This window comes from Isoptericola sp. NPDC057653, from assembly GCF_042799955.1.
Classification (GTDB): domain Bacteria; phylum Actinomycetota; class Actinomycetes; order Actinomycetales; family Cellulomonadaceae; genus Isoptericola.
Window position 1 is genome coordinate 765993 of record NZ_JBHVHP010000001.1, and the last position, 112968, is coordinate 878960.

101 protein-coding genes (2 of these 101 running past the window's edge) are annotated in these 112968 nt (G+C 74.9%); 60 read left to right on the forward strand and 41 right to left on the reverse strand.

What is annotated here, in order from left to right; all coding sequences use genetic code 11:
• Nucleotides 1–539, forward strand: partial view of a hypothetical protein gene (locus ACFU9A_RS03455; protein WP_430573865.1) — the 3' portion only. It extends 10 nt beyond the left edge of the window; only the last 539 of its 549 coding nucleotides appear in the window; its start codon lies off the left edge, out of view; the stop codon is at nucleotides 537–539.
• A gap of 76 nt (nucleotides 540–615) precedes the next feature.
• Here the strand turns inward: ACFU9A_RS03455 and ACFU9A_RS03460 are convergent, their stop codons facing one another.
• From ACFU9A_RS03460 to ACFU9A_RS03480, 5 genes are all read right to left on the reverse strand, one after another.
• Nucleotides 616–1029 carry an Hsp20/alpha crystallin family protein gene (locus ACFU9A_RS03460; protein ID WP_430573866.1) on the reverse strand — a complete coding sequence of 138 codons (414 nt, stop codon included), beginning with the start codon at nucleotides 1027–1029 and terminating at the stop codon, nucleotides 616–618.
• Nucleotides 1030–1185: 156 nt separating this feature from the next.
• Complete coding sequence (locus tag ACFU9A_RS03465) at nucleotides 1186–1860, reverse strand: hypothetical protein (protein WP_430573867.1); 675 nt, start codon at nucleotides 1858–1860, stop codon at nucleotides 1186–1188.
• Between the two features lie 320 nt (nucleotides 1861–2180).
• Nucleotides 2181–2777 carry a DUF6318 family protein gene (locus ACFU9A_RS03470; protein WP_430573868.1) on the reverse strand — a complete coding sequence of 199 codons (597 nt, stop codon included), beginning with the start codon at nucleotides 2775–2777 and terminating at the stop codon, nucleotides 2181–2183.
• 115 nt (nucleotides 2778–2892) lie between these two features.
• Complete coding sequence (locus ACFU9A_RS03475; RefSeq protein ID WP_430573869.1) at nucleotides 2893–4056, reverse strand: FAD-dependent oxidoreductase; 1164 nt, start codon at nucleotides 4054–4056, stop codon at nucleotides 2893–2895.
• A 1-nt stretch (nucleotide 4057) separates the two neighbouring features.
• Entirely contained in the window at nucleotides 4058–4360 is a 303-nt protein-coding gene (locus ACFU9A_RS03480; RefSeq protein WP_430573870.1) for a putative quinol monooxygenase, read from the reverse strand.
• A gap of 102 nt (nucleotides 4361–4462) precedes the next feature.
• Between ACFU9A_RS03480 and ACFU9A_RS03485 the strand changes: the two genes are divergently transcribed.
• Nucleotides 4463–5596 (forward strand): FAD-dependent oxidoreductase, encoded by a 1134-nt coding sequence (locus ACFU9A_RS03485; RefSeq protein WP_430573871.1) that lies wholly within the window; start codon nucleotides 4463–4465, stop codon nucleotides 5594–5596.
• Here the strand turns inward: ACFU9A_RS03485 and ACFU9A_RS03490 are convergent.
• On the reverse strand, nucleotides 5548–6453 hold the full coding sequence (locus tag ACFU9A_RS03490; protein ID WP_430575332.1) for an HNH endonuclease: 906 nt from the start codon (nucleotides 6451–6453) through the stop codon (nucleotides 5548–5550). The two genes, ACFU9A_RS03485 and ACFU9A_RS03490, sit on opposite strands and share 49 nt — an antisense overlap.
• A gap of 219 nt (nucleotides 6454–6672) precedes the next feature.
• Here ACFU9A_RS03490 and ACFU9A_RS03495 point away from each other — a divergent pair, with 219 nt between their 5' ends.
• The 5 genes from ACFU9A_RS03495 to ACFU9A_RS03515 all read left to right on the forward strand — a co-directional run bounded on the left by ACFU9A_RS03495 (nucleotide 6673) and on the right by ACFU9A_RS03515 (nucleotide 11761).
• On the forward strand, nucleotides 6673–7578 hold the full coding sequence (locus tag ACFU9A_RS03495; RefSeq protein ID WP_430573872.1) for an oxygenase MpaB family protein: 906 nt from the start codon (nucleotides 6673–6675) through the stop codon (nucleotides 7576–7578).
• A gap of 128 nt (nucleotides 7579–7706) precedes the next feature.
• Complete coding sequence (locus ACFU9A_RS03500) at nucleotides 7707–8699, forward strand: carbohydrate ABC transporter permease (RefSeq protein ID WP_430573873.1); 993 nt, start codon at nucleotides 7707–7709, stop codon at nucleotides 8697–8699.
• On the forward strand, nucleotides 8696–9595 hold the full coding sequence (locus ACFU9A_RS03505) for a carbohydrate ABC transporter permease (protein WP_430573874.1): 900 nt from the start codon (nucleotides 8696–8698) through the stop codon (nucleotides 9593–9595). The genes ACFU9A_RS03500 and ACFU9A_RS03505 overlap by 4 nt, the downstream gene beginning before the upstream one ends.
• A gap of 46 nt (nucleotides 9596–9641) precedes the next feature.
• A complete protein-coding gene (locus ACFU9A_RS03510) occupies nucleotides 9642–10994 on the forward strand; it encodes an ABC transporter substrate-binding protein (protein ID WP_430573875.1) in 1353 nt (450 codons plus the stop codon).
• Nucleotides 10991–11761, forward strand: coding sequence for a glycerophosphodiester phosphodiesterase (locus ACFU9A_RS03515; protein ID WP_430573876.1), 771 nt, complete (start codon nucleotides 10991–10993; stop codon nucleotides 11759–11761). Before ACFU9A_RS03510 ends, ACFU9A_RS03515 begins: the two co-directional genes overlap by 4 nt.
• A gap of 67 nt (nucleotides 11762–11828) precedes the next feature.
• Here ACFU9A_RS03515 and ACFU9A_RS03520 read toward each other — a convergent pair whose 3' ends face one another.
• Genes ACFU9A_RS03520 through ACFU9A_RS03530 form a run of 3 tightly spaced genes read right to left on the reverse strand, consistent with a single transcriptional unit; the run spans nucleotide 11829 to nucleotide 15410 of the window.
• Complete coding sequence (locus ACFU9A_RS03520; RefSeq protein ID WP_430573877.1) at nucleotides 11829–13460, reverse strand: extracellular solute-binding protein; 1632 nt, start codon at nucleotides 13458–13460, stop codon at nucleotides 11829–11831.
• A gap of 34 nt (nucleotides 13461–13494) precedes the next feature.
• A complete protein-coding gene (locus ACFU9A_RS03525; protein ID WP_430573878.1) occupies nucleotides 13495–14433 on the reverse strand; it encodes a carbohydrate ABC transporter permease in 939 nt (312 codons plus the stop codon).
• On the reverse strand, nucleotides 14430–15410 hold the full coding sequence (locus ACFU9A_RS03530) for an ABC transporter permease (RefSeq protein ID WP_430573879.1): 981 nt from the start codon (nucleotides 15408–15410) through the stop codon (nucleotides 14430–14432). Before ACFU9A_RS03530 ends, ACFU9A_RS03525 begins: the two co-directional genes overlap by 4 nt.
• A 176-nt stretch (nucleotides 15411–15586) precedes the next feature.
• Between ACFU9A_RS03530 and ACFU9A_RS03535 the strand changes: the two genes are divergently transcribed.
• On the forward strand, nucleotides 15587–16540 hold the full coding sequence (locus ACFU9A_RS03535; RefSeq protein WP_430573880.1) for a family 43 glycosylhydrolase: 954 nt from the start codon (nucleotides 15587–15589) through the stop codon (nucleotides 16538–16540).
• Between the two features lie 6 nt (nucleotides 16541–16546).
• Here the strand turns inward: ACFU9A_RS03535 and ACFU9A_RS03540 are convergent, their stop codons facing one another.
• Nucleotides 16547–17572 (reverse strand): LacI family DNA-binding transcriptional regulator, encoded by a 1026-nt coding sequence (locus ACFU9A_RS03540; protein WP_430573881.1) that lies wholly within the window; start codon nucleotides 17570–17572, stop codon nucleotides 16547–16549.
• Between the two features lie 245 nt (nucleotides 17573–17817).
• Here ACFU9A_RS03540 and ACFU9A_RS03545 point away from each other — a divergent pair, with 245 nt between their 5' ends.
• Both ACFU9A_RS03545 and ACFU9A_RS03550 read left to right on the forward strand, forming a co-directional pair.
• Nucleotides 17818–19908, forward strand: coding sequence for a beta-galactosidase (locus ACFU9A_RS03545; protein ID WP_430573882.1), 2091 nt, complete (start codon nucleotides 17818–17820; stop codon nucleotides 19906–19908).
• 134 nt (nucleotides 19909–20042) lie between these two features.
• On the forward strand, nucleotides 20043–21419 hold the full coding sequence (locus tag ACFU9A_RS03550) for a nucleobase:cation symporter-2 family protein (protein ID WP_430573883.1): 1377 nt from the start codon (nucleotides 20043–20045) through the stop codon (nucleotides 21417–21419).
• 57 nt (nucleotides 21420–21476) lie between these two features.
• On the opposite strand, the gene ACFU9A_RS03555 is transcribed toward ACFU9A_RS03550, so the two are convergent.
• The 3 genes from ACFU9A_RS03555 to ACFU9A_RS03565 all read right to left on the reverse strand — a co-directional run bounded on the left by ACFU9A_RS03555 (nucleotide 21477) and on the right by ACFU9A_RS03565 (nucleotide 23600).
• Nucleotides 21477–21860 (reverse strand): hypothetical protein, encoded by a 384-nt coding sequence (locus tag ACFU9A_RS03555; RefSeq protein WP_430573884.1) that lies wholly within the window; start codon nucleotides 21858–21860, stop codon nucleotides 21477–21479.
• Nucleotides 21861–21972: 112 nt separating this feature from the next.
• Nucleotides 21973–22365, reverse strand: a complete 393-nt coding sequence (locus ACFU9A_RS03560) for a YchJ family protein (RefSeq protein ID WP_430573885.1) — start codon at nucleotides 22363–22365, stop codon at nucleotides 21973–21975.
• Between the two features lie 23 nt (nucleotides 22366–22388).
• Complete coding sequence (locus tag ACFU9A_RS03565; RefSeq protein ID WP_430573886.1) at nucleotides 22389–23600, reverse strand: MFS transporter; 1212 nt, start codon at nucleotides 23598–23600, stop codon at nucleotides 22389–22391.
• A gap of 131 nt (nucleotides 23601–23731) precedes the next feature.
• Between ACFU9A_RS03565 and ACFU9A_RS03570 the strand changes: the two genes are divergently transcribed.
• On the forward strand, nucleotides 23732–24691 hold the full coding sequence (locus ACFU9A_RS03570; RefSeq protein WP_430573887.1) for a hypothetical protein: 960 nt from the start codon (nucleotides 23732–23734) through the stop codon (nucleotides 24689–24691).
• A 143-nt stretch (nucleotides 24692–24834) separates the two neighbouring features.
• Nucleotides 24835–26166, forward strand: a complete 1332-nt coding sequence (locus tag ACFU9A_RS03575; RefSeq protein ID WP_430573888.1) for a serine hydrolase domain-containing protein — start codon at nucleotides 24835–24837, stop codon at nucleotides 26164–26166.
• 18 nt (nucleotides 26167–26184) lie between these two features.
• On the opposite strand, the gene ACFU9A_RS03580 is transcribed toward ACFU9A_RS03575, so the two are convergent.
• A complete protein-coding gene (locus ACFU9A_RS03580) occupies nucleotides 26185–28293 on the reverse strand; it encodes a beta-galactosidase (protein ID WP_430573889.1) in 2109 nt (702 codons plus the stop codon).
• A gap of 197 nt (nucleotides 28294–28490) precedes the next feature.
• On the opposite strand from ACFU9A_RS03580, the gene ACFU9A_RS03585 reads away from it, so the two are divergent.
• The 4 genes from ACFU9A_RS03585 (at nucleotide 28491) to ACFU9A_RS03600 (ending at nucleotide 32909) form a co-directional block, all read left to right on the forward strand.
• Nucleotides 28491–29813: an ABC transporter substrate-binding protein gene (locus ACFU9A_RS03585; protein ID WP_430573890.1), complete on the forward strand. Its 1323-nt coding sequence runs from the start codon at nucleotides 28491–28493 to the stop codon at nucleotides 29811–29813.
• Nucleotides 29814–29899: 86 nt separating this feature from the next.
• A complete protein-coding gene (locus ACFU9A_RS03590; RefSeq protein ID WP_430573891.1) occupies nucleotides 29900–30874 on the forward strand; it encodes a carbohydrate ABC transporter permease in 975 nt (324 codons plus the stop codon).
• A gap of 2 nt (nucleotides 30875–30876) precedes the next feature.
• The gene (locus tag ACFU9A_RS03595; RefSeq protein ID WP_430573892.1) at nucleotides 30877–31803 is read left to right on the forward strand and encodes a carbohydrate ABC transporter permease; all 927 of its coding nucleotides are present in this window, start codon (nucleotides 30877–30879) and stop codon (nucleotides 31801–31803) included.
• Between the two features lie 71 nt (nucleotides 31804–31874).
• The gene (locus tag ACFU9A_RS03600; protein WP_430573893.1) at nucleotides 31875–32909 is read left to right on the forward strand and encodes a LacI family DNA-binding transcriptional regulator; all 1035 of its coding nucleotides are present in this window, start codon (nucleotides 31875–31877) and stop codon (nucleotides 32907–32909) included.
• Between the two features lie 45 nt (nucleotides 32910–32954).
• On the opposite strand, the gene ACFU9A_RS03605 is transcribed toward ACFU9A_RS03600, so the two are convergent.
• Nucleotides 32955–33578, reverse strand: a complete 624-nt coding sequence (locus ACFU9A_RS03605) for a hypothetical protein (RefSeq protein WP_430573894.1) — start codon at nucleotides 33576–33578, stop codon at nucleotides 32955–32957.
• Nucleotides 33579–33958: 380 nt separating this feature from the next.
• Here ACFU9A_RS03605 and ACFU9A_RS03610 point away from each other — a divergent pair, with 380 nt between their 5' ends.
• Nucleotides 33959–34837: an alpha/beta fold hydrolase gene (locus ACFU9A_RS03610; protein WP_430573895.1), complete on the forward strand. Its 879-nt coding sequence runs from the start codon at nucleotides 33959–33961 to the stop codon at nucleotides 34835–34837.
• 7 nt (nucleotides 34838–34844) lie between these two features.
• Here ACFU9A_RS03610 and ACFU9A_RS03615 read toward each other — a convergent pair whose 3' ends face one another.
• Nucleotides 34845–36224: a pyridine nucleotide-disulfide oxidoreductase gene (locus tag ACFU9A_RS03615; protein WP_430573896.1), complete on the reverse strand. Its 1380-nt coding sequence runs from the start codon at nucleotides 36222–36224 to the stop codon at nucleotides 34845–34847.
• 110 nt (nucleotides 36225–36334) lie between these two features.
• On the opposite strand from ACFU9A_RS03615, the gene ACFU9A_RS03620 reads away from it, so the two are divergent.
• A complete protein-coding gene (locus tag ACFU9A_RS03620; RefSeq protein WP_430573897.1) occupies nucleotides 36335–37093 on the forward strand; it encodes a MerR family transcriptional regulator in 759 nt (252 codons plus the stop codon).
• A gap of 76 nt (nucleotides 37094–37169) precedes the next feature.
• On the forward strand, nucleotides 37170–37595 hold the full coding sequence (locus ACFU9A_RS03625) for a hypothetical protein (RefSeq protein ID WP_430573898.1): 426 nt from the start codon (nucleotides 37170–37172) through the stop codon (nucleotides 37593–37595).
• Between the two features lie 44 nt (nucleotides 37596–37639).
• On the opposite strand, the gene ACFU9A_RS03630 is transcribed toward ACFU9A_RS03625, so the two are convergent.
• Complete coding sequence (locus tag ACFU9A_RS03630) at nucleotides 37640–38593, reverse strand: hypothetical protein (RefSeq protein WP_430573899.1); 954 nt, start codon at nucleotides 38591–38593, stop codon at nucleotides 37640–37642.
• Nucleotides 38594–38671: 78 nt separating this feature from the next.
• On the opposite strand from ACFU9A_RS03630, the gene ACFU9A_RS03635 reads away from it, so the two are divergent.
• Together ACFU9A_RS03635 and ACFU9A_RS03640 are read left to right on the forward strand one after the other, a co-directional pair.
• On the forward strand, nucleotides 38672–39166 hold the full coding sequence (locus ACFU9A_RS03635) for a heme-degrading domain-containing protein (protein ID WP_430573900.1): 495 nt from the start codon (nucleotides 38672–38674) through the stop codon (nucleotides 39164–39166).
• Between the two features lie 46 nt (nucleotides 39167–39212).
• Nucleotides 39213–40736, forward strand: coding sequence for an amidohydrolase (locus ACFU9A_RS03640; protein WP_430573901.1), 1524 nt, complete (start codon nucleotides 39213–39215; stop codon nucleotides 40734–40736).
• A gap of 85 nt (nucleotides 40737–40821) precedes the next feature.
• On the opposite strand, the gene ACFU9A_RS03645 is transcribed toward ACFU9A_RS03640, so the two are convergent.
• Nucleotides 40822–42489: a glycerophosphodiester phosphodiesterase gene (locus tag ACFU9A_RS03645; protein WP_430573902.1), complete on the reverse strand. Its 1668-nt coding sequence runs from the start codon at nucleotides 42487–42489 to the stop codon at nucleotides 40822–40824.
• A gap of 132 nt (nucleotides 42490–42621) precedes the next feature.
• Here ACFU9A_RS03645 and ACFU9A_RS03650 point away from each other — a divergent pair, with 132 nt between their 5' ends.
• The gene (locus tag ACFU9A_RS03650) at nucleotides 42622–42966 is read left to right on the forward strand and encodes a TraR/DksA family transcriptional regulator (RefSeq protein ID WP_430573903.1); all 345 of its coding nucleotides are present in this window, start codon (nucleotides 42622–42624) and stop codon (nucleotides 42964–42966) included.
• Between the two features lie 32 nt (nucleotides 42967–42998).
• On the forward strand, nucleotides 42999–43628 hold the full coding sequence (locus ACFU9A_RS03655) for a uridine kinase (protein WP_430573904.1): 630 nt from the start codon (nucleotides 42999–43001) through the stop codon (nucleotides 43626–43628).
• A 15-nt stretch (nucleotides 43629–43643) separates the two neighbouring features.
• Here ACFU9A_RS03655 and ACFU9A_RS03660 read toward each other — a convergent pair whose 3' ends face one another.
• Nucleotides 43644–47114 carry a hypothetical protein gene (locus ACFU9A_RS03660; protein ID WP_430573905.1) on the reverse strand — a complete coding sequence of 1157 codons (3471 nt, stop codon included), beginning with the start codon at nucleotides 47112–47114 and terminating at the stop codon, nucleotides 43644–43646.
• A 61-nt stretch (nucleotides 47115–47175) separates the two neighbouring features.
• Nucleotides 47176–47916 (reverse strand): VOC family protein, encoded by a 741-nt coding sequence (locus tag ACFU9A_RS03665; RefSeq protein WP_430573906.1) that lies wholly within the window; start codon nucleotides 47914–47916, stop codon nucleotides 47176–47178.
• Nucleotides 47917–48084: 168 nt separating this feature from the next.
• Here ACFU9A_RS03665 and ACFU9A_RS03670 point away from each other — a divergent pair, with 168 nt between their 5' ends.
• Nucleotides 48085–49503 carry an adenylosuccinate lyase family protein gene (locus ACFU9A_RS03670; protein ID WP_430573907.1) on the forward strand — a complete coding sequence of 473 codons (1419 nt, stop codon included), beginning with the start codon at nucleotides 48085–48087 and terminating at the stop codon, nucleotides 49501–49503.
• Nucleotides 49504–49564: 61 nt separating this feature from the next.
• Complete coding sequence (locus tag ACFU9A_RS03675; RefSeq protein ID WP_430573908.1) at nucleotides 49565–49897, forward strand: hypothetical protein; 333 nt, start codon at nucleotides 49565–49567, stop codon at nucleotides 49895–49897.
• Between the two features lie 13 nt (nucleotides 49898–49910).
• Here the strand turns inward: ACFU9A_RS03675 and ACFU9A_RS03680 are convergent, their stop codons facing one another.
• Nucleotides 49911–51395 (reverse strand): SDR family oxidoreductase, encoded by a 1485-nt coding sequence (locus tag ACFU9A_RS03680; protein ID WP_430573909.1) that lies wholly within the window; start codon nucleotides 51393–51395, stop codon nucleotides 49911–49913.
• Between the two features lie 158 nt (nucleotides 51396–51553).
• On the opposite strand from ACFU9A_RS03680, the gene ACFU9A_RS03685 reads away from it, so the two are divergent.
• Nucleotides 51554–52393, forward strand: a complete 840-nt coding sequence (locus tag ACFU9A_RS03685; RefSeq protein WP_430573910.1) for a tryptophan-rich sensory protein — start codon at nucleotides 51554–51556, stop codon at nucleotides 52391–52393.
• Nucleotides 52390–52944: an isopentenyl-diphosphate Delta-isomerase gene (idi, locus tag ACFU9A_RS03690; protein ID WP_430573911.1), complete on the forward strand. Its 555-nt coding sequence runs from the start codon at nucleotides 52390–52392 to the stop codon at nucleotides 52942–52944. Before ACFU9A_RS03685 ends, idi begins: the two co-directional genes overlap by 4 nt.
• Nucleotides 52945–52979: 35 nt before the next feature.
• Here the strand turns inward: idi and ACFU9A_RS03695 are convergent, their stop codons facing one another.
• Nucleotides 52980–53507: a MarR family winged helix-turn-helix transcriptional regulator gene (locus tag ACFU9A_RS03695; protein ID WP_430573912.1), complete on the reverse strand. Its 528-nt coding sequence runs from the start codon at nucleotides 53505–53507 to the stop codon at nucleotides 52980–52982.
• A 74-nt stretch (nucleotides 53508–53581) separates the two neighbouring features.
• Between ACFU9A_RS03695 and ACFU9A_RS03700 the strand changes: the two genes are divergently transcribed.
• The 11 genes from ACFU9A_RS03700 (at nucleotide 53582) to ACFU9A_RS03750 (ending at nucleotide 64490) form a co-directional block, all read left to right on the forward strand.
• A complete protein-coding gene (locus tag ACFU9A_RS03700) occupies nucleotides 53582–54637 on the forward strand; it encodes a polyprenyl synthetase family protein (protein WP_430573913.1) in 1056 nt (351 codons plus the stop codon).
• Nucleotides 54634–55602 carry a phytoene/squalene synthase family protein gene (locus ACFU9A_RS03705; protein WP_430573914.1) on the forward strand — a complete coding sequence of 323 codons (969 nt, stop codon included), beginning with the start codon at nucleotides 54634–54636 and terminating at the stop codon, nucleotides 55600–55602. Before ACFU9A_RS03700 ends, ACFU9A_RS03705 begins: the two co-directional genes overlap by 4 nt.
• 5 nt (nucleotides 55603–55607) lie before the next feature.
• Nucleotides 55608–57221 carry a phytoene desaturase family protein gene (gene crtI, locus ACFU9A_RS03710; protein WP_430575333.1) on the forward strand — a complete coding sequence of 538 codons (1614 nt, stop codon included), beginning with the start codon at nucleotides 55608–55610 and terminating at the stop codon, nucleotides 57219–57221.
• Nucleotides 57218–57622, forward strand: a complete 405-nt coding sequence (locus tag ACFU9A_RS03715; RefSeq protein ID WP_430573915.1) for a lycopene cyclase domain-containing protein — start codon at nucleotides 57218–57220, stop codon at nucleotides 57620–57622. The genes crtI and ACFU9A_RS03715 overlap by 4 nt, the downstream gene beginning before the upstream one ends.
• A complete protein-coding gene (locus tag ACFU9A_RS03720) occupies nucleotides 57619–57957 on the forward strand; it encodes a lycopene cyclase domain-containing protein (protein ID WP_430573916.1) in 339 nt (112 codons plus the stop codon). The genes ACFU9A_RS03715 and ACFU9A_RS03720 overlap by 4 nt, the downstream gene beginning before the upstream one ends.
• Nucleotides 57954–58880 (forward strand): prenyltransferase, encoded by a 927-nt coding sequence (locus tag ACFU9A_RS03725; RefSeq protein WP_430573917.1) that lies wholly within the window; start codon nucleotides 57954–57956, stop codon nucleotides 58878–58880. The genes ACFU9A_RS03720 and ACFU9A_RS03725 overlap by 4 nt, the downstream gene beginning before the upstream one ends.
• A 66-nt stretch (nucleotides 58881–58946) precedes the next feature.
• Complete coding sequence (locus ACFU9A_RS03730; RefSeq protein ID WP_430573918.1) at nucleotides 58947–59336, forward strand: hypothetical protein; 390 nt, start codon at nucleotides 58947–58949, stop codon at nucleotides 59334–59336.
• 320 nt (nucleotides 59337–59656) lie between these two features.
• The gene (locus tag ACFU9A_RS03735; protein ID WP_430573919.1) at nucleotides 59657–60397 is read left to right on the forward strand and encodes a TetR family transcriptional regulator; all 741 of its coding nucleotides are present in this window, start codon (nucleotides 59657–59659) and stop codon (nucleotides 60395–60397) included.
• Nucleotides 60394–61401, forward strand: coding sequence for an ATP-binding cassette domain-containing protein (locus tag ACFU9A_RS03740; RefSeq protein WP_430573920.1), 1008 nt, complete (start codon nucleotides 60394–60396; stop codon nucleotides 61399–61401). Before ACFU9A_RS03735 ends, ACFU9A_RS03740 begins: the two co-directional genes overlap by 4 nt.
• Entirely contained in the window at nucleotides 61398–63047 is a 1650-nt protein-coding gene (locus tag ACFU9A_RS03745) for an ABC transporter permease (RefSeq protein WP_430573921.1), read from the forward strand. The genes ACFU9A_RS03740 and ACFU9A_RS03745 overlap by 4 nt, the downstream gene beginning before the upstream one ends.
• Before the next feature lie 42 nt (nucleotides 63048–63089).
• Nucleotides 63090–64490, forward strand: coding sequence for an amino acid permease (locus tag ACFU9A_RS03750; protein ID WP_430573922.1), 1401 nt, complete (start codon nucleotides 63090–63092; stop codon nucleotides 64488–64490).
• On the opposite strand, the gene ACFU9A_RS03755 is transcribed toward ACFU9A_RS03750, so the two are convergent.
• On the reverse strand, nucleotides 64462–65790 hold the full coding sequence (locus tag ACFU9A_RS03755) for an NAD(P)/FAD-dependent oxidoreductase (RefSeq protein ID WP_430573923.1): 1329 nt from the start codon (nucleotides 65788–65790) through the stop codon (nucleotides 64462–64464). The two genes, ACFU9A_RS03750 and ACFU9A_RS03755, sit on opposite strands and share 29 nt — an antisense overlap.
• 82 nt (nucleotides 65791–65872) lie before the next feature.
• Here ACFU9A_RS03755 and ACFU9A_RS03760 point away from each other — a divergent pair, with 82 nt between their 5' ends.
• On the forward strand, nucleotides 65873–66535 hold the full coding sequence (locus ACFU9A_RS03760) for an MOSC domain-containing protein (RefSeq protein ID WP_430573924.1): 663 nt from the start codon (nucleotides 65873–65875) through the stop codon (nucleotides 66533–66535).
• Here ACFU9A_RS03760 and ACFU9A_RS03765 read toward each other — a convergent pair.
• The gene (locus tag ACFU9A_RS03765; protein ID WP_430573925.1) at nucleotides 66489–67676 is read right to left on the reverse strand and encodes a hypothetical protein; all 1188 of its coding nucleotides are present in this window, start codon (nucleotides 67674–67676) and stop codon (nucleotides 66489–66491) included. The genes ACFU9A_RS03760 and ACFU9A_RS03765 overlap by 47 nt on opposite strands.
• Nucleotides 67677–67856: 180 nt before the next feature.
• Here ACFU9A_RS03765 and ACFU9A_RS03770 point away from each other — a divergent pair, with 180 nt between their 5' ends.
• Complete coding sequence (locus ACFU9A_RS03770) at nucleotides 67857–69782, forward strand: DUF222 domain-containing protein (RefSeq protein ID WP_430573926.1); 1926 nt, start codon at nucleotides 67857–67859, stop codon at nucleotides 69780–69782.
• Between the two features lie 112 nt (nucleotides 69783–69894).
• Entirely contained in the window at nucleotides 69895–71163 is a 1269-nt protein-coding gene (locus ACFU9A_RS03775; RefSeq protein WP_430573927.1) for a metallophosphoesterase family protein, read from the forward strand.
• Nucleotides 71164–71181: 18 nt separating this feature from the next.
• Here the strand turns inward: ACFU9A_RS03775 and ACFU9A_RS03780 are convergent, their stop codons facing one another.
• Nucleotides 71182–71715, reverse strand: a complete 534-nt coding sequence (locus tag ACFU9A_RS03780; RefSeq protein WP_430573928.1) for a PH domain-containing protein — start codon at nucleotides 71713–71715, stop codon at nucleotides 71182–71184.
• Nucleotides 71716–71766: 51 nt separating this feature from the next.
• Nucleotides 71767–72405: a histidine phosphatase family protein gene (locus ACFU9A_RS03785; protein ID WP_430573929.1), complete on the reverse strand. Its 639-nt coding sequence runs from the start codon at nucleotides 72403–72405 to the stop codon at nucleotides 71767–71769.
• A 180-nt stretch (nucleotides 72406–72585) separates the two neighbouring features.
• Here ACFU9A_RS03785 and ACFU9A_RS03790 point away from each other — a divergent pair, with 180 nt between their 5' ends.
• The 6 genes from ACFU9A_RS03790 (at nucleotide 72586) to ACFU9A_RS03815 (ending at nucleotide 78069) form a co-directional block, all read left to right on the forward strand.
• Nucleotides 72586–73371: a hypothetical protein gene (locus tag ACFU9A_RS03790; RefSeq protein ID WP_430573930.1), complete on the forward strand. Its 786-nt coding sequence runs from the start codon at nucleotides 72586–72588 to the stop codon at nucleotides 73369–73371.
• Nucleotides 73368–74888 carry a hypothetical protein gene (locus ACFU9A_RS03795; RefSeq protein ID WP_430573931.1) on the forward strand — a complete coding sequence of 507 codons (1521 nt, stop codon included), beginning with the start codon at nucleotides 73368–73370 and terminating at the stop codon, nucleotides 74886–74888. The genes ACFU9A_RS03790 and ACFU9A_RS03795 overlap by 4 nt, the downstream gene beginning before the upstream one ends.
• A gap of 117 nt (nucleotides 74889–75005) precedes the next feature.
• Nucleotides 75006–75479, forward strand: coding sequence for an NfeD family protein (locus ACFU9A_RS03800; RefSeq protein WP_430573932.1), 474 nt, complete (start codon nucleotides 75006–75008; stop codon nucleotides 75477–75479).
• A gap of 56 nt (nucleotides 75480–75535) precedes the next feature.
• Complete coding sequence (locus tag ACFU9A_RS03805; protein ID WP_430573933.1) at nucleotides 75536–77005, forward strand: flotillin family protein; 1470 nt, start codon at nucleotides 75536–75538, stop codon at nucleotides 77003–77005.
• Between the two features lie 67 nt (nucleotides 77006–77072).
• Complete coding sequence (locus tag ACFU9A_RS03810) at nucleotides 77073–77732, forward strand: DsbA family protein (RefSeq protein ID WP_430573934.1); 660 nt, start codon at nucleotides 77073–77075, stop codon at nucleotides 77730–77732.
• Nucleotides 77733–77889: 157 nt separating this feature from the next.
• A complete protein-coding gene (locus ACFU9A_RS03815; protein WP_430573935.1) occupies nucleotides 77890–78069 on the forward strand; it encodes a hypothetical protein in 180 nt (59 codons plus the stop codon).
• A gap of 43 nt (nucleotides 78070–78112) precedes the next feature.
• Here ACFU9A_RS03815 and ACFU9A_RS03820 read toward each other — a convergent pair whose 3' ends face one another.
• Together ACFU9A_RS03820 and ACFU9A_RS03825 are read right to left on the reverse strand one after the other, a co-directional pair.
• Entirely contained in the window at nucleotides 78113–79072 is a 960-nt protein-coding gene (locus ACFU9A_RS03820) for a DNA-3-methyladenine glycosylase family protein (RefSeq protein ID WP_430573936.1), read from the reverse strand.
• Complete coding sequence (locus ACFU9A_RS03825; protein ID WP_430573937.1) at nucleotides 79065–79643, reverse strand: ribonuclease H; 579 nt, start codon at nucleotides 79641–79643, stop codon at nucleotides 79065–79067. The genes ACFU9A_RS03820 and ACFU9A_RS03825 overlap by 8 nt, the downstream gene beginning before the upstream one ends.
• Nucleotides 79644–79929: 286 nt before the next feature.
• On the opposite strand from ACFU9A_RS03825, the gene ACFU9A_RS03830 reads away from it, so the two are divergent.
• The 4 genes from ACFU9A_RS03830 to ACFU9A_RS03845 all read left to right on the forward strand — a co-directional run bounded on the left by ACFU9A_RS03830 (nucleotide 79930) and on the right by ACFU9A_RS03845 (nucleotide 88324).
• Nucleotides 79930–81060 (forward strand): VIT1/CCC1 transporter family protein, encoded by a 1131-nt coding sequence (locus ACFU9A_RS03830; RefSeq protein ID WP_430575334.1) that lies wholly within the window; start codon nucleotides 79930–79932, stop codon nucleotides 81058–81060.
• Between the two features lie 137 nt (nucleotides 81061–81197).
• Nucleotides 81198–82763 (forward strand): hypothetical protein, encoded by a 1566-nt coding sequence (locus tag ACFU9A_RS03835; RefSeq protein ID WP_430573938.1) that lies wholly within the window; start codon nucleotides 81198–81200, stop codon nucleotides 82761–82763.
• 83 nt (nucleotides 82764–82846) lie between these two features.
• Entirely contained in the window at nucleotides 82847–86764 is a 3918-nt protein-coding gene (locus ACFU9A_RS03840) for a beta strand repeat-containing protein (RefSeq protein ID WP_430573939.1), read from the forward strand.
• 246 nt (nucleotides 86765–87010) lie between these two features.
• Nucleotides 87011–88324, forward strand: a complete 1314-nt coding sequence (locus tag ACFU9A_RS03845) for an MFS transporter (protein ID WP_430573940.1) — start codon at nucleotides 87011–87013, stop codon at nucleotides 88322–88324.
• A 7-nt stretch (nucleotides 88325–88331) separates the two neighbouring features.
• Here the strand turns inward: ACFU9A_RS03845 and ACFU9A_RS03850 are convergent, their stop codons facing one another.
• The gene (locus ACFU9A_RS03850) at nucleotides 88332–89633 is read right to left on the reverse strand and encodes an MFS transporter (RefSeq protein WP_430573941.1); all 1302 of its coding nucleotides are present in this window, start codon (nucleotides 89631–89633) and stop codon (nucleotides 88332–88334) included.
• A gap of 95 nt (nucleotides 89634–89728) precedes the next feature.
• Here ACFU9A_RS03850 and ACFU9A_RS03855 point away from each other — a divergent pair, with 95 nt between their 5' ends.
• The 3 genes from ACFU9A_RS03855 to ACFU9A_RS03865 all read left to right on the forward strand — a co-directional run bounded on the left by ACFU9A_RS03855 (nucleotide 89729) and on the right by ACFU9A_RS03865 (nucleotide 91760).
• Entirely contained in the window at nucleotides 89729–90400 is a 672-nt protein-coding gene (locus tag ACFU9A_RS03855; RefSeq protein ID WP_430573942.1) for a YitT family protein, read from the forward strand.
• A gap of 68 nt (nucleotides 90401–90468) precedes the next feature.
• On the forward strand, nucleotides 90469–90777 hold the full coding sequence (locus ACFU9A_RS03860; RefSeq protein ID WP_430573943.1) for a GNAT family N-acetyltransferase: 309 nt from the start codon (nucleotides 90469–90471) through the stop codon (nucleotides 90775–90777).
• Complete coding sequence (locus ACFU9A_RS03865; RefSeq protein ID WP_430573944.1) at nucleotides 90774–91760, forward strand: DUF1524 domain-containing protein; 987 nt, start codon at nucleotides 90774–90776, stop codon at nucleotides 91758–91760. Before ACFU9A_RS03860 ends, ACFU9A_RS03865 begins: the two co-directional genes overlap by 4 nt.
• A gap of 19 nt (nucleotides 91761–91779) precedes the next feature.
• On the opposite strand, the gene ACFU9A_RS03870 is transcribed toward ACFU9A_RS03865, so the two are convergent.
• The 7 genes from ACFU9A_RS03870 to ACFU9A_RS03900 form a co-directional block, all read right to left on the reverse strand.
• A complete protein-coding gene (locus ACFU9A_RS03870; RefSeq protein ID WP_430573945.1) occupies nucleotides 91780–92628 on the reverse strand; it encodes a YceI family protein in 849 nt (282 codons plus the stop codon).
• Nucleotides 92629–92636: 8 nt separating this feature from the next.
• The gene (locus ACFU9A_RS03875; RefSeq protein ID WP_430573946.1) at nucleotides 92637–95135 is read right to left on the reverse strand and encodes an MFS transporter; all 2499 of its coding nucleotides are present in this window, start codon (nucleotides 95133–95135) and stop codon (nucleotides 92637–92639) included.
• A 51-nt stretch (nucleotides 95136–95186) separates the two neighbouring features.
• Nucleotides 95187–95651 (reverse strand): MarR family winged helix-turn-helix transcriptional regulator, encoded by a 465-nt coding sequence (locus ACFU9A_RS03880; RefSeq protein ID WP_430573947.1) that lies wholly within the window; start codon nucleotides 95649–95651, stop codon nucleotides 95187–95189.
• A gap of 69 nt (nucleotides 95652–95720) precedes the next feature.
• The gene (locus ACFU9A_RS03885; RefSeq protein WP_430573948.1) at nucleotides 95721–96566 is read right to left on the reverse strand and encodes an SDR family oxidoreductase; all 846 of its coding nucleotides are present in this window, start codon (nucleotides 96564–96566) and stop codon (nucleotides 95721–95723) included.
• An 11-nt stretch (nucleotides 96567–96577) separates the two neighbouring features.
• Nucleotides 96578–98257, reverse strand: coding sequence for a phosphoglucomutase (alpha-D-glucose-1,6-bisphosphate-dependent) (gene pgm, locus ACFU9A_RS03890; RefSeq protein ID WP_430573949.1), 1680 nt, complete (start codon nucleotides 98255–98257; stop codon nucleotides 96578–96580).
• A gap of 27 nt (nucleotides 98258–98284) precedes the next feature.
• Complete coding sequence (locus tag ACFU9A_RS03895; RefSeq protein ID WP_430573950.1) at nucleotides 98285–99616, reverse strand: acetamidase/formamidase family protein; 1332 nt, start codon at nucleotides 99614–99616, stop codon at nucleotides 98285–98287.
• Nucleotides 99617–99865: 249 nt separating this feature from the next.
• Nucleotides 99866–101473: a glycoside hydrolase family 10 protein gene (locus ACFU9A_RS03900; protein WP_430573951.1), complete on the reverse strand. Its 1608-nt coding sequence runs from the start codon at nucleotides 101471–101473 to the stop codon at nucleotides 99866–99868.
• A gap of 157 nt (nucleotides 101474–101630) precedes the next feature.
• On the opposite strand from ACFU9A_RS03900, the gene ACFU9A_RS03905 reads away from it, so the two are divergent.
• Nucleotides 101631–102602 carry an SH3 domain-containing protein gene (locus tag ACFU9A_RS03905; RefSeq protein WP_430573952.1) on the forward strand — a complete coding sequence of 324 codons (972 nt, stop codon included), beginning with the start codon at nucleotides 101631–101633 and terminating at the stop codon, nucleotides 102600–102602.
• Nucleotides 102603–102659: 57 nt separating this feature from the next.
• Here the strand turns inward: ACFU9A_RS03905 and ACFU9A_RS03910 are convergent, their stop codons facing one another.
• Nucleotides 102660–103442, reverse strand: coding sequence for an SDR family oxidoreductase (locus ACFU9A_RS03910; RefSeq protein ID WP_430573953.1), 783 nt, complete (start codon nucleotides 103440–103442; stop codon nucleotides 102660–102662).
• A gap of 113 nt (nucleotides 103443–103555) precedes the next feature.
• Here ACFU9A_RS03910 and ACFU9A_RS03915 point away from each other — a divergent pair, with 113 nt between their 5' ends.
• Nucleotides 103556–104395: a helix-turn-helix transcriptional regulator gene (locus ACFU9A_RS03915; protein WP_430573954.1), complete on the forward strand. Its 840-nt coding sequence runs from the start codon at nucleotides 103556–103558 to the stop codon at nucleotides 104393–104395.
• 101 nt (nucleotides 104396–104496) lie between these two features.
• Here ACFU9A_RS03915 and purB read toward each other — a convergent pair whose 3' ends face one another.
• Nucleotides 104497–105993 carry an adenylosuccinate lyase gene (gene purB / locus ACFU9A_RS03920; protein WP_430573955.1) on the reverse strand — a complete coding sequence of 499 codons (1497 nt, stop codon included), beginning with the start codon at nucleotides 105991–105993 and terminating at the stop codon, nucleotides 104497–104499.
• Between the two features lie 56 nt (nucleotides 105994–106049).
• Entirely contained in the window at nucleotides 106050–107435 is a 1386-nt protein-coding gene (locus ACFU9A_RS03925; RefSeq protein WP_430573956.1) for an FAD-binding oxidoreductase, read from the reverse strand.
• Nucleotides 107436–107554: 119 nt separating this feature from the next.
• Between ACFU9A_RS03925 and ACFU9A_RS03930 the strand changes: the two genes are divergently transcribed.
• The 3 genes from ACFU9A_RS03930 to ACFU9A_RS03940 all read left to right on the forward strand — a co-directional run bounded on the left by ACFU9A_RS03930 (nucleotide 107555) and on the right by ACFU9A_RS03940 (nucleotide 110511).
• The gene (locus tag ACFU9A_RS03930; protein ID WP_430573957.1) at nucleotides 107555–108439 is read left to right on the forward strand and encodes a sigma-70 family RNA polymerase sigma factor; all 885 of its coding nucleotides are present in this window, start codon (nucleotides 107555–107557) and stop codon (nucleotides 108437–108439) included.
• Between the two features lie 111 nt (nucleotides 108440–108550).
• Nucleotides 108551–108817, forward strand: a complete 267-nt coding sequence (locus tag ACFU9A_RS03935) for a hypothetical protein (RefSeq protein WP_430573958.1) — start codon at nucleotides 108551–108553, stop codon at nucleotides 108815–108817.
• A complete protein-coding gene (locus ACFU9A_RS03940) occupies nucleotides 108814–110511 on the forward strand; it encodes a hypothetical protein (RefSeq protein WP_430573959.1) in 1698 nt (565 codons plus the stop codon). The genes ACFU9A_RS03935 and ACFU9A_RS03940 overlap by 4 nt, the downstream gene beginning before the upstream one ends.
• Before the next feature lie 16 nt (nucleotides 110512–110527).
• Here the strand turns inward: ACFU9A_RS03940 and ACFU9A_RS03945 are convergent, their stop codons facing one another.
• Entirely contained in the window at nucleotides 110528–110926 is a 399-nt protein-coding gene (locus ACFU9A_RS03945) for a phage holin family protein (RefSeq protein ID WP_430573960.1), read from the reverse strand.
• A 69-nt stretch (nucleotides 110927–110995) separates the two neighbouring features.
• Here ACFU9A_RS03945 and hisC point away from each other — a divergent pair, with 69 nt between their 5' ends.
• Entirely contained in the window at nucleotides 110996–112096 is a 1101-nt protein-coding gene (hisC, locus tag ACFU9A_RS03950; protein ID WP_430573961.1) for a histidinol-phosphate transaminase, read from the forward strand.
• 10 nt (nucleotides 112097–112106) lie between these two features.
• Here the strand turns inward: hisC and ACFU9A_RS03955 are convergent, their stop codons facing one another.
• Nucleotides 112107–112968, reverse strand: partial view of a pyruvate dehydrogenase gene (locus tag ACFU9A_RS03955; RefSeq protein ID WP_430573962.1) — the 3' end only. It continues 878 nt past the right edge of the window; 862 of the gene's 1740 nt are visible here — the last part of the coding sequence; its start codon lies off the right edge, out of view — the gene reads right to left on this strand; its stop codon occupies nucleotides 112107–112109.

A 112968-nucleotide genomic window follows, 5' to 3' on the forward strand; every position in this document is an offset into this window, starting at 1 on the left:
CCGCCCACCTCGCCGCGCTGCTCGAGCCACGGCTCGCCGAGACGCCGTACCGCGTCGTCGACGTCACCGACGACTCCCTCACCGTGCGGATCGACCTCGCCGACGCCCGCTGGTGGGGCGTGCTGTCCCGGCACGGGCTGCGGGAGACGTACGAGCTCGCGCTGCGCGTGGACGCCGCTGCCGGCACGTACACGATCACCGAGACCACGCGGGAGGTGCAGTGGTCCGGCGGCATGGACGGGCCGGTGCCCCACCTCGGCGCCGCCCTGCGGACCGAGGTGTTCACCGGCACCCGGTGGAGCTGGACGCGGCGCATCGTCGTGGGCTTCAGCGACCACGGCGGGGTCGAAGGGGTCGTGAACTACGCGTTCTCGCCGTCGCCCGTGCGTGCCCTCCTCACGTCGACCGCGAAGGAGGCCGGCCTGCGGCCGCGGCGCTCCGGCAGCGACCGGTTCGCCCTCGTCGCCGCGATCGCCGGCGGCGGCTTCGCGCTGCTGATCGTCCTCGTCATGGTCGCCGACCTGGTGGGCGTGTTCTGAGCGCAGCTCCGCGGAACGACGACGGCGCCCGGTCGCGGGTGCGACCGGGCGCCGTCGGGGGTGCGCCTGACGGGGATCAGGCGGTGGTGACCTCGACGCGCTGCGGCGTCGTGCCGGCGAAGACGCCGGCGACGGTGACCGTCAGGACGCCCGCGTCGTAGGACGCGCGGACGGCGTCGCCGTCCACGGCCTTCGGCAGGGTCACGACGCGTCGGAACGCGCCGAACCGGACCTCCGAGATGCGGCGGCCCTCGGACTCCTCCGAGCGCTGGTCCTTGCGCTCGCCGCGCACGACGAGCTTGCGCCCCTCGACCTCGACGGTGACGTCCTCGGCCGGGTCGATGCCCGGCAGGTCGAGGCGGGCGACGAGGTCCTCCCCGTCGCGGTACACGTCGGCCGCGGGCACGGGCCCCTCGGTGGCGAGGCGCGGGGTCCACAGGTCGCGGAGCCACGCGTCGGCGAACGGGGTGCGGGTCAGGGTGGTGGTCATGCTGTCCTCCTCCAGGTGAGTTGCTGCTGACCGGTTCAACTTGAGCGCGCCCGACTCAATTTCCGGGTTCGCCGACGGCGGACGAGGCGTGCCGTCGCGTCGGCGGAACGTTCGCCGGGTACGACGCCGGCAGGGCGGTGGCGCTGCGGCGTCGGGTCAGCAGGTGGAGGTGTCGGCGAGGTCGTCGCACACCAGGCGGGTGCGGGCCTCGGTGACCGTGGCGGCCGGCGTGGTGCTGGTGGTGGAGATGGTGCCCGGGATGTCGGTCCAGGTGCTCGCGCCCTGCACGCGGAAGCGGCCCTGCCAGGTGGTGGTGAGCGAGACGCCGACTCCCGTGCGGTAGGCGTTCCCGTGCTCGTCCTCCGCCGTCCCCGCGTCGGTGCCGGGCGTGCCGAGCCGGCTGTACGTGTGCCCGGCCCAGGAATCGTCCGGCAGCGGGTCGCCGGAGCGCCAGGCCCGGCCGGGGTCCGTCGTGACGAGGGTGCCGCCGCCCGCCGAGAACGGGTCGTCGAAGTCCCACGCGAACTCCGTCGGCTCCGCCCGGATGACCACCGGCACCGTCAGCAGCTCGACCTCGCGGTCCCGCGGCGCCGCGCTCGTGTACGCGGGGTAGTGCACGTTCACCACCATCGGCGGGTTGCCCTGCAGCGTCGCCTCCGGCGTGGGGATCTTCATCGACCGGAACTCGCGACGCGCCTCCGCGGCGATGTCCGCCGGCGTGACGCACTGGCCGTCCGCGACCTGCTCCGGCGCGTCGTACTCACCGCCGGCCCGGGCCCGCTGCACCCACAGCGCCGCCAGCCACAGGTCGTCGCAGTCCGGATCGGTCATGAAGCCGACCTCGCCGTTGTCGCACGCGCCCGGCGCTCTCGCGATGTCGGACAGATAGTTCGTGTCGTTCAGCTGGAGGCACGTCACCTCGTCCGCGCGGACGTACTTGTCCTTGGGCTTGCGGTCACCCGAAGGCTTGAGACCGCCGTTGCCCTGCGTCGATGGGGCTTCCTCCGCTTCAACCCCCACGTTCTTCGAACGGTCATCACTTCTAGATGAGTACGTGGGATCGTCAGCGCCGCCTGCCTGGGCCACCTCTGTTGTGAAGATGGAAAGTACTGGAGATGTCGCAAGGAGGAAGAGTAGGGCGACGCGCGCCCTCATGAGCCAGGCTTCTCAGCGACGTTTACGATCACCCAGCGCCCATTCTTCTGCGACACTTCGACGCGTGACTCGCTCCGAGTGGCGCCCTGCTCGAACAATTGCTTGCCATTCGAGTCAGTGATGGTTGTCGGCGCCTCGCTCACGGTCACATCTAGCGGCCACAGCCCTGTTGCCTGGTCTTGCGCGTACGTGTGGGTCACGCGAACCTCTGCTTCTCCGCCCGAAAAGACGTCACCACGCTCGGCAATTTCGTTCGCCTGGTCCAGGCGGTTCGCGCAGTACTCGCAGCTCTTTTGCGACATCGCTTCCCACTCGGCGGTGTCGCCCGTCTTCATGATGTAGTCGTCGAGCTCGAGGAAGTAGACGGCGGCGGCTTCGGCGCCGGCGGGGCCGTCGTCGTCGAGGGCCTGGGGGCGTTCGGGCGCGGCGACGGTGGCGGTGGGCGACGGGGAGGGTGACGACTCGGGGCCGGCGCTGGTCGCGGTGGGCTCGGGAGAGGGCTTGGCGGCCTCGTCGCCGTCGCAGCCGGCGACGAGGAGCACGGCGGCCGCGGCGATGGAGGTGGCGGCGAGGATGGCCCGGGTGCGGGTCATGGCGGGCTCTCCCTGTCGGCGGTGACGTCGCGGTCACTGTAGGGCAAAGCGCCAGATGGTTGCCCCGGTGTCTGTGGACAACCGTGTCGTCGCAGGTCGCGCCGGCCCGCCGAGGCTACGGCTCGGGCGGGTGCCAGCTCAGGACGGGCTGCAGGGCGCGGGCACCGAGCGTCGCCGTCCAGCGGCCGAGGGCGCGCATCCCCGCGTCCCGGGCGGCGACGGCCGCCGTCGACGTCCACAGGGTGGGCCCGGCGACGCGCGCCGACATCCGCATCACCTGCCGGACCCGGGGCCGCCGCTCGGCCGACCAGCGCTGCAGCGCCGCGGCGACGTCGTCCTCCGGCCCCACGCGCACACCGAGCACGACGGCGTCCTCGAGGGCCTGGCACCCGCCCTGCCCGATGTTCGGCAGCATGGCGTGCGCGGCGTCGCCGACGAGCGCCACCCGGCCCGCCGCCAGCGAGGCCGGGGCGTCGGGGAGGCGGCGCAGCTCGTGCCGCAGCACGGCGCCGTCGTCGACGGACGCGAGGAGCGCGGGGATCGGGTCGTGCCAGTCGGCGAGGCGTGCCCGCAGCTCGCCGAGGTCGGCGGGGATGCCGGCGGCGTCCGCCACGGACACATAGGAGTAGACACGGCCGTCGGCGAGCGGCGCGACGCCCACGACGATCCCGCGGCCCCACGTCTCCGAGCCCACGAGGCCAGGCACGGGCGGCGCGACGAACCGCCACGCCGTCGAGCCGCCGGGCACGGGCGCGGGCGCGCTCGCCCACCAGCGCGTCCGCGTCGCGGAGCCGATGCCGTCCGCCGCGACGACGAGGTCGGCGTCGAGGTCCGCCGCTCCGGAGGGGCCGGACAGGGCGACCCGCGCAGGCCGCGACGTCGTGCCCGGGTCGGTGACGACGGCGCTCGTCCCGAGCCGCAGCGACCCGGCCGGGAGGGCGTCCGCGAGCAGCCCCACGAGCTGCGCGCGGTGCAGCAGCAGGGTGCGGTCGCCGAACAGCGACGCCGAGTCCTCGGCCTGGCTGCGCAGCAGCCACCGCCCGTCCGGGCGGCGCAGGCCCACCTCGCCCTGCAGGGCGGCCAGGTCGCGGGTCGCGTGCCCGACGCCGAGGGCGTCCAGCGCCCGCACGGCGTTGGGCGCGACGGCGATGCCGGCGCCCACGGGGTCGAGCGACGTCGCGCGCTCCACGACCGTCACGTCCCACCCGCGACGTGCCAGGGCGACGCCCGACGCGAGCCCCCCGATCCCGCCGCCGACGACGACGGCCGTGCGCCCCATGTCAGGCCCGCAGCGGCGAGCCGACGACGGTGAACCCGAAGCCGCCGAACTCGCCGGACAGCAGCGGCCGCGCCGCCGCGATGGACGCCTGCACCTGCGGGAGCTGCAGCGACGCGCGGTGCGCCTCGGCCGACGTCCACAGCTCGGCCACGAACACGGTGTCCGGCTGGTCGTCGCGCACCCCGACCTCGTAGAGCAGGCAGCCCGCGTCCGCGAGCTCCGCGCTGCGCTGCGTGAGGTGCGCGACCAGCTCGTCGCGCCTCCCGGGGGCCGTGCCGAGCGTGCCGACGTTCGCGTAGGTCATGGGTCGCGACGCTAGTCCTCTGCGGGGACACCGACCCGGCGGGTGCCCGACGCCACATCCCCGCCCCGGAAGCCCGCCGCCCCCCGCGGCGTTGCGCCAGGCATGACGACGACCGAGGCAGTGCCGCAGGCCGCCGACGTCGTCGTGGTCGGCGCGGGCCAGGCGGGCCTGTCCGCCGCGTACCACCTGCGGCGGCGCGGGTTCGTGCCCGCCGACGGTGCGACGGCCGGGGCGCGCACGTTCCTGGTGCTCGACGCCGAGGACGGGCCCGGCGGGGCGTGGCGGCACCGGTGGCGGTCGCTGCGGATGAGCACGGTGAACGGCATCCACGACCTGCCCGGCATCGAGCAGCCCGACGTCGAGCCGGAGGCGGCGAGCGTCGACGTGCTGCCCGCCTACTTCGGCGACTACGAGCGCGAGCTCGCCCTGCCCGTCGTGCGGCCGGTGCGCGTGCGCCGCGTCGAGGAGGCACGTGACGGCAGCCTGCTGGTCCGCTGGGAAGGTGAGGGCCGGACCGGCACCGTCGTCGCGCGGGCGCTCGTGAACGCGACGGGCACGTGGTCCAAGCCGTTCTGGCCCGCCTACCCGGGGCAGGAGACGTTCCGCGGACGCCAGCTGCACACCGCCGACTACGTCCGCGCGGAGGACTTCGCCGGGCAGCGCGTCGCCGTCGTCGGCGGCGGGATCTCCGCCGTCCAGCTGCTGGAGGAGGTCTCGCACGTCGCGCAGACCTTCTGGTTCACGCGGCGCGAGCCGGTGTGGCGCGACTCCTTCGACTCCGGCGACGGCGCGCGCGCCGTGGCGATGGTCGCCGACCGCGTGCGCGAGGGGCTGCCGCCCCTGAGCGTCGTCTCGGTCACCGGCCTCATCAAGTCGCCGGTGCTCCTCGCCGCCGAGGAGCGCGGGGTGCTCCGGCGCCGCCCCATGTTCACGCGCGTCGCGCCCGACGGGGTCGTCCTGCCCGACGGCGACCTGCTCCCCGTCGACGTCATCTTCTGGAACACCGGCTTCCGCGCCGCCCTCGACCACCTGCGCCCGCTGCACCTGCGCACCGCCGGCGGCGGCATCCGCATGGACGGCACGCAGGTGGACGGCGAGCCGCGCGTGCACCTCATCGGCTACGGGCCGTCCGCGTCCACCGTCGGCGCCAACCGCGCCGGGCGCGACGCGGTCGTCCGGATCGTGCGTTACCTCGACACCCTCGTCGACTCCCCGGCGGCGCAGAAGAGCTCGTAGCGCCACGCGAGGTGGTCGCGGTCGGGGCGGTCGGGGCGGCGGCGCGGCAATGACAGTTGGCGCCCGTGCATCTCCTGTAGCCCGTGCTTCAGCATGGGACCGTCGATCTCCTCGAGCAGTTGAAAAGCGATGCGCACCTCGTGGTCTGGCGTTACGCCGAGCATGTTCTGGTCGTATGCGGCGTGGTGGATCTTGCAGAGGGCGAGGCCGTTGGTCACCGTCGGGGCGCCGAGCTCGTGCCCGTCCGGGACGATGTGGGCCGCGTCGAGCAGGGCGCCGTGCTTGAGCTCGCAGATCGTGCACCGGGTGTCGTACGCGACGAGCACACGAGTGCGGAACGCCGGCTGGTGGAGGCGTTGCTTCGCAAGGCGGAGGGCGTACTCGCGCTGCGGCTGAGTGAGGTGGCGCGGGTCCCGTAGGAAAGTGAACGACTCGTCGAGCGCGATGAGGAACTGCCGGTTCTGTGGCTCGTCGTCCACCACGTACACCGGGAAGACCGGCGTGTAGATGTTCGGCATCTCCTTGCGGAAGAGGATCAACGGCATACCGGTCTCCATCGCGCGGCGCAGCTTGGAGTTGTCGCCGGACCACGGGTCGCCCTTGCGGTAGGCGTAGTGCAGCAGGCCGTCGTCGGACTCGGTGTCGTCGTAGGGCCCGTCCGCGGCGCTGACAATCGACAGCGTCGAACTGAACGACGCCGGGTTGCGGATGCCGCGCGAATAGTCGATGACGGCCAATCTCTCGCCGTCGACCTGGAAGTCGCGCAGGAGCTCCTCGCGTCGCAGGAAGCCGCCGTTGGCCTCGGCGCGCTCGCCCACCCACTCCATGATCTGCTTCCGCAGTTGCGCCTCGACCATCGACTCCACGCCTGGAGCTCACCATCGTGACGACGCCGTGGCAAGAGTTCGCTTCGTCAACTCTCCAGGTGGGTGCGTGTTTCACCCCGTTCGCCCGCACCGGAATGCTGGTGCTGCTGTTCACGGACGAGGTGGCCGAACGGCTTGCCGCGACAACAGTCCGACGGGCGATGATGCCGGATCAAGCGGTGCCTCCCGGAGCAGCGCGATACTGGCGGGATGACCACGGTGACGAACCCGGTGGAGCGGCTGCGGCTGCGGCTGGGGGACGTGCTGTTCCAGAAGGTCGCGGGCGACGACGCGTACGCGTCGCGCGACCGGATCCACCTGGCGCCGGGGCCGCGGTGGTTCCCGCCGGACAGTCCGATCGGGCGGGTGCACGCCGACGCGTCGATGTTCGTGGGCGGGCTGCGGGCGCTGCTGCTGCAGTCGCTGCACCCGCTGGCGATGGCGGGCGTGGCGGGGCACTCGGGCTACCGCGGGGACCCGTGGGGGCGGCTGGAGCGGACGGCGACGTTCCTCGCGACGACGACGTTCGGTACCGCCGACGACGCGCAGGCGATGGTGGACCGGGTGCGGTCGGTGCACGACCGGGTGCGGGGGAAGGCGCCGGACGGCCGCCCGTACCGCGCGGGCGACCCGCACCTGCTGACCTGGGTGCACGCGGCGGAGGCGGACTCCTTCCTCACCGCGCACCAGCGGTTCGGGGAGCGGCCGCTCACCGACGACGAGGCGGACGAGTACGTGGCGCAGGCGGCGCGGGTCGCGCGGGCGCTGGGCGCCGTCGTCGTGCCGGAGACGGTGGCCGACCTGCGCGCGACGATCGAGGCGTACCGGCCGGAGCTGGAGGCGTCGCCGGCCGCGCTGGACACGGTGCGGTTCCTGCTGGACGAGCCTCCGCTGCCCCTCGCGGCCCGGCCGCCGTACGCGCTGCTGGCGGCGGGCGCGGTCGCGACCCTGCCGGGCTGGGCGCGCGACGAGCTGAGCGTCGGCTCCTGGTTCCGCCGCACCCTCGGCGGGCCGGCGGGCTCCGTCGCCACCCGCGCGGTGCGGTGGGGGATGGGCACGTCCGAGCGCACCCGGGCCTACCCTCGCGCGGAGGTCCCGACGACGACGCCCGGCTGACGTCCGTGTGACCGTCACGAGGCGCCGGTGACCTGCGGGGACCGCCGCGATGAACCTTGCCCGAACGCTTCACGGGCACCCCCGACCACCCGGACATTTCGGACGGAGCGGTTCCTAGAGTCGCGGCTGTGACCACCGTCGTGACCCCACGGCCGTCCGGCCTCCCGGACGCCCCGTCGGCCCGGGCGGGCACCCCACCCGCCGGTCGACCGCCCGTCCCCCGCACCCGCAGCCGCCTCGGTGCCCGCCGCCGCCGGACCGCCCTGCTGTGGGCGCTGCTGCTGGCGGGCCCCAACGTCCTCCTCATCCTCGTCTTCGTCTACCGCCCGTTGCTGCAGAGCCTCTACCTCTCGACGCTGCAGTGGAACCTCGGGTCCCCGTCGGCCCGCTTCGTCGGGCTCGGCAACTACGTCGAGTGGTTCTCGGCGCCGACCACGGGCCGCGTCGTCGGCACGACGCTCGTCTTCACGGTCGCGACCGTCGGCGGCGCGATGGTGCTGGGCCTGGGCCTCGCCCTCCTGCTGAACCGGCGGCTCCGGTTCCGGGGCGTCGCCCGCACCGTCGCGTTCGCGCCGTACGTGCTGAGCGGCTTCGCCGTCGGCATCCTGTGGCTGTTCATGTTCGACCCGCGGTACGGGCTGGTCCAGGAGCTGCTGGGCCGGGTCGGACTCGACTCGCCCGACTGGTACACCGCGCGCCCGTGGCCGCTGGTGATGGTGATCGTCGTGTACCTGTGGAAGAACCTCGGGTACGTCGCCCTCATCTACCTGGCCGGGCTGCAGGCGGTCCCGCAGGACCTGCGCGACGCCGCCGCGCTCGACGGCGCGTCCTCGGCCCGCACGCTGCGCTCGATCGTGCTGCCGCTGCTCACCCCCACGACGTTCTTCCTGCTCGTGACGATGATGCTCAGCTCGCTGCAGTCGTTCGACATCATCAAGGCGATGACCCAGGGCGGCCCCCTGGGCTCCACGACGACGCTCATGTACTCGATCTACGAGGAGAGCTTCGTGAACGGCCGCGCCGGGTACGCGTCCGCCGTCGCCACCGTCCTGTTCCTCGTGCTGCTGGCAGTCACCGCGGTGCAGATGCGGTACGTCCAGCGGAAGGTGCACTACGCATGAGCGCCGCCACGGCCACCCCGGCGCGCCCCGCGCCCGCCGCCCCCGCGCCGGACGCGCCCGCCCGGACCGGCGCACGACGACGGCCGCCTCAGGTCGGCGGCTACCTCACCATGCTCTTCGCGACCGTGGTGCTCGGGCTGCCCCTGGTGTGGCTGCTCCTCGCCAGCCTCAAGACGCCCGAGGAGCTCTACCAGGTGCCGCTGCAGTGGCTGCCCGGGTCGCCCGGCCTCGACAACTACGCGCAGGCCGCGGGCGCGATCCCGCTGGGCCGGCTGCTCGCGAACAGCATCGGCCTGACCGTCGTCGGCGCCGGCCTCAAGGTCGCGCTCGGGCTGGCCTGCGCGTACGCGCTGGTCTTCCTCGACTTCCCGTTCAAGCGGCTGGTGTTCGGGCTGGTCATCGCGACGCTCATGATCCCGCCGCAGATCACGATCATCCCCAACTACACGCTGGTGGCGAGCCTCGGCTGGCTCAACACCTACCAGGGGATCCTCGTGCCCGGCCTGGCCAGCGCGTTCGGCACCTTCCTGTTCCGCCAGCACTTCCTCACGCTGCCGGCGTCCATCCTCGAGGCGGCCGAGCTCGACGGCGCCGGGCACTGGCGCAAGCTGTGGAGGTTCGTCGTGCCGATGAGCACCCCCACGCTCGCGGCGGTCGCCCTGGTCTCCGTCGTGTCCGAGTGGAACGACTACCTGTGGCCGTTCCTCGTCGTCGACCACGCCGACAAGATGACGCTCCCCGTCGGCCTCACGCTGCTGCAGAACACCGACGGCATGTCGAACTGGGGCGTGCTGCTGGCCGCGACGGTCGTCGTGACGCTGCCGATCCTCCTCGTCTTCCTCGTCCTCCAGCGACGCCTCGTCGCCGGCCTCACCGCGGGCGCCGTCACCGGCTGACCCGCCCGACGACCCCTCCCGCCGCATCCCGAACCAAGGAGCATGTGTGTCCCACCGTCCCGCCCGCCGCACCCGCACCGCCGTCGCGGCGCTCGCCGCGGTCTCGGCCCTCACCCTCACCGCCTGCGCCGGCCCGAGCGTCGGGGCCACGGCCTCCGGCGACGCGTCCGCGGAGGCCGTCGACTGGTCGCAGGTCGAGCCGGCCAAGGAGATCACCTGGTGGAGCAACCACCCGGGCCAGTCGCAGGAGCTCGAGCAGCAGCTCATCGACGACTTCACCGCCGAGAGCGGCATCGAGGTCGACCTCGTGACCGCCGGCGCCGACTACGACGAGGTCGCCCAGCGCTTCCAGGCCGCCTCGCAGACCGACGAGCTGCCCGACGTCGTCATCGCGTCCGACGTGTGGTGGTTCCGGTACCACCTGAACGACCAGATCATGCCCGTGGACGACGTCATGGAGTTCCTCGACGCCGACGCGGACGACTTCCAGCCCGCCCTGTACGCGGACTACGAGTACGACGACCAGCACTGGGCGGTGCCCTACGCCCGCTCGACGCCGCTCTTCTACTACAACAAGGACCTGTGGACGAAGGCCGGCCTGCCCGACCGCGGCCCGGAGACCTGGGACGAGCTGGTCGACTGGGACGCGAAGCTGAAGGCCGAGGTGCCGGACGGCGGCTCGACGCTCGGCCTGTCCACCGGCCCGTCGTGGGGCGCCTGGTGGTTCGAGAACATGATCTGGGGTCAGGACGGCGCCTACTCGGACGGCTTCGACCTCACGCTCGACACCCCGGAGGCGGTCGCGGGCGGCGAGTTCGTGCGCGACCTGTTCCACGGCTCGGGCGTCGCGACGCTCTCCGCGGACGACGCGATGGCGGACTTCTCGTCCGGCCTGATCGCCTCGACGATCGGCTCCACCGGCTCGCTCAAGGGCGCGCTCGACGCCGCGTCGTTCGAGGTCGGCACGGCCTACCTGCCCGACGGGCCGCAGGGCGGCGGCACCCCGACCGGCGGCACGGGCCTCGCCATCCCGTCGTCGCGGACCCCGGAGCAGCAGCTCGCGGCCGCGATGTTCCTCGAGTTCCTCACGAACACGGAGAACACGGCCACGTTCTCGCAGGCCACGGGCTACATGCCGGTGCGCACCTCCGCCGTCGAGAGCGACGCGATGAAGCAGACGTACGAGCAGACGCCGCAGTTCCGCACCGCCGTCGACCAGCTCGCCGACAAGGCCCGCGTGCAGGACGACGTGCGCGTCTTCGTCCCGGGCGCCGACGCGCTGCTCAACGAGGCGCTGGAGCAGATCGTCATCGAGGACGCCGACCCGAGGACGGCGTTCGAGGCGATCACGCCGCGCATCGAGAAGGCGTACGAGGAGAACGTGGAGCCCTACCTGTGACCGGGCCGACCGGGCCGACCGGGACGCGCCGACCGCGGGTCGTCGCCCACCGCGGCAACAGCGCCGTCGCGCCGCAGAACACCCGTGCGGCGTTCGAGAGTGCCGCGCTGGCGGGGGCCGACTCGCTCGAGATCGACGTGCGCCTCACCGCGGACGGCGAGGTCGTCGTCCTCCACGACGACACCGTGGACGCGACGACGAACGGCAGCGGCAAGCTGGCCGACCTGGAGCTGCGCGAGGTGCGGCTGCTCGACGCCGGGTCGTGGTTCTCGCCCGCGTACGCGGGGCAGCGGGTGCCGACCTTCGACGAGGTGACCGACCTGCTGCGCGCCCGCCCCGGCCTGGACCTGCTGCTGGAGGTCAAGGGCGCGTGGTCCGCGCAGGAGGTACGGCGGCTCACCGGGCCGCTGCGCGAGGCCGGGCTCGCCGACCGCACGGTGGCGCAGAGCTTCTGGCCCGAGACGGTCGCCGCGCTGCGCGACGCCGACCCGGGGCTGCGTCGCGGGCTGCTCGTGACCGCCGCCCGCGACGACCTCGTCGAGCGCTGCCGTGAGCTCGACGTCGTCATGTGCAACCCGCAGGGCACCGTCCTGCGCGACGACCCGGACGCCGTCGCCCGGCTGCACGACGCGGGCCTCGCCACCGCCGTCTGGACGCTGAACGAGCCCGAGCACTGGGCCGCCGCCGTCGCGCTCGGCGTGGACGAGATCATCACCGACCGGCCCGACCACCTGGCGGGCTGGCTCGCCGGCCGGGCGGACGGCTGACCGGAGCCAGGCGTGGAGCCCCGGCCGGATCGTCCGGCCGGGGCTCCGCGCGTCGTCGCGCCCGTCGTCAGCCGTTGGCCTCGGCGTAGGCGGCCTCGTACTCCGCGCGGATCTTGTCGCCGCCGTCGGCGCGCCACTTCGCGACGACCGCGTCCCACGAGCTCACGGGCTTGCGGCCCAGCAGGATCGCGTTCGTGGCGTCCGAGAGCGCGGTGCCGAGCTGGCCGCCCTTGGTGCCCTGGGTGTCGGAGTACAGGCCGACGGTCGGGTCGGCGACGCCGCCGGGCACCATGTCGGCCATGTGGGCGTGCACGTCCTTCGCGACGTCGGGGCGTCCGGGGAAGTAGTTCGACCGGGGCCCGTCCACGAGGTACTCGACCGGGAAGAAGCCCTCCGAGGTCTCGCTCTTGCCCAGCGCCGTGAGCACGGGGTCCGTGCCGTCGAGCTCGTAGTGGACGCCCTCGACGCCGAACTTGCGGAACAGGTGCTCCTCGGTGCCGAGGGGCGCGGCCAGCCAGTTGAGCACCGACAGCAGCGTGCGCACCCGCTCGGGGTCGCCCTTCTTGATCGCCGACAGCGTGTTGTTCGGCGGCCCCAGCCACAGGGCTGCCGGCGCCTTGCCGTCCTGGCTCGGCGTCCGCACCATGCGGATCGCGTAGTCGGGCGCGCTGGCCTCGCTCTGCTGGTGCAGGCCAGGGGCGGCCGAGTACGTGTCGGCATGCAGGAGCGCGGCCCCCGAGGCGAACCAGGTCTTCTGGTCGACACCCTCCGCCGTCACGCCGTCGGGCACCACGTAGCCCTCGTCGACCAGGCGGCGTCCGAGCTCGAGCGCCTCCCGGTGCCCGTCGAGCTCCAGCACGTGCGTGAAGGTGCCGCCCTCCACCTGCCAGTTGTTCGGCAGCCCCAGCATCTGCTGCAGCATCGGCATGGGGGCGGAGCTCAGCGCCCAGGTGTTGGCGCGGGGTTCCGTCACCTCCGCGCACAGGGCCAGGAAGTCGTCGACCGTGCGAGGGTCGTCGGTGATCCCGTGCTTCGCGAGCAGGTCGCCGCGCGCGTACAGGAGCGCCGACGACTGCACCCCCCGGGTGATCGGCACCGCGTAGATGCCTCCGCCGAACACCGTGCCGCGCCAGGACTCGGTGGCGATGTTCGCGAGGAACGGGTAGTCCGCGATCGCGTCGCCGGCCAGGTGCTCCGTGAGGTCCTGGCACTGCGCCCGGAGGAAGTCGGGCAGGTGCGCCATCCCCATGTCGAGGGTGTACAGGTCGCCGAGCCCGTCGCCGGCGACGGCGGTGGCGAACCGCTGCGGGAAGTCGGCGCGGGGGGTCATCGTGAGCTGCAGGTCGGAGCCCAGGCGGGTGTTCAGCTCCTGCCAGTACGCGTTGCGCCCGGCGGACGGGGGGACCGGGCCGCCGATCGGCACGGAGCCACGGATCTCCGATCCGTCCCCCGGCGGCCGGGAGAACGCGGCGACCGGCTTCGCCGGGTACCGCAGGAAGGTGTCGGGGATGCCGCTCGCGTCGCCGGGCAGGTCCGGCGTCACGCCCTCGTAGCGGATGTACTTCGGCAGGGTGACGGAGGCGGAGCCCGACCCCCCGCCCCCGGCGGAGGACGAGGGCGAGCAGCCGGTGAGGGCGCCGGCGGCGACCACGGCGACACCGCCGAGGAACGAGCGGCGGCTGAGGGTGACGGGGGCCATGACGGCTCCTCTCGAGTCCGGGGAGGCGGTGCGGTCAGCCCTTGACGGCACCGGTGAGCACTCCCTTGGCGAAGTGACGCTGAAGGAACGGGTAGACCAGGAGGATCGGGACGATGGTGACGAGCAGGATCGCCATCTGGATGGACGCCTGCGGGGGCAGGACGTCCGACCCGGTGCCCAGCTCGGACGAGCCGAGCTCGGCGTTGTTGACCACGTACGTGCGCAGCACGAGCTGGAGCGGCCACATGGACGAGTCGCTGATGTAGAGCAGGGCGTTGAAGAACGCGTTCCAGTAGCCGACGGCGTAGAAGAGGCCGACCACGGCGAGCACGGCCTTGGACAGCGGCAGCACGATGCGGGTGAGCGTGGTGACGTGCCCCGCCCCGTCGATGCGGGCCGAGTCGACGATCTCCTGGGGCACCCCCATGAAGAACGCGCGCAGCACGATCACGTTGAACGCGCTCAGGGCCGTGGGCAGGACGAGCGCCCAGTACGTGTCGAGCAGGCCGAGCTGCTTGACCATGAGGTAGTTCGGGATCAGCCCGGGGGAGAACAGCAGCGAGACGAGCACCAGCACGAGCACCGGCTTCTGCCCGAACGCCCCCGGCCGGCTCAGCGCGTAGGCGAGCAGGGTGGAGACGACGAGGGAGAGCGCGGTGCCCGCGAGCGTCACGCCGACGCTGACCGCGAGCGACCGCGCGACCACGCCGCCGGCGAAGATGCTCCGGTACGCGTCGAGCGAGGCGCTGTCGGGCCAGAGCACGAAGCCGCCGGAGGCGTTGAGCTGGGCGGTGTCGGCCAGGCTGGTGGAGACGATGCCGAGGAACGGCACGGCCACGCCCGCGCACATCACGAGGAGGACCACGGCCTTGAGGACGCGGCCGGGCATCGGCGGCACCTCGAGCCGGCGGCGACGGCGGCGGGTGGTGGGGCGCGGCGGGCGCGATGCCGTCCGTGCGGTCGTGGCGGTCATGACTTGTACACCCCGTTCTCGCCGAGCAGGTGGGCGATCTTGTTCGCGCCGAGCACCAGGACGACGCCGACGACGCCCTTGACCAGGCCGACGGCGGCGGCGACCCCCCACTGCCCGCCGACGATCCCGTTGTTGTAGACGTAGGTGTCCAGCACCTCGCTCGCGGCGAGCCCGACGCCGTCCTGCTGCAGGATGATCTGCTCGAACCCCACGGTGAGGGAGTCGCCGAGGCGCAGGATGAGGAGGAGCACGACGATCCCGCGGATGCCCGGCAGGGTGATGTGCCACAGCTGCCGCCGGCGCGAGGCGCCGTCGACGCTCGCCGCCTCGTAGAGGGACGAGTCGATCTGGGAGAGGGCGGCGAGGAAGAGGATCGTCGCCCAGCCGGTGTCCTTCCACATCACCTGGCTGGTGAGCAGGGCGACGAAGCCGTCGGGGTTGCCGATGATCGAGAGCGTCTCCATGCCGTGGGTCCGCAGGAAGGTGTTGAGCAGGCCCGAGCCGCCGAGCAGCTGCTGGAAGATCGCCACGACGATCACCCAGGACAGGAAGTGCGGCAGGTAGAGCACCGACTGCACCGCCCGCTTGACCCGCTCCGACAGCAGGCTGTTGAGCAGCAGCGCCACCGCGATCGGCACGGGGAAGACCAGGACCACCTGGACCACGGTGAGGACGAGCGTGTTGCGCAGGGCGTTCAGGAACGCCGGGTCGCCGTCGAAGATCACCGCGAAGTTGTCCAGGCCCACCCACTCGCTGGCCCCGAAGGGGAGGAACGGCAGGTAGTCCTGGAACGCGATGACGTTCCCCAGCAGCGGGACGTACTGGAACAGCAGGAGCAGCAGCAGGCCCGGCGCCGCCATGAGCACGAGCGCCCGGTCGCGGGCGAGACGGCGGTACCAGGGCAGCGGGCGCCGCACGGGCCGTGCCGGCTCCACGGCCGCCAGCGGCGGCGACCCGTGGGGGGTCGTTCTCGACACGACGGATGCCACGTTGCCTCCATTCATACAGCGTTGTAACACGGAACGATGGAGGATGGATCGCGGAACGTCAAGCCTGGGGAAGGAGCGAGGTCCGAAGTATTGGCTCCCGTATTTCAGCGTTGTAAGGTCGCGTCGACCGCTGATCCGCCCGTCCCGTCCCCAGGAGTGCCCGCATGACCATGCCGTCGTCCACCGCAGAGGTCCCGCTCATCGCCGAGCCCTGGGCGGTCGAGCTGCCCGACGGGCGCCCCTTCTCGAAGGACCCGTCCGTCGTGCGGTTCCGCGGTCGCTACCTCATGTACTTCACGCTGCCCCAGGGGTACGCGGGCGACGGGTGGCGCGTCGGGATCGCGGAGAGCCCCGACCTGCGCGCCTGGCGGCTGGTCGAGACGCTCGTGCCGCAGGAGTCCTTCGAGACCCCGGGTATCTGCGCCCCGGGCGCCGTCGTCCTCGACGGCGTGGTCCACCTCTTCTACCAGACGTACGGCAACGGGCCCGCGGACGCGATCTGCCACGCGACGTCGCACGACGGGGTGACGTTCGTGCCGGACGCGTCGAACCCCGTGTTCCGGCCCGAGGGCGACTGGAACTGCGGCCGGGCCATCGACGCCGACGTCGTGGTGCACGGCGACCGGCTCCTGCTCGCCTACGCGACGCGGGACCCCGAGATGCGCGCGCAGCTGCTCGGCGTCGCCTCCGCGCCGCTCGACAGCGGCTTCGGCCGCGAGGCGTGGACCGACCTGTCGCACGACGCGCCGGCCCTGGCGCCCGAGCTCGACTGGGAGCGGGAGTGCATCGAGGCCCCCGCCTTCGTGCGCCGCGGGGACGGGCTGGTGATGTTCTACGCCGGCGGCTACAACAACGAGCCGCAGCAGATCGGCTGGGCCCGGTCGAGCGACGGGGCGACGTGGGAGCGCGGCACGCTCGAGCCGTTCCTGCCGCACGGCGCGCCCGGGTCGTGGAACGCGTCCGAGAGCGGCCACCCTGGCGCGCTGGTCGACGAGGACGGGCGGACGTACCTGTTCTTCCAGGGCAACGACACGGGCGGCCGGACCAACCTCCTCGCGGCCGTGGAGATCGGGTGGGACGGCGACGTGCCGCGCGTGCTGAGGCCGGTCACCGCCTGAGCGGGGTCAGGCGCCGCCCGTGCTGGCCCGGACCATGAGGCGGTGGCCGACGACGGCCCGCACGGGCTCCGTCGCGGCCGCGCCGGGCGCGGAGCGCAGGTGCAGGCGCTCGACGCACCGCCGCGCGATGTCCGCCAGGTCCCACGACACGCTCGTGAGCGCCGGGGCCGTGTAGCTCGACTCGTCGTTGTCGTCGAAGCCGGCGACGGCGACGTCGTCCGGCACGGCCACCCCGCGCTCGCGCAGCCGGGCCAGCACCCCGCTGGCGAGCAGGTCGTTGTAGCAGACGATCGCGTCGGGCGGGACCGGGAGCGCGAGGAGGCGGTCCGCCGCCTCCGCGCCCTCCCCGCGCCGGAAGCGCGGGACGTCGACGCGGTAGTCGGGGGCGAGGTCGAGCCCGGCGTGCTGCAACGCCGTCGCGACGCCGCGGTAGCGCAGCGAGCTGGCGTTCGCGCGCGGGTGGTCGGCCAGGCCGACCACCGCCACCCGTCGGCGCCCGCGGGCCAGGAGGTGCTCGGCGAGCGCGCGTGCGGCGGCCACGTTGTCGGCGCTCACCCGGTCGGCCGACGGTGCGACCTCCGACTCCCCGATGAGCACGAGGTTGCGGTGCGCGAAGCGGTCCTCGAGCTCGGCGTCGCCGAGGGCGTCCGGCTGGAGGATCACCCCGTCGACCAGGCGGGAGGCCGGCCCGCGCACGGCGGCGCGCTCGAGCGACTCGAGCGACCGGGTCTGCTCGATGAGGACCGTCCAGTCGTGCCGGGCGCACTCGTCGATCACGTGCCCGGCGAGCGTGGAGTAGTACGGGTTGTCCAGGCCGGGGATCGCGAGGGCGATGAAGCCGGTCGACTGGCCCCGCAGGGCGCGGGCCGACAGGTTGGCGCGGTAGTCGAGCTCGGCGAGGGCCTTCTCCACGCGCCGTCTGGTGCTGTCCCGCACGTACGGATGGTCGTGCAGCACGTTCGAGACCGTCTTGGGCGAGACCCCGGCCAGCGCCGCGACGTCGGACAGTCGCGCACGACGCCCGTCGGGCATGCTCTCTCCCTCGGCTGGCGACACAGCGCGATCATAAGGGCGGACGCCGAGCCGGCCGGGATGCTGCGTCGGGCCGTGATCGCGGTCGCACCGTCCTGTCGGGCGGCTTCCGGGCGTTGCCACGTCGGGCGACGCGGCCTGCTGGGGCATCCTTGGACCCGGAGGTCCCCGACCGATAGTCTCGCGGCGCGCATCGAAGCGTTTCGACAGAGATCCGTTCGACAGAGATCCGAAGGAGAGCGAGCATGCGGCACGGCCTCGCACGGCTCACGGACGAGCTGGGCATCCTCTACGGCGGGGACTACAACCCCGAGCAGTGGGACCCCGCGGTGTGGCGGGAGGACGTCGCGCTCATGCGGGAGGCCGGGGTCAACCTCGTCACCGTGGGCGTGTTCGGCTGGTCGCACTACGAGCCCCGGCCGGGGGAGTACCGCTTCGGCTGGATGGACGAGGTGCTCGACCTGCTGCACGACGCCGGCATCGCCGTCGACCTCGCCACCCCGGTGGCGTCACCGCCGCCGTGGCTGGGCCACCGGCACCCGGAGTCGCTGCCGACGACGGCCGACGGCACCGTCCTGAGCTACGGGTCGCGCAACCAGTTCTGCCCGTCGTCCGACGCCTACCGGGACGCGGCCGCGGCGATCGCCGAGCAGGTCGCCGCCCGCTACGCCGGGCACCCGGCGGTCCGCCTGTGGCACGCCGGCAACGAGTACGGCCAGGTCTGCTTCTGCGACCGCTGCGCCGACCGGTTCCGCGACTGGCTCCGCGCCCGGTACGGCAGCCTCGACACGCTCAACGCGGCCTGGGCCACCACCGTCTGGTCGCAGGAGTACGGCGACTGGGCCGAGGTCCTGCCGCCGCGCGTCGCGCCCTACCACCGCAACCCCGCCCAGGAGCTCGACTTCCGGCGCTTCTCCTCCGACCTGCTGCTCGACCTCTACCGGGAGCAGAAGGCGATCGTCCGGCGGCACGACCCCGACCGTCCCGTCACCACCAACCTCATGGGCTTCTTCGGCGGCGTCGACCCGCACGCCTGGCGCGCCGACCTCGACGTCGTCGCCGACGACGCCTACCCCGACCCGGCGTCGCCCGACGCCCCCGCGGACGCGGCGCTCGTCAACCACCTGGCCCGCGGCCTCGCGGGCGGCACGCCGTGGCTGCGCATGGAGCAGGCGGCGAGCGCCGTGAGCTGGCGCGAGCACAACCTCACGAAGTCGCCCGAGCGGCTGCGCGCCGAGGTGCTGCAGGCCGCGGCGCACGGCTGTGACGGCGCCCTGTTCTTCCAGTGGCGCCAGGCGCGCTCGGGCCCCGAGCGCTTCCACTCCGCGATGCTGCCCCTGGCCGGCCCGGACACCGCGGTGCACGACGGCGTCCGCCGCCTCGGCGCCGAGCTGCGCGCGCTGCGCGGCCTCGCCGGGCAGCCCGTCCACAGCCGGGTCGCGCTGCTGTGGGACTGGCCGTCGTGGTGGGCGGCCACGCAGGTCGCGCTGCCCACCGCACGCCTCGACCCGCTCGCCACCCTGCAGGCGTGGCACCGCGCGCTGTGGCGGCTCGGGGTGGTCGCGGACGTCGTCGCGCCGGGTCAGGACGACGTCCGCCTCGACGGGTACGACGTCGTGCTGGCGCCCGCGCTCACCGTGCTCGAGCAGGACGCCGCGGACCGGCTCGAGGCCTACGTCTCCGGCGGCGGGCACCTGGTGTGGGGGCCGTTCGGCGGGGTCGCGGACGGGCGGGGACAGCTGCACGTCGGGCGGTCGCCGGCGCTGCTGCGGCGCGTGCTCGGCGTCTCCGCGGAGGAGTGGGTGCCGCTGCCCGACGCCGGCAGCGCCGTCGCCTGGTCCGAGGAGCGCTTCGGCGGCCTGCGGGGCACCGCCGCCGTGCTGGGCGAGCGCACGCGCTCCGACGGCGCCGCCGTGCTCGCCACCTACGACGACGGGCCGCTGGCCGGGTGCGTCGCCGTCGCGCAGCACGCGCACGGCAGGGGCGGGGCCTGGTACGTCGGGGCGGACCTCACCGGCGAGGCCGGCGGCCTGGACACCGTGCTGCGGGCCGCCCTCGACGCGGCGGGCGTCCCCACCGGCGGGCAGGAGCCCGACGTCGAGACCGTGTGGCGCGGCAGCACCCTGGTCGCGATCAACCACGCCGACAGGTCCGCGACGCTCGACCTCGCCGCCGCGCTCTCCGCCGGGCCGGAGCACGTGCGCGACGTGACGACGCTCGTCGACCTGCTCACCGCCGCCCGGCACGAGCTCGTGGCCGGCCCCGCCGACGTGCCGGGGGCCGGGGCGACCCTGCCGCTCGCACCGCACGACGCCGTCGTCCTCGCGGCCGGGTGACGCCGGCGGCCGGGATGGGTTCATCCGAGAAGATGTCACACCTCGGAAACGCCGTTTGACCCAGCGGAAACCAGCGCTCCCTACCGTCGTCCCGACGCGCCGCCCAGGCGCCCGGTGACGGAAGGGGACGACCGATGTCCGACGCATCACCCAGCACCACCGCCAGGCACCCCGTGGACGAGGTGCCGCGCTTCGCGCGGCTGTTCCCGCTGGGGCTGCAGCACGTGCTCGCGATGTACGCGGGGGCGGTCGCGGTGCCGCTCATCGTGGGCGGCGCGCTCGGCTACTCCGCGCAGGACCTGGCGTTCCTCATCAGCGCGGACCTGTTCGTCGCGGGCATCGCGTCGATCATCCAGTCCCTCGGGTTCTGGCGGTTCGGGGTGCGCCTGCCGCTCATGCAGGGGGTGACGTTCGCAGCGGTCGGCCCGATGATCACCATCGGCACGACCTACGACATCACCGCCGTCTTCGGGGCCACCATCGCCTGCGGGCTGTTCATGATCCTCGTCGCGCCGTTCTTCTCGGCGCTGCTGCGGTTCTTCCCGCCGATCGTCACCGGCACGGTGATCCTCGTCATCGGCGTCTCGCTGATGGACGTCGCCGCCGGGTGGATCACGGACAACGGCGAGTCGGCCACGCCGACCGACCTGGCGCTCGCGGCCGGGACCCTGCTGCTCGTCGTGCTCGTCGAACGGTTCGCGCCGCCCGCGCTGGCGCGCGTCTCCGTGCTGCTCGGGCTCGGGCTCGGCACGCTCGTCGCGCTGCCCCTGGGCAAGGTCGACTGGTCGGGCGTCGGCGACGCCGGGTGGTTCGCCCTCGTGACGCCGTTCCACTTCGGCCTCCCGACGTTCCCGCCGGCCGCCGTCGTGTCGATGCTGGTCGTGGGCCTCGTGATCATGACCGAGACGACCGGCGACATGATCGCCGTCGGCGAGATCACCGGCCGGCCGGTGACCCGGCAGCGGCTCGGCGACGGGCTGCGCGCCGACGGGCTCTCCACCGTGCTCGGCGGCCTCTTCAACACCTTCCCCTACACGGCGTTCGCGCAGAACGTGGGCCTCGTGAGCCTCACCGGCGTGGGGTCGCGGTTCGTCGCGACGATGGCGGGCGGCATCCTCGTCGTCCTGGGACTGGTGCCGAAGGTCGGCGCGGTCGTGGAGGGCGTGCCCTCCGCGGTGCTGGGCGGCGCGGGGATCGCGCTGTTCGGCATGGTCGCCGCGTCGGGCGTCCGCTCGCTCACCACGGTGACGTTCACCCACCGGAACATCCTCGTGGTCGCCGTGTCCCTCGGGGTCGCGATGCTCCCGACCGTGCGCCCCGAGATCTACGCCGAGCTCCCCACCTGGTTCCGGCTGATCTTCGACTCCGGCATCAGCGCCGGCGCGATCACCGCGATCCTGCTCAACCTGCTGCTCAACGGCGACCAGCTCCGCCCGCGCCCGGCCGCGGGGCCCGACGAGTCACAGCACGAACCCGACGCCGAGACCGAGAGCGCCGGGGCCGTCCGCTGACGCAGGTGTGGCACCCACCCGACGGGTGGGTGCCACACCTCCGAGGAGCGGGATCCGTCAGCGCAGCAGGCCGCTGAGCAGACCGCCGTCCTCGTCGGAACCGCTCGACGACGCGTCCGTGTCGGCGGTGACGTCGGCGTCAGTGTCGGGGTCGACGCTCACGTCCGAGTCGTTGCCGCTGAGGATGCCGCTGAGCACCTCGTTCACGTCGAGGTCCACCCCGTTGAGCACCGCGTTGCCGCTGGCGACGTCACCGAGGTCGACGACCCCGTTCAGGATGTCGTCGAGCGACACGTTGCCGCTGTCGTCGACGTGCGTCTCGGTCTGGTCCGTTCTCTCGGAGTGGTCGCCGGTGTCGGCGCTCGCCGCGGCGGCGCCTCCGAGAACGAGGGCGGCGGCCGTACCGGTCACGACCGCGGACTTGGTCCAGATCTTGCGCATGATGGTGCCTCCATCTTGTCGGTTGATTCGGGCACCCGGGGTTCGGTGCCCTCCGACGTGCGGATGGGTCCGGATCTGGATCAGTTCTCTCGGGCCTCGATCGGCGGGGCCGTCAGCCCTGCACGTCGCCGTCCACGTAGAACCAGCGGCCGGCCTCGCGGACGAACCGGCTCACCTCGTGCAGGCGGCCGCGCCCGCCGGTGGCGGCGGAGCGGTACTGCGCGACGAACTCGACCTCGCCGCCGTCGTCGAACGGCCCGCCCGCGTGGGTGGCGAGGACGACCAGGCGCCGCCACTCCTGGTCGTCGAGCTCCAGCGACGACGGCCGGGTGCGCGGGTGCCACGTGGCGCGCAGGTACGCGGCGTCGCCGACCGCGAACGCGCTGTAGCGCGAGCGCATCAGCGCCTCCGCCGTGGGCGCGGGGCGCTCGCCGCGGTGCAGCGGGCCGCAGCACGCGCCGTAGGTGTCGCCGGAGCCGCAGGGGCAGCGGTCGTCGTCGTGCACGGCGGTCCTCCTCGGTGGGCCGGTCAGCGGGTGACCGGCAGGCGGGGGTTGAAGCGCTCCTCGGCGAGGGCGACGAGGAGGGCGAGCAGCACGACGGCGGCGCTGGCCAGCGGCACCACGCGCACGTCCACGGCCGCGACGAGCGCCGCGCCCAGGCCGGAGCCGGCCGCGATGCCCACGTTGAACATGGACGACGAGATCGCCACGCCCATGTTGGTCGAGCCGGGTGACACCAGCATCACGCGGTGCGACAGCGCGGGCGGCACGCACGAGAACGAGAGGCCGAACAGCGCCAGCGACGCGACCGCGGCCACGGGCTGCTCGCCGAACGCCCACAGCGACACCAGCGCGACCGTGAGCACGGCGAGCGCGACGAGCAGCACCGCCACGGGCCGCGCGTCGATGAACCGGCCGACGACGATCGCCCCCACCACGCCGGCCGCGCCCTGCAGCAGGAGCAGACGCGGCATGTCCGCCTGCACGAACCCGGTGACGTCGATGAAGTACTGCGTGACGAACGTGATGACGCCGAACGCGCCGGTCAGCACCAGCCCGGTCGTGACCATCTGGAACCCGAACCGGCGCGCGTTCGGGTGGGGCGCGCGGCTGGCGCCGCCCTGCGCCGGGGCGAGCGTGGGGAAGAGGGCGAGGACGACGAACGTCACCACCAGCGACAGCGCCGCGACGGCGGCGAACGTCCACCGCCACGACGTGTTCTCGCCGAGCCACGTGCCCGCCGGCACGCCGAGCACCGGCGCCAGCGAGTTGCCCAGCGCGAGGCGCGCCATCACCTTGCCGCGCACGACCGGCCGGAACAGCCCCGTCGTCGCCGGCACCACCGCCACCCAGAACAGCGCCTGCGCCGTCGCCGTCACCAGGCGCGCGACCAGCAGCTGCTCGTAGCTGGGCGCGAGCGCCGCCCACAGGGTCGCGACGGAGGCGACGCCCGCGCACGCGGACAGCACCCAGCGCCGCGGGAACCGCCGCGCCCAGTGCGCCAGCGGCACCGTCGTGACGAGCACCACCAGCGCGTACCCGGTGACGAGCAGGCCGATCTCGGAGGTCGAGCGGCCCAGGTCGGGGGCCATGAGCGTGAGCAGGCCGGACGGCAGCGACTCGACGGTGACGAACAGGAACGTCGACAGCGCCATCGCGACCAGGATGATCGTGGCGCGACGCTCGTCGACAGGGGGCGTGATGGCGGACGCCGGCGCGGGAGGAAGGTTCTCGGTCATGGGGATCGAAACGATCCTAGGCTCCCGCGACCCCGGAGTTGTCAGGATGCGCGTGCGGTATGCCACGCGCCGGGCCTGACGGATCGGGGCGTGGGGTTGCGGCGGCGGCGGGGCTTCCGGATTCTCGGAGGGTGCCCACGCTGCCCGAGGTGCTGACGGACGTCGCCGGGGCGCTGTACGCCCTCGAGCCGGGCGAGTTCGTCCCCGCGCGCGACGCCCGCGCCGCCGCGCTGCGCTCCGACGGCCAGGACGAGGCGGCGGACCGGGTGAAGCGGCTGCGCAAGCCGTCGACGGCGGCGTGGGTGGTCAACCTCCTGGCGCGCGCGGACCCCGAGCAGGTGGAGCAGGTGGTCGAGCTCGGCGCCGCGTTCCGTGCCGCGCAGGACGACCTCGACGGCCCCCGCCTGCGCGAGCTCACCCGCCAGCGGCGGCAGCTCGTCGCGGCCGTCGCGGCCCGCGCCCGGTCGCTCGCCGTCGACGCGGGCGCGGCGGTGTCCGGCGCGGTCCTCGCCCAGGTCGAGTCCACCCTCACCGCCGCGATGATCGACCCCGACGCCGGGCGCGCGGTGCGCGGCGGCCTGCTCGTGGGCCCGCTGCAGGCCACCGGCATCGGGCGCGCCGACGTCGCGTCCGCCGTCGCCGTCCCCGACGCCCTCGGCATCGCTCCCGTCGACGACGACGCCCCGCCGCGGCACCTGCACGCCGTGCCCGACCTCCCCGCCGCGAAGAAGGGGCGCGGCCGCCCGACGGCGGACGCGGCCGACGACGCCGCCCGCCGCGAGGCGCGCGAGCGGGCGCAGCAGGAGCTCACCGACGCCGAGGACGACGTCGCCGCCGCCCGCGACGCCGGCGGCACCGCCGCCGCGGAGGTGGGCCGCATCGAGGCCGTGGCCCGGCGCACCGACGCCGAGCGCGACGCCGCGCGTCGCCGCCTCGCCGAGCTGGACGACGAGGCCGCCGCCGTCGACGCCGAGCTGCGCGGCGCCGTCGTCGCCCGCCAGCGCGCCGAGCGCACCCTCGCCGACGCCACCCGCCGCCGCGACGAGGCCGCCGCCCGCCTCGCCGAGGTGGCCCGGGACCGGCCGAGGTAGGCCGCGCCGGGGCCGCGCCGGACCACCTCCGCGGTCCCGCCTTCGGGGGAGACGACCCCGACGGATCTCCGTCGTCCGACGGATCCGCCGGCCCGTCCTGGCTGCGACGGTGGGAGCACCGACCGCGAAGACGAGGAGACCCCATGCGCCGTCGCATGCGCACGACCCTGACCGTCACGACCGCCGCAGCGCTCGCGCTGCCGCTGACCCTCGGTGCCGTCCCCGCCGGAGCAGCCCCCGCCGCGGCCGGGGACGGCACGCCCGCCGGTGCGGCGGCGCCCGCGCTGGACGAGGACTCGTCGTCCGTCGCGCGCGCCGTCGCGGAGGCGGTCGCCCAGGCGCGGCGCGAGGCGAGCGCCCGCACGTTCGTCGCGCCGAGCGAGGACGCCGCGGCGACCGCCGGCGCGCGCGACGCCCTGGACCAGGCGCTCGCGGACACCGTGGCGGGCGTCCCGGTCGGCGTCGTCGGCCGGGTCGACGCGCCCGGCCTGCACTGGAGCGGCGCGGAGGGCACGCGCCGCCTCGACGGGCGCGGCCCGGCGCGGCCGCAGGACCGGTTCCGGGCGGCGAGCAACACCAAGATGATGGTCTCGACGCTGGTGCTGCAGGAGGTCGAGAAGGGCACGTGGACCCTCGACACCCCGGTGGTGGAGGTGGTCCCCGAGGCGGCCGCCGTCGTGCCCGACGCGTACGAGGACGACGTCACGCTCGAGCTGCTGCTCACGCACCGCTCCGGCCTGCCCGACCACCTGTCCGCGCTCGCCGCGAGCCGCATGACCGACCCGGAGGACCTCGACGAGTTCTTCGAGGTCCTCGGCGAGGAGTACCCGGTCGCCGACCACCTCGCCGCCATGGACGACCTGCCGTGGCTGTTCGCGCCGGGCACCGACGTGGCGTACTCGAACGCGGGCTACGTGCTGCTGGGCGCGGCGCTCGAGCGTGCCACCGGGCAGAGCGTGGAGCGGCTGCTCGAGAAGCGCGTGTTCGGGCCCGCCGGGATGCGGCACTCGGCGTTCCCGGACGACCCGGGCCTGCGCGGGCCGTTCCTGCACGAGGCCGCGTACACGGGCGAGCTCGGCGCCGGCTGGTACGGCCTCGACCCCTTCGACCCGAGCCTGTTCGGCGCGGCGGGCGCGGTGACGTCCACGACGGCGGACCTGCGGCGCTTCACCGAGTCGCTCGTGACCGGCGACCTGCTCGAGCCGGCGACCGTGACCGACGTCCTCACGCCGCGCACCGTGGGCAGCGAGGTCCTGCCCGACTACGGCCTGGGCGTCTACCGCCTGCCCGACCCGTGCCAGGACGGCGCGTGGCTGTACGGGCACGACGGCGCGTCGTTCGGCACGCTCAGCATCACGCTGACCTCCCCGGACGCCGACCGCCAGGTGACCGTGGCGCTCACGGGCCGCGACCTCACCTCGGTCGGGTCCGACCTCATGACGGCCCTGGTCCCCGCCCTGCTCGCGACCTGCTGACGGGTCCCGCGCCGAGGGTCAGCGCGGGCTGCGCACCACGCGCGCCCCGCCGGCGGGCACGACGACGGCGCCGGCGACGTCCTCGCCCGTGAGCAGGTCGCTGCTGCCCGGGGCGACGTCGGGCAGCTTGGCGTCGGCGTCGGCGTGGTTGATCGCGACCGTGAAGACGGCGTCGGCCCCGTGCCGCCGCACGACCTCCAGGTCGGCGGTCAGGCCCGCCGGGGCGAGGCCGGCGTCGTCGTACACGCGGGCCATGAGCGGTGCGAGGGCGTCGACGTCGAGCCGCGTGGACACGTACCAGCCGGTCCCCGCGCCGGCGCGGTGGCGCGTCACCGCCGCGCCGCCGGGCCGCGGCCCGCCGGCGTAGGTCGCGACGACCTCGGCGCCGTCGAGCGCGACGTCGTCGGCCCACACGTCGCCGGTCAGCGCGCCGTCGGACAGCCCGACGACGCCCAGCGTCTCGCCGTCGCGCAGCGGGAGGAACTCCTCGACCGTCAGGCCCAGCGCGCGGCGCAGCGGGGCGCCGTACCCGCCCTCGTGCACGCGGTCGTGCTCGTCGACGACGGCGCTGAAGAAGCTCACCAGCAGCGTGCCGCCGCCCTCGACGTACCGGGTGAGGTTGGCGGCCGCGTCGGCCGTGAGCAGGTACGACGCCGGTGCGACGACGAGCCGGTAGCCGGACAGGTCCTGCTCCGGGTGGGCCATGTCCACCGTGAGGCCGTCCCGCCACAGCCGGTCGTAGAAGGCCTCGGTGCGCTCGCGGTGCGACGCGTCCACGCTGGGCCGCCACTCGAGGTCCTGCGCCCAGTGCGACTCGTAGTCCCACAGCAGCGCGACGTCGGCCCGCACGCGCGAGCCCTGCACCTCGCCGAGGCGGCCGAGCTCGGCCCCGAGCTCGCACACCTCGCGGAACACGCGGCTGCCCGTCCCGGCGTGGGGGAGCATCGCCGAGTGGAACTTCTCCGCGCCGCTGCGCGAGGCCCGCCACTGGAAGAACAGGATCCCGTCCGCGCCGCGGCCCAGGTGCGACAGGGCGTTCCGCCGCTCCTCGCCGGGGCGCTTGGCCACGTTCCGCGGCTGCCAGTTCACGGCCGAGCTGGAGTGCTCCAGGAGGAGCCACGGCTTGCCGCCCGCGACCGACCGTGTGAGGTCGGCGGCCATCGCCAGGCCCACGTGGCCGCGGGGGTCCGCGGCGGTGAGGTAGTGGTCGTCCGAGACGACGTCGACCTCCCGCGCCCAGGCCCACAGGTCCGTGGCCGGGCACGCCGTCGCCATGAAGTTGGTGGTGACGGGCACGGCGGAGTGCGCGCGGATCGCGTCGCGCTCGGCCACGAAGCACGCGCGGAGCATCGCGTCGGTGAAGCGGGCGTAGTCGAGACGCATCGCCGGGTTGGCCACGGTGGGCGTGGCCGACGGCGCTACGACGTGCTCCCACTCGCCGTAGACCTGGCCCCAGAACCGGGTGCCCCAGGCCGCGTTGAGCGCGTCGAGCGTGCCGTACCGGGCGCGCAGCCACAGGCGCCAGGCGCGCTGCGCGTGCTCGGAGTAGTCGTCGGAGACCGGCGCCCCGTACTCGTTGTGCACGTGCCAGAGCACGACGGCGGGGTGCTGCCCGTAGCGCTCGGCGAGCGCGCCCGCGATGCGGGTGGCGGCCCGGCGGTACGCGGGGGAGGACGGCGCGGCGGCCCCGCGGGAGCCGAACTCCAGCACGGTGCCCTCGTGCGTCACGACCCGGGAGTCCGGGTAGGTGCGGAAGAACCACGCGGGCGGCGACGCCGTGGGGGTCCCGAGGTCGACGCGGATGCCGGCCGAGTGCAGCAGGTCGAGCAGGCGGTCGAGCCAGCCGAAGTCGTGCTCGCCCTCCCGCGGCTCGAGGAGGGCCCAGCTCCAGATGCCGACGCTGACCAGGTTGACGCCCGCCTGCCGCATGAGGTCGACGTCCTGCGCCCACACCTCCTCCGGCCACTGCTCGGGGTTGTAGTCGCCGCCGTAGCAGACCTGGTCGACCCCGGGCAGCCAGCCCTCGAAGTCCGGGCCGGGGCGGAACGGGGCGGGCCGGGCCCCGGTGGCGGCCTCGGAGGCCGTGGCCTCGAAGGACGGGGCGCCGTGGGGCGTGGCGTCGGGCATGGGAGGCGCTCCTCGCGTCGATGCTGTGCGCGGTCACAGGCGGCGTGGCCGCGCAACGACTAGGTAACACCACGAAACCCGAAGTTGACAATCGCTGGCGGCGTCCGGCTACTGTGACCGTGCACAGCCACACTGTCGTGAGTCGCCCGGGCCTCCGCCCGCGGCGGCGGTGCGATGGTCCTTGACGAGGAGGAGTCATGCGCCTGTCCACAGGCACCCGGATCGCGGCCCTCGCCGCTGCCACCGCGCTGGTCGCGTCCGCCTGCTCCGGCGGCGGCGACGACGCCGGCTCGGACGGCGCGTCGGCCACGGGACCCGTCGAGCTCACGTTCTGGACGTGGACCCCCAACATGGAGAAGGTCGTCGACCTCTGGAACGCCGACCACCCCGACATCACCGTCACGGTGAACAAGCAGGACGGCGGGGACCCCGCGGTCACCAAGCTGCTCACCGCGATCAAGGCCGGCTCGGGCGCGCCCGACATCATGCAGGCCGAGTACCAGAAGATCCCGCAGCTCGTGTCCTCGGACGCCCTCGCGGACCTCTCCGGCTCCCTGGGTGACGACGTCGCCGGGCACTTCGCCGACGGCGTCTGGAACGCCGTCACCCTCGGGTCGGACGCCGTCTACGCGGTGCCGCAGGACTCCGGGCCCATGCAGTTCTACTACCGGGCCGACATCTTCGAGAAGCTCGGCATCGACGTCCCCACCACCTGGGACGAGTACGCGGACGCTGCCCGGAAGGTGCACGAGGCCGACCCGAAGGCCTACCTCGGCACGTTCTCCGCGAACGACGCCGGCTGGTTCTCCGGGCTCACCCAGCAGGCGGGCGCGTCCTGGTACGGGATCGACGGCGACGCCTGGTCCGTGGACATCGACTCCGACGCCACGACCAAGGTCGCCGAGTACTGGGGCGGGCTCGTGGAGGAGGGCGCCATCGACAACAAGCCGATGTACACCCCCGAGTGGAACGCCGCCCTCAACGACGGCACCCAGGTGGGCTGGCTGTCCGCGATCTGGGCCCCGGGCGTCCTCGAGGGCAACGCCGCCGACACCGCCGGAAAGTGGAAGATGGCGCCCATGCCCCAGTGGGACGCGGCCGCGCCCGCGACCGGTGCCTGGGGCGGCTCGGCGACCGCCGTGACGTCGCAGTCGGAGCACCCGGAGCAGGCCGCCGAGTTCATCACGTGGCTCAACACCGACCCGGAGGCCGTGCAGGCGCTCGTCGACGAGACCGGGATCTACCCGGCCGACGTCCCCGCGAGCAGCACCGTGCTCACCGACCCGCCGGAGTTCTTCTCGAACCAGGCGGACTTCTACGAGATCGCGGCGCAGACGGCGCAGACCGTGCAGCCGTTCACGTACGGGCCGAACATCAACGTCGCCTACTCCGCGTACAACGACGAGTTCGCGAAGGCGACCAAGGCCAAGAAGGCCGGCGCGTTCGTCGACGCCGTCCACGCGATGCAGAAGATCACGCTCGACGACCTGAAGAACCAGGGCTTCAACGTCGACGAGTGACGTCGCGGGCCGCCCGGGCCGGTAACAGCACCCCCGGGCGGCCCTGCCACGCCGTCCGGTCCCGCACCCACCGAGGGAAAGCAGAGATGACCACGTCCACCGTCGCGCCGCCGGGCGGCCGCACCGCACCCCCGCCGGTCCGCACCACGGGCCCGAGCACCTCGGGCCGCCGCCGGCTCGCGCCGTGGGGGTTCCTCGCGCCCGCGATCGCGCTGTTCGTCCTCTTCCTCGCCCTGCCGATCGGGTACGCCGTGTACCTGTCGTTCCGGACGGAGAAGGTGAGCGGGCTGGGACTGGGATCCGGGTCGCGCACCGAGGTGTGGGCCGGGCTGTCCAACTACGCGTCCGCCCTCGGCGACCCGGAGTTCCTCGCGTCCGTCGGCCGCGTCGCGCTCTACGGCCTGCTCGTGGTGCCCACGATGCTCGGCCTGGCCCTGCTGTTCGCGCTGCTGCTCGACTCGCGCCGGGCGCGGGCGCGCACGTTCTCGCGGACGTCGATCTTCCTGCCGTACGCGGTGCCCGCGGTGATCTCGTCGCTGCTGTGGGGCTTCCTCTACCTGCCCGGCGTCAGCCCGTTCTACGACCTGTTCGACGCGCTCGGCTGGGACGTGCCGTCGTTGTTCGAGGGCGACCTCGTCATGTTCGCGGTCGCGAACATCGCGGTCTGGGGCGGCACCGGCTTCAACATGATCGTCATCTACACGGCGCTCAAGGCGGTGCCGTCGGAGCTGTACGAGGCCGCGGAGCTGGACGGCGCGTCGCAGGTGGCCGTCGCGTGGCGGATCAAGATCCCCATCGTCACGCCGTCGATCATCATGACGGCCGTCTTCTCGATGATCGCGACCCTGCAGGTGTTCGCCGAGCCCACCACGCTGCGGCCGCTGAGCAACTCGATCTCGACCACCTGGACCCCGCTGATGAAGGTCTACCGCGACGCGTTCACGCGCGGCGACCTGCACTCGGCCGCCGCGACGTCGGTGATCATCGCCGCCGCGACCTTCGTGCTCTCGTTCGGCTTCCTGCGGCTCGTGCAGGCCCGTGCCTTCGGTCAGGAGAAGTGACGATGACGACGCTGACCAGCCCGCTCCCCGCCGGCACGCCCGCGGCCCCCGACGCGCGAGGGCGCTCCGGGAGCCCGCGCCGCACCTGGCGCGGCGCCGGCGCGCGCCCGTCGCCCGTGGCCACGGCCGTGCTGCTGCTGGGCGCGCTCTACTGCCTGCTGCCCGTCGTGTGGGTCGTCGTGGCCTCGACGAAGTCCGGGTCGGAGCTGTTCTCCACCTTCACCTTCGCGCCGTCCACGCACCTCGCCGAGAACGTGGGCGACCTCGCCGCCTACCGCGACGGCCTCTTCTGGCGCTGGATGCTCAACACCGCCCTGTACGCCGGCGTGGGTGCGGCGCTGTCCACCCTGGTGTCGGCCATGGCCGGGTACGGGCTCGCGAAGTACACCTTCGCCGGCAAGAACGCCGTGTTCAACGTGCTGCTGGCCGGGGTGCTCGTGCCCGCCATCGTGCTCGCCATCCCGCAGTACCTGCTGCTGGCCGAGCTCAACCTCACCAACACCTACTGGTCGGTGCTGCTGCCCAGCATCATCAGCCCGTACGGCATCTACCTCGCCCGGATCTACGCGGCCGCCGCCGTGCCCGACGAGGTGGTCGAGGCCGCCCGCACCGACGGTGCGAGCGAGTCGCGCACCTTCTTCCAGGTCGCGGTGCCCATGCTCGTGCCCGGCCTGGTGACGGTGTTCCTGTTCCAGTTCGTCGCGATCTGGAACAACTTCATGCTGCCGTACATCATGCTCGGCGACGACAAGCTGTTCCCGATCACCGTCGGCCTGTCCGGCCTGCTCAACCAGGGCGCCAGCCAGCCCGCCATGTACACCCTGGTGATCACGGGCGCGCTGCTGTCGATCCTCCCTCTCGTGGCGCTGTTCTTCGCCCTGCAGCGGTTCTGGCAGGTGGACCTCGCCGCCGGCGCGGTGAAGTCGTGACCACCCGTCCCCGCCCCGCGCGGGCCGCCGCGGGCCGGGCGGGTTCGACACGGGTCAATACACTCACCGACGTGGACGGAACGGGTGGGCACGGGTCCGACGACGGCCGGGCGAAGCGCCCCACGATCCGCGACGTCGCGGCCGTGGCAGGCGTGTCGCGCGGCACGGTCTCGCGGGTCATCAACGGCGGGCACTGGGTCTCGCCCGACGCGCGCACCGCGGTGGAGGAGGCGATCCGCGCCACCGGGTACCGCGCCAACCCGCACGCGCGCTCCCTGGTGACGGGGCGGGCCAACTCGGTCGCGTTCCTCCTCACCGAGGAGCAGCACCTGCTGTTCGAGGACCCGAACTTCTCCCTGCTGTTGCGCGGCGCCACCCACGCCGCCGCCGAGCGGGAGATGCCCATGGTGCTGCTCGTCGCCGGCACGGCGGAGGAGCGGCGGCGGGTGGCCCAGTACATGGAGGCGGGGCACGTGGACGGGGTGCTGCTGATCAGCTCCCACCGCGGCAACCCGATGATGGGGGAGCTGCTGCGGCACGAGATCCCCACCGTGGCGTGCGGCGTGCCCCTCGGGTACGAGGGGAAGGTCGGCTACGTCGCCGCCGACGACCGCTCCGGCGGCCGCACCATGACGCAGCACCTGTGGGACTCGGGCCGGCGGCGCATCGCCACCATCACCGGCCCCATGGACACCCCGGGCGGCGTGCTGCGGCTCGAGGGCTACCGCGACGTGCTCGGCGACGCCTACGACGCCGGGCTCGTCGCGCACGGCGACTACTCCCGGGAGAGCGGCCGCCTCGCGATGGCGGAGCTGCTCGAGCGCCGGCCGGACGTCGACGCCGTGTTCGTGCACTCCGACCTCATGGCCGCCGGGGCGCTCGTGGCCCTGCAGGCCGCCGGCCGCAGCGTGCCGGACGACGTCGCCGTCGGCGGGTTCGACGACTCCGGGGTCGCCGCCCAGCTGCACCCGCCGCTGACCACGATGCGCCAGCCGTACGAGCGCATCAGCGCCGAGATGGTGCGGTTGCTGCTCGAGGTCGTCGACGGCCAGGAGCCCGCCGCGATCACGCTGCCCACCTCGCTCGTGGTGCGCGAGTCGGCCTGAGCGCCACGCCCACGGCGTCGCGGCCGGTCCCGCCGGGGCCACCGGTCAGTCCCACCAGGCGCGGTACCAGGGCTCGCCGCCGTCGTCCCCGGTCGCGGGGGACCGGGTGTCGGCCCGGCCCGGCCCCCACCACGGGGTGATCTCGTCGGGCGGCGCGTGCATGTCGTCCACGCCGAGGGCGACCAGCGTCGCCATGACGTCGGTGCACTCGCACCCCTGCTCGTGCCGGCGGTCGATCCGCAGCGAGCGGTCGGAGCGCAGCAGCACCGCGGTCACCGTGATCCGCTCGTCGCAGCGCAGCGGACCCACGACGTACCCCTGCGCGCGCACGCGGTCCGGGTGGCGCACCACGGCACGGAGCACCGCGCCGAGCGTGGGGCCGAGGTTCTGCCGTTCGGTCGCGAGCTCCTCCTCGTCGAGCCGGTCGAGCAGGCCCGCGGCGACGCGGGCGTCCAGAGCCGCGAACGGGTAGTACCCGGGCGCCGCGTTCGGTCCGAGGACGGGCTGGAGCAGCACGTCGAGGCCGTCGTCCAGCAGCCGGCCGTGCGAGCCGGGGCAGCCGGCTCCCGGGCCGTCGTCGTGCCGGGCGCCGGGCCGGGTGGCCAGGTCCCGCTCCCGGGTCCACGCGGTGCTCAGGTCGACCAGGTCGGGCGGGGTGAACCGCGCCACGGGCCACGCCGGCCCCCGTTCCGGTGCCGGTTCGACTGCCGGTTCGGGTGCCGGTTCGGGTGCCGGTTCGGGCGCCGGTTCGGGTGCCGGCCCGGGCGTCGTCGGCGGGGTGGGCGGCGCCGTCGTGACGGGCATGGCGGGCTCCTTCGGTCCGGTGGCGGACGCCCGGCCGGGCGTCCGACGTCGAGCCTGGCGCCGCGGCGCCCGCCGCGGTCGGCCGCCGGGCCGGCCTGTGGACGGGCCGAGCCTGGGGGCAGGTTCCGGGCCCGGCGCGGTGCGCCGACGTCGTGCCTGGTCAGCACCGATGATTTCCGGCCTGGCGAGGTGTCTCACCCTCAGCACAGGATGGACCCACCCCTGCCGGCCTCGGAGGCCCCACCATGAGCGAGCTCACCACCCACACCCTGGACGTGCCGGGCGCCGTCCTCACCTACGACGTGCGCCTGCCGGCCACCCCCGGCCCGCACCGGCCGGTCTTCGTGCTCGGCTCCCCGATGGGGGCGTCCGGCTTCGAGCAGCTCGCCGCGCTGCTCGACGACCGCGCCGTCCTCACCTACGACCCGCGCGGCATGGACCGCAGCACGCTCGCCGCCGACGGCGAGGTCTCCGTCGAGATCCACGCCGACGACTTCCACCGCGTGCTCCAGGCGGCGCGCGCGCTGGTCGGCGACGGGCCCGTCGACGTGTTCGCGTCGAGCGGCGGCGCGGTCAACGTGCTGTCGTGGATCGTCGAGCACCCCGACGAGCTCGGCACCGTCGTCGCGCACGAGCCCCCGCTGTGGGCGCTGCTCGAGGACCGCGACCTGCAGCGCCGGGCCACGCAGGACATCGTCGAGACGTACCAGCGCGACGGGTTCGGGCCGGCGATGGCGAAGTTCGTCCAGCTCTCCATGCAGGACGCCCCGCTCACCGAGGACTACTTCTCCCGGCCCGCTCCCGACCCGGCCATGTTCGGCATGCCCACCGAGGACGACGGCTCGCGCGACGACCTCCTGCTGAACGGCAACATGAGGTCGTTGCCCTGGTTCTCGCCCGACCTCGACGCGCTGCGCGCCACCAGCGTGCGGCTCGTCCCGGCGGTCGGCGAGGCCGGCCCCGGCACGATGCCGCGGCGCGGCGGCGAGGCGCTGGCCGCGGAGCTCGGCCTGGACGTCGTCGTGTTCCCCGGCGACCACGGCGGGTTCACCGTCAACGAGTGGTCGCCGCACAACGACCCGGCGGCGTTCGCGGCCGCGCTGCGGGAGGTGCTGAAGGGCTGACGGGCGCTCAGGCGGGGGCGGCGCCGAGCCGCTCCAGCCCGGCGATCCCCGCGGCGGCGTGCTGCGTGTAGCGGGCCACGGCGTCCCGCACCTCGGGGCGCGCGGCCTCCTCCGGCGGCACCCGCGCGGGGTTGAGGAGCACCGAGTGCGCCCACTGCGCGACGTCCGGCTCCCGCATGAACCGGGCCGTGCCGCGGGCCCCGCGCGCCTGCAGCGCGCTCCAGTCGGTGGGCGTGCGCCAGTAGGGCGTCGGCGGGCAGAGGGCGTTCTTCTCCTCGTCGGACCGGTCGTGCCGGGTGCCCTCCACGTAGCCGACCAGGGCCGCCGCGAAGCAGGGGAACCCGGCCCGCACCGCCTGCACGGTCAGGTGCTCGCCCCAGATCGGCACCGGCGGCGGCTGCGGCAGGCCGTAGGCGGCGCAGTGGACGACGACGGCGCCGCGCGGCACGGCGACGGCGCCCTCGTCGAGCTCCAGCTTGCCGGGCGTCACCCGGTGCAGGTGCCCGCGGCGCACCACCTGCGTGACGGTGCGCAGCAGGTCGAGCTCCCACCGGCCGAGCGTCGGCGTGCGCGCCATCCGCGGCCGCACGCCCTGGTCGATGCGCACCATGATCCCCTCGGCCTCGAGCCGCACGAACAGGTCGTCGGCCGACGACGCCACCTCCGCGGCGGCCATGAGCGAGCCGGCCATCGCGAGGAACACCGCGGGGTCGGGCTGGATCACCGCGCGGTCGAACATCCACGGGTCGGCGGACCGCACCCAGGTGATCGCGTCGGGGTCCAGGCCCTGGCGCAGCAGCCACACGATCGCGTCGGTGGCGGTCTTGCCCGCGCCCACGACGACGTACGCGTCCGCCTCGACCTCGCCCACCCCACCCGCGGGGACCACGCGGGCGCCGTCCTCGACGTCGAACGGCGGCGGCGACAGCGCCGGGATCTCGGGCGCGAGGAACCGCGCGTCGACGACGCGGCGCCGCACGGCGACGTCCACCTCGCGGCCGGTGGCGAGCTCGACGAGCCGCCCGTCGTGGTACTCGTGCCCGCCCAGCAGCGTCACGCGGTCGGTGGGCAGCAGCCGGTCGGCGAGCACCCGCGCGTAGTAGTCGCAGATCTCCGGGCGGGTGGCGCGCTCGTGCAGCCCCACCTCCGGGCCGTCGGTCTGCACCCGCCCGCCGCCGAGCCGCGTGGAGGCCACCCCGTACAGCTGCGACGCCTGGTGCAGCCGCACGTACGGGTACGCGTCGAGCCAGTGCCCGCCCGGAGCCGTGCGCCGGTCGACCAGCGTCGCGTGCGCGGTCGGGTCGTGGTCGACGAGGGCGTCGACGAACGCCATCCCGGCCGCCCCGGCGCCGACCACCAGGTAGTCGGTCTCGACCGAGCGGGCCATGCTTCCAGTGACCCACCGGGCGGGGTGCCGGTCAACGCCCGGCGAGGGTGATCTCCCTGCACCGGCGCACCCCTTGCGGTTGACGCGACGTCAACCTCTACGGTCGAGACATGAACCGCTCCATCCAGGACGTGGCCCGCCTCGCGGGCGTCAGCAGCCGCACGCTGCGGCACTACGACCAGATCGGCCTGCTGCCGCCCTCGGGCACCGGGGTCGGCGGGCTGCGCCACTACGACGCGGCCGCCGTCGTGCGGCTGCAGCGCATCCTGCTGCTGCGCGACCTCGGCCTGCCGCTGACCGACATCGGCCGGGTGCTCGACGAGCAGGCCGACGAGGCCGGCGCCCTGCGCCGCCACCTCGACCAGCTGCGCGCCGAGCAGGACCGGCTGGCGAGGCAGGTGGCGTCCGTGGAGCGGACCGTGACCGCGATCGAGAAGGGAGAACAGCTCATGGCCGAGGACATGCTCGACGGTTTCGACCACACGCAGCACGAGGAGGAGGTGACCGAGCGCTGGGGCGCCGACGCGTACGCGAGGAGCGACGCGTGGTGGCGCGGGCTCGGCGCCGCGGAGCAGCAGGAGTGGAAGGCGCGCACGAAGGAGCTCGCCGAGGCCTGGGCCGAGGCCGCGCGCCGCGGCGTCGACCCGGCGTCGGACGAGGCGCAGGCGCTCGCCGCGCGGCACGCCGCCTGGCTCGGCGGCGTCCCGGGCACGCCCGGCGCCGAGCGGGGACGCCCGACGAAGGAGTACGTCGTCGGGCTGGCCGAGATGTACGTGGCCGACCCCCGCTTCGCGAAGAACTACGGCGGCGACGAGGGGGCGACGTTCGTGCGCGACGCCCTCGTCGCCTACGCCGAGCGCGAGCTCTGACCTGCGAGGTGTCAGGGTGCCCGCGGCGCATGCCCGGCGCGCACCCTGGCACCTCGGCGGGTGGGAGGATGCCCCGGTGAGCGACGACTGGGCGGCGCAGCGCACCGAGGCGGCGCGGGTGCAGGCGGAGCGCCTGCGCGCGCGGCAGGACGCCGAGCACGTGCAGGCGGAGGCGCTGCTGCAGCAGTTCGTCCGCGCGGCGGCCGACGCCGGGCTCGAGCCGGAGAACCTGCAGGTCAAGGGGTACGGCGGCCGCGGCACGGCGCGCACCTCGCTGCGCGGCTGGTACCTGCGCCACGACCGCACCGCCGGCGTCGCGACCGACGGCACGTTCTACGTGCTCACCGCCCCGCTGACGCTGGTCGACCGGGTGCGGGGGGCGCGGGTCGAGCCGGAGCGGCCGCCGCTGGTGCTCGGCGCGGGCGGCAAGGACGGCAGCTCCATCGACCTCGTCGACGCGCTCGAGCGGCTGCTCCCCGGCTGGCGCGGCGCCGCGACGTAGCGGTGCGTCGTCGTCCTGGGGCAGGACGGCGACGAACCGCGACGTCACCGGGTGCGGGTCATCGCCTCGCCCACGGGGCCGGCGACCTCCGGCAGCGCGAGGTAGCCGGCCCACGGGCCGTCGTCGAGCCGCACGGCCGCCGCGTGGTTGCCGGGCGCCCGGTTGTCCACCCGCAGGACGTCGATCGCGGGCGACCCCGCCGGGAGCGGGAAGACGGCGGGCGTGAGGTCGCGCAGCGCGAGCAGGTCGCGGGGATCGCGGGCGCTCACCCACCGGCGCACGCCCGCCGGGAACGCGAGCGGCGCGCGGGCCTGCAGCGCCTCGCGGATCGCGCGGACGCCGAGCGGCGACCCCGGCGTGAGCAGCAGCGGCACCTCGGCACCGTCCGCCCTGCCGGCGAGCACCGAGTACGCGACCACGCTGCCCAGGGAGTGCGCCACGACGACGGCCGGCTCGTCCTCGGCCAGCGCGGCCGCGAGCCCGTCGTCGATCACCCGGCGCACGTGGTCGTCGTGCAGGTAGGCGTACACGTCGCGGGTGAGCGTGAGCAGGACGGCGGCGCTGACGCCGGGCACGTACCGGTCCACCAGCCCGAGCGTCGCGACGACGGCCTCGGCGAGCGCGTCGCCGACCGCCCCCTCCGCCACCACGGGCGGCGCCTCGTCCTCGGGCCCGCGGCCCGCCCCCGCGAGCACCTCGCGGGCGACGTCGAGCACGAACCGCAGCTCGCCGTCCGGCAGGGCGGGCAGCCCCGCGGGCCCGACCGCGGGAGCGCCGGCTTCCAGGGCGTGCACCGTGACGGACGGCGGCGCCGCGCCGCCGACCAGCGCCGCGAGGGTGTCGCCGTAGTAGACGAACGACGACCCGGCGTCGGTGGGTCGGAACGACGACCCGGCGGCGGCCAGACCCGCGGCCGTCGCCCCCAGCCACTGGGCCTCGAGCGTGTCGGGGTCGTGCCCGGCGAGGTCACGGCCGTGGACGAGCACCAGTCGGGTCACGCGGCGAACCTACCGACCGGCGCGGCCCCGGCGGGACGGCGCGCCGCAGCCGCCGCCGCGCCGTGCGACGCTGGGCGCATGGTGGACACGGGGAACAACGAGGACGTCGCGGCCCTGGTCGCCGAGGTCGAGCAGCAGGAGCGCGAGCTGGTGCTGACGCGCTTCTCGCACGACGACGCCTGGCAGCTCGGCTGCCTGCTGATCGAGCTCGCCACGGAGCGCGGCCTGGCGGTGACGGTCGACGTGCGCAAGGGCCCGCAGCAGGTGTTCCACGCCGCGCGCGAGGGCACGACGCCGGACAACGACACGTGGGTGCAGCGCAAGGTGCGGGTGGTGGAGCGGTTCGGGGCGTCGTCGTTCCTCACGGGCCTGCGTGCCCGGGCCAAGGGCGACGACTTCAACGCCAAGCACGGCCTGCCGCTGCAGGAGTACGCGGCGCACGGCGGTGCGTTCCCCGTGCGGGTGGACGGCGTGGGGGTCGTCGGCGTCGTCACCGTCTCGGGCCTGGCGCAGGCCGACGACCACGCGCTGGTCGTCCAGGCGCTGCGCGTGCACGCCGCCGGCGGCGCCTGACCCGCGCCGCCTGACCCGCGCCGCCGCGGGCGTCTACGGTGGCCCCGTGTCCGCGCTGCTCCTGACGAACGCCCGCCTCGCCGGCCGCCCCGACCGGCCCGTCGACGTCCTGCTCGACGGCGGCCGCGTCGCCGCCGTGACCCCGGCGGGCACGCCCGCGCCGGTCCCGGTCTCGGCCCTCCCGGAGCAGGTGGACGTCGACGGCCGCACCGTCGTCCCGGGGCTGTGGGACGCGCACACCCACCTCACGCAGTGGGCGATGGTGCGCCAGCGCCTCGACGTGTCCGCCGCGACCAGCGCCGCCCACGCCGCCGCCCTCGTGCGCGACCGCCTGGACCGCGCCGCGCCGCCGCCGGACGGGCTGCCGCTGGTGGGGTTCGGCTTCCGCTGGGCCACCTGGCCGGACGAGCCGACCGCCGCGGTGCTCGACGAGGTCGCCGGCGAGGTCCCGGTGGTGCTGCTGTCGGGCGACCTGCACAGCGCGTGGGCGTCGACGGCGGGCCTGCGCTTCCTCGGCATCGCGCACCACCCCACGGGGCTGCTGCGCGAGGAGGAGTGGATGCCGGCCAGCCCGCGCATCGTCACCGTCGACGACGCCGTGGCCGACGCCCTGGTGGCGGAGGCCGCGCGGGCCGCCGCCGAGCGCGGCGTGGTCGGCGTCGTCGACTTCGAGGTGGCGGACAACCTCACGGCCTGGCGCCGCCGGGTGGCGGGCGGCTGGGACGGGCTGCGCGTGCGCACGGGCGTGTGGGAGCAGCACCTGGAGGCGGTGCTCGACGCCGGGCTGCGCGCGGGCGACGTCCTCGGGGAGCCCGCGGGCTCCGACCTCGTGACGCAGGGGCCGCTCAAGGTCATCAGCGACGGGTCGCTCAACACCCTCACCGCGTTCTGCTTCGACACCTACGCGGGCGTCGCCGGCCCGGACGCGCACGGCATCCTCAACATCGCCACCGACCAGCTCGCGCCCCTCATGGCCCGGGCGCACGCGGCCGGTCTGCGCTGCGCGATCCACGCCATCGGCGACCACGCGAACTCCCTGGCCCTGGACGCCTTCGAGGCCTCCGGCGCGCGCGGCTCGGTGGAGCACGCCCAGCTGCTGCGCCCGGCCGACGTCGCGCGGTTCGCGGCGCTCGGCGTCACCGCGAGCGTGCAGCCCGAGCACGCGATGGACGACCGCGACGTCGCCGAGGAGCTCTGGCCCGGCCGCACCGCCCGCGCCTTCCCGCTGGCCGAGCTGCGGGCGGCGGGGGTGCGGCTCGCCCTCGGCTCGGACGCGCCCGTCGCACCGCTCGACCCGTGGACGGCGCTCGCCGCCGCGGTCACGCGGTCCCGCGACGGCCGGGAGCCGTGGCACCCCGAGCAGCGGATCGACGCGCGGGCGGCGCTGGAGGCGTCGGTCGACGGCCGGCCGCTCGACCTCGCGGCCGGCGGCCCCGCGGACGTCGCGATCCTCGACGGTGACCCGCTCGCCGCCGGCCCCGACGACGCGCCCGCCCTCGCCGACGCGCTGCGCGCCACCGTCGTCGCCGGCACCCTCGTCGCGGGCCGCTGGACGCACCGCGCCCTCTGACGACCCGCCGGGGCACCCTTCGAGCACGGGATCCGTGTCGCCGAGAGCAGTCTCGGCGGCACGGATCCGTGCTCGAAGGGGGCTGTCAGCCGCGGAGCTCGGCGATCTCCGCGAGCAGGGCGTCGCGCTGCCCGGCGTCGTCGACGTGCCGGGTCACGACCCGCTCGAGGCGGTCCCAGTCCTCGCGGGCGAGGGCGGAGAACAGCTGCTGCGCCTGGCCGGTGGACAGGTCGAGCGCGGCGAGCCGGGCGAGCAGGCCCGGGCCGGGCTCGGGCTCCGGGTCGGCCTGGCTCTGCGCCGCCTTCCAGCCGACGAACGCGCCGGGCCGGTTGGTGATGACGCCCTCGACGCCGAGGTCGGTGAACGTGGCCCAGTCGCTCGCGGAGTCGACGGTCCACACGAAGACGGCGACGCCCGCGGCGTTGAGGTCCGCCACGACGGACGGGCGCGTGGCGAGCGCCGCGCCGGACGGGTTGTAGTACGTGGCGTGCAGGCGCTCCGCCGTGGCGACCGGGTCGGCGTCGAGGCTGCCGCGCAGCAGGCCGAGCGGGATCTGCGGTGCCCGGTCGTAGGCGAACCGCAGCGCGTCCTCGTCGAACGACTGCAGCACCACGCGGTCCTCCAGGCCGGCCGCGGTGATCATGTCCACCGTGCGGTTCACCTCCGCGCGGGTCTCCGGCCCCTTGATCTCGAGGAGCAGGTCGGAGCCGCCGGTCTTCATGAGGTCGAGCACCTGCGCGAAGGTGGGCACCCGCTCGCCCGCGAACGCCGGGCTGAACCACGAGCCCGCGTCGATCCCGCCGACATAGGACGACGGCAGGAACGCCACGTCGCCGGTGCCGTCGGTGGTGCGGTCCACGGTCTGGTCGTGCATGACGACGGGGACGTCGTCGGCGGTGGTGTGCACGTCGATCTCGACGTACTCGGCCCCGGCCTTCATCGCCGCGGCGTAGGCGGCGAGCGTGTTCTCCGGGTTGACCGCAGAGTAACCGCGGTGCGCCGCGGTGACGGGCAGCTCGCCGGGCTCGTTGACGACGGGGCGCGGCTCGATCTCGGTGACCACGACGTCGTCGATGCTGACGCGCGCGCCGTCGGCCGAGAAGCCGAGCACGCCGTCCGAGGTGCGGCCGATGCGGCCCTCGAGCACCTCCTGGCCGTCGTAGACCCAGGTGGCGTGGTTGCCCCGCACCTCGACGGCGATCCGCACGTCCTTGCCGACGCCCGCGTCGGACGGGGCCGCCGCCGTGGCCGGCACGTTCCACGCGTTGCCGGCGGTGCGCTCGGCGATCTCCAGGCCGTTGGTCGCCGTCGTCGTCGCGCGCATCGCGGCCTGCCACCACGGCGCGGCCCCCGACGGCGCGACGTCGAGGACCGGCGCGAGCCACCGGGAGGCGTTGTTCACGGCGTCGAAGCGGACGGTGGCCTCGAGCCGGTAGTTCTCCAGGTGCGGGCCGAAGGTGATCCGCCCGATCGCGGCGGGCTCGCCGACGAGGCGCCCGTCCCGCACCGACCACTCGCCCGCGGCGGCCTGCCAGCCGTCGGGCAGCGCGCCGTCGGCGACGTCGTCGAAGTCCTGCGCGTACGCGACGTCGCCGGCCGCGGACGCGAGGGGTGCGGCCGTCGCCACGGGCGGCGCGACGGCGGTCGCGGCGACCGACGCGACGGACACGCCGGCGGCGAGCGCGAAGGCGAGCGTGGCGGAGACGGTGCGCGTCCCCGGGGGTGCGAGCAGGGCACGGCGGTGAGCGGTCATGGGTGGTCCTCCGGTCGGTTCCTGGTGGGTTCCCGGGGACCGTAGGAAGGCCGGGTGTCCGGCCCGGGTGCGGCGGGGTGGCAGGCGGGCGAAGGCCCGACGAACTTCCGGTGCCGGTGCGAGACTGCCGGGATGACGGGTGCGGACGGCGCGGAGGCGCGGCTGCGGGCGCGGCTCGCGGAGGTGGACGCCCGCCTCGCCGCGCAGCGCAGCGCGGTGGCGGGGATCGTCGAGTCGGCCCGGGACGCGAACGTGGACGACGAGCACGACCCCGAGGGCGCGACGCTCGCCTGGGAGCGCCAGCAGGCCGCGGCGCTCGCGGCCGGCGCGGAGGCCGAGCGGCGCGAGCTGCTCGCGGCGCTCGACCGGGTCGCGGCCGGCACGTACGGCGTGTGCGAGGTGTGCGGCCGCCCGATCCCCGCCGCGCGGCTGGCGGCGCGGCCCGCCGCGACCCGCTGCGTCGAGCACGCGCGCTGACCCCCCACGAGTCGGGGTGGCAGCATGGCCGCGTGCGCGTGGAGCCCGTGACCCCGGAGGGTGTGGTGGAGCACGTCGTGGCGCGCGTCCTGGAGCGCGCGGCCGACGGCGACCGCCCGGTGCGCGTGCTCGTGGACGGGCACCCGTCCACGCGGCCGGAGGCGCTGGCCGACGCGCTCGCCGAGCCGCTGCGGGCGGCGGGCCGGCCGGTGGCGCGCGTGCGGGTGCGCGACTTCCTCCGGCCCGCGTCGCTGCGCCTCGAGCGCGGGCGCCGCGACCCCGACGCCCTGCTGGAGGAGTGGATCGACGTCGGCGGGCTGAACCGCGAGGTGCTCACCGCCGTGGTCGCGCGCGGGCGCTGGCTGCCCACGCTGCGCGACCTGGCCACCGACCGGGCGACCCGCGCCGCGTACGTCGACGCCGCGCCGGGCACCGTCGTCGTGCTGGACGGCTCGCTCGCCGTCGGGCGCGGGCTGGACGTGGACCTCGTCGTGCACCTCGCGCTGCGTCCCGCCACCGAGACGCGGAACACCGCGCTCGACGACGCGTGGACGCTCGCCGCCTACGGGCGCTATCGCCGTGAGGTGCAGCCCGAGCGGCGCGCCGACGTCGTGGTCCGGGTGGACCACCCCGACCGCCCGGCGCTGGTGCTGCCCGGCTGACCCGCGCCCCGCGGTTCAGGCGCGCGGCGCCCGGGCGTCGAGCGTGAACGACGCCGCGACCTCGAGCACCCCGCCGGCCGGCACGACGGCGCGCACGCGGACCACGCCGAGCGGGAGGCCGGTGGGGTTCGCGTCCGCGACCGCCGTCTCGACGGTGCCGCCGGCCGGCACGGGCAGCGTGAGCGTCGGCGACCCGGGCGCGTCCCAGCGCAGCCGGACCGCTCCGTCGCCGTCGACCGGAGCCGCCGGGACGCGCCGGACGTCGCGCAGCCACCGGTGCCCGAGGTCGTCGGCGGCGTCGCCGGCGGGCACCGCGACGAGCCCGGCGGGGCGCGCGCCGTCCGCGAGCACGGTCCCGTCGCCGTGGAAGACCCACTCGACGACGGTCCCCGCGGCCGCGGTCACCGTGGCGACGTCGGACCAGCCGCCGGGCTCCAGGGCGAGCGCGCGCCGCACGGTGCCGGGGCCCCACGACGCCTCGGCGACCAGCCGCCGGTCGTCGGCCTCGACCAGCGCTCCCTCCAGGTCGGGCTGGCGCAGCCCGTCGAGGATGACGAGGTCGTGCGCCACCGGCGACCGCATCCAGTCGGTGATCTCGGCCCCGTAGCCGCTGGTGCCGAGGTCGAGGCTCGACCAGCCGCCCGCGGTGCCGACGTCCACGGCGAGCTTGTCGTGGTGGTCGTGCCAGCCGGACGGCGGGCCGAACCGCAGGGCGAGGCGCACGTCGGGCGAGCGCAGCACGCCGATGCCGGCGTGCGGCCACACGAACGACCCGGGAGCGCTCGCGGGCACCGCGGCGACGTCGTCGGGCCCGTGGACGAGCGCGGCGACGCTGCCCCGGCCGGTCAGGGGCGCCGACGGGCCGTGCGTGTGCTGGTTCGCGAACCACAGCTGCACGGGGGCGGTGCGGGGGTGCGCGTAGAACGGCGCGAGGGCGACGGGGTGCCCGGGCAGCAGGGCGGCCGCGGCCTCGGCCTGCTCGGCGAACGTGCCGACGAAGCAGTCCGGCCAGCCGTCGGCGTAGGCGGGGACGCGGCCGTCGTCGTACGCGAGCCGCGCCGGGGCGGACACGGCCCGGGACAGCCGGGCGGCGGACTCGTCGGACAGGCCCGCGGGGCCGGCCGCCTCCACGTAGGAGAGCAGCGCCGTCACCGTGTAGTAGTGGTAGTGCGGGTTGACCTCGAACCACAGCCCCTCGGGGCCGAAGCCCTCCCGGACCTGCGCCTCCGCCCCGAACTCGCCGTCGCGGCACGCGGCGAGCAGGGCGGCGTCGCCGGTGCGGACGGCGCACTCGGCGAGCGCCGCCAGCAGCCAGCAGTGGATGTTGTGGATCATCCCGAGCTGCGGCCGCAGCAGCGCCGCGACCTCGCCCGCCAGCCGGGTGGCCGCCGCGGAGGCCTCCGGGGAGAGGGCGTCGCCGGCCCAGCGGGCCGCCCGCAGCAGGCCGATCGCCCAGACCGCCTCGTCGAGGTTCTGCGGCTGCACGCGGCCCGTGCCGACGTTCGCCCCGTGCGGCGCGTACGACCGGTAGTCGCGGGCGTACCCGACCAGGATGCGGTCCAGCCCGGCGGCGGCGGCCCGCGCCTCGGCCGGGTCGTCGGACAGCCGGGCGAGCAGCGCCGCCCGCTGCGCCTGCGCGGCCGCCATGCCGTGCATGCGGGTGCGCCACGCGCCGTCCCACGGCTCGCCGGCGTACTCCCGCCCGCACGCGGTGCACGCGTGCCGCCCCGGGCTCGCCGGGTCGAACAGCAGCGGCGCTCCGTCGTCGCCGCAGAAGTAGTGGTGCGACCACGCCGAGTCCGCGCCCGGCGGTGGCACGGCCAGGCGGTCGCGCCAGTGGTCGTGGTCCGCCCGGACGGCGTCGAGGACGGCCCGGGCCCACGACGCGTCGCCCACACGCCGCCGCACCGCCGCCCAGTCGGGGACGACGGCGGTGCCGGGCGCGACGGGCGGGGCGTCCGGCGTCGCCAGGTCGAGGCGGATCCGGGCGGGCCGGTCGGCGGCGACGTCGCGCACGACGTACCGCAGCCACCACGTGTCGTCCGCGGCGGGGTCGGGCTCGACGGCGGCGAGCTCGGCGCCGGTCACGACGGCGTCGAGCCCGGGCACGCGCCAGCCGTCCGCGGCGAAGGCGTCGGCCGTCGCGCCGGGCGCCCGGACCTGGAACGCGAGCGCGAGGTCGCCGCCGTCGTGCCGCGCGCAGGAGAGGTGCAGGGCGGGCCCGTCGGCGCGCGCGTCCACCGCGAGGTCGCTCACGAGCCGCGCCCAGCCGACGTCGGGCCCGGCGCCGTCCCCGGTCGCCGTCCCGTCGACCCGCCAGTGGAGCGTGGCCGGGTGGAACTGGTCGCCCAGGTGCCCCCGCTCGCCGCCCACGTCCTCCGCGCCGACGAGGAGCCGGTCGCCCACCCACGACGTGGCCACGCGGCGCGGGTCGCGCGCCACCACCTGCTCGACCTGGCGCTCGCCGCGGAACCCGTCCAGGTGCGCCCGCGCGTCGTCGGGGACCTCGGCCCCGAGCACCGCGACGAGCGGCCCGAGGGCGAGGTCCCAGGCGTGCGGGAACGGCCGGTCGGTGGCGGGGAACGGGGCGGCGTCGCGGCCTGCGGCGGCCCACACCCACAGCCCGATGCCCGAGGCGTAGCGCCGCAGGTCCATGCCGTAGCTGCGGTCGTAGGGGCCGGCGAGGTTGCGCAGGCCCGCGTGGTAGTGCGCGGCGGTGTCCCGCCAGAGGGCCGCCTCCAGCTCGGCGCCCCCGGCGCGCAGCAGCGGCAGCCGCGCGTACCGGCGCCACAGCGCGAGCGCGACCAGGTCGATGCCGTAGTAGGTGGGGGAGTTGTACTCGTCGAACGCCCCGTCGACGCGGAACCGGTCGAGCACCTGCCCGGCCAGCCCGACCGCGGTCGCCTCCCACGCCGGCTCGCCGAGCCGGGCCGCGGCGTCCTGGAGCAGGAACGCCGTCATGAGCGCGATGTTCGTGTAGCGCGCGTCGACGCCGCGCGCGAGCGTGCCCTCGACGGCGCGCCGCAGCGCCTCGTCGACCCGGCGCCGGAGCCCGCCGTCGAGCGCCTCGGGGAACTCGGTCGCGACGACCACGAGCGTCGTCCCGACGAACTCGCGCCAGTTCGGGTCGTAGTCGCGCCACGCGGCGGAGCCGGGGCCCGGCACCGGCTCGTGCGGGCTGCGCCGCCACGTGCCGTGGAAGGGGGCGCCCGGCGCGTCGAGCTGGTGGTCCAGCACCCGCCCGAGGGCGTGGCGCGCGCGGTCGAGGTCCGCCTCGGCACCGTCCCGCGCGGGGGCGTCGCGCACGAGGAGGCCGAGGGCGTACCAGGTGGTCTCGCGCACCAGGTGGCCGGCCGGCGCGTGCTCGTCGCCCACCGGCTCGGGGGCGCGGAGCAGGCCGACGGCCGGGTCCCACCGGCCGTCCATCCACTCCAGGGAGCGCGTCGTGAGGTCGCGGGCGTGCCGGGTCAGCCGGTCGGGTCGCATGGCCGATCACCCTAGGGACGCCGCGCCCCCGCGGAAAGCGCCTGCCCGGCGGGTCGCCGCCTCAGGACAGGCAGAGGCAGAACGGGTGGCCGGCGGGGTCGGCGAACACGCGGAACGTGTCCTCGCCGCCCGGCAGCCGCTCCGCTCCGACGGCGAGCGCCGCCCGCTCGGCCTCGTCCAGGGTCTGCGGCCCCACGACGAGGTCGAGGTGCAGCTGCTGCGGGTGCGCCGGGTCGGGCCAGCGCGGGGGCTGGTAGCCCTCCACCTGCTGGAACAGCACGGCCTTCTCCCCGCCGAGCATCGCCATGCCCTCGGCGTCGTACACCACGGGGTCGCCGAGCACACGCGACCAGAACGCGGCCGCCGCGGACGCGTCCGGCACGTCGAAGGTCACGCCCATCACCGTCAGGCCGTCGTTGTCGGGCGCGTGGCACAGGTCGAAGGGGTGCCCGGCCGGGTCGGCGAGGGTGGTCCACCCGGGGCTCTCGCGCAGGACGGTGGCGCCGAGCCCCACCGCGCGCCGCACGGCCGCGGCGACGTCGGGCACGCGCAGGTCGAGGTGCACCTGCTGCGGGTGCTCCTGGCCGGGCCACGCCGGCGGCACCAGGTCGGGCGCGGGCTGGAAGGCGAGCGACCACCCGTCGGGGGTGTCCACGGTGATCCAGTCCTCGCCGTACCCCTGGACGACCTCGCCGCCGGTCAGCTCGCGCCAGAAGTCCGCCGACGCCCGCGGGTCCGGGGCGTCGAACACCACCGCGTCCAGGGCCGCGACCCGTGTGCGCGTCGTCGTCTCGTCGCTCATGTGTCCTCCTCGCGTGGGCCCGGCCTCGGCACGTCGTCGTGGGGCCGGGGGTGCTCGACCAGCCTGCCGCGCCCCACCGACACCCGCAGCGGCCGGCGGCCAGGGGTGTACACGGCGGCCGGCCGGGGCGATCATGCTGCCCATCGCCGTCGGCCCCGGGAGCAGCCCATGATCGTCGCACCGTTCGGACGCTTCACCGAGGGGCGGGTGCCGGACCCCGGGATCGCGCGCCTCTTCACGCGGGAGAACCGCTGGCAGGCGCGCCTCGACGTGGAGGCGGCACTGGCGCTCGCGGAGGCCGACGCCGGCCTCATCCCCGCCGAGTCCGCCCGCGCCATCGCACTCACGGCGCGGATCGAGAAGCTCGACGTGAAGCGCGTCCTCGCGGCGACGGCCGAGGCCAGTCACCCGCTCGTGCCGCTCATCGAGGAGTTCGCGCGGGCCGTCGGCTCCAAGCACGGCGGCTGGGTGCACTGGGGCGCGACCACGCAGAACATCACGCAGACCGCCGACGTGCTGGTGCTGCGCGACGCCCATCGCGCGGTGCTGCGCCAGCTCGGCCGCGTGCTGCGCTCGGCGGAGCGGCTCGCGACGTCCTCGGCCGCGCTGCCGATGGCGGGCCGCACCCACAGCCAGCACGCCGTGCCCGTGACGTTCGGGTTCAAGGTGGCGGTGTGGATCGACCAGCTGGCCGCGCACGCGGACCGGTTGGAGCGGCTCGACGAGCGGCTGTTCTGCGTGCTCATGGGCGGCGCGGCGGGCACGTTCGCGTCGTTCGGGGGCTCGGGGCGTGCGGTCGAGGCGGGCGTGGCGCGGCGGCTCGGCCTGCACCCGATGCGGGTGCCGTCGAGGTCGGTGAACGACGGCATCGTGGAGCTCGTGCTGGTGCTGGCGCAGCTCGCGGGCACGATCGGGAAGATCGGCAGGGACGTCTACACGCTGATGCAGCCGGAGTTCGCGGAGGCGTTCGAGCCGGTGCCGGAGGGCACGGTCGGCAGCTCGACGATGCCCCACAAGCGCAACCCGCAGCTCGCGCTGGACATGCAGACGATGTCGGCGGAGCTGCGCGCGCTCGCGGGCCCGGCGCTGGAGTCGATGCTGCACGACCAGGAGGCCAACGGCGCGATGACGGCCCTGCTGGAGGACGTGTCCGCCTCCGCGGCCGTGCTCGCGGGCGACATGCTCGCCCGGCTGGAGGTGGTGATGGACGGCCTCGACCTCGACCCGGACCGGATGCGCGCCAACATCCGGCTGTCCGAGGGCATGATCGGCTCGGAGTCCCTCATGCTCGCGCTCGGGGAGAAGATCGGGCGCCAGCGGGCGCACGACGTGGTCTTCGCGGTCGCGCAGGCGGCGGCGTCGGACGGCCGCCCGTTCCTCGAGCTGCTGCACGGCGACCCGGTGGTGAGCGGCGCGTTCGACGACGACGAGCTGCGCGCGCTGCTCGACCCGGCGGGCTACCTCGGCCTGAGCGTGGAGATCGCGCTGGACCTGGCCGCGTGCGCGGGCGAGGCCGCCGACAGGCTGGCGGCGCTTCCCGAGCGGATCCCCGTCGCGATCGGGAGCCAGCGTCCCGGCGAGGGGTGAATCGGCGCCGCGGGACCTTGCCCGCCCGGCGCCGGCCCGCGGCCGGTGCCATCGTGGGGAGATGGAACCCGTGCTCCCCCCGCGCGGACGGCGCGCCCGCCGGGCCGCGACCGTGGTGCTCGCCGTCGGCGCCCTCGTCCTGCTGGCCGCGTGCGCGGCCGGCCCGAACCCGGGGGTGGACACCTCCGCGATCGGCGGCCAGGGGCCGTACGGGTTCTGGTGGGGCCTGTGGCAGGGCATGATCCTGCCGGTCACGTTCTTCGTGTCCCTGTTCACCGACTCGGTGTCGATCTACGAGGTGCACAACAACGGCAACTGGTACGACGTCGGGTACGTCATCGGCATCTCGCTGGTCTTCGGCGGCCCGCTCGGCGCGCGCCGAGCCCGGCACTGAACGGTTCCCGGCGTCAGCCGTGCACGGCGTGCTCGTGCGCCGCGCGGGCGATGTTGCGCTGCATCCCGCCGAACACGACGCCGTGGAACGGGCTGATCCCCCACCAGTAGAGCTGTCCGGGCAGGCCGCGGGGCGAGAAGATCGCGCGCTGGCGGAACACGGGCCGGTCGCCGGGGCCGTCCTCGACCGAGAGCTCGAGCCAGGCGAGGCCGGGGAGCCGCATCTCGGCGCGCAGGCGCAGCAGGCGACCGGGCACCACCTTCTCCACGCGCCACCAGTCGAGCGCGTCGCCGGGCTCGAGCCGGTGCGGGTGCCGGCGGCCGCGGCGCAGCCCCGGCCCGCCGAAGAGCCGGTCCAGCAGGCCCCGCGCCACCCAGCCGAGCCGCCAGGAGTACCAGCCGTGCGCCCCGCCGATGCCCTCGATCACCGACCAGAGCGACTCGCGGGTGGTGTCGACCTCGTGGGCCCGGTCGTCGACCAGCAGGCTGCCGCCGGCCCAGTCCGGGTCGTCCGGGAGCGGGTCGGACGGCGCCCCCTGCGTCGACGCGGAGCTCCAGCTGGTGCGCACGTCCAGGTCCCGGATCCGGGCCAGCGCGAGGGTGACCGCGTCGTCGAAGCCGATCAGCCCGCCCGGGGGGTCGGGGACGTAGGCCGCGATGTCGTGGTCGCGGGCCACGACCTCGTGGACCAGCGACCCCACGAGGGGGCGGGCGATCGCCGGCGGCACCGGGGTGACGAGCCCGACCCACAGGCTCGCCAGCCGCGGCGTCAGCACGGGGACGGCACCGATCACGCGCGGCCGCAGACCGGCGACGGCGGCGTAGCGCTGCATCATCCGGCGGTAGGTGAGCACGTCGGGGCCGCCGATGTCGAAGCCGCGGCTGACCGAGCCGGGGACCGTCGCCGCCCCGACCAGGTAGCGGAGCACGTCGCGGACCGCCACGGGCTGGATGCGGTTGTCGATCCACCGGGGCGCGACCATCACGGGCAGCCGCTCGGTGAGGTAGCGCATCATCTCGAACGACGCGCTCCCGGAGCCCAGGATCACCGCGGCCCGGAGCACGACCGTGGGCACGTCGCCGGCGAGCAGGATCTCCTCCACCTCCCGGCGGGAGCGGAGGTGGGGCGAGAGGTCGTCCGTGTCGGGGTACAGCCCGCCCAGGTAGACGACGCGGCGCAGCCCGGCCTCGGCGGCGGCGGCCGCGAACCCGGCGGCGGTGCGGCGGTCGGTGTCGGCGAACCCCGGCCCCCCACCGAGGGCGTGGATGAGGTAGTAGGCCACCTCCACGCCGTCCAGGGCGCGGCGCAGGTCACCGTGCGAGCCCGCGTCGCCGGTCACGACGTCGACGGCCTCGGCCCACTCGCGGGCGGCGAGCCGCTCGGGGTGCCGGGCGAGCACGCGGACGCGGTACCCGGCGGCGAGCAGCTCGGGCACGAGGCGCCCGCCGATGTAGCCGGTCGCCCCGGTGACCAGGACGAGGGGGGAGTCGGACGGCATGTGCCCACCTGCCTCTCGTGCGCGTGGGGCCGGTCGGCACGGATCGGCCCACCCAAGTTGCTAGCCAGGCTAGCAATATTCGCACGGCGATGGCATCGTGGGGGACGGAGGCGCGGCCGTCCCGGCCCTGCCCTGACACGCACGTCCCAGGAGGTCCCATGGCGGGCACCCAGGCCGCCCCGCGGCTGCAGCAGGTCGCGGTCACCGCGAGCTTTCTGGTCTGCGTCGTGGGCTCGATGATCGGCGTGGGCGTCTTCGGCGGCACCCCGGTCTCCGAGGCCGCGGGCGGGGCGCTCGCCGCCGACGCCACCCTCGTGGCCCCGGCGTCGCCGGCCTTCTCGATCTGGACGGTCATCTACCTCGGGCTCGCCGGGTACACGCTCTTCCAGTGGCTCCCCGCGCACGCGGCCGACGACCGGCAGCGCCGCCTCCGCCTCCCCGTCGCCGCGACGATGCTGCTCAACGCGGCGTGGATCCTCGTGGTCCAGGCGGGCGCGCTGTGGTGGAGCGTGGCGGTCATCGCGGTGCTCCTGGCCGTGCTCGCCCGGACGTTCCTGGTCCTCGTGCGGACGCCCGCGACGGGGACGGCCGAGCGGGTGCTCGTGGACGGCACGCTCGGCCTCTACCTGGGATGGGTGTGCGTGGCCACGGTCGCGAACGTCGCGGCCGCCCTCGCCGCCGCGGGGTTCGCGGGCGGCGCGGTGACCCCCGACTGGTGGGCCGTGGGGGTCCTCGCGGTCGTCGCGGGGATCGGCGTCGCCCTGGCGGTGCGCGGCGAGGGCCGGATCGCGGTCGCGGCGGCCCTCGCGTGGGGCCTGGTCTGGGTGGCGGTGGCCCGGGCCGACGGGCGGCCGCCCTCGACGCCGGCGATGGTGGCCGCGGTGGCCGCGGCGGTCGTCGTGCTCGGCGCGGCGGTCGTGCTGCGGGCGCGGGCGGCCGCGCCGGCGGCGCTCCGATCCCGAGCGGTCCGGGAGCCGCGGCGCGAGGACGACCGATGAGCGGGGGAGCCGGGCCCGAGGACCACGTGATCCTGGTCGACGACGACGGCACCCACCTCGGTCGCGCGCCGCGCGCCACCGTGCACACGCGCGACACCCCGCTGCACCTCGGCTTCTCCTGCTACCTGTTCCGGCCCGACGGGCGCGTCCTCGTGACGCGGCGCGCGCTGACGAAGCGGACCTGGCCGGGCGTCTGGACCAACTCGTTCTGCGGGCACCCGCGGGAGGGCGAGTCGTGGGGCCAGGCCGTGCGCCGGCACGCCCGGCACGAGCTCGGGCTCGACGTCGCCACCACGGGCGAGCCGGTGCTGCCCTCGTTCCGCTACCGCGCGGTGGACGCCGGCGGCGTGGTCGAGAACGAGCTCTGCCCCGTGCTGCTCGCCACGACCGATCAGGAGCCCGTGCCGAACCCGGACGAGGTGATGGACCTGCGCTGGGTGGGCCCCGACGAGGTCGAGGGCCTCGTGGCGCTCGCGCCGTGGGCGCTGAGCCCGTGGATGGTCGCGCAGGTGCCGGAGCTGCGGTCCGCGGGCTGGACGGCGCCGGGCTGACCCGCCCTGGGCGCGCGTCGCCGGGCCCGCGGGGATCAGGCGGACGTCTCGCCGACCACGGTGCCCGCGGCGTCGTCGGCCTCCGCCTCGGCCTCTGCGGCCATGGCGAGCAGGAACTCCTGGACGGCGGGGCGGCAGTGCGCCGGGACGGCCCGCGCGATCTCGAGCATGCGGTCGTGCACGTGGGTGAGGCGCTCGCGCACCTCGGCGTGGGCCGCCGCGGAGGCGACGACGACCACCGACCGGCGGTCGGACGGGTGCGGGTGCCGCTCGAGGTGGCCCGACGCGACCAGGCGGTCGAGCAGCTTCGTCGTGGAGGCGGTGGAGATCGCCAGGTACTCCGCGATCCCGCGCGGGGTCGCCGGGTCGCCCTGCTGCTGGCACGCGATGACGTGCTGGAGGGCGCGGAGGTCGGTGAGGTTCATCCCCATGTCGCGGCCGGCGCGGCGCCGCATCGACTCGTCGGAGCGGCGGAACGCGCGCAGGGCCTCGAGGAGGCGGCGCGGCTCCGCGTCCTGCGTCCCGTACCAGTAGGACGAGCCGTCTCCGGGTGCCTCGGTCACGCGCCCATCATACGACTACCTCCTGTGGCTAGTATCTTGCTAGGCTAGATACATTCCGGACGAGGAGGTGGAACGTGCCGCACTCGACTCCCGACGCCGTCGACCAGGTGGGTGGCGCCGTCGAGGGCGCGGTCGAGAGCCTGTTCGCCGCGGGCGACCGCCCCGACGGCACCCGCCTGTGGGGCGCGGTGCGGGGGACGAGCCACGGGGGCAAGCGGCTGCGACCGCGGATCCTGGTGGAGGCCTACGACGCCCTCGCCGGCGCGGCGCCGCCCGAGCCGCGGGAGGTCGCGGTGCGCGTCGGCGCCGCCGTCGAGCTGCTCCACCACGCGTTCCTCGTGCACGACGACGTGATCGACGGCGCGGACACCCGCCGAGGCCGCCCGAACGTGGCCGGCGCGCACGCCGCGCAGGCGCTGGAGTCCGGGGCGAGCCCCCGGCAGGCCCGGGACTACGGCGCCGCCGCCGGCATCCTCGCCGGCGACCTGGCCCTCGCCGGGGCCGTCCGGGCCGTCGCGCTGTGCGGTGCGGCGCCCGCGACCACCGAGCGGCTCCTCGACGTCCTGGACGAGGCCATGCACCTCACGGCGGACGGCGAGCTCGCGGACGTCTGGCTCAGCCTCGGCTCCTCCTGCGCCGACCTCGACGAGGTGCTGCTCACGGCCGAGCGCAAGACGGCCGTGTACAGCTTCCAGCTCCCGCTGCGTGCGGCCGCGATCCTCGCGGGCCGCGACGACCTCGACGCCGGCGTCCAGCGCCTCGGCCGGGACCTGGGCGTCGCGTTCCAGCTCCGGGACGACCTCGACGGCGTGTTCGGCGACCCCGCGGAGACCGGCAAGAGCAACGCGTCCGACCTGCGCGAGGGCAAGTGCACCCCGCTCGTGGCGCTCGCGCGCGGGACCTGGGCGTGGGAGGAGCTGAGCACCGTGCTGGGCCGCCCCGACGCGGCGGAGCCCGAGCTGGACCGTGCGCGGGAGCTGCTCGCGGCCTGCGGCGCCCGCGCGGCGGTCGAGGCCCTCGCGAGGGTCCTCGAGCGCGACGCGGTCCGCCTCGGCGAGGAGCTCGGCCTGGGCGTCCTCGCCGCCCGCGTGGCCGGTCCCGTGCCCGACGACTCCCCGAGCGCCGCATGAGCGCCGTCCCGGCCGCCCGGACCGTCCGGCCCGCCCCGGCAGGCGTCCACGCCGCGCCGGCCCCCGCCGACGACGTCGACACCGTCGACACCGCCGACACCGCCGACGCCGTCGGCCCTGCCGCCGACGACCTGTACGACGCCGTCGCGGTGCGCAGCGCCGCCGTCGTCATCCGGGCCTACTCGTCGTCCTTCGGCTGGGCCTGCCGGCTGCTCGGCGACCCCGTGCGCGACCCCGTGCGGACGGTGTACGCGCTGGTCCGGGTCGCGGACGAGATCGTCGACGACGTCCGCCCCGGCCTCGGCGCCGCCGCGCGCGCCGAGCTGCTCGACGACCTCGAGCGCGAGGTCGCCCGCGCCACGGCGTGCGGTCGCAGCAGCAACCTCGTGGTCCACGCCTTCGCGCGGACGGCGCGGCAGTTCGGCATCGGGGACGACCTGGTGGCGCCGTTCTTCGCGTCGATGCGGGCGGACCTCACGGTCACCGCGCACGACGAGGCCAGCTTCGCGGCGTACGTGCACGGCTCGGCCGAGGTGGTGGGCCTCATGTGCCTGCGGGTGTTCGTCGCGGGGGACGACGCGGCCTACGACCGGCTCGCCCCGGGAGCCGCCCGCCTCGGCGCGGCGTTCCAGAAGGTCAACTTCCTGCGCGACCTGGCGGAGGACGTCGACGAGCGGGGTCGCTCGTACTTCCCCGGCCTCGACGTCGACGCGTTCGACGACGCCGACCGGGACCGGCTGCTCGCCGACGTCGACGCCGACCTGGCGGCCGCGGCCGTGGCGATCGACGGCCTGCCGCGCAGCTCACGGCGCGCGGTGCGGGCGGCCCACGACCTGTTCGCCGCGCTGTCCCGGCGGCTGGCCGAGACCCCCGCCGCCACGATCCGGCGCCAGCGCGTGCGCGTGCCCGGCCCGGTCAAGGCGCGGATCGTGGCCGGCGTCCTCGCGAGGGACGTGCTCCGGTGAGGGTCGTGGTGGTGGGTGCCGGGATCGCCGGGCTGGCGACGGCGGGGCTGCTCGCCCGCGACGGCCACGAGGTGGAGGTCCTGGAGCGGCACGCCGTCGTGGGCGGCCGGGCCGGCTCGTGGGAGCGGGACGGCTTCCGGTTCGACACGGGCCCGTCGTGGTACCTCATGCCTGAGGTGTTCGACCACTGGTTCCGGCTCATGGGGACCACCGCGGACGACGAGCTCGAGCTGGTGGGGCTCGACCCGGCCTACCGGGTGTTCTTCGAGGGGCACGACCGGCCTCTCGACGTCTCGCCCGACCGGGCGGCCAACGTGGCGTCGTTCGAGGCGATCGAGCCCGGGGCGGGCGCGCGTCTGGAGCGCTACCTCGACTCCGCGCACGACACCTACGACATGGCCCTGCGGCACTTCCTGTACACGACGTTCGCGTCGTGGCGGCCGTTCGCCCACCGGGACGTCGCGGCGCGGTGGCACCGGCTGGTGCCCCTGCTCGGCGCGTCGCTCGCGCGCCGGGTCGCGGCGAGCTTCCAGGACGTGCGCCTGCGGCAGGTGCTGGGCTACCCCGCGGTCTTCCTCGGTTCCACGCCCGACCGGGCGCCGAGCATGTACCACCTGATGAGTGCCCTCGATCTCGACGGCGGCGTGCGCTACCCACTGGGGGGGTTCGCACGTGTGGTCGACGCGGTCGCGTCGCTCGCGGTCGGCGCAGGGGTCACCCTGCGCACCCGCGCCCGGGCGACCACGATCACCACCACGGCCGTCGGGGCCGCGCCGGGGGTGGTGCGGACCGGACTCCCCGTCCCCGGTCCGCGCCGCCCTCGGGCGTCGGTCACGGGCGTGCGGTGGGAGGACTCCGCCGGCAGGGCGCACCACGCCCCGGCGGACGTCGTGGTCACCGCCGCCGACCTGCACCACGTCGAGTCCGACCTGCTCCCGCCCGACCTGCGCGAGCGGTCGCCGGGGTGGTGGGCCCGGCGCGACCCCGGCCCGGGCGGCGTCCTGGTGATGCTGGGCGTGCGCGGCCGGGTGCCGCAGCTGCCGCACCACGCGCTGTTCTTCGCCGCGGACTGGGAGGAGAACTTCGGCGCGATCGCCGCCGGGCGCGTGCCCGACCCGGCGTCCCTGTACGTGTGCACGCCCTCGCGCACCGACCCGTCGGTCGCCCCGCCCGGGCACGAGAACCTGTTCCTGCTCGTCCCCGTGCCCGCGGACCCGGGCCTCGGCCGCGGCGGCGAGGACGGCATGGGCGACGCCGCGGTCGAGGCGGTCGCGGACGCCGCCATCGACCGGGTGGCGGCCTGGGCGGGCGTGCCGGACCTGCGCGACCGGATCGTCGTGCGGCGCACCGTCGGCCCGGGCGACTTCGCCGCCGACCTCTCGTCGTGGTCGGGCGGCATGCTCGGGCCGGCGCACACGCTCCGCCAGAGCGCGATGTTCCGGGCGGGCAACCGGTCGCGGCGGGTCGCGGGCCTGCTCCACGCCGGCGGCTCGACCATCCCGGGCGTCGGCCTGCCCATGTGCCTCATCAGCGCCGAGCTCGCCGTGAAGCGGGTCCGCGGGGACACGAGCGCCGACCCGCTCCCCGTGACCGGGCCGGCCCTCCACCCCTGGGAGTGATCGCCCTGCCCTGGACCTCGTTCCTCTACCTCGGGCTGCTGCTCGGCGCCCTGGCCTCGACCGTCGCCGTGGACCGCCGCGCGCGCCTCGTCCTGTTCTCCGCCACCCCGGGCCGCGGCGCGGCGGTGCTGGCCGCCGGCACTCTCGTGTTCCTCGCGTGGGACCTCGTCGCCATCGACCGGGGCTTCTACGCGCGCGGCGGGCCCGTCACGACCGGCGTCGAGCTCGCCCCGCACCTGCCGCTGGAGGAGCTGTTCTTCATCCTGTTCCTCTGCCACCTCACGCTCGTGCTCCACGGGCTCCTGCGGCGCGGCCTCGCGCGGCGCGCCGCCTCCCGGTCGGGGCCCGCCGGGCGGGACACCGCCGCGGTCGTCCCCGCGCGGACGGGGGAGGGGCGATGACGTACGCCGGGCTCGGGGTCGCCGCCGTCGTGGGGGCGCTCGTCGTCGCGCTGGTGGCCACCGCGGTGCGGGGCCTCGGCGCGAGGTGGTGGGCGGCGACGGCGCTCGCCGCCGCCGGGCTCGTGGGGCTCACGGTCGTGTTCGACAGCCTCATGATCGCGGCCGACCTGTTCCGGTACGGCGAGACGGCGCTGCTGGGCGTGCGGCTGTGGCTCACGCCGGTCGAGGACCTCGCGTGGCCGGTCGTGGCGGCGCTGCTGCTGCCGGCGCTCTGGGCGCTGGCCGGGGACGGCGAGAGCGTCGGCGAGCCCGTCGAGGAGAGGGGCGACCGGTGACGCGGACGGTGGAGACCGGGGCGACGTCGGGGGCGACGTCGGGGGCGGCCGCGGCGTGGCGCCAGGTGCTGGGCTCGTCGCGCCCCGTGAGCTGGGTCAACACGGCGTACCCGTTCGCCGCCGCGTACCTGATGGCGGGCGGCACGGGGCGCGTCGGGGTGCCGGAGCTCGTGGTCGGCGCCCTCTACTTCCTCGTCCCGTACAACCTGCTGATGTACGGCCTCAACGACGTGTGGGACTACGAGTCCGACCTGCGCAACCCCCGCAAGGGCGGCATCGAGGGCGTCGTGCTGTCGCGCCGCTGGCACCGCCTCACCGTGCGGGCCGCCGTGCTGAGCAACGTCCCGTTCCTCGTCTACCTGGTCCTCGTGGGGGACGTGGCGTCGACCGCCGTGCTCGCGGTGAGCGTGTTCGCCGTCGTCGCGTACTCCGCGCCGGGCCTGCGGTTCAAGGAGCGCCCGGTGCTCGACTCGGCCACGTCCAGCACGCACTTCGTCAGCCCCGCCGTGTTCGGGCTGGCGCTGGCGGGCGCCGCGCCCACCGGGCCGGTGCTCGCCGCCCTGGCCGGGTTCTTCCTGTGGGGCATGGCGTCGCAGGCGTTCGGCGCCGTGCAGGACGTCGAGGCGGACCGGGCGGCCGCCATCGGCTCGGTCGCCACGTGGCTGGGCGCCGCCCGCACCGTGCGCGGGGCAATGGCGCTCTACGCCGCCGCCGGCCTCGTGCTCCTGCTGGGCGGCCCGCCCGTCGCGTGGGCCGCCGTCCTGGTCGTGCCGTACGTCGTGAGCATCGCGCCCTACCGCAGCCTGCCCGACTCCCGCTGCGAGGAGGCCCACGCCGGGTGGCGGCGGTTCCTGTGGCTCAACCTCGTGACGGGGTTCCTCGTCACCCAGCTGCTCATCGCCGTCGCCATAGGCTGGCTCTGACCGCGCCGACGTGTCGGTGGCGCGGAAGGGCCACCGGATCATCACCGCCTACCTGTCAGGAAGCCAGTGCTGACCACGGACGAAGCAGAGCAGATTGCCCAGGACCTCCTCCGCCGGGCCGGGACGCTGCAGGGACCGATTGAGACCACTCCCCACGGAGCGCGGGCGACCGTCGAAGTCACGGCCCAGGCGAGCCCAGTTCGGGTTCAGATCTCCTCCGGGGGCTTGGCGGCCTACGTCGAGTCGGTACGCCATGATGCCCAGGATGTCTTCCCGGACGTGGACGAGGTCGAGGCCACTGTGCGCCTGGCGTCCGAGAATCTCATCGAGGTGATCGACTCGTCGCCGGTCGACGTCGACTCCGCCGGAATCAACGTTCACGGCGAGATATGGCGGCTGCCCGACGTCGCCGCCCCCCGCCACGAGGTCGATGGCGACTACTCCTGGCGCGCATGAACGGCAGGCACCCCTGCTGGGGTGGAGGTGCGCGACCTTCTGCTTCGGCGCACGCCGTTCCCACGGTGCCGTCGTGCCGACGGTCATGAACCGGTGGACGAGCCTCGTCAACGTCGAGCCGGTCATCCGGTTGGGGGCCAGGGTCGGTGCACCGACGACCGCGAGACTGTCGACCACGGCACGCGGGCGCTCGCGGAGGCCCGGTCGGCGTGGCTGCTCCGGACGGCACGACCGCGGACGACGACCTCGTCGTGGTTGCGTGCGTCGGCCCGCACCTCGGGTCTTGCCTCCAACCTGAACACGTGTTTAGTCTGTTGAACATGCGTTCAGTCGATACCGCCGCCGAGGAGGTGGCCGAGCCCCGAGGGGCCGTCGTGCCGCAGTCGGACGGCAGCGCGCGGTCGCGGATCCTCGACGCCGCGGTGCTGCGGTTCGCCCGGTCGGGCCTCGGCGCCTCGGTCCGCACGATCGCCGCCGACGCCGGCGTGAGCCCCGCGCTCGTCATCCACCACTTCGGGTCCAAGGAGAAGCTGCACGCCGCGTGCGACGAGCACGTCCTCGCCTGGATCCGCGCCGTCAAGCGCGACTCGATCGGCCGGGCCGCGTCGGGCCGCCTGCTCGAGGTGCTCGCCGAGTCCGACCAGTACAGCCCCCTCGTGGGCTACGTGCTCCGCTCGCTCCAGGCGGGCGGCACCGTCGGCCGCGAGTTCACCGAGCACATGATCGCGGACGCGCAGGAGTACACGGCCGAGGCCGTGCGTGACGGCGTCGTGCGGCCCAGCCGCGACGAGGCGGGCCGGATCCGCTACCTCGTCTACTCCTCCCTCGGCGCGCTGATGCTGTCCGTCGCGCTCGACCCGCCCGACGACCCCGAGGACCTCGGCGCCACGATGCGCCGCTTCATGGGGGAGCTGTACCTGCCGATGCTCGAGCTCTACACCGAGGGCTTCCTCACCACCCGTCGCATGCTCGACGACTACCTCCTGTACGTGCCGGACCCGCCGCCCGGGGCGAGCGCCCCCACCGACGGAACCCCCACCCACGACGAAGAGGAACCATGACCACCACGGCTGCACCCACCGCGGGCACCGCCACGGGCACGCCCGCGATCGAGATCCACGACCTGCGCAAGACCTTCGGCACCGTCCAGGCCCTGGACGGGCTGAACCTGACCGTCGAGCACGGCCAGGTCGCCGGCTTCCTCGGCCCGAACGGCGCCGGGAAGTCCACCACCATCCGCGTGCTGCTGGGCCTGCTGCGCTCCGACTCGGGCAGCGCGCGGATGCTCGGCGGCGACCCCTGGCGGGACGCCGTCGCGCTGCACCGCCGCCTCGCGTACGTCCCCGGCGACGTCTCGCTGTGGCCCAACCTCACCGGCGGCGAGGCCATCGACTACCTCGCCCGCCTGCGCGGCAAGCCCGACCGGAAGCGCAAGGCCGAGCTGCTCGAGCGGTTCGAGCTCGACCCCACCAAGAAGGCGCGCACCTACTCCAAGGGCAACCGGCAGAAGGTCGCGCTCGTCGCGGCGTTCGTCTCCCAGGTCGACCTGCTGGTGCTCGACGAGCCCACCTCCGGCCTCGACCCCCTCATGGAGGCGGTGTTCACCGAGCAGGTGCGGCAGGCGAAGGCCGCCGGCACGTCCGTGCTCCTGTCGAGCCACATCCTCAGCGAGGTCGAGAAGGTCTGCGACACCGTGACGATCATCCGCGGCGGCCGCGACGTCGAGTCGGGCACGCTCGACGACCTGCGCCACCTCACCCGCTCCAGCGTCACCGCCGTCGTCGACCGCGACCCGTCCGCGATCGCCACCATGGCCGGCGTGCACGACCTCGCCGCCGCGCCGAACGGCGTCGGCACCCGCGTGACCTTCGACGTCGACAACTCCGAGATGGGCACCGTGCTGCCCGCGGTCAGCGCGCTGGGCGTGCACTCCTTCACCGCGCAGCCGCCGTCGCTGGAGGAGCTGTTCATGCGGCACTACGGCGACGAGCTCGCCGCCGACGGCGTCGAGGTCTCCGGCGCCCAGGACAAGGCGGGCGCGCGCAGCAGGGCGGGCGCGCGATGAGCGCCGTCCTGGCTGCCCCGCCCCTCACCGCCCCGGTGCGCGGGGGGACCACCCTCACGGGCACGTGGAGCCTGGTGCGCTTCATCCTGCGGCGCGACCGCGTGCGGCTGCTGGTCTGGTCGCTCGCGATCCCGGCGCTGTACCTCGCCTCGCTCGCCGAGTACACGACGATGGCGGACGACCCCGCCGGGATGCAGGCCCGCGCGGCCCTCGTGCAGACGCCCGCCATGGTGTCGATGACGGGGCCCGGCTACGGCACCGACCACTACACGGTGGGTGCGGCCGTCTCGAACGAGCTCGTGCTGTGGATGGTGCTCGCCCTCGCCGTCATGAGCATCATGCAGGTGGTGCGCCACACCCGCGCCGAGGAGGAGTCCAGCCGCTCGGAGCTGGTCCGCGCGGCCGCCGTGGGCCGTCACGCCGCCGTCGTCGCGGCGCTCGTCGTGGTGCTGTTCGTCAACCTCGTCGTCGCCGCGCTCTCCTCCGCGGTGCTGATCGGCAACGGCCTCGAGGCGGTCGACTCGATCGCGCTCTCCCTCGGCGTCGCCATGAGCGCCATGACCTTCGGCGCGATCGCGCTGGTCGCGGCGCAGGTCACCGAGCACTCCCGCGGCGCGACCGGCCTGTCGATGGCGGCCCTCGGCGCCGCGTTCACGCTGCGGACCATCGGCGACATGCAGCAGCAGCACGGGAGCTGGGTGTCCTGGCTCTCGCCGATCGCGTGGGCCCAGCAGATGCGCGCCTACGTGGACCTGCGCTGGTGGCCGGCCGCCCTCGGCGCCGTCGCCATCGTGCTCCTGCTGGTGCTGGCCTCCACGCTCGCCTCGCGCCGCGACTTCGGCGCCGGTCTCGTGCCGGACCGCGGCGGCCGGGCCGACGCCCGGGCGTCCCTGCGGTCCCCGTCGGCGCTCGTCTGGCTGCAGCAGCGCATGGCCCTGCTGTGGACGGCGCTCGGCCTCGCCTTCATGTGGTTCGCGACCGGCACGATCGTCAACCAGGTCCCGTCGATGACGGAGTCGCTCGCCGACAACCCGGTCTACGCCAGCGTGCTGGGCACCGGCGAGGTCACGAAGGCCTTCGTCGGGATCATCCTCCTGTACGCCGCGCTCGGTGCGGCCGCCTACGGCATCGTCGCGGCCCTGCGCGCCAAGACGGAGGAGGACGCCGGGCGGGCGGAGTACGCGCTCGCGACGCCGGTCTCCCGCGGCCGGTGGCTCGGGGCGAACCTCGGCGTGACGTCCCTGGGCACCGTCGTCGTGCTGGTCACCGGCGTCGTCGCCCTGGCCGGGGGCGCGGCCGTCGCCGGCACCACCGACGTGACGTTCTGGGAGGTCACCGGAGCCGGGCTGCTCTACCTGCCGGCGCTGGCCGTCTTCGTGGGCTTCGCCGCGGCGCTGTTCGCCTGGGCGCCCCGGGCGTCGTCGCTCGTGTGGCTCCTGCTGGAGTACACGATCGTCGTCGGGCTGTTCGCCGACCTGTTCCACCTGCCCGACTGGGCCCGCCGGATCTCCCCGTTCTGGTGGGTGCCGAACTCCATGACCGGCGACGTCGACTGGGCGCACGTCGGCGGGCTGTGCGCCGTGGCCGCCGTGCTGCTGGTGCTCGCGTTCGTCGGCTTCCGGCGGCGGGACGTCGCCACGAAGTGACGCGTCGGGGGTCGCGGCCGGCTCGGGTTACCGTGGTCGGTCGTGACCACCCCCACGGACGACGCCGCGCCGACCGCCGACAGGCCGTCGGGCGCCCTGGCCCACGGCCTGCGCACCCGCCACCTGACGATGATGGGCCTCGGCTCCGCGATCGGGGCGGGCCTGTTCCTGGGCTCCGGCGTCGGCGTCGCGACGGCGGGGCCGGCCGTCCTCGTCAGCTACGCCATCGCGGGCGCGCTCGTCGTGCTGGTGATGCGGATGCTCGCGGAGATGGCGTCCGCGCTGCCGGCGTCCGGGTCGTTCTCCGTCTACGCGGAGGCGGCGCTCGGCAGGTGGGCCGGCTTCCTGCTGGGCTGGCTGTACTGGTTCACGCTGATCATGGTGCTGGGCGTCGAGGTGACCGGCGTGGCCGGGATCGTCAGCGGCTGGTGGCCCGACGTGCCGCAGTGGGTCGTGGCGGCCGTGGTGGTCCTCGTGCTGGGCGGCATCAACCTCGTGGGCGTGCGGCAGTTCGGCGAGTCGGAGTTCTGGTTCGCGGCGATCAAGGTGGCCGCGATCCTCGCGTTCCTCGTGGTGGGCGTGCTCATCGTGGTCGGCGTCGTCCCCGTGACGGGCAGCGTGCTGGGCCACTGGGCCGAGCACGGCGGCTTCGCCCCCGCCGGCTGGGCGGGCGTCGCGGCGGGCCTGCTCACCGTCGTCTTCGCGTTCGGCGGCATCGAGATCGTCGCGATCGCCGCCGCCGAGGCCCGCGACCCGCGGACCGCCGTCGCCCGCGCCACCCGCACCATCGTGTGGCGCATCCTGCTGTTCTACGTGGGCTCGGTCGCGATCATCGTCGCGCTCATCCCGTGGGACGACGCCGCGGCCCTCGCGTCCCCGTTCGTGTCCGTGCTGCAGCTCGCGGGGTTCGAGAACGGCGCGCGGCTCATGGAGGTCGTCGTGGTGCTCGCGCTGCTCAGCGCGTTCAACGCGAACGTCTACGGCACGTCGCGCATGCTCTTCTCCCTCGGCCAGCGCCGCGACGCGCCCGCCGCCACGACCAGCGTGTCCCGCCGCGACGTGCCGTGGGTGGCCGTGCTGGTCTCCGTGTTCTTCGGCGTCGTCGCGGTGCTGCTCAACTGGCTGCTGCCCGCGCAGCTCCTCACGATCCTGCTCAACGCCGTCGGCTCCGCGCTGTTCGTCGTGTGGCTGCTCATCACCGTCTCGCAGCTGCGCCTGCGGCCCCGGCTCGAGGCCGATGCCGCGCGCACCGGCGAGCCGCTGCGGCTGCGGATGTGGGCCTTCCCGTACCTCACCTGGGTCACCCTGGCGGGGCTCGTCGCCCTGGCGGGGCTCATGCTGTCCGACCCGGCCGCGCGCGCCCAGCTCGCCGCGACCGCCGGGCTGGTCGTCGTGATCCTCGCGGTCTACGCCGTCACGCGTCGGGCGCGCTCGGCGCCGTAGTCCCCGGGGGTGCGGCGTCCGGCTTCGACGGCCGGATCGTGGGCACGTCGCCGACGATCGGGATCGGTCGGCGGTGGAACGGGAAGCCGTACCGGGTCACCAGGCCGGCGAGCGTCGTGACGCGGTTGCGGGGCCCGACGAGCGACATGATGTGCACGAACAGCCACACGAGCCAGGCGAGCCCGGCCGTGAGCCGCAGCTTCCTCGACGTCACGGGCAGCGTGATCTCGGCGATCGCGGCCCGGCGCCCGATGACCGCCATCGTGCCCTTGTCGTGGTACCGGAGCGGCTCGGTGGCCTGGCCCTCGAGGATCGCGAGGATGTTGCGCGCCACCTGCTGGCCGCCCTGGATGGCCGGCTGGGCGAGCTGCGGCAGCCAATCGGGGGTCTCGGCGATGTCGCCGACCGCGAAGACGCCGGGCCGCCCCTCGACCTGCAGGTCCGCGCCGACGGCGATGCGGCCGCCGCGCCGGCGGGGCAGGTCCCAGTCGTCCACCTCGGCGTGCGGGCCCACGCCCGCGGACCACACCGTGAGGTCGGCGTGGAGGCTGGTCCCGTCGGTGAGGACCACGGCCCCGGGCCGCACCTCCGCGACGCCCGCACCCAGGTGCAGCTTCACGCCGCGGTGGCCCAGCTCCTTGGCGGCGTACTCGCGCAGCGTCGGGTGGAACGACTTGAGCAGGTCGGTGCCGCGCTGCACCACGGTGATCTCGAACGCGTCGCCGTGGATCTCGGGGTAGGCCGGCGCGAGCCCGGCGGTGCGCAGCTCGGCGAGCGCGCCCGCCACCTCGACGCCGGTGGCGCCGCCGCCCACCACGACGACGCGCAGGCCCTCGTCGGTCCCGGGGGTGAACGCCGACCGCTCCAGCCGGATGAAGAGCTGGTCGCGGATCCGTAGCGCCTGCGAGCGGGAGTACATGCCGAGCGCGTTCTCCTTGGCGCCGGGCGTGTCGAAGAAGTTCACCGTGACGCCGTTGGCGAGCACGAGGAAGTCGAACGAGATCTCCTCGTCGTTGGCGAGGCGGATGGTGCGGGCGTCGTGGTCCACGCCCACCAGGTGCTCGTGCAGCACGCGCAGGTTCTTCTGCTTCAGGCGCAGCCCGCGCAGCCAGTAGGTGACGTCGCCCGCGTTCAGCCCGCCGGTGGCGACCTGGTAGAGCAGCGGCTGGAACGTGTTGTACACGCGGCGCTCGACCAGGGTGACGCGGACGGGCGCCTTCGCGAGGGCCTTCACCACCGCGAGGCCACCGAACCCTCCGCCGACGACGACGACATGGGGGAGGTCGGTGCGTTCGCTCACGGGACCACGGTAGGTGACCGGCGACCCCAGGGCCCGCCGCCCGCGGTGTGAGGTGCGCCGTCCGGCCTGAGACGATGGGCGCGTGCCCGAGCTCCTCGCCGTCTGCCGCGTCCACGCCCTCCTGCCCGACGCCGGGACGGTGGGCGTCACCGCCATCGACAAGCGTCCCGTCGAGGGCCGGGTCAAGGCCCGTCCGTACGGCCTGTACGCGGACGTCCAGGCGGACCGTGCCAACCACGGCGGCCTCGACCAGGCGGTCTACGCGTACTCCCAGGAGGACGCCGAGGCGTGGGGCGCCGAGCTCGGCCGCGAGGTCACGCCCGGCCTGTTCGGCGAGAACCTGCGCACCCGCGGCCTCGAGGTGAGCCGCGCCGTCATCGGCGAGCAGTGGCGCGTGGGCTCGGCCCTCCTCGAGGTGACGCAGGCCCGCACGCCCTGCCAGACGTTCGCCCGCCGCCTCGGCTCGCCGCCGCGCTGGGTGCGCCGGTTCACGCAGGCGAACCGGACCGGCACGTACCTCCGCGTCGTCGAGAACGGCGACCTGGGCGCCGGGGACGAGGTGGAGGTCGTGCGCCGGCCCGCGCACGGCGTCACCGTGGCCGACTGGTTCGGGGCGTACAACCGGCTGGACGGCGCGGCCGCGCTCGCCGACGTCGCGAAGGCCCTGCTGGTGGCCCACGACGACGGCGAGCTGCGGCTCAGCGACGAGATGCGGGAGCGGGCCGAGCAGGCTCTGCGGGGCTGACGACCGCCGCGGCGTCCGGCTCCAGGACGCCGTACCGGTGACCGGCGTACCCCCAGACCGCGAGGGCGAGCGTGGGCCCCCAGAACCACGCGGGGAAGTACAGGGCGGCGGTGGCGCCCATGAGGAGGAGCATCGGGACGGCGGCGCCGCAGAGCATGACGGCGACGATCCCGCCGGGCACGATGGCGGCCGCGGGCGGCACCGGCCGGCCGGCGCGGCGGCCGAACCAGCGGGGCAGCCGCTCGCCCCACGGCAGGATCAGGCCGAGCGTGAGCACGACGCCGAGCCAGGCGCCGGACGAGAGCGACAGGCCCTGGATCTTCACCGCCAGCGTCAGCTCCTCGGCGTTGCCGAGCTGCGGCCACGGGGTCAGCCAGCTGGCACGGGCGAGCGCGTAGGGCAGCGGCCCGAGCGCCGCGAGGATCGTGAACAGCCGCCGGTGCCGGGTCACCCAGGCGGTGGCGGTCCGCAGCGACCCGCGCTGCCAGGCGCGCACGGCGACGAGCCCGCCCCACGCGGCCGCCGTCGCGAGGGGCAGCAGCACCGACGGCATGGCCCACGGCTCGCGCGCGAGCCCCGACGAGACGGCGCCCGCCCAGGTGGCGAACGCGTCGCGGCCGACCACGACGCCGACGACGGCGAGGACGGCGGCGGCGGCGAGCGGGAGCCGCCACGCGGGGCGGTTGCGGAACACCTGCACGCCCGCCCACACGGCGAGGACCGGGACGGCGAACGAGACGAGGTACCCGGCCGCGGGGAGCGTGCCGGAGCCCTGGGCGAGGAGGCCGAAGACCACGGCCTCGACGACGCCGACCGGTGCGACCAGACGCCCGGCGACGCGGGCGGTGGGGCCGGCGAGCGCGGCCGCGGCGACCACGGCGCCGAGCAGCGCCGCCGCGAGCAGCAGCAGGACCAACGAGGTCGCGGGGACGAGCTCCGCGCCGAGCATGCGCCCGTCCGGGAGCAGCGGGTCGATCTCGGGCCGGGCGGCGAACCAGCCGAGCATGACCGCCGTGGCGGCGGACGCCACGAGCGCGGCGGCCGCGAGCCTGCGGTCCGGCGGCGGAGCCTCGGCGTGCCCCGGGTCGGGGCGGGGGAGGTCGTGCCGGGGAAGTTCCCTGGGGGCGGTCGGGCTGGTCATCGTGCTGCCTCCGGTCGTGGGGTGCGTGTGCTCCCACGCTCCCGCCGGCCCGGTGCCCGGAACCTCCCCCGGACGGGGGAACGGGGTCCCCCGCGCACGGGAACGGCGTCCGCGGGTCGCTCCCGGCCAGGACGGCGGTTCCTCTTGTGGAGGGATGTCGGGACGGCTACTCTCGAACACATGTTCGAAGACGATGGCGCGAGCGTCGCGCCGCCCGCGGCCGGTCGCCGTCGTCCTCGGGCACCCGGCTCCGGCGCGACCCGTGCCCCGGTCGCGCCGGAGCCGCACTCGTCGCGCGCACCGCTCGTCACGGCGGTGCGCGCGACGGTTCTCGAACGAGAGCTCGCCGGGCTGGTCGCCGGCCGCGTCGCGACCGATGGTCGCGCCGAGGTCGTCGGGGCCGGTTCCGTCGACGCCGGGTCGCTCCGGCTGCGATGGGCACTCTCCGGCGCGGCGCTCGACGTCGACCGCGACGAGGTCGACCGCGACGAGCCGGGCACGGACCTCGCGGGGCGAGACGGTCGCGGCCCCGGTGGGCCCCGGCACGGAGGACCCCGGGACGCGGTGCCCGCCGCCGTCCGGTCGGGCGACCGACCGGACGGGCGGGGCGATGTCGGGCGCGGCCCGGAGCGGCCGGCGGCGGACGACGAGGCCGTCCCGGGCGCCCGCCCGCTGCTGGCGGCGCTGGACGACCTCGCCCCCGGGCCGGAGCTGGCAGCCCTGCTGGCATCCGTCGACGCGGCGGACCTCGACGACTTCACGATCCTCGAGGTGCTGGCCGCCTGGGAGCGGGTGGCGTCGTGGGCTCAGGCGGGCTCGGCGCGGGTCCTGGCGGAGATGCTGGAGCGCACGCGGGGGTCGTCGCGGCACGAGTTCGTCGCGGACGCCGTCGCGGCACGCCTGGGGACCACCCGCCACGGCGCCGCACAGCTCGTCGCGGTGGCCCACGGGACGTCCCGGCTTCCGGAGGTGGCGGACGCGCTCGCCGCCGGGGTCGTCGACCGCCGCAAGGCGGAGGCGCTGGTCGACGCCGGCCGGCTCCCGGACGGCCGCCGGCGCGAGGCCGTCGCGGCCGTGCTGCCCGACGTGGAGCGCCTGACCGTGCCCCAGATCCGGGCGCGGATGCGCCGGGCGGAGATCGCGACGGACCCGTCCGGCGCCGACGAGCGTCGCCGGGCGGCGCGGGCCGAGCGGTTCGTGCGGCTCGAGCCCGTGGACGACGCGATGGCCTACCTCACCGCGTACCTGCCCGCGGACGACGCGGCGCGGGCGTTCGCCGAGGTCGACGACGTGGCCCTGGCGATGCGCCGCGCGCCCGGCGAGACCCGGCGCCTCGCCGAGTGTCGCGCCGACGCGCTCGTCGGCCTCGTCACGGGCGTGGTCGGGGCGGGACGGGGCGGCGCCGACGAGGACGCGGGCGCCGGCTCGCGTGCTGGCGCGGCACCCGGTGCTGTGTCACGGGCGCGCGGGCGGGGCACGGTCCGCGTGTCGGTCGCGGCGTCGACGCTGCTCGGCTCGGACGACCTGCCGGCGATCCTCGCCGGCCACGGACCGATCCCGGCGTCGATGGCGCGCGCGCTCGCCGCGGACCCGGACGCCGTCTGGCAGCGGCTGTTCACCGACGCGGGGAGCGGCGTCCTCACGGACGTGTCCTCGCGGTCGTACCGGCCGAGCGAGGCGCTGCGGGCGGCGGTCGCGGCGCGGGACGTCACGTGCACCTTCCCCGGCTGCCAGGTGCCCGCCGCGTCGTCGGACCTGGACCACGTCGACCCCTACGACCCGGCGGTCGGCGGCCCGCAGACCCACGGCGCCAACCTGCACGCGCTGTGCCGCACCCATCACCGCGCCAAGACGGTCGGCGGGTGGGACGTGTCGCGGGACCCGGCCTCCGGCGCCACGACCTGGACCGCCCCGACAGGCCACCGGTTCGAGCGCGACCCGGTGCCGCAGGACCCGCGCCACGACCCCGATCACTGGTCCGATGGCCACCAGGGTCAGCATCCGGACCGGCGTCGCCGACCGCGCGGCCGGAAGGACGTCCGGACGAACGGCCGGGCGGACGGCCAGACGAACGGGCTCGGCCGGGACGGGCCGCCGCCGTACTGAGCGCCCTCGCCGGCGCGGCCCGGCGGGCTCGGCCCGCGTGTTCGGGATCTGTCCACGGGAGGTTCATCGCCCGGCCCGCCCGGCGTCGCCCCGGGCTCCTACGTTCCGGGGCATGAGCGAAGACGCGAACGAGAACCCGACCCACGGCACCGCCGAGGCTGCCGGCGCGCCGGCCGCGGCACCCACCGGCGAGACCACCCCGGCGACGGGGCGCGAGGAGGAGCGGTCCGGCCTGGGCCGCCGTACGTTCATGACCATGACGGGACTGGGTGCGGCGGGCTCGGTGGTGGCGGGATCCGTCGCGGGGGCGACGCCCGCAGCGGCCGACGGCGGGGCGCCGAAGCTGCGGTTCCGCAAGGACGGCACGTACACGATCGTGCAGTTCAACGACACCCAGGACGACGAGAAGATCGACCGCCGCACGCTGGAGCTGATGCGCGCGGTGCTCGACGACGAGCGGCCCGACCTCGTCGTCCTCAACGGCGACAACATCACGGGCGGCTGCGACACCCCGCTCGAGATGCGCCAGGCGATGAACAACGTGGTCCAGCCGATGGAGGAGCGCCAGGTCCCCTGGGCGGTCACGTTCGGAAACCACGACGAGGACTCGACGCCCACCAGCGGGGTGGACGAGGCGCAGATGCTCGCGTTCTACCGCTCGTACCGCTACAACGTGAACGGCCCGACGGCGAAGGGCGTGACCGGGCAGGGCAACTCGCACCTGCTGATCGACGGCACGAACGGGAAGCCGGCGTTCAACGTGTGGCTGCTCGACTCGGGCCGGTACGCGCCGAGCACGATCGCGGGCCAGAACCTCACCGGCTACCCGACGTGGGACTGGGTGCGGATGGACCAGGTGGACTGGTACTTCCGCACCTCGGTCGAGCTGGAGAAGCGACACCGCCGCGCGATCCCGTCGCTGATGTTCATCCACATCCCCCTGTGGGAGTACCGGTTCATGTGGTTCGGCTCGGTGGACGGCCGCACGGCCGCGGACCACGAGCGCGGCGCCGCCCGCCACCAGATCGTGGGCGAGCGCAACGAGGAGGAGTGCCCCGGCCCGTTCAACTCGGGGCTGTTCTCCGCGATCCGGCACCGCGGCGACGTGCGGGGCGTGTTCTGCGGGCACGACCACGTGAACACGTACTCGGGCAACTACTACGGCGTGCTGCTCGGCTACTCCGGCAACACGGGCTTCGGCACGTACGGTCTGAGCGGCGCGGAGCGCAACCGCCTGCGCGGCGCGCGCGTGTACCGCCTGGACGAGTCGGTCGACGGCGTGCTCGTGGACACGACGATGCGGTTCGCGTCGGAGTTCGGGATCGACCTCACGGCCGACGACCAGTGGATGGAGCCGCTGCCGCTGCCCCGCGGCAAGTGACGCAGGCGCCGCCGAGGGTCAGCGGCGCCGGCCGCGCGTCGGCTCGGACGGGGGCCACTCGCCGTCGTCCGAGCCGTCGTCGGCGGAGTGCAGCAGCTCCTGGAGCTGCACCTGCACGCGGTCGACGCGCGGCACGTCGCGCAGCACCATCCCGGCCTTCTCGGTGGCGTCGGAGACCTGCAGGGTGCCGCAGCCGAGCATCCGGTCCAGGAGGTCCTTCTCGAGCGCGATGTCGTTGATCCGGTAGAGCGGGATGTCGCGGCCCACGCGGGTGACGATGCCGGAGCGCATCGCGATCCGCTTGGTCGTGACGGTCCACGACGTGGTGCGCCACCTCAGCCACGGCACCAGCACCCACACGACGGCGACGACGGCCAGCAGGCCGAGCACGACCCACCGGGCGACGTCGGGCATCGCGACGGTGAACGAGAACGCGGCGCCCACCAGCAGCACCAGCAGGAGCAGGAACGGCCAGACGACGGCCTTCGCGTGCTCGTGCAGCTCCATGACGACGTGCTCGCCGTCGATGAGGTCGTCCTCGTTCAGCGCCATGGCGCACATGCTGCCAGAACGCACCCCGCCCTCGGGCGGGCCGGGCGCCGTTCAGACGTGCGGCGGCAGGTTCCAGCCTTCGATGGTCCGCAGGTCGTGCCCGTAGCCGAGCTGGCAGATCGCGGCGGTGCCGAGCTCCAGGCGGGACCCGAACCGCGGGTCGATGCCGAGCCACGCCGTCGCCAGCACGCGCAGCAGGTGGCCGTGCGCCACGGCCAGCACGTTGCCGCCGTCCTGCAGGGTGGCGTCCGCGCGCTCGACGAAGCGCCGGGCGCGCGCGGCGACGTCCTCCAGCAGCTCCCCGGGGCGCCCGTCGCCGTGCTCCGGGTCGGGGGGCAGCACGCGCACGCCGTCGTCGAAGATCTGGAAGTCGTGCCCGAGGAGGGCGGTGACGTCGGCGCTCGACCGCCCGTCGACGGGCCCGTAGTCCCACTCGGCGAGGTCGGGGTCGACGACGGCGTCCGGGTGGCCGGCGATCGCGGCGGTGCGGCGGGCGCGCTCGAGCGGCGACGCGAACACGGCGGCGAACGGGACGCCCGCCAGCGCGCGACCGGCGGTGCGGGCCTGCTCCTCGCCGGCCGGCGTGAGGGGGATGTCGGTGCGGCCGGTGTGCTGGCCGCTGACGCTCCACTCCGTCTCGCCGTGGCGCAGCAGCACCAGCTGGGGGTCCTTGCTCGGCACGAGAGGCATGTCCCGAGCATCGCGCAGCCGCCGTCGGGCGGCACGCCGGGGCGCGACCACCACGTCCATGCAGGTCACAGTCGGATCACAGTTCGTCCGCAGCATGTCGCGCCGGGGTCGGCGCTGCCACAGTGAGCGCGCGCCCGCCGCCGGTGCGGGCATCACGGAGGTCCCATGAGACTCGGCGGCGTGGCTCGACGCGCGACCGCGGCCCTGCTCGGCGTAGGGCTGATCCTCACGACGGCGACGGTGTCCGCCGCCCCGGGCAGCACCACGACGGGCTCGACCGCGACCCGGACGCGCGACGTGTCGGTCACAGCACGCGGGACCGTGCCGGCCCAGGTGCTGTTGCAGCCCTCCGGCACGGCCGTGCGGGTCGACGTGACCTTCTCGACGACGGGGAGGGCGCTGACCGTCGAGGACGGCGCGTCGGTCAGCGTCGGGTCCCGGACGGACCTGATGGGCTGGGCGGGGGAAGATCTCGAGCACGTTCGCGGCACGACGTACCGGGCGACGGTGCACCTGCCGGGGACCGCCGAGGCGCGGGGATCCCTGGCGGTCTACCTCAGCGCGACCGCGCGGGCCACGTTCGGCCCGGGCGTCGAGGCCTACGACGAGGTCGTCTTCGACGGGGCCAGGATCGCGGAGCTCCAGGTGCGGCGGCCGTCGAAGGTCACGTTGGGCGCGTACCACGTCGTGGACGGGGGGACCGTGCTCTACGGCGACGCGGGCGAGCGTGTCGGGACGTTCTCCGGCGGCTCGGCGCTGCGGACGGCACCGGGCGCCAAGGTCCGGCTGTCCTTCGACCCCGCGGGCGACGCGCGCAAGCGGTACGTGACCACCGTGACGGTCGGGGCGCGCGACACGTTCTGGGCGGAGCTGCCGCAGAAGAGGACGGGGACCTGGACGGCGGAGCTCCTGGCGACATCCGGGCACTCGGCGTCGACGGCGACGAAGAAGGTGACGATCCGATGAGCAGGAGCGCTGGGGTGCGCGGGGCCGGACGGCGGCAGGGCCGGGCCTTGCTCGGCGCGGGCCTGACGGCCCTCCTCGTCCTCTCTGGCGCGGCCGCGGGCTCCGCGACGACGGGGCGCGTCGTCGTCACCGACGGCGTCGTCGAGGTGCAGGCCGAGGTGCGGGTGGGCGACGTGGCGGCCGCCAACCAGACGGACGCCGTCGTCGACCTCACGTTCACGTCGGACGCGGGGAGCGTCGCCGCGTCCCCCGGCATCGTCCGCGTGCGCGGGCCGCAGGGTGAGGCGCAGACGCTGCGGACCGGCACCGTCGACGGGTCGCGGCAACGGGTGCGCCCGTGGTTCACCAGCGGCGACCCCGCCGGGACGTACACGGTGGACGTGCTCGACCTGGAGCTGGACGTCACCGCGGCCGACGGCACGGTGCGGCACCTCGTGATGCAGCAGGACGCCGCGGCCACGTTCGTCGTGCGGCCGGAGTCGCAGCTCACGGTCGACGTGGCCCCCCAGGTCGTGCCGAAGGGGCAGAAGGTCTACGTCCACGGGGACCTGGCCGTCGCCGGGCCGGAGCGGATGGGCTCCTGGGCCCGGTACGTGCCGGCGGCGGGGGCGACGGTGAAGCTCTACCTCGACCCGTCGGGCTCGGCGCCGCGCGTCTACCGCGGGTCCGCCACGGTGGACGAGGACGGCCACTTCGGCCGGGAGCTCACCGCCGACGTCTCGGGCACGTGGAGCGCCGAGTACGCGGGCACGACGTCGAGGGCCCCGGCCCGGGAGGCGGCGCCCATGACCGTGCGGACCCCGGCCTCGCCCGTGAGGTCCGCGATCGCGACCACGACCGTGAAGGGAGAGACCCTGCGCGCCCGGGTGATCGTGCCGCGCTCGGTCACCGTCGGTCTCACGCCGAAGACGCTCGTCGCGGACATCGCCTTCCTGTTCCCGCACCAGTCGGGGAACGCGACGTACCTCGCGGTCTGCCATCGCACGCCCAGCACGTGCGCCGGCAACGACGTGTTCGGCGACGCGCAGATCTGGGACGACAACACGGCCCGCGAGCTCCTCTACATCGACGCCTCCTACCCGGCCGGCACGTACCGGGTGGGGCTCTACTCCGGCGGCTTCCGCACCTACCAGGAGAACGAGTCCGCGAGGGTGACGTTCAAGGAGTCCAGGACCGTGACGACGTTCCAGGTCAAGCACGCCACCCGGACGGGGGCGAAGGCGTCGAGGTCGCGCGTCGCGAAGGGGGCCGGCGTGGTCCTCTCGGGACGGTTCAGCGAGGCGCGGGCGAAGTACGGCGTGGCGGGCTACTACGGCGCGAAGGGCGCGAAGCTCGGGGTCTACTTCGACCCCGCGGGCCCGGCGGGCCCCGACTACCGGAAGTCCGTGACGACCGGCGCCGGCGGCGTCTACCGCGTCACGGTCCGGCCGACGAAGGCGGGCACCTGGATCGTGAAGTACCCGGGGTCGTCCACCAGGGCGTCCTCGAAGGACTCGGTCCGCGTCACCGTCCGGTAGGCGGTGGACGACCGCGTCCAGGGGGCGTCCAGATTCGCTAGAGTGACGCCGTCGTCACACGACCATCACATCTTCATCACCTGGCAAAACCGCCCGCTCACCGCCTCAGGAGACCGCGTGCTCGTCTTCGTCCTCATCGGCGCCGCAGGGATGCTCCTGCTGCTGGTCTCGCTCCTCGTCGGCGAGCTCGTCGACCTCGGCGACGGCATGCTCTCGGGCACGTCGCTCGGCGTGGGCGCGGTGGTCTTCGGCGCCGTGGGCACGATCGTCACCGCGAACGACCTCGCCCCCTGGGTCGCGTACGCGGCGTCCGCCGTGGTCGGACTCCTGGCAGTCCTCCTCGCGCAGGCGCTGGTGCGGCGGCTGGCGTCCAGCGACGACGGCGTCGTCGTGTCGCTCGTGGGCGCGCACGGCACGGCGACGACCGACGTGACGGCGGCCTCGGGCGAGGTCTCCCTCGACGTCCCGAGCGAGCTCGAGCGCCGCCTGGCGCGCTCCGACGAGCCCATCGCGGCAGGGTCCCGCGTCGTGGTGCTGGAGCACTCCGGTTCCACCGTGCGGGTCGGGGTCCCCGGCCCGCAGGCCCGCTGACCTCTCCCTAGGACCCCGCAGCACCGACCGGAAGGAGACGCGCTCCGGCGCGCACCATGTTCGACTCGTCCGACAGCAGCTTCATCACCACGATCGCGGTGCTCGCCCTCGCGGTGGCGTTCCTCGCGGTGGGCATCTTCGTCGCCCAGCGCATCCGCCGGGTGCCGCCGAACCAGGCCCTCGTCATCGTCGGCCGCGGCGCCGGCAAGAAGGAGTCCGCCGCCCAGAGCCAGCGCGTCGTCATCGGCGGCCGCACGTTCGTCTGGCCGATCCTGCAGCAGGGCTTCGCCATCTCGCTCGAGCAGCGCCAGATCGGCATCACCGTCGAGGGCGTCGACAAGAACCGCATCAAGATCGCCATCAAGGCGTCGATCAACTTCAAGGTGCGCGGCGACGACGAGGGCGTGCGTCGGGCGGCGCAGCGCTTCCTGTCCCAGCAGGAGATGCTCACCGAGATCATCAAGGAGTCCCTCGAGGGCTCGCTGCGCTCCATCGTCGGCGACATGACGATCGAGCAGATCATCTCCGACCGCAAGGGCCTGTCCGACCGCGTCGTCGAGTCGACCAAGACGGACCTGGCGGAGCAGGGCCTGCAGGTCGACCTGCTCAACATCTCCGACATCTCGACGCCGGGGTCGGAGTACCTCGCCAACCTGGGCCGCGCGGAGGGTGCCCGCGCGCTGCAGGTCGCGGAGGTCTCCGAGGCCGAGGCGCGCCGGGTGTCCGAGTTCGCGGTCATCGAGGCGGCCGAGCAGATCGCCGAGCGGCAGAAGGCGCTCGACCTCAAGAAGGCCGCGATCAAGGCCGACACGGACCGCGCCAACGCCAACGCCGACGCCGCGGGTCAGCTCGCGCGCGCCGAGCAGGACCGGCTCGTGGCGCAGCAGGAGCGCGAGGCGCTGGCCGAGCAGGCCCGCGTGACGCAGGAGCGCCTGGACATCGAGATCCGCAAGCCCGCCGAGGCCAAGGCGTACGCCGAGGTCCAGGAGGCCACGGCCCGCCGCGACGCCGCGAACGCGGCCACCGAGGCGGACGCGTTCAAGCGGACCACGATCGCGGAGGCGAACAAGACGGCCGCGATCCAGGACGCCGAGGCGTCGGCCGCCGCCGTGCGCCGCGCCGGCGAGGCCGAGCGTGACCGGCAGATCGCGCTGGCCGCCGGCATCAAGGCCGAGGGCGAGGCCAAGGCGTTCGCGGTCGAGGCCGAGGGCCGCGCCGAGGCCGTCGCGACCGACGCCAAGGCCGAGGCGCTCAAGAAGTACGGCGAGGCCGCCCTCGTGCAGGAGCTCATCGAGCGCCTGCCCGAGATCGTCCGCGCCGCGGCGGAGCCGATCGGCTCCATCGAGGGCATGACCGTGATCTCGACGGACGGCGCGTCCGCGGTGACCAAAACGGTCGCCTCCGTGCTGGGGGAGGGCCAGGGCGTGGTCAAGCAGCTCACCGGCGTGGACATCCACCAGCTCATCGCGGGCATCGCGGGCGGCCAGCTGCCGACCAGGACCGACGAGGCGGCGCCGCTCAACTGACGCCTCTGCGACGCACGACACGCCCCGCCCCGGGAATCCCCTCCCGCGGCGGGGCGTTCGTGCGTACGTGACTACTGCTCTCAAGATCGACGTCTGGTCGGACGTCGCGTGCCCCTGGTGCTACATCGGCAAGCGCCGCTTCGAGTCCGCGCTGCAGCGGATGGCGGAGCGCGACGGCGCCGCTCCCGAGGTGGAGGTCGAGTACCACTCGTTCGAGCTCTCGCCCGACACGCCCGTCGACTTCGACGGCACGGCGACGGAGTTCCTCGCCGACCACAAGGGGATCCCGCTCGAGACCGCCCAGCAGATGCAGGACCAGGTGACCGCCCTCGCGGCGGCCGAGGGCCTCACCTACCGGATGGACCAGGTGCGGCACACCAAGACCCTCAAGGCCCACGAGCTGCTGCACCTCGCGAAGGCGTTCGGCAAGCAGGAGGAGATGAAGGAGCGCCTGCTGCGCGCGTACTTCACCGAGGGCGAGCACGTCGGCCACGTCGAGGACCTCGCGGACCTCGCCGCGGAGGTCGGGCTGGAGCGCGACGCCGTCGTCGTCGCGCTGAACGCCGGCACCTACGCCGAGGCCGTCGCCGACGACATCGCCCGCGCCCGCGCGTTCGGCATCAACGGCGTCCCCTTCTTCGTGCTCGGGGGCCGCTACGGCGTCTCCGGGGCGCAGGACCCGGACACCTTCGTCCAGGTGCTCGACCAGGTCCTCGCCGAGGCCTGACCCGCACGAGCGAGGCGCAACTCACACCGCTCGCCCTGGCCGTGAGACGCCGTATCACCGAGAATCGAGGCCAGTCCCGCACCGTCGCGGGCGCGCCGCGGTCTCGGGCCGACCACGCCCGGGCGCACCGCGGCCGTGGGTCCGTTGGAGGAGAAACATGAACGACGCCACCGAGAGCTCGTACCGCTCGATCGCCAACCCGCGCCGCACCACGCTGATGACCGTCAGCGCGGCCGAGGCGGCCGCCCCCCACCACGGCGGCGACGAACGCCCGCTGCAGCTGCTGGGCGACGACGGCGCGGTGTGCGTGGACGGCGTCTGCAGCCTGCCCGACTGATCGGCACCCGCTGACCGCACGACCCGCGCGCCGGGCCCCGGGGTCAGAACGAGCGGTAGTCGGCGATCGACAGCCGCGGGCCCCGGCGCGGGGCCTGCGGCCGGCGCTCGAGGAACAGCAGCCGCACCACGCGGTGCCGGTGCGGGGCGTAGGGCGCGAGGAGGCGCAGCATCCCCTCGTCGTCGGTCCGCTCCCCGGTGAGCGCCCAGCCGACGGCGCCCGCGAGGTGGAAGTCCCCCACGGAGACGGCGTCGGCGTCGCCGAAGGCGCGCTGCGCCACCTCCGCCGAGGTCCACCGGCCGACGCCCGGCACCTTCTCGAGCCGGGCGCGCGCCTCGTCGCCCGGCAGCCCGCCGGCGTCCTCGAGCCGTGCCGCCACCTGCGCGCACCGCACGGCCGTCGCCGCACGACGCGGGTCGACCCCGGCGCGGTGCCAGTCCCACGTCGGGACGGCGGCCCACTCCCGCGCGGTCGGCACCACCCGCATCCCGTCCGGCGCGGGCCCGGGGGCGGGGGAGCCGTGCCGGGTCACCAGCCACCGCCACGCGCGGTGCGCCGTCACGACCTGCACCTTCTGCTCGAGGACGGCGGGCACCAGCGCCTCCAGCACCCGCCCGCTGCGGCACATCCGCAGGCCGGGCGTGCGCCGCGCGGCGTCGCGCGCCTGCGGGGGCGGAGTGAACGCGGAGTCGTCGTCGTCCTCGCCGAGCAGCCGGGGGACCTCGTCGGCGGCCTCCCGCGCGCCGGGCCCCCAGTGCTGCACGACGACGCCGCGGTCGCCGGTCGGGACGAAGCGCTGGGTGACCGGCCCCGTGCGCATCAGCGTGGTGCGCCACAGCGCGCCGTCGGGGGAGCGGCGGGACGTGGGGTCGCCGGCACCGTGCCGCAGCGGGGCGAGCGTCAGCCCGAGGTCGAGCGGCCGGCCGGAGACGTGCTCGACCGTGACGTCGGCGGCGGCCGGGCGGGCCCCCGCCGGCCTCCCGGTCGAGGTGGTGCTAGTCAAAGAGGGTTCCGAGCTCCCAGCCGGTGTCGCTGCGGGCGCCGACGGGCTCGGCGTCCCGCGCCGGTCGTGCCGTGGGGCGCCCCGGCGTCTCGCGCTTCTCGTCGGCCATGACGAGCAGCTCGTCCACGCTGCCGCGACCCGCGGCCCAGTCCTGCGCCGCGAGCCCGGCGAGCTGGTCGGCCCGCTCGTTGAACGGGTTGCCGACGTGCCCGCGCACCCACCGGAACCGGACCGGTCCCTCGCGGCCGGTGATCGCGTCGTCGATCGTCCGGATCAGGTCCAGGTTCTTCACGGGGCCACCGGACGCGGTGCGCCAGCCCTTGCGCTTCCACCCGTGGATCCACTCGGACGCGCACCGGATCGCGTACTGCGAGTCCGACTCGATGAGGAGCGGCTCTGCCCCCGGATGCGCCTCGATCGCGCGGAGCAGCGCGGTGAGCTCCGCGACCTGGTTGGTCCCGGACGCGGCGCCGCCGGAGTCGAAGCGGCCACCCTCGTGGGCGATCCACGCCCAGCCGATCGCGCCCCCGGGATTGCGGAGGCACGAGCCGTCAGTGCTGACAATGATCACGCCGGAGTCCCCCAGTGTCCGAGCCCCTGGTGTCGAGCTCGTGGTCGCCCCTCGTGGCCGACCACGGGCTGCGCCCGGCCGACCCCGGACGCCGCCCCTATTGTGCCCCGAGCCGGTGACACTCGGGTGCGCGTCCACACCCCGGCGAGCCCGCACCGGCTGCGGACGTCCGAAAACTCCGGCACGCGGCCCCGGAAGCGGGCGCGGCACCGCCCGGAACCCACGGGCGCCGTCCGGCGGAGATCATGACGGCATGACCGACGGCTCCGCCATGCCCGAGAACGCCATGCCCGAGAACGACCTGCCCGCGCCCGACCACGCCGCCCGCCGCCCCGCGGACATCCGGCGCTGGCGCCGCTACCTCGCCGACGAGCGGGCCGAGGCGGCCACCTACCGGGACCTCGCCAGCCGCCGCTCCGGCGAGGAGCGCGCGGTCCTGCTCGCGCTCGCCGACGCCGAGAAGCGGCACGAGCAGCACTGGCTCGACCTGCTGGGCGACGACGCCGGGAGGCCGCTGCGCGGCGACCTGCGAACCCGCATGCTCGGCGTCCTCGCGCGCCGGTTCGGCGGCGTCTTCGTGCTCGCTCTCGCGCAGCGGGCCGAGGCGCGCTCGACCTACGGCAGCGAGGAGTTCGCCACCGCCACGATGGCGGCCGACGAGCAGATCCACGAGGAGGTCGTGCGGGCGCTCGCGACCCGGGGCCGCAACCGGATGTCCGGCACGTTCCGCGCCGCCGTCTTCGGCGCCAACGACGGGCTCGTCTCCAACCTCGCCCTCGTGCTCGGCATCGGCGCGTCGGGCGTCTCGTCGCAGACCGTGCTCCTCACGGGCATCGCCGGCCTCCTCGCCGGCGCGCTGTCCATGGGCGCCGGCGAGTTCGTGTCGGTGCGCTCGCAGCGCGAGCTGCTCAAGGCGTCCACCCCGGACCCGAAGAGCGCCACCGCGCTGCCGCACCTCGACGTCGACGCCAACGAGCTCGCCCTCGTCTACCGCGCGCGCGGCATGGCGATGGACGAGGCGCAGGGGCGCGCCGACCGGGTGCTCGCCGGGCTGGCCGCGACCGGGACCCTGGCGCCCGAGGTGCTGCACGACGAGAACGCCGAGGCCGCCGCCGACGCGGACGACGACCTCGAGACCCACGGCACCGCATGGGGCGCCGCGATCTCCAGCTTCTGCTTCTTCGCCTCCGGCGCGCTGATCCCCGTGCTGCCGTACCTGCTCGGCCTCACCGGCGGCCAGGCGATCTTCGTCGCGTCCGCCCTCGTCGGGGTGTCGCTGCTGATCACGGGCGCGATCACCGGCCTGCTCTCCGGCACGTCGCCGTGGTCGCGCGCGCTGCGCCAGCTCGCCATCGGCTTCGGCGCGGCCGCCGTCACCTACGTGCTCGGCCTGCTGTTCGGCACCACCGTCGGCTGACCCGTGCAGGAGCCCGCGGGTGAATTCCCGGGTGCTCTTGTTGCGTGACCGTTGCTCGGGCGTCACAGTGTGACGGGAGTCACGGGCTCGTGCTCGTGACCTCGCGTGGCATCGAAGGGGGCCGAGTGGCACGCAGCGTGGACCGAGCGCCGGCGGCAGCACGCCGTCGGTGGGTCGCGCGCGCCGCAGCCGCCGCAGCGGGCCTGCTCGGCGCCGCCGCGCTCGGCGTCGCGGTCGCGGGCACTGCCTCCGCCGACGACGGCGGCCGTGACGAGGGCGCGCTGGCGTCGGTCGTCCGCTCCGTCGTCGGGCACGACGCCGCGAAGGCACCCGCCGCTCAGCAGGAGCCGGCGAAGCCCGCCGACAAGGGCGAGGCTCCCCGGGCGCACCCGCTGCGCGACACGGTCGAGAAGGTCGTCGCGCCCGTGCGGGACACCGTCGAACCCGTGCGGAAGGCGGTGCACGACGACGTCGTCGCCCCGGTGGAGAAGGCCGTCGAGCGCGCCACCGGCACGACGCCGAAGCCCGCGGAGTCCGCGAAGCCCTCGAAGCCTGCCGAGTCCGCGAAGCCGGTGGAGTCAGCGAAGCCCGTCGAGTCAGCGAAGCCCGTCGAGGCAGCGAAGGCCGCGGAGTCTGCGAAGCCCGCCGTGCCTGCCGAGCCCGCCGACGCAGAGAAGGCCGCCGACCCCGCGAGGCCCGTTCAGCCTGCCGAGCGCGCGAAGGCGCCCGGGGCGGACGTGATCGAGCGAGCCGTGGAGCCGCTGGGCGCGGTGACTGCTCCGGTCGGAAAGATCGTCGAGGGCGTCGTCACGCCGCTGGCGCCCGTCGTCGACCCGGTGGCGCACATCGTCGAGGACGTCACCACCCCCGTCGGCGAGACGCTCGAGCCCGTGACGGGCGCGGTCGCGGACGTCCTGTCCCCGGTGACGAAGGCCGCGTCGCCCGTGCTCGAGCCGGTCGGCCGGGTGGTGCACGAGGTGACCACGCCGCTCGCCCCCGTGACGGACGGGGTGGGCGCGGTGGTGGCGCCGGTCGTGCGGACGCTGGACCCGGTGCTCGACCCCGTCGTCGGGCTCGTGGAGCCCGTGACCGGGTCGCTGAAGCCGGTGCTCGACCCCGTCCTGGACGCCACCGCGCCGGTCGTCGACGCGCTGGCTCCCGTCGTCGAACCGGTGGGCGGGGTGCTCGAGCCGGTCGTCGACCCGGTCGCCGAGGTCACGGCTCCCGCCGTCGAGCAGGTGCTCGACCCCGTGCTCGACCCCGTGCTCGCCCCGGTGCTCGGGCAGGACGCGTCGGCCGCCCCCGTGGCGTCGGCGGCGCCCGCCGAGGCCACGCGCGCGCCGCGGCACGCGCAGGCCACGGCCGCCGCCACCGTCTCGTCGGCGGTCGCCGCGGACGTCGAGGCGACGACGGCGGCACCGCTCCTCCCGGCCCTGGCCGAGGCCGCCGACGCGGCCGCCTCCACCTCCCGGGCCACGACCCCCACGAACCCCGAGCCCGCCCCGGCCGCGCCCTCGGCGCCCGCCGTCGTCTCCGCGGGCGCGGGCTCCCTCTCGACCTCCCGCGGGTCGTCCGGCGGCGACGCCGCCGCCGACCTCGTGGGCCGCGCGCTCGTGACCGGGCGCGCCTGGACGGCCCCGACGGCCGACCAGCTCGACCGCCTCCCGGCGGTCTCTCTCGACATCCCCGTCTCTCCTGCCTGACGTGGCCGCGTCGCGCCCTGGTGCGCGACCGCGACCGCGGGCGGCGTCTGCCACCCGCGCACCACGTCAGTCAGGAGCGGATCATGCACACGTATGTCCGGCGAGCGGTGAGAACCGCGCTCGTCGCGGGCGGCCTCGTGGTCGCCGGGGCCGGGATGGCCCACGCTGCGGACGGTGACGTCGTCGACGTCACCGTCGGGGAGAGCTCCTCGGTCGACCTCCATCTCAGCGAGGTCTCCGAGGAGACGAACGACGCGTCGCTCGAGGCGCCGGTCGACCTGCCGAAGGTCGACACGGACGCTGTCGAGGACGTCGTCGACGCCGTCGCCGGCGAGGACGGCACGGTCGACGACGTCGTGGGCCCGGACGAGCAGTCCGCGACCACGACGGACGACCTCGTGGACGCCGTCGCCGAGGACGTCCACCAGACCGCGGACGACGTGCAGTCCGGCGACGTCAAGGGCGTCGTCGACGACGTCGCGGGCAAGGGTGGTGTCGTCGACGACGCGATCGAGGACACGCCGGCCGCGTCGGGCGACGCAGGCTCGGGCGGCGACAAGGGCGCCCCGGCCACGACCCCCGACAAGGACGGTGCGACGTCCGGCGGCGGCGCGTCCGACGACACGGCGACAGGCGGCGCGAAGACGTCCGCCGGTGACGTCGGAAAGGCCGTGGACAAGGTCGTGGACGGTGCCTCGGACGAGGTGTCGGACGTGGCCGGTGCCACCGACGACGCCTTGGGGACCGGCTCGGCGGTGCGCGACACCGTCGACGGGATCACGGGCGACGGCGGGGTCGTGGACGACGTCCTCGGCGCCGACGAGCCCGAGACGGGCCTCTCCGACCAGGTCGCCGAGCACGTGGCCGGCGACGTCGACCGGGCTGCGGGACACCTCGCCGCCGGGGACGTCGACGGCGTGGTGGACGGCGTGACCGCCGAGGGCGGGGTCGTCGACGACGCGCTGGAGGACCAGGGCGTCGACGCAGCGCTCGACCAGGTCGGCGAGACCGTCGACACGGCGACCGGCGCGGTGGACGGGGCCCTCGGCACCGGCACCGCCGTGCAGGACGGCGTCGGCGGGGTCGTCGACGACGTCGTGGGTGACGTGACCGGCGACGGCGGGGTCGTGGACGACGTCCTCGGCGCCGACGGGCCGGAGGACGGCGTCACCGACGAGCTCGTGGAGCACGTGCGCGAGGACGTCGACACCACGCTCGACGGCGTGACCGCCGGCGACCTGGACGGCGTCGTCGACTCCGTCGTCGCCGACGACGGCCTCGTCGACGACGCGCTCGAGGGCGACACCGCGGCCGGCCTGCCCGGTGGTCTCGGTGGCCTCGGCGACCTGGGGTCGCTGCCCGGAGCCGGTGGTCTCGGTGACCTGACGGACGTCGTGGGCGGTCTGCCCGAGGTGCCGGGGCTGCCCGGTGCCGGTGGTGGCGGCCTGCCCGGTGCCGGTCTCGGTGGCCTCGGCGACCTGGGCGGCATCGGGGCGACGGTGGACGGCACGGTGGACGACGCGCTGGGCGCGGTCTCCGACGTGGCCGGGTCCGCCGACGCCGCGCTCGGCACGGGGCCGGTCCTGCAGGGGACCGTCGACGGCCTCGTCGGCGATGACGGCGTGGTCGACGACGTCGTCGGCGCCGACGAGCCCGAGAACGGCGTGACCGACGAGGTCGTGGAGCACCTCCTCGACGACGTCGACGCCACGCTCGGCGAGGTCGCCGCCGGCGACCTGGACGGCGTCGTCGACTCGGTCGTCGCCGACGACGGGGTGCTCGACGACGCGCTGGAGGACGGCGCGACGGACAACATCGTCGGTGACCTTGGTGACCTTGGTGACCTTGGTGACCTTGGTGACCTTGGTGGTCTGGGTGGTCTGGGTGGTCTGGGTGGTCTGGGTGGTCTGGGTGGTCTGGGTGGTCTGGGTGGTCTGGGTGGTCTGGGTGGTCTGGGTGGTCTGGGTGACCTTGGTGACCTTGGTGACCTTGGTGACCTCGGCACCGGCGGTCTCGGTGACCTGACCGGCGCGCTGCCGGGGCTGGACGGCACGGTGGACGAGCTGGTCGCCACCGTGGCGGACACCGTCGGTGCCGTGGACGACCTGCTGGGGACCCCGTCGCTGCTGCGGTCCACGGTGGACTCGCTGGCCGGTCCTGACGGGCTCGTGGACGACGTCCTCGGCCCTGACGAGGCCAGCGCCGGCGTCACGGACGGCCTGGTCGACGCGGTCGTCGCCGACGTCGACTCGACCCTCGGTTCGCTGGCGGCCGGCGACCTGCCGGGCGTCGTGGACGACCTGACCGCGGAGGACGGCCTGGTCGACGACGTGCTGGAGGACCAGGGTCTCGACCCGGTGCTGACCGACGTCGTGGACTCGACCGGCACGGTCGACGACCTGCTGGGCACCGGCTCGCTGGTGCAGGACACGGTCGGCGGGATCGCCGGTGAGGACGGCGTCCTGGACGACGTCCTGGGCACCGACGAGCCGCAGGACGGCGTCACGGACGGTCTCGTGGAGGCCGTGGTGGACGACGTCGACTCGACGCTGGACTCGGTGACGGCCGGCGACCTGCCGGGCGTGGTCGACGGCGTCGTGGCCGACGGCGCCCTGGTGGACGACGTGCTCGAGGACGGCGGCGTCGACACCGCGGTGGACGACGTGGTCGGTCAGGTCTCGGACCTGGCGGGCACGGTCGACGACACGGCGGGCACCGGCACGCTGGTGCAGGACACCGTGGACGGCGTGCTCGGTGACGACGGCGTCGTGGACGACGTCGTCGGGCCGGACGCGCCGCAGGGCGGCGTGACCGACGGTCTGGTCGACGCCGTGCTGGACGACGCGGGGCAGACCGTCGGCGACCTGACCGAGGGTGACCTCGACGGGGTGGTCGACGGCGTGACCGCGGAGGACGGTCTGGTCGACGACGTGCTGGAGGACCAGGGTCTCGACCCGGTGCTCAACGACGTCGTGGACTCCACCGGTGCGGTGGACGACCTGCTGGGGACGGGCTCCGCGGTGCAGGACACCGTGGGCGGCGTGCTCGGTGAGGACGGTGTCGTGGACGACGTCGTGGGTGCCGACGAGCCCCAGGACGGCGTCACGGACGGCCTCGTGGAGGCCGTGGTGGACGACCTCGACTCGACGCTGGACTCGGTGACGGCCGGCGACCTGCCGGGCGTCGTGGACGACCTGACCGCGGAGGACGGCCTGGTCGACGACGTGCTGGAGGACCAGGGTCTCGACCCGGTGCTGAACGACGTCGTGGACTCCACCGGTGCGGTGGACGACCTGCTGGGGACCGGCGACCTCGTCGAGGACACGGTCGACGGGATCGCCGGTGAGGACGGCGTCGTGGACGACGTCATCGGCGCCGACGAGCCCCAGGAGGGCGTGACCGACGAGCTCGTCGAGCACGTGGTCGAGGACGTCAACGACACCGCCAACGACCTGCTCGAGGGCGACCTCGGCGCGGTCACCGACGACCTCCTCGCAGAGGACGGCCTCGTGGACGACGTCCTCGAGGACGGTGCGACGGCCGTCGACCCGACGGATCCCACGGATCCCACGGACCCGACGGACCCGACGGACCCGACGGACCCGACGGACCCGACGGACCCGACGGACCCCGGTGACGGCACCGACAACCCCGGTGACGGCACCGACGGCACCAACCCTGGTGACGGCACGGACGGCACGGACGGCACGGACGGCACGGACGGCACGGACGGCACGGACGGCACGGACGGCACGGACGGCACCGACGGGTCGGGCGACGGTTCGACCACCCCGCTGGGTGGTCCGGTCGCCGCGGCGGGCGCGTCGGACGGCGTGCTGACGGCGGACGGTCTGGTGCAGGCGTCGGTGGCGGGCACGGGTGCCGCGCTGCCGACGACGGGTGCCGACCTGCGGCTGCTGGGCCTGGCCCTGCTGCTGATGCTGGCGGGCGGCGCGCTGCAGGTGCGTCGTCGGACGGCGGTCGCGGTCGCGCACCGCTGACCCCACCGGAGCCGACACCGGCTCCGGACGGGGCGGCGCTGTCACGGGGGATCACTGGGGAGTGTCCCGTGGCAGCTCCGCCCCGGCTGGGGTCGGCGCGGACGCAGCACAGCGCAGGGGGCTGGGCCGCGTCCGCGACATGTCGGCGACCAGGGGGCACGTGGGCGGCCCCGGGCGGAGGATCACCGGTGTCGACCGGCAGACCTGCCCGGGGCTGCCCACGGAACGCGCCTACCCTGGATGACCGTGCCCCGACTGATCGCCGACCTCACGCCGTTGCGCGTCTCTCCGGCGTTCCGGCGGCTGTGGTGGGGGCTGGGCGTGTCGAACATCGGCACGCAGGTCACGGTGGTGGCGGTGGGCCTGCAGGTCTACGCGCTCACGGGCAGCACGCTGGCCGTGGGCACGCTCGGCATCGCGGCCCTGGTGCCGCTGGTGGCGCTCGGCCTGTACGGCGGGGCCCTGGTGGACCACTACGACCGGCGCCGGGTGTCGCTGCTCGCGTCGTCGGTGCTGTGGCTGGTGACGGCGGCCATCGCGGCGCAGGCGTGGCTCGACGTCGGGTCGGTCAACCTTTTGTACGGGCTGGTGGCGCTCCAGTCGGCGGCGTTCGCCATCAACAACCCGGCGCGCACGTCGATCGTGCCGCGGCTGCTGGAGCCGCAGCTCATGCCCGCGGCCAACGCGCTGCAGACCCTGTCGATGAACGTGGCGCTCACGGGCGGCCCGCTCATCGGCGCCACGCTGGTGGGCTGGGGCGGCTACGGCATCGCGTACACGCTGGACGCGCTGCTGTTCACGGCGGCGCTGTGGGCGGTGTGGCGGCTGCCGGCGGTGCCGCCGGAGCAGGCCCTGGACGACGGGGCCGACGGCGCGGGCGCGCCGCCCCGCCGCCGGGTGGTCGGGCTGGGCTCGGTGCTCGACGGGCTGCGCTACCTCGCGACGCGGCCGAACGTCCGCACGACGTTCGTCGTCGACCTGGCCGCGATGGTGCTCGCCTTCCCCCGCGTGCTGTGGCCGGCGGCGGGCGCGCTGTACCTGGGCGGCGGGGCGACGACGACGGGCGTCCTCGCCGCCGGGTTCGCGGTGGGCGGCATCCTCGCGAGCGTGTTCTCCGGCGCGCTGGTGCGCGTGCGGTGGCAGGGCCGGGTCATCGTCTGGGCGATCACGTCGTGGGGCGTGTGCGTCGCGCTGTTCGGCGCGGTGCTCGTCGTCGTCGGCCCCGGCTCACCCGACGGGGTGCTGTGGGGCGCCGTCGTGCTGGCCGGGGTGGCGCTGCTGCTCGCGGGCGGGTCCGACGCGATCTCGTCGGTGTTCCGCCAGTCGATCCTGCAGACGGCGACCCCCGACCACATGCGCGGGCGCCTGCAGGGCGTGTTCATCGTGGTGGTCGCGGGCGGCCCGCGGCTCGGCGAGATGGTGCTCGGCACGGAGGCCACGTGGTTCGGCGAGGGCTGGGCGGCCGTCGTCGGCGGGCTGGCGTGCCTCGTCGTGCTGTGGCTGGTCGTGCGCCTGCAGCCGCGGTTCTGGCGGTACGACGCGCACCACCCGGAGCCGTGACCGGCGGTCAGACCGTCGCGGTGTAGGGCCGCCGTCGTCGCATGCCCGGCAGCGCGACGACGGCGAGGATGGCGCAGAGCCAGCCGCCCGACATCGTGACGAGGAAGCCGGCGTGCGAGTCCACGGCGTCGATCGCGACGCCGGCCAGCCACGACCCCAGCGAGACGCCGACGCCGAGCGACGTGCCCACCCAGGTGAGGCCCTCGGTGAGCTGGTGCGGCGCGACCAGGGCCTGCACCAGCGCGTTCCCGTTGACGAGCGTGGGCGCGATGGCGAACCCGGTCACGAACATCACCACGGCCAGCACGGCGATGTGGTGCACGAGGAAGAACATCGAGACGCCGACGGCGATCGCGCAGGCGCCGACCGTGAACCGCGTGGACAGCGGCGAGACCCAGTGCCGCGCCCCGTACGCCAGGCCGGAGATCATCGAGCCGAGCGCGAAGCACGCCAGCACCAGCCCGGCCATCCCCTTGACGCCCTGCTCCTCGGCGAACGCGACCGTCGCCACGTCGCTCGAGCCGAACATGACGCCCATCGCGACGAAGACGACGGCCAGCACGGGCATGCCCGCCATCCGGATCGCGGAGCGGTGGTCGAGGGCGACGGCGTCCGGGTGCGCGACCGTCCCCAGGTGCTCGCCGTCCGCCGGGACGGCGACCCGACCCGCGGGCGGCTCCGTGGCGCGCTGGCTGAGGAACCACGCCGCGCCGCCGCCGCCCACGACCGCCGCCACGAGCAGCCCGCCCGCGGGGGCGACCGTCGTCGCGAGGACCGTCGCGACGACCGGCCCGACGATGAACACCAGCTCGTCGAGCGCGGCCTCCAGCGAGTACGCGGTGTGCAGGCGCCGCGGGTCGTCCAGGGCGCGGGACCAGCGCGCCCGCACGAGCGACCCGTACGAGCCCTGCGACGCGCCGCCGACGGCGGCCAGCACCCACAGCACCCACTCCGGCGCGCCCGCCACGGCGGCCAGGACCAGGCCGAGCAGGCCGATCGTGGTCGCGACCAGCAGCGGCGTCATGACGCGGGCCTGCCCGCGCCGGTCGACGACGCGCGCGATCTGCGGCGACACGATCGCCTGCGCCACGACGAGGACCGCGGAGACGCGGCCCGCCATCGCGTAGGAGCCGTACAGCGTCTGCACCATGAGCACGGTGCTGATGCCGACCATCGACATGGGGAGGCGCGCGATGACGCCGGCGGCCGAGAAGCGGGTGGCGCCGGGCACGCGCAGGACGTCGAGGTAGGGGTTGCGGTTCCGGGTCCCCGACGCCGCGTCGGAGCTCTCGGGGACGGGCAAGGTCACCGCCGGATTCTCCCACTCCCCGACCACGCCGGCAGCGTCGTCACGGAGTGTCCTCCGTCTCGCGCCGGCACGCTCCGGCGCCTACCGTGCCGAGCATGACCACGAGAGCGCGGGCCGAGGCGGCGTACCTCGCCCCGCGTGCCGCCTGGGCGCTCGGCGGCGTCGCGCTCCTCGCCCTCGGGTCGGCGGTGCTGCTCGGGGCGCACGTCGGGGTCGACCCGTTCACGTCGGCGAACATCGGTGTCAGCGCGCGCCTCGGCGTCGGGCTCGGGCCGTACCAGCTCGCCGTGAACGCGGTGCTCCTCGTGCCGGTCCTGGTCTGGGGGCGGCACTACGTGGGGCTGGGGACCGTCATCAACATGGTGATGGTCGGGTTCTTCGTGCAGTGGTTCAGCGCGCTGCTCGCCCCCGTGCTGCCCGACCCGCCGGGCCTGCTGCTGCAGGCGGCACTGTTCGTGGTCGGGATCGTGCTGTTCACCGCCGGGGCGTCGGCGTACATGACGGCGGGCATCGGCACGGCGCCGTACGACGCGATCGCGCCGATGGTCGTCGACCGCACCCGCGCGCGCTACCGCGTGGTCCGGGTGATCCAGGACCTGGCGTTCGTCGGGCTGGCGATCGCGTTCGGCGGGCCGGTCGGGGTGGGCACGGTGATGACGGCGTTCTTCGCCGGCCCGCTCATCGACTTCTTCAACGAACGGGTCAACAAGCCGCTGCTGCACCGCCTCCTGCCCGCCGGCGGTCCGCGGGAGGCCCGGCCCCGCTGAGGGGCGTCGCCCGCCGCGTCCGGCGGGGGATGCGACGGATGTCGGTCCGACCGGCCAGGATGGGGGCCATGACCGACTCCCTGACCCACGTGACCGTGGTCGACGACCGCGACCAGCAGGTCTTCCTCGCCCGGCTCGAGGACGGCCGCACCGCCGGCGGCGCCTACTACGAGCGGACCGACGGCGTGGTGGTCTTCACGCACACGGAGGTCGACCCGGCGTTCGAGGGACAGGGGATCGGGTCGCAGCTCGCGGAGGGCGCGCTCGCCCAGGTGCGGGAGGCGGGCGAGAAGATCGTGCCGCTGTGCCCGTTCATCAAGGCCTACGTGCAGCGCCACCCCGAGCACGCCGACCTGCTCGCGCACCCCGCCCGGTGAGGGCCGGGACCTCCCCGTCGCGTCGGTCCTCGACGCGACGGGCTTCGACGCGCCGGTCCTCGACGACGCGCGGCGGGATCGCCGCGCTGGGTGCCTCCGTCGCGCTCCTGCTCGGCGCGTGCGCCGGCGGCCTGGACCCTGCCGCGACCGGCCTCGGCGGCGCGGACGTCGACGAGCCCGCGGCCACGTCCCAGCCGGCGCCCGCCGGCACCGCGCCCGCGGCCTCCGGCACGGCCCTCGCCGCGCTCGAGACGCTCCCGGTGAAGGGCCGCGCGCCCAAGACGGGCTACTCGCGCGACCAGTTCGGCCCGGCCTGGGCCGACGTCGACCACAACGGCTGCGACACCCGCAACGACATCCTGGCGCGCGACCTGCGCCGCACCGTCACCGACCCCGACACCCACGACTGCATCGTGCTGAGCGGCGTCCTGGCCGACCCCTACACGGGCCGGACCATCGACTTCCGCCGCGGGCAGACCACCTCGACCGCGGTGCAGATCGACCACGTCGTCGCGCTGTCGGACGCGTGGCAGAAGGGCGCGCAGCAGCTCGACGGCGACGTGCGCCGGCGCCTTGCGAACGACCCGCTCAACCTGCTCGCGGCCGACGGCCCCACCAACGCGGGCAAGGGCGACGGCGACGCCGCGACGTGGCTGCCGCCGAGCAAGGCCTTCCGCTGCCAGTACGTGGCGCGGCAGGTGGCCGTGAAGCAGGCGTACGCGCTGTGGGTCACGCAGGCCGAGCACGACGCCGTCGAGAAGGTGCTCGCGCGCTGCCCCGAGGAGCCCCTGCCCTCCGGCGGCCAGGCGCCGCGGGACGACGCCTCCGGGGACGACGCCGGTACCGACGACGCCGCCGAGGACCGGGCTCCGTTCGCCAACTGCACCGAGGCGCGGGCCGCCGGGGCGGCGCCGGTGCACCGCGGCGACCCGGGCTACTCCTCGAAGCTGGACCGCGACGGGGACGGCGTCGGCTGCCAGTAGCGCCCGGGACGCGGGACGGTCAGCCGGGCAGGGAGTCGCCCTGCGCCGCCTGGATCTCCAGCTCGACCTTGAGGGTCGTCCCGACGATGGCGACGCCGGCCGCGGCCACCTCGTTGTACCGGATGGCGAACGCGTCCCGGCGCAGCTCGGTGGTGGCGCGGAACGCCGCGCGCACCACCCCCTGGGCGTCGGCCCCGGTGCCCAGGTAGGTCAGGTCGAGGTCCACCGGGTGCGCCCGGCCGTGCAGGGTGAGCTCGCCGTGCACGGTCCAGCGGCCGTCCGCCACGGGCGTCAGCCCGGTGGAGCGGTACGTGATGTGCTCGTACCGCTCCACGTCGAGGAAGTCCGGGGACCGCAGGTGCCCGTCGCGGTAGGCGTTGCCGGTGTCGATCGACGCCGCCGCGATCACGGCCGCCACGCCCGAGCGGGAGACGTCGCCGAGGGCGACGTCGATGCGGCCGGCGAGCTCCGTGAACCGCCCGCGCACGCTGGAGATGCCCAGGTGCTGGGCGACGGCCGTCACCGACGAGTGCGCCGGGTCGATGGTCCACGGGCCCGGGGGCGGCAGCTCCGTGCCGCCCTGCCTGGCCAGGGTCACCGTGCCGACGGCGGCCCGCCCCGCCGCGGTGACGATCGTCGACGTCGCGGCGGGCGCGTAGCCCACGGCCGTGACGATCGCGACGTACGCACCGGGCGGGAGCGCCGCGTCGCCGCGGACCGTGCCGTCGTCGTCCGCGTCGGCCCGCAGCACCTGGCCACCGGCGGCGTCCGTCAGCGTGACGACGGCGTGCGGCACGGCCCACCCGTCGCGCGTCCGGACCGTCGCGGTCAGCGTCCCGTTCACCTGCTCGCTCACCTGCTCGCTCACCGGCTCGCTCACTCGGCCGGGTGGGCGAGCGAGACGTCGTGGCCGTCGACGCCCGCGCCGGCGAGGCTCAGCGCCGTCGCCGCCGGCGGGTAGCCCGTCGCGATCACGGTGTACTCCCCGCCGTCGAGGTCGGCGAAAGCGTAGGCGCCGTCCGGCCCGGTCGTGGCGGTGCCCGCGACGTTGCCCGCCGCGTCGACGAGCGTGACGCGGGCGTCGGCGAGGGGGCCGTGCGGGGCGCGCACGACGCCGGTCACGCGGGCGCCCGCCGCGAGCTCCACGTCGACGCGGGTGACGCCGGTGGCGCCGACCTCGACGGGCAGCGCCCGGGGGCGGAACCCGGCGGCGTTGACCGCCACGGTGACGGGTCCCGGCACGAGCTCCTCGAGCGCGAACGTGCCGTCCTCGGCCGTGGCGACGCTCGCCTGCAGGTCGCCGCGCACGTCGGTGACCAGCACCAGCGCGCCCGCGACGGGCTGCTGGTCCGCGCCGCGCACGACGCCGCGCAGGCCGCTCGTGCCGCTGAGCAGCACGTCGTGGGTCAGCGGGGCCGAGCCGACGACGATCGTCGACGCCTGCGGCTGGAAGCCGTCGGCGGAGGCGATGAGCACGTACGTCCCGGCGCCCGGGGCGTCGACGGCGTACGCGCCGTCGGACCGGGCGATGGCCAGGCCGAGCTGGCTGCCGCCCAGCGAGATGAGCGTGATCGCCGCCTGCGGCAGCGGAGCGCCCTCCGCCCCGCGGACCAGGCCGCGCACGGAGACGCCGTCCGGGAGGCCGCCCGGGCCGCCGTCGCCGGCGGGCAGGACGTCCGCCGCCGGAGCGGCGCGGCGCGCCGTGGGCTCGGCGCCGACCGCGACGAGCTCCGGCGCGTAGGCCTCCTCGGGCTCCATGACGGCGGGGCCGGCCTCGGCGGCGGACTGCTCCATCGCCCCCTTGGTCTGCAGGGGGACCTCCTTGATGAAGGACACGAGCAGGAAGGCGACGAACGCGGCGCACGCGGCGATGAGGAAGATGTCGGCGATGCCGTGCCCGTAGGCGCTCTCCAGGATGCCGCGCAGCGGCTCGGGCACCGCGTCCATGTCGGGGATGTCGCCGGAGGACCCGGCGCCCTGGGCCAGCCTGGCGCCCTCCGGGCCGAGCTCGGCGAGGCCGTCGGTGACGTACCCGGAGATGCGGTTCGCCATGACGGCACCCAGTGCGGAGACGCCGATCGCGCCACCGAGGGAGCGGAAGAACGAGATCACGGAGCTCGCGGAGCCCAGGTCGGAGGGGGCCACCTGGTTCTGCGTGCACAGCACGAGGTTCTGCATCATCATGCCGACGCCGAGGCCCATGCAGGCCATGAAGGCGGCGACGTGCCAGTACTCGGTGTCGTAGCGGATGGTGCCGAGCAGCCCGAGCCCGGCGGTCATGAGCAGGCCGCCGGAGACGAGCCAGCCCTTCCACCGGCCCGTGCGGGTGATGATCTGACCGGAGACCGTCGAGGAGACGAAGAGCCCGGCGATCATCGGGATCGTCATGACGCCCGCCATCGTCGGCGTCTGGTCGCGCGCCAGCTGGAAGTACTGGCTGAAGAAGATGGTGCCGGCGAACATCGCGACGCCCACGAACAGCGACGCGGCGGACGAGAGCGCGATCGTGGGGTTGCGGAACAGCCGCATGGGGATGATCGGCATGGCGGCCTTGGACTCGACCAGCACGAAGAGCGCGACGAGGACGACGGCACCGCCGACCATCGCGTACGTCTGCCACGAGCTCCACTCGTACTTGTCGCCCGCGAACGTGACCCACAGGAGCAGGAGGCACACGGCGGCGGTCGAGAGGAAGGCGCCGCCCCAGTCGATCTTCACGTTGTCGCGCTTGACGACCGGCAGGTGCAGCGTCTTCTGCAGCATGATGATCGCGATGACGGCGAACGGCACGCCCACGTAGAAGGTCCAGCGCCAGCCGAGCCAGTCGGTGTCGGTGATGACCCCGCCGAGCAGGGGCCCGCCCACGGTCGCGACGGCGAACGTCGCGCCGATGTAGCCGGAGTACCGGCCGCGTTCCCGCGGCGCGATCATCGTCGCCATGACGATCTGGACCAGGGCAGACAGACCGCCGCCGCCGATGCCCTGGAACACGCGGCAGGTGATCAGCCACTCCGGGCTCTGCGCGAGGCCGGCCGCCGCCGACGACAGGACGAAGATCACGAGCGCGACCTGGACCAGCACCTTCTTGCTGACCAGGTCGGCCAGCTTGCCCCACAGGGGGGTGGTGGCGGTGGTCGCCAGCAGGGAGGCGGTGACCACCCAGGTGTAGGCGGACTGCCCGCCACCGATCTCGGCGATGACCTCCGGCAGCGCGTTGGACACGATCGTGGACGACAGGATCGCCACGAACATGCCGAGCAGCAGGCCCGACAGGGCCTCCATGATCTGCCGGTGGCTCATCGCGAGACCGGTCCCGGGATCGGCGCGGCCGCCGCGCTTGGCGTGCGCGGGTGCCGTCGCTGTGGTCGATGTCATGGGGGTCCTCTCGAGGGTGCTGCGGGGTGCTGCGTGGGGTGGCGCGGGCCGTCAGGCCCGCGCCGTGGCCGCGGTGCGCGCGGCCGTCGGGCAGTCGGCGAAGCTGCCGTGCAGGCGGGCCATGAGCCCGGCGAGCCGGTCGACCTCCTCGCCGTCCCAGTCGCCCATCCGCTCGGCGAACAGGCGGGACGTGCGCGCGGAGATCTCGTCGAGCTTCCGTAGCCCGGTCGGGGTGAGGCTGACGATCCACGACCGTCGGTCGTCGGGGTCGCGCGTGCGCTCGACCCAGCCCTGCTCGACGGCGTGGGAGACGTGCCGGCTGGTGACCGACAGGTCGATCCACAGCTGGTCGGCGAGCGCGGTCAGGCGCAGCGGCCCCTGACGGCGCAGCGTCGACAGCACCGCGGTCGGGCCGACCGGGCAGTCGTGCGGCAGGTTCCGCACGATGGTGCGCTTGACGACGCCGACGGCCCGCAGCTGTCGCTGGAGCTCTTCGTACCGCGCGTGCTCGGACACTCTCGCCCACTCCCCATTCGGTTGCGGGGAGCAAACATAAAAAGGTTGCCTGCTGAAATCAAATTGATGTCAGGGAGTGGTCCGCCGCGCCTCGCGCCACATCGTCGCCATCGCGCGGACGCCGTACCGGAGGTACACCCGCTGCGGGCGTCCGCCGCGCGTCAGGGCGTCGGTGCCCCCGTCGCAGTAGACGACCTGGCCGGTCGTGAAACGGTTCTCCCGCGAGACCAGGAAGGCGAGCAGGTCGGCGACCGGGGCCACCGGCCCCGGCGCGCCGAGCGGCTGGGGGAGCGCCGTCTCCAGCAGGACCCGGTCGCGCTCCCAGGTGCGCGTGCCGACGTCGGTGGCGACGATCCCCGGCGCCACCGCGTTGAGCACGATGCCCGCGCGCGCCCACGACGGCGACACGGCCGTGGCGCGGGTCCACAGGTTCAGGGCGGCCTTGCTGGACCGGTAGAGCTGGCTCCCGCGCCCGGTGCGGACCAGGCGTCCGGCCACGGCCAGCGCGCGCGCCTCGTCGCCGCCGCGGCAGGCGCGGACGAGCGCGCCGCTGCCGCGGTTCAGGGTCGACGACGAGGACACGACAACGGCCGCGGGGGCGTCCGAGGCGGCCAGGCACCCGCGCAGCCCCTCCAGCACCGCGGTGGCCCCGAAGTAGTTCAGCGCGACCGTCTCGGCCCGGGGCGCGCCCGCCCCGGCGGCCGCGACCAGGCCGTCGACCCGCCCGCCGCTGAGCGACCGCACCTGCTCGACCAGGCCGGCGCGACCGGTGGGCGTCGTGAGGTCGGCGCGCACGTCCGCGCCGTCGGCCAGCCCGCAGGTGATCACCCGCCCGCGCGTGGCGAGCAGGTCCGCGACCGCCAGGCCCAGGCCGGAGTCGGCGCCCGTGACGACGTAGGTGCGCGGGTCCGGCACGGCGGGCCCGGTCAGGCGTCGCCGAGCGCGCCGTCGACCAGCTCCTTCGCGGCGGCCTGCACCTCGGCGAGGTGGTCGGCCGAGACGAACGACTCGGCGTAGATCTTGTACACGTCCTCGGTGCCCGACGGGCGGGCCGCGAACCACGCGTCCTCGGTGGTCACCTTGAGGCCGCCGATCTTCGCGCCGTTGCCGGGCGCCTCGGTGAGCGTCGCCGTGATGTCCTGCCCGGCGAGGGTCGTCGAGGTGACCTGGTCGGGGGAGAGGGCCGCGAGGCTCGCCTTCTGCTCGCGCGACGCCGGCGCGTCCACCCGGGCGTACCAGGACTCGCCGTGGCGGGCGACGAGGTCGGCGTGGTGCTCCGACGGGGTGCGGCCGGTGGTCGCGATGATCTCCGAGGCGAGCAGGGCCAGCAGCAGGCCGTCCTTGTCGGTGGACCACACGCGGCCGTCGCGGCGCAGGAACGACGCCCCCGCCGACTCCTCGCCGCCGAACCCGACGTCGCCGTCGAGCAGGCCGGGCACGAACCACTTGAAGCCCACGGGCACCTCGACCAGGCGCCGGCCCAGGCCGGACGCGACCCGGTCGATGAGCGCGGAGGACACGAGCGTCTTGCCGATCGCGGCGCCACCGGGCCAGCCGGGGCGCGCGCCGCCGTACAGGTACTCGATGGCGACGGCCAGGTAGTGGTTCGGGTTCATCAGCCCCGCGTCGGGGGTGACGATGCCGTGCCGGTCGGAGTCCGCGTCGTTGCCGGTCGCGACGTCGAACGGCGCGTCGTCCTTCATCCGCTCGACCAGCGACGCCATCGCGTACGGGGAGCTGCAGTCCATGCGGATCTTGCCGTCCCAGTCGAGCGTCATGAACGACCAGCGCGGGTCCACCTGCGGGTTCACCACGGTGAGGTCGAGGTCGTACCGCTCGCCGATCGCGCCCCAGTACTCCACCGACGCGCCGCCCAGCGGGTCCGCGCCGATGCGCACGCCGGCGGTGCGGATCGCGTCGAGGTCGACGACGTTCGGCAGGTCGTCGACGTACGTCGTGAGGAAGTCGTGCTTGTGGGTGGTGTCGGCGCCGAGCGCGTCCTCGAGCGAGACGCGGCGCACCGACGCGAGCCCGCCGGTGCGGAGGATCTCGTTGGCGCGGTCCGCGATCCACCCCGTGGCCTCGGAGCCGGCGGGGCCGCCGTGCGGCGGGTTGTACTTGAAGCCGCCGTCGCGCGGCGGGTTGTGCGACGGCGTGACGACGATCCCGTCCGCGAGCCCCGGGCCCGTGGTGCGCACGCCGTCGCCCGTCGTCGCGCCGTTGTGGATGAGGATCGACTGCGACACCGCCGGCGTGGGCGTGAACGAGTCGCGCGCGTCCACCATGACGGTGACGCCCGCGGCCGCCAGCAACTCCAGCGCCGTCTGCCACGCCGGCAGCGACAGCGCGTGCGTGTCGCGGCCGATGAACAGCGGGCCGTCCGTGCCCTGCGAGGCGCGGTACTCCACGATCGCCTGCGTGATCGCGGCGATGTGCGCCTCGTTGAACGCCGTGTCCAGGCTGGAGCCGCGGTGGCCGGACGTGCCGAACACCACCTGCTGGCCCGGGTCCGCCGGGTCCGGCGTGCGGTCGTAGTACGCACCCACCACCTGGTCGACGTCGATGAGGTCGCTGTCCTGGGCCGGCATCCCTGCGCGCTCGTGCATGTGTCGAGTCTGCCATTCGCGCGGGGGTCAGCGCCGGAAGTCCGCCTTGCGCACCACGCCGTGGACGCCGACGGTGCGGTCCACGACCTGCGAGACGGCGAAGTCGGCGGCCGCGGACAGGTAGGCGTAGGCGACGGCGCGGTCCAGCCCGCGGTCGTGCTCCAGGAAGTCGAGGGCGTTGACGACGGCGCGGCGCATCGCGACGTCGAGGTCCGTGCCCTGCCCGCCGACGGAGCCGTCCGGGTCGGACAGGCCGATCGGGATCCACGCCTCGGCCGTCTCCGCGAAGGGGTAGGAATACGCCACGGACGGTGCGTCCCCGGTGCCCTTCTTGCACACGGTGAGCCGGAACGTGCCGCGCAGCGACCCCTCCATGGCGGTGAGCGCGACCTCGCCGTCGCCCATCGCCATGTGCGGGTCGCCGACGTAGAACAGGGCGCCCGGCGCGCGGACGGGCAGGTAGAACGTGGACCCGGCGCCCAGGTGGCTGATGTCGATGTTGCCGCCGCCCAGCGTCGGCGGGATCGAGTTGGCCTCGGGGGCGGTGAGCCGGGCGTTGTCCGAGAATGCGACGCCCATCGTGCCGAAGAAGCAGCGCAGCGGGAACGACACCCGCGAGCGGCCCGTGCCGAGGACGGCGCGCTTGCCCTGGACCCGCGCGAGCAGCGACACGTTGCCGTACTCGGTGGGGACGCCGGAGGCGCGGCCGTCCGTCGCGACGGGTGGCATGACCTCGTCGAGCGTGATGCCCGCGGGCGCGCCGCCGCCGGTCAGGGCGAGCGCGCCCTTGCCGTGGCGGGAGGAGATGACGCCGTACGGCACGCGCGGGACGACGTCGAGCGTCTCGATCTTCAGCACGTCGCCGGGCTCGGCGCCCTCGACGTGCACCGGGCCCGTGATGACGTGCGGGCCGTCGGTGTCGAAGTCGCGCGGCGTGCGGTCGTAGCCGGCGGCGATGGCGGCCGCGTCGTCCAGCACCTCGCGCCGGCGCACGCCCTGCTCCCCGAACCAGGCGGCGGGGTCGCGTCCCTGGTCCTCGAGGATGCCCTCGTGCGAGACCGAGTCGATGGTGATCGTGCGGCCCGAGCGCATCCGGGTGACGGGCGTCGCGTGCACGGACGGCACGTAGCCCCACAGGACGTCGTCGACGTCGGAGCGCAGGTAGTGGTCCCCGCGGATGCGGCCCTGGCCCGGCTGCAGGATCCCACCGAAGGTCGCCGGCGCGACGCGCCCGGCGGCCGCGGCGGGTGCGGCGCCCGCGACGGCGACCGCGGCGCCCACCCCGGCCGCGGCCTGGAGGAAGCGGCGGCGGCCCAGCCCCGTGGTGAGGATCCGTGCGGCGTCTCGTCCGTCGTGCATGTGCGCTCCTCCTGGGGTGCCGGCTGCGGGTGGGCCCGACGGTAGGCAGCGCGTGTTTCGCCCGTGTTCGGGCGGCATGTCGGCGAGGTGAGCGGTCGGACGGGGCGCGGGCCGGGCGCGGTCGGGCGCCGCGCCGGACATGGCTGGAGCCCCCCGCCCGGTGAGGGGGCGGGGGGCTCCTGCGGCTGACCATACCGTCGTCGCCCGCTTTGGTATACCCCAACGGGCGACGCGGCGGGACGGCCTCGGTCAGGCCGAGCGGGGGCGGCTGGGCCGCGACTCGTTCCATACCCGGTCGAGGGCCGTGACGACGTACGTGTAGCGCTCGCCCGGCGCGGCCGTGGTGTCGGTGAAGTGCTGCTCGACGCCCCCCGACGAGCGCACCGTCGCCACGAGGTTGCGGGCGTCCTCGACGTCGACGGCGGCGCCCCGGCCGGCGGCGCGGTAGACGGCGAACGACGTGGCCGCCGTCCGGCGCGGGCCGGTGTCGAGCCACTTCAGGGCCACGCCGCCCGTCCTCGCCGACGCCTCGGCGAGGACGGGGACGCGGACCGGGGTGGAGGGCAGGTGCGCCATCGCGGGGACCAGCGCGGGGTGGGCGTAGTGGTCCGCGCGGACGCGGGACATCGAGCCCTTCGGGTCCTGCGGCACGTGCACGGCCGAGAAGTAGACGTTGCCGTGCACGGGCGTGCCCTGCGCGTCCAGCTCCGCGCAGTAGGTGAGGTGGTTCGACAGCTCCGCCGGGTCGGTGAACACCCCCGACGTCACCTTGTAGAGCGCCTCGCCGACGTACAGGTGGGTGCCGGACCGCGCCGCGACGTCGGCCCACCACGGCACGAGCTTGCGGTAGTCGGCGACGGCGAGCCCGAACTGCCAGTAGATCTGCGGGTTGATGTAGTCGAGCCAGCCCTCGAGCACCCACTTGCGCGTGTCGGCGAACTGGCCGTCGTAGCTCTGCGACCCGGCGGTGTCCGAGCCGGCGGGGTCGGTGGCCTTGTTGCGCCAGATGCCGAACGGGCTGATGCCGAACTTGACCCAGGGCTTGAGCTCCTTGATCCGCCCGGAGATCGTCTGCACGAAGGTGTCGACGTTGTGCCGTCGCCACTCCTCGATGGTCGCGAAGCCGTCGCCGTGCGCGGCGTACGTGCCGGCGTCGGGCAGGGTCTGCCCGGCCACGGGGTACGGGTAGAAGTAGTCGTCGAAGTGCACGCCGTCGATGTCGTAGTGCTCGACGCTGTGCAGGATCGCCGCGTAGATGTGCTCGCGCGCCTCCGGCAGGCCCGGGTCGAAGTAGAGCTTGCCGCCGAACGGCCACACCCAGTCGGGGTGCTGGCGGGCGGGATGGGTGGGGACGAGCTTCGTGGGGTCCGTCTGCATCGACACGCGGTACGGGTTGTACCAGGCGTGCAGCTCGAGGTTGCGGGCGTGCGTCTCCTCGACGGCGAACCCCAGCGGGTCGAAGCCGGGGTCACCGCCCTGCGTGCCGGTGAGGTACTGGGACCACGGCTCGTACGGGCTGGGCCAGAAGGCGTCCGCCGTCGGGCGCACCTGGACGAAGACGGCGTTGAGGTTCATGGCCACCGCGACGTCGAGCCAGTGCCGGTACTCGGCCTTCAGCTCGTCGGCGCCGAGGCCGGTGCGCGACGGCCAGTCGATGTTCACGACGGACGAGATCCACATCGCGCGCAGCTCGCGCTTGCGGGCGGTCGTGCCGGCGGCGGTGGTCTCCGTGGCGCCGGCGGGGGTCATCGAGCCGACGGTGACCGACAGCGTCGAGCCGGCGATCCCCGCGGCGGCGAGGGTGAGGAAGCCGCGCCGGTCGAGAGCGGCGGCGCGGGAGACGGGCGGGTGCGTCATTGCAGGTCCTCCGGGTCAGGGGCGTCAGGTAAGAGAGTTTCACGCGCAGAGTTACCGATGAAGACGAGTGTCGCGGATGTCGCACCGCGCGCGCCACCCCACGATGCGTGCTTACCGTGCGACCTGGGCAACGATGCCGAGGCTTGAGGGGGCCGACATGCGCACGGTGCGACGCATCATCACGACCGGGATCACGGCGGGGGTCGCCGGCGTCCTGGCGCTCACGACCGGGGTGGCGGGAGCGGGGGCGGCGTCCGCCGCCGTCCGACCGCTGCCCGACAAGTCCTACGGGCTCTCGTCCTACTACGGCCCACGCTGCATGCCGATCAAGTCGGCGTCGGCGTACCACCTGGGCCAGGACATGAGCGCGTCCAGGGGCACGGACATCAAGTCCGTCGCGGCGGGGACGGTCGTCAAGGCCGGCTCCGCGCCCGGCTTCGGGCAGGTCGTCGTCGTGCGGTCGAGCGTCGACGGCGGCAAGGTCTACGCCGTCTACGGCCACGTCGTCGACGGGGACCGCTACGTCAAGACCGGCAAGAGCGTGAAGCGCGGCCAGCACATCGCCGACGTCGGGAGCTCGGGCACGTCCACGGCGCCGCACCTGCACCTGGAGATCTGGAAGGGCGCGTACAAGGGCTCCGGGAAGACCTCGGACCCCCTGACCTGGATGAAGAACCACGGGGCGTCGCTCACCGCCGGCGCGGCCTGGGCCGCCAAGCGCGTCGTGCCGACGTCGTGCACCTACTGGACGACCACCACCGTGAACCTGCGCTCCGGGCCCAGCACGAGCTACCGGGTGCTCAAGACGGTCAAGGTCAACCGCAAGCTCACCGCCAAGCCGGGCGCCAGCTCCGGCGTGTGGCGCAAGGTGACCTACAGCGGCACGACAGGCTGGATGCACGCCGACTACGTGTCGCCCGGGCTCACCTCGCTGGGCACCCGCTACGTCCAGGTGAACGGCCTGCGCCTGCGGGCGAAGCCGAGCACGAGCTCCGCGATCCTCACGTCCATGAACAAGGGCAAGGCCGTCAAGAAGATCTGGCCCACCGCGGACGGGTGGGTGAAGGTCTACGTCGACGGCAAGCAGGGCTTCGTCGCGGCGAAGTACCTCGGCATGAAGAAGCCCTGACCGGGCCGTCGTCGAGCCCGCAGGGACGGTGGTCCCGGCGGGCTCGACGCGCGTCGGTCAGGCGGCGTGCGGGTCGGTCGCGCGCGGGTCGGAGGCGTTGAGCCGCGCGACCGTCGCGTCGTACGCGCCCGACGTCTCCGCGAACCGCAGGAACTTCACGCCCTCGACCAGGACCTCGTGCGCGTCGGGGCGGGCCGCGAGCAGCTCGACCACCTCGTCCGCGAACGCGTCGAGCGGCATCGCGACCGGGCTGTGCTCCTGCCCCGGCATGAGGGCCGTCCGCACGGCCGGGGGCACGATCTCGACCACCTGCACGCCCGCGGGCTCCAGCTGCAGCCGGATGCCCTCGCTGAGGCGGTGGACCGCCGCCTTGGTCGCGTTGTAGGTGGGCGTCACCGCGAGCGGCACGTGCGCCAGCCCGGACGAGACGGTGACGAACGCGGCGCCCGCCCCCGGGCGCGTGCGCAGGTGCGGCAGGAAGGCCGCAGCGAGCCGGATCGGGCCGAGCAGGTTGGTGACGACGGTCCGCTCGGCGACGGCGAGGAAGTCCGGCGACGTCCAGTCCTCGGCCTGCATGATCCCTGCCATCGCGACGACGACGTCGAGGTCCGGGTGCCGGGCGAGCACCTCGTCCCGGGCCGCCTCGATGCTCGCGGGGTCCGCCGTGTCGATACGGACGGCGTCGATCCCGGGATGGGCGGCCACGATCTCGTCGAGGAGGGCGGTGCGGCGGCCGCCCACGATCACGGTGCTGCCGCGGGCCCGGAGGCGCAGGGCCAGGGCGAGGCCGATGCCGCTCGTCGCGCCGGGGATGAAGACGGTGCTGCGGGTGATGTCCATGCCGTCCACCGTGCGTCGTGCGCCGCCGGGGCGGGAGAGGAGCGGTCATCGGGGGACCGGCGGTCCCTGGCTGCGGTCTGGTCGTCCCGCCGGCGGCGGCGGACGATGGGCGCATGGACCGTGCCGCCCTCGCCGAGTTCCTCCGCCGTCGTCGTGCCGCGGTGCAGCCCGCCGACGTCGGCCTCCCCGCCGGCGCGCGACGCCGCACCGCCGGCCTGCGGCGGGAGGAGGTCGCGGCGCTCGCGGCGATGTCCGCGGACTACTACACGCGGCTCGAGCAGCAGCGCGGGCCGCAGCCCAGCGAGCAGATGCTGGCGTCGCTCGCGCGGGCCCTGCGGCTCACCGACGACGAGCGGGACTACCTGTTCCGCGTCGCCGGCCGCGGGGCGCCGGACCGCGTGACGATGTCGTCGCACGTGTCGCCCGCGCTGCTGCGCGTGCTCGACCGGCTGTCCGACACCCCCGCCCTCGTGCTGTCCGCGCTCGGCGAGACACTGGTGGCGAACGACCTCGCCGTCGCGCTGCTCGGCGACCGGTCCGCGCTGACCGGCTGGGCGCGCAGCGACGTCTACCGCTGGTTCACCGACCCGGACGAGCGGCTCCTGTACCCCGAGGACGACCGCGACCGGCAGGGCCGCTCGCTCGTCTCCACCCTGCGCGTGGCGCACGGGATGCTCGGCCCGCGCTCGCGGGCGGGGGAGCTCGTGCGGGAGCTGCGCGGGCGCAGCCCCGAGTTCGCCGAGCTCTGGGACCGGCACGAGGTGCACCAGCGCTTCGCGGACCACAAGACCCTGGTGCACCCGGCGGTCGGCCCCGTCGAGCTGGACTGCCAGGTGCTGTTCACCGAGGACCAGACGCAGGCGCTGCTGGTCCTCACCGCCCCGCCCCGCTCCGAGGCGGAGGAGAAGCTCGCGCTGCTCGCCGTCATCGGCAGGCAGGCGATGGCGCGCTGAGCCCGGGCCGACGCCGAACAGGCAGTTGACACCGTGATGGGCCCCAGGTTGGACCCATCACGGTGTCAACTGCCTGTTCGGCGACCGGGGGTGGTGCCGGGTCAGGCCAGGTAGTCCTCGACGAGCCGCGCGGCGATGCCGGTGTACGACGCGGGCGTGAGCTCGGCGAGGCGGGCGGCGACGTCGTCGGGCAGGCCGAGGCCGGCGACGAACTCGCGCATCCGCGCAGCGTCGACGCGCTGGCCGCGGGTGAGCTCCTTGAGGCGCTCGTACGGGTTCTCCATGCCCTCGACACCGGCGACGGAGGCGGCGCGCATCGCCGACTGGACGGGCTCGCCGAGCACCTCCCAGTTGTGGTCGAGGTCGTCGGCCATGAGGGCGGCGTTGACGTTGAGGGCCTTGAGGCCGCGGCGCACGTTGTCGATCGCGAGCAGCGAGTGGCCGAACGCCGGGCCGATGTTGCGCTGCGTGGTGGAGTCGGTGAGGTCGCGCTGCAGGCGGGACGTCACGAGCGTCGCGGACAGGGTGTCGAGCAGCGAGCACGAGATCTCGAGGTTCGCCTCGGCGTTCTCGAACCGGATCGGGTTGACCTTGTGCGGCATGGTCGACGAGCCGGTGGCGCCCGCCACGGGGATCTGCGTGAAGAAGCCCAGCGAGATGTACGTCCACACGTCGGTCGCGAGGTTGTGCAGGATGCGGTTGAAGCGGGCGACGTCGGCGTAGACCTCCGCCTGCCAGTCGTGCGACTCGATCTGCGTCGTCAGCGGGTTCCAGACCAGGCCCAGGTGCTCGACGAACGCCTGGGACACGGCGGGCCAGTCGGCGCCCGGGACGGCGACGACGTGCGCGCCGTAGGTGCCGGTGGCGCCGTTGAGCTTGCCCAGGTACTCCGCGCCCTCGACGCGGCGCAGCTGGCGGCGCAGGCGGTGCGCGAGGACGGCGAGCTCCTTGCCCATCGTCGTCGGCGTGGCGGGCTGCCCGTGCGTGCGGCTGAGCATCGGGACCTCGGCGTGCTCGCGGGCCATGCCGGCGAGCTGGTCGGTCAGCGCGGTCGCGGCGGGCAGCCACACGTCGCGCACGCCGCCCTGCACCATGAGCGCGTACGACAGGTTGTTGATGTCCTCGCTGGTGCACGCGAAGTGCACGAGCTCGCTCGCGGCGGGCAGGCTCGTCGCGTCGCCCAGCGCCTCGGGGGCGACGGCGATGCGGCGCTTGATGAAGTACTCGACGGCCTTGACGTCGTGCACGGTCTCCCGCTCGATGGCGGCCAGCTCGGCGATCTCGTCCGCGCCGAACGTGGCGGGGATCTGCCGCAGGTAGGCGATCTCGGCGTCGGTCAGGGTGGGCGCGCCCGGCACGACGGCGCCGGGTGCCTCGGACGTGCCGTTGCACAGCGTGACCAGCCACTCGACCTCGACGTGGATGCGCGCCCGGTTGAGCGCGGCCTCGCTGAGGTGGTCCACCAGCGGCGCGACGGCGCCGCGGTAGCGGCCGTCGAGCGGCCCGAGGGCGATCGGCGGGGTGACGTCCGCGAGGTTGACGCGGGTCTGGACGTCGGACGGCGAGGTCTGCGGCGCGGGGGAGGTCACGGCCGTCATTCTCCCACGGGCTCCCCGCCCCGCCGCGAGGGTGTTCACGACGGGGCGGGAGCGCCTCAGCCGAGCAGGGGGTAGTTCCCGCGGACGACGCCGCGCGGGTCGCGGGAGCGCTTGAGGTCGCGCAGCCGGGCGAGGGCGGCGTCGTCGTACGCGGCCGCGGCGCTCTCGCCCGGGGCGAGGAACGTGGCGGGCTTGCGCAGCGTGGCGACGCCCGCGAGCTCGGCGGGCAGGGCCTCGAGGCGGTGGCCGACGGCGGCCGCGACCCCCGGCTCGAAGGCCAGGCCGAACGCGTACAGCAGGTACGGCTCGGCGATCGCGCCCAGCGCGCCCGCCCCGGCCCCGGGCGCGGCGAGCGCGCCGCCCAGGTGCCGCAGCTGGACCATGAGGAGCGGCGCGACCGACGTCGTGAACAGGCGCTCCACCGCCTCCCCGTCGATGCCGCGGAGGAGCTCGGAGCGCCCCTTCCCGGCGGCCGGGTCCGTGGGGTCGGCGGTGATGTCGCCGACGTCCGCCAGCCCGACCGGGCCGATCGCGGCGTCCACGCCCGGCCCCAGCGCGCCGGGTACGGCCGCGAACGGTCGCAGCAGCTCGCGCGCCTCCGCGGCGTCGCCCAGGTGGGCGGCGTGCACGACGACGACGGCCGGCGCGCCCGGCGCCTCCACCCGCGAGAGCCACACGGTGAGCTCCGGCGGGGCCGCGGCGGTGACCTCGCGGAAGACGGCGAGCACCTCGGCGGCGTGCTCGGCCGGCCACGCGACCCTGCCGCCCGAGAACGCGGGCACCGGCTCCAGGTCGATCTCCATCGCGGTCACGACGGCGAGGTCGCCGCCCCCGCCGCGCAGCGCCCAGAACAGCTCCGGGTCGGACTGGGCCGTGACGGTCGCCCGCGTGCCCGCCGGGTCGACGACGTCGAACGACCGCACGTGGTCCGCGGCGAGGCCGTGCAGCCGGCTGAACCAGCCGAGCCCGCCGCCGAGGGTGTAGCCGACGGCGCCCACGCCGGGGGCGCTGCCGAGGAGGGTCGTGAGGCCGTGCGGCGCCGCGGCGGCCTGGACCGCGCCCCACGACGCGCCCGCGCCCACGTGGGCCGTGCGGCGCAGCGGGTCCACCTGGACGTCGGCGAGGCGGCCGGTGCGCAGCAGGACGGTGCCCGCCACGTCGCCGGACGCGCCGTGCCCGGTGGACTGGGCGGCCACCGTCAGCCCGGCGGCCGCCGCGTGCCGCACGGTGGCGGCGACGTCGTCGGCGTCGGCCGCCTCCACGACCGCCGCGACCGGCTGCCGCACCGCGAGGTTCCACGGCGTGGACGCCCGGTCGAACGCGTCGCCGCCGGGCAGCAGCAGCCGGCCGGTGAGGTCCGCTGAGAGGTCCGCCGTGAGGTCCGCGGAGAGGGCGGCGGACAGGGCACGGGCCGCGGTGTCGTTCGAGGTCAGGGGGGTCATGCGGGCTCCTCGGTCATGAGCCGGTGTCGGCGACCTGTGCTTGGGTGAGCACGGCTCGGCAGGTACCGGCAGTGGTTGCTGTCATCCCTCTGACACGGCGGGCCGAAGGAGTGTGACCGGTGAGCACGGACCAGCTCATGGCGGACCAGTTCGAGACGTTCCGGCCGCACCTGCGCGCGGTCGCCTACCGCGTCCTGGGCTCCACCGCCGACGCCGAGGACGCCGTGCAGGACGCGTGGGTGCGCGCGCACGCCGCGGGCACCGCGGGGGTGGAGAACCTCGGCGGCTGGCTCACGACGATCGTCGGCCGCGTGGCCCTCAACCTGCTGCGCTCGCGGTCCACCCGCCGCGAGACGGCCTGGGAAGGACCCGGCTGGGACGGGCACCTGCCGGACCTGCTGGTGGCGCCGGTCGACGAGCTGGACGACCCGGAGCGGCGAGCGGTCGAGTCGGACGAGGTCGGCGCCGCGCTGATGGTCGTGCTGGACACGCTGGCCCCGGCCGAGCGCGTCGCCTTCGTGCTGCACGACCAGTTCGCCGTGCCGTTCGAGGAGATCGCGCCCCTCGTGGACCGGTCGCTCCCCGCGACGCGCCAGCTCGCCAGCCGGGCGCGGCGCAAGGTGCGGGACGCCGTGCCCGCGCAGGACGACGTCGCGCGCCGGCGGGAGGTCGTGTCGGCCTACCTCGCCGCGTCGCGGGCGGGCGACCTCGAGGGGCTGGTGGCGCTCCTCGACCCCGAGGTCACCCTGCGTCTCGACTACGGTCCGGGCGAGCTGTCGCGGGTGCTGCGCGGCGCCGCGGCGGTGGCCGGGCAGGCGCGCCTGCACTTCGGCACCGCGCGGTTCTCGCGCCTCGCCCTGGTGGGCGGGTCGCCCGGGCTCGTCACGGTCGTCGAGGACGGGACGGTCTACTCCGTGCTCGCGTTCACCGTGCGCGACGGCCGGGTGGTCGGCATCGACATCCTCTCCGACCCTGAGCGGCTCGGCGGCGTGCTGCCTCGGTAGAGGACGTCTCCGCGGCGCCTCGCGTCGTGCGCGCTGCCCCCAGTCGACCGTTGTCCACAGGGAGCGGGGAGCGGGCGCGGTCGGCACGTCCGTCCGCCTAGCGTCCTGGGCATGTCCTCGCCGCCCTCCCCGTGCCCGCCCGGCCCGCCCGTCCCGACCGCCGCCCTCCGCATCGCGCCGGCGGCCGAGGCGAGGGCGCTCGCGGTCATGGCGTGCCGCGAGGTCGACGACGCCGCGGCGGGCGCCCGCCGAAGCCTCGCCGTCTCCTGGGAGTCGGACGCGGCGGACCGGTTCCGGCAGGAGGTCGCGTCCCTGCTGTCCGGGCTCGGAGCCGACCGGCAGCTCGTGGAGGAGGCGGCGGCGGTGCTGGCCCGGTGAGCGAGCGACTTCCCCCGGCCGAGACGCTGTCCGTCACGGGCGGACGCGGGCTCGCTCGCGTGGACGCCGACGCCGTGCAGGGCGCAGCACTCGTCCTCGACGACACCGCGGACCGGCTGCGCCGGGCGGCCGTGCGGTGCCTCGCCGCCCGGACCGCCCTGCAACGGCGCGAGTGGCAGCACGACCCTGCGGACGGGCTGTTCCCGGCGTCGCCCACGGCGCAGGAGGCCGTCGTCGGCGCCGCGGCCGCGGCCCGGCTCGACGACGCGGCGGCGCGGCTGCACCACCGGGCGTCGAGCGCCGACCGCTGCGCGCGCCGGCTGCGGATCGCCGCCGGCCTCTACCGTGCGGCCGAGACCATGGCGGAGCGCGCCGCCGGTGCCGGGACCAGGCTGCTGGCCACCCTCGGCGGCGCGTGGGTGGGGGTGCGCCTCCTGCCGCTGCAGGGGGTGGCGGCCGGGGCCAGGACCGTGGACCGGCTGGGGTTCGCGGTCCCGTCGGGGGCCGAGGCCGAGGCCGAGGCAGGGGACGAGTCGCGACCGCGGGGCGTCGCCCCGCCCTCGCCCCCCACCGCGGAGGTGGTCGGCGGGCACGACAGCGACGCGGCGAACGCCTGGCGGGTGCTCGCGCCCCAGGCCGACGAGCTGGTCGGCGGCTTCGCCGCCGGCTACTCGCTCTCCGTCCCGTGGCGGTGGCGGGACCTCGAGCGCGGGCTGCGCGAGGGGCCCGCCGCCATGGTCGACGGCACCACCCGGGGCGCCGGCGGGCTCGCCGACCTCGTCGACGCGCTGCTGCCGGCGTCCGAGGTGCGGGTGCTGCCGCTCACGGACGCCGACCTGGCCGGGCCTCCGCTGCCCTGGGCCGGGGCGCCGTCGGGCACCGTCGCGGAGGCGCTCGCCCGACTCGGCGACCTCTATCCCCAGGGCAGCGGGATCGTCGGCCGCCGGGCGGCGGGGGCGCCCGAGGGGACCCTCGCGGTGGAGCGGGTGACCCACACCGACGGGACGACGTCGTGGACCGTGCTGATCCCCGGGACGCAGCCCCTGCTGTCGACCACGAACCCGTTCGACGGAACGACCGACCTGCGGCTCATGGCGCACGAGGGCGCCGACGTGTCCGAGGCGGTCGAGCGGGCCCTCGACGAGGCGGGCGCGGCCGACGACGAACCGGTGGTGCTGGTCGGGCACAGCCTGGGCGGCATCGCGGCGACGGCGCTCGCGGCGTCCCCGAGCTTCCGCGCGAAGCACCCGGTCGGCGGCGTCGTGACCGCGGGCTCCCCGACGGCCACGTTCGCCACGCCGGCGGGGGTGCCGGTGCTGCACCTGGAGAACGACGAGGAGGCGGTGTCGGCGCTGGACGGGCGCTCCGCCGTGCACAACCCGGCGTCCGTCGACCGCGTCACCGTGGCGCGGCGGCTGCTGGACTCGGCCGACCCGGCCGACCGCACGGCGTCGGGGGTCGCCACGCTGGCGCACGCGCTGCCCACGCACCTGCGCACGCTCGCCGCGGTCGAGCGGTCCGGCAACGTGCCGGCGGCCGGCGTGACGCGGCGGCTGGAGCGGCTGCTCGGCGGCACCGGGGCCCGGACGAGGCTCTACGCCGCGCGCCGGGCCGACGCGGACCCGCCGGTGGTGCTGGCGCCCGGGACGACGACGCCCCCGCCGGGAGTCCCGACGGGGGCGACGCTGCACTGAGGCGAGCGGGGCGCGGTCAGCCCCGCTTGGGGGCGAACGCCCCGATGATCGCCTGCAGCACCGCGAGGATGAGGGCGATCCAGATGAACCACCAGAAGCCGCCGCTCACGTCGACGCCCCAGTCGCCGAACCATCCCTGGTCGGTGATCCAGGTGGTGAGCCACAGCACGAAGGCGTTGATGACGAGGTAGAAGAGCCCCAGCGTGAGGATGAGGAGCGGGATCGAGATGATGCTGACGATCGGCTTCACGAAGCTGCTGATGATGGTGAACACCAGCGCGACGCCGAGGATCGCGAGGACGTAGGTCAGCAGGTTGTCGCCGTCGTACGCGGGCTTGATCTCGAGGTTGGTGAAGATCAGGTCGCTCAGCCACAACGCCACAGCCGTGACAAGGGTGCGGACGATGAAGTTCATGCGGCCATCGTGGCACGTCAGCGCCCGGACCTGGGGGAGGGTGGCGGCGGGGTGGCATCCTTGACCGCTGTGACCTCCCCCGCTGACTCGCCGGTCGTCCAGAGCCCCGCCGTCCCCCTGCGCGCCGCCGTCGCCGCGCTGCCCGCGTACGTGCCGGGCGCCCGGCCCGCCGAGGGCGCGAAGCTGTGGAAGCTGTCGTCGAACGAGAACCCGTACCCGCCGCTGCCCTCCGTCCTCGAGGCGATCACCCGGGCCGCGGAGCAGACCAACCGCTACCCGGACATGTACGCCACGGAGCTGGTCGAGGCGCTCGCGGACCACGTGGGCGTGCCGGCCGAGCAGGTCGTGGTGGGCAACGGCTCGGTGGCGGTGCTCGGGCACGTGCTGCAGGCGGTCGTGGAGCACGGCGACGAGGTCGTGTTCCCGTGGCGCTCGTTCGAGGCGTACCCGATCGTGGTCGCGGTCGCGGGCGGCACCGCCGTGACCGTCCCCGTGGCCGCCGACGGCCGGCTCGACCTGCCCGCCATGGCCGCCGCCGTCACGCCGCGCACCCGCGTCGTCATGGTCTGCACGCCCAACAACCCGACCGGCCCGGTGGTGCACGCCGACGAGCTCGAGGCGTTCCTCGCCGAGGTGCCGCGCGACGTGCTCGTGATCGTCGACGAGGCGTACCTCGAGTTCGTCCGCGACCCGCAGGCGCCCGACGGCGTCGACCTCCTGCGCCGGTACGCGAACGTCGTCCTGCTGCGCACGTTGTCGAAGGCGTACGGCCTGGCGGGCCTGCGCGTCGGGTACGCGGTCGCGGAGCCGCGCCTGGCCGCCGGGATCCGTGCCGTGTCGACGCCGTTCGGCGTCAACCACATCGCCCAGCGTGCCGCCCTCGCGTCGCTGGAGCCCGTCGCGCAGGAGGAGCTGCGCGTGCGGGTCGACGCGCTGGTCGCCGAGCGCGCCCGCGTGACCGCCGCGCTGCGCGAGCAGGGCTGGGACCTGCCCGAGACGCACGCCAACTTCGTGTGGTTCCCCCTGGGCGGGGAGACCATGGCCCGCGCCGCCGAGGCGACCGCCGCCGGCGTCCTCGTGCGGCCGTTCGCCGGCGACGGCCTGCGCGTGAGCATCGGCGAGATCGAGGCGAACGACGCCTTCCTCGCCGTCGCCGCCGCCTGGCGGTGACGACAGGCGGTCAGCGGGGCAGGTTGCGCAGGTTCGAGCGGGCCAGGGACATGACCTCGCCCATGCCGCCGCCGAAGATCTCCTTGGTCATGGCGGTGGCGAACCCGCGGATCTGGCCGGACGTGATGGACGGCGGGATCGACAGGGCGTTCGGGTCGGTGACCACCTCGATGAGCGCGGGGCCCTTGCGGTCGAGGCCGTCCTTGAGGGCGCGGCGCAGGTCCTTCGGCCGCTCGACGCGCACGGCGGGGATGCCGATGGCGGTGGCGATCGCGCGGTAGTCCACCGGCGGGGAGTCGGTGCCGTAGGAGGGCAGGCCCTCCACGAGCATCTCGAGCTTCACCATGCCGAGCGTCGCGTTGTTGAAGACGACGACTTTCACCGGCAGGTCGTAGGTGCGCACGGTGATGAGCTCGCCGAGCAGCATGGACAGGCCGCCGTCGCCGGCGAGAGCCACGACCTGCCGCCCGGGCTGCGCGAACGCGGCCCCGATGGCGTGCGGCAGGGCGTTCGCCATCGACCCGTGGATGAAGGACCCGATGACGCGCCGCTTCCCGTTGGGCGTGAGGTACCGGGCGGCCCACACGTTGTTCATGCCGGTGTCGACGGTGAACACGGCGTCGTCGGCCGCGGTCTCGTCGAGCTGCACGGCCGCGTACTCGGGGTGGATGGGCGTGTGCTTCTCCACGTTGCGCGTGTACGCGCCGACCACCTTGGTCATGATCCCGGCGTGCTTGTCGACCATCGAGCGCAGGAACTTGCGGTCCCGCTTGCGCTGGATCAACGGGTTGAGGATCCGGAGGGTCTCGCCGACGTCGCCGTGCACGGGCAGGTCGAGCCGGGTGCGGCGGCCCAGGTGCGAGGCGTCGACG

Excerpts from the sequence above, each read along its gene's own strand:
- ACFU9A_RS03460 (WP_430573866.1), bottom strand. The coding sequence starts at position 1,029 with ATGACCACCACCCTGACCCGCACCCCGTTCGCCGACGCGTGGCTCCGC.
- ACFU9A_RS03465 (WP_430573867.1), bottom strand. The coding sequence starts at position 1,860 with ATGACCGATCCGGACTGCGACGACCTGTGGCTGGCGGCGCTGTGGGTG.
- ACFU9A_RS03470 (WP_430573868.1), bottom strand. The coding sequence starts at position 2,777 with ATGACCCGCACCCGGGCCATCCTCGCCGCCACCTCCATCGCCGCGGCC.
- ACFU9A_RS03475 (WP_430573869.1), bottom strand. The coding sequence starts at position 4,056 with ATGGGGCGCACGGCCGTCGTCGTCGGCGGCGGGATCGGGGGGCTCGCG.
- ACFU9A_RS03480 (WP_430573870.1), bottom strand. The coding sequence starts at position 4,360 with ATGACCTACGCGAACGTCGGCACGCTCGGCACGGCCCCCGGGAGGCGC.
- ACFU9A_RS03485 (WP_430573871.1), top strand. The coding sequence starts at position 4,463 with ATGACGACGACCGAGGCAGTGCCGCAGGCCGCCGACGTCGTCGTGGTC.
- ACFU9A_RS03490 (WP_430575332.1), bottom strand. The coding sequence starts at position 6,453 with ATGGTCGAGGCGCAACTGCGGAAGCAGATCATGGAGTGGGTGGGCGAG.
- ACFU9A_RS03495 (WP_430573872.1), top strand. The coding sequence starts at position 6,673 with ATGACCACGGTGACGAACCCGGTGGAGCGGCTGCGGCTGCGGCTGGGG.
- ACFU9A_RS03505 (WP_430573874.1), top strand. The coding sequence starts at position 8,696 with ATGAGCGCCGCCACGGCCACCCCGGCGCGCCCCGCGCCCGCCGCCCCC.
- ACFU9A_RS03520 (WP_430573877.1), bottom strand. The coding sequence starts at position 13,460 with ATGGCCCCCGTCACCCTCAGCCGCCGCTCGTTCCTCGGCGGTGTCGCC.
- ACFU9A_RS03525 (WP_430573878.1), bottom strand. The coding sequence starts at position 14,433 with ATGACCGCCACGACCGCACGGACGGCATCGCGCCCGCCGCGCCCCACC.
- ACFU9A_RS03535 (WP_430573880.1), top strand. The coding sequence starts at position 15,587 with ATGACCATGCCGTCGTCCACCGCAGAGGTCCCGCTCATCGCCGAGCCC.
- ACFU9A_RS03540 (WP_430573881.1), bottom strand. The coding sequence starts at position 17,572 with ATGCCCGACGGGCGTCGTGCGCGACTGTCCGACGTCGCGGCGCTGGCC.
- ACFU9A_RS03545 (WP_430573882.1), top strand. The coding sequence starts at position 17,818 with ATGCGGCACGGCCTCGCACGGCTCACGGACGAGCTGGGCATCCTCTAC.
- ACFU9A_RS03550 (WP_430573883.1), top strand. The coding sequence starts at position 20,043 with ATGTCCGACGCATCACCCAGCACCACCGCCAGGCACCCCGTGGACGAG.
- ACFU9A_RS03555 (WP_430573884.1), bottom strand. The coding sequence starts at position 21,860 with ATGCGCAAGATCTGGACCAAGTCCGCGGTCGTGACCGGTACGGCCGCC.
- ACFU9A_RS03565 (WP_430573886.1), bottom strand. The coding sequence starts at position 23,600 with ATGACCGAGAACCTTCCTCCCGCGCCGGCGTCCGCCATCACGCCCCCT.
- ACFU9A_RS03575 (WP_430573888.1), top strand. The coding sequence starts at position 24,835 with ATGCGCCGTCGCATGCGCACGACCCTGACCGTCACGACCGCCGCAGCG.
- ACFU9A_RS03580 (WP_430573889.1), bottom strand. The coding sequence starts at position 28,293 with ATGCCCGACGCCACGCCCCACGGCGCCCCGTCCTTCGAGGCCACGGCC.
- ACFU9A_RS03585 (WP_430573890.1), top strand. The coding sequence starts at position 28,491 with ATGCGCCTGTCCACAGGCACCCGGATCGCGGCCCTCGCCGCTGCCACC.
- ACFU9A_RS03590 (WP_430573891.1), top strand. The coding sequence starts at position 29,900 with ATGACCACGTCCACCGTCGCGCCGCCGGGCGGCCGCACCGCACCCCCG.
- ACFU9A_RS03595 (WP_430573892.1), top strand. The coding sequence starts at position 30,877 with ATGACGACGCTGACCAGCCCGCTCCCCGCCGGCACGCCCGCGGCCCCC.
- ACFU9A_RS03610 (WP_430573895.1), top strand. The coding sequence starts at position 33,959 with ATGAGCGAGCTCACCACCCACACCCTGGACGTGCCGGGCGCCGTCCTC.
- ACFU9A_RS03615 (WP_430573896.1), bottom strand. The coding sequence starts at position 36,224 with ATGGCCCGCTCGGTCGAGACCGACTACCTGGTGGTCGGCGCCGGGGCG.
- ACFU9A_RS03620 (WP_430573897.1), top strand. The coding sequence starts at position 36,335 with ATGAACCGCTCCATCCAGGACGTGGCCCGCCTCGCGGGCGTCAGCAGC.
- ACFU9A_RS03635 (WP_430573900.1), top strand. The coding sequence starts at position 38,672 with ATGGTGGACACGGGGAACAACGAGGACGTCGCGGCCCTGGTCGCCGAG.
- ACFU9A_RS03645 (WP_430573902.1), bottom strand. The coding sequence starts at position 42,489 with ATGACCGCTCACCGCCGTGCCCTGCTCGCACCCCCGGGGACGCGCACC.
- ACFU9A_RS03650 (WP_430573903.1), top strand. The coding sequence starts at position 42,622 with ATGACGGGTGCGGACGGCGCGGAGGCGCGGCTGCGGGCGCGGCTCGCG.
- ACFU9A_RS03660 (WP_430573905.1), bottom strand. The coding sequence starts at position 47,114 with ATGCGACCCGACCGGCTGACCCGGCACGCCCGCGACCTCACGACGCGC.
- ACFU9A_RS03665 (WP_430573906.1), bottom strand. The coding sequence starts at position 47,916 with ATGAGCGACGAGACGACGACGCGCACACGGGTCGCGGCCCTGGACGCG.
- ACFU9A_RS03670 (WP_430573907.1), top strand. The coding sequence starts at position 48,085 with ATGATCGTCGCACCGTTCGGACGCTTCACCGAGGGGCGGGTGCCGGAC.
- ACFU9A_RS03675 (WP_430573908.1), top strand. The coding sequence starts at position 49,565 with ATGGAACCCGTGCTCCCCCCGCGCGGACGGCGCGCCCGCCGGGCCGCG.
- ACFU9A_RS03680 (WP_430573909.1), bottom strand. The coding sequence starts at position 51,395 with ATGCCGTCCGACTCCCCCCTCGTCCTGGTCACCGGGGCGACCGGCTAC.
- ACFU9A_RS03685 (WP_430573910.1), top strand. The coding sequence starts at position 51,554 with ATGGCGGGCACCCAGGCCGCCCCGCGGCTGCAGCAGGTCGCGGTCACC.
- idi (WP_430573911.1), top strand. The coding sequence starts at position 52,390 with ATGAGCGGGGGAGCCGGGCCCGAGGACCACGTGATCCTGGTCGACGAC.
- ACFU9A_RS03705 (WP_430573914.1), top strand. The coding sequence starts at position 54,634 with ATGAGCGCCGTCCCGGCCGCCCGGACCGTCCGGCCCGCCCCGGCAGGC.
- ACFU9A_RS03720 (WP_430573916.1), top strand. The coding sequence starts at position 57,619 with ATGACGTACGCCGGGCTCGGGGTCGCCGCCGTCGTGGGGGCGCTCGTC.
- ACFU9A_RS03735 (WP_430573919.1), top strand. The coding sequence starts at position 59,657 with ATGCGTTCAGTCGATACCGCCGCCGAGGAGGTGGCCGAGCCCCGAGGG.
- ACFU9A_RS03740 (WP_430573920.1), top strand. The coding sequence starts at position 60,394 with ATGACCACCACGGCTGCACCCACCGCGGGCACCGCCACGGGCACGCCC.
- ACFU9A_RS03745 (WP_430573921.1), top strand. The coding sequence starts at position 61,398 with ATGAGCGCCGTCCTGGCTGCCCCGCCCCTCACCGCCCCGGTGCGCGGG.
- ACFU9A_RS03765 (WP_430573925.1), bottom strand. The coding sequence starts at position 67,676 with ATGACCAGCCCGACCGCCCCCAGGGAACTTCCCCGGCACGACCTCCCC.
- ACFU9A_RS03770 (WP_430573926.1), top strand. The coding sequence starts at position 67,857 with ATGTTCGAAGACGATGGCGCGAGCGTCGCGCCGCCCGCGGCCGGTCGC.
- ACFU9A_RS03775 (WP_430573927.1), top strand. The coding sequence starts at position 69,895 with ATGAGCGAAGACGCGAACGAGAACCCGACCCACGGCACCGCCGAGGCT.
- ACFU9A_RS03780 (WP_430573928.1), bottom strand. The coding sequence starts at position 71,715 with ATGGCGCTGAACGAGGACGACCTCATCGACGGCGAGCACGTCGTCATG.
- ACFU9A_RS03785 (WP_430573929.1), bottom strand. The coding sequence starts at position 72,405 with ATGCCTCTCGTGCCGAGCAAGGACCCCCAGCTGGTGCTGCTGCGCCAC.
- ACFU9A_RS03795 (WP_430573931.1), top strand. The coding sequence starts at position 73,368 with ATGAGCAGGAGCGCTGGGGTGCGCGGGGCCGGACGGCGGCAGGGCCGG.
- ACFU9A_RS03805 (WP_430573933.1), top strand. The coding sequence starts at position 75,536 with ATGTTCGACTCGTCCGACAGCAGCTTCATCACCACGATCGCGGTGCTC.
- ACFU9A_RS03815 (WP_430573935.1), top strand. The coding sequence starts at position 77,890 with ATGAACGACGCCACCGAGAGCTCGTACCGCTCGATCGCCAACCCGCGC.
- ACFU9A_RS03830 (WP_430575334.1), top strand. The coding sequence starts at position 79,930 with ATGCCCGAGAACGACCTGCCCGCGCCCGACCACGCCGCCCGCCGCCCC.
- ACFU9A_RS03840 (WP_430573939.1), top strand. The coding sequence starts at position 82,847 with ATGCACACGTATGTCCGGCGAGCGGTGAGAACCGCGCTCGTCGCGGGC.
- ACFU9A_RS03855 (WP_430573942.1), top strand. The coding sequence starts at position 89,729 with ATGACCACGAGAGCGCGGGCCGAGGCGGCGTACCTCGCCCCGCGTGCC.
- ACFU9A_RS03860 (WP_430573943.1), top strand. The coding sequence starts at position 90,469 with ATGACCGACTCCCTGACCCACGTGACCGTGGTCGACGACCGCGACCAG.
- ACFU9A_RS03875 (WP_430573946.1), bottom strand. The coding sequence starts at position 95,135 with ATGACATCGACCACAGCGACGGCACCCGCGCACGCCAAGCGCGGCGGC.
- pgm (WP_430573949.1), bottom strand. The coding sequence starts at position 98,257 with ATGCACGAGCGCGCAGGGATGCCGGCCCAGGACAGCGACCTCATCGAC.
- ACFU9A_RS03895 (WP_430573950.1), bottom strand. The coding sequence starts at position 99,616 with ATGCACGACGGACGAGACGCCGCACGGATCCTCACCACGGGGCTGGGC.
- ACFU9A_RS03900 (WP_430573951.1), bottom strand. The coding sequence starts at position 101,473 with ATGACGCACCCGCCCGTCTCCCGCGCCGCCGCTCTCGACCGGCGCGGC.
- ACFU9A_RS03905 (WP_430573952.1), top strand. The coding sequence starts at position 101,631 with ATGCGCACGGTGCGACGCATCATCACGACCGGGATCACGGCGGGGGTC.
- ACFU9A_RS03910 (WP_430573953.1), bottom strand. The coding sequence starts at position 103,442 with ATGGACATCACCCGCAGCACCGTCTTCATCCCCGGCGCGACGAGCGGC.
- ACFU9A_RS03915 (WP_430573954.1), top strand. The coding sequence starts at position 103,556 with ATGGACCGTGCCGCCCTCGCCGAGTTCCTCCGCCGTCGTCGTGCCGCG.
- purB (WP_430573955.1), bottom strand. The coding sequence starts at position 105,993 with ATGACGGCCGTGACCTCCCCCGCGCCGCAGACCTCGCCGTCCGACGTC.
- ACFU9A_RS03925 (WP_430573956.1), bottom strand. The coding sequence starts at position 107,435 with ATGACCCCCCTGACCTCGAACGACACCGCGGCCCGTGCCCTGTCCGCC.
- ACFU9A_RS03935 (WP_430573958.1), top strand. The coding sequence starts at position 108,551 with ATGTCCTCGCCGCCCTCCCCGTGCCCGCCCGGCCCGCCCGTCCCGACC.
- ACFU9A_RS03945 (WP_430573960.1), bottom strand. The coding sequence starts at position 110,926 with ATGAACTTCATCGTCCGCACCCTTGTCACGGCTGTGGCGTTGTGGCTG.